This window comes from Pantoea sp. JK, from assembly GCF_026130245.1.
In the GTDB taxonomy this organism is placed as follows: domain Bacteria; phylum Pseudomonadota; class Gammaproteobacteria; order Enterobacterales; family Enterobacteriaceae; genus Pantoea; species Pantoea trifolii.
Genome location: NZ_JAINFN010000004.1, coordinates 228873 through 344215 on the forward strand (window position 1 = coordinate 228873; position 115343 = coordinate 344215).

Here is a 115343-nt window from a genome sequence, read left to right on the forward strand (position 1 = left end):
AAACTATCGCCAGACTTACAGCGTAGAAGGCGCGTTTACCGCCACCAACGCGAAGATCACCAACGCGGTTAACTCAACGCTGAGTGACGTGATTGCTGATATGGCGCAGGACACCAGCGTTCACAACTTCATCAAGCAGAACGCCCGCTAATTTCCGCAGTCATTTGCCCGGCGACGCCTCGCCGGGCTTCATTTCAGGTTGGCTATGACATCTCACTATCTGCGTATTTTTACCCAACGTAATGCGGCGGTATTGCTGCTGCTGGGTTTTGCCTCAGGCTTACCGCTGGCGTTAACTGCCGGGACGTTACAGGCGTGGATGACGGTAGAGAATGTTGACCTGAAAACCATCGGTTTCTTCTCCCTTGTCGGCCAGGCTTACGTGTTTAAGTTCCTGTGGTCGCCGATGATGGATCGCTATACGCCACCGTTTCTCGGTCGCCGTCGCGGCTGGCTGCTGGTCACGCAGCTGGCGCTGATTGGCGGCATTATCGCCATGGGCTTTATGCAGCCTTCGCGCGACTTAACGCTGCTGGCCGCGCTCGCAGTGTTGGTTGCCTTCTGTTCGGCTTCGCAGGATATCGTGTTTGATGCCTGGAAAACCGATGTGCTGCCGCCGGAAGAGCGCGGCAGCGGCGCGGCGATCACCGTGCTGGGTTATCGTCTGGCGATGTTGATTTCGGGTGGGCTGGCGCTGTGGTTAGCGGATCGCTATCTCGGCTGGCAAGCCACTTACTGGCTGATGGCGCTGCTGATGGTGCCGGGCCTTATCGCCACCTTGCTGGCGAAAGAGCCGGAGATGCCGGCGCGCGAACCGCATTCGCTTCGCCAGGCCGTGACATTCCCGCTAAAAGACTTTTTCCAGCGTAACAACGCCTGGTTGCTGATCACGCTGATTATCCTTTATAAGCTTGGCGATGCATTTGCCGCCTCGCTCACCACCACGTTCCTGATTCGCGGCGTCGGTTTTAGCGCTGGCGATGTCGGCTTGGTGAATAAAACGCTTGGCCTGCTGGCCACCATCATCGGCGCGCTGTACGGCGGCGTACTGATGCAGCGCTTGAGTTTGTTCCGCGCCCTGATGATATTCGGCGTACTGCAAGCGGTGTCGAACTTTGCTTACTGGTTGCTGGCGGTGACGCCACCGCACTTGTGGAGCATGGCGAGCGCGGTATTTATTGAAAATCTGTGCGGCGGCATGGGCACTGCGGCTTTTGTCGCGTTGTTGATGACGCTGTGCAACAAATCCTTCTCAGCTACGCAGTTCGCACTGCTTTCTGCCCTCTCCGCCGTGGGCCGTGTTTACGTCGGTCCCGCTGCCGGTTGGCTGGTTGAACTGTGGGGCTGGCCGACCTTCTATGCCTTCACCGTGTTTGCTGGCGTACCGGGATTGCTGCTGTTGTGGCTGTGTCGCGGTACCTTGCACAGCATGCAGCAAAGCGGGGAGTTTGTGATGCGCAGCTTGTGGCCGCAAGGTTACCGCTGGACGGTGCGTCTGTTCAGCATCGGCTGCGGCTTGCTGGCACTGTGGCTGCTGGCATTAGCACTCAACGCCAGCGGAGTTGTGCAGATCAATGCGCTGCTCACGCCGATGTTTGAAGCCGGAATGGCATTCGCGCTGTTGGCTGTCGCACTTGGGGTTATTTTGGATAGTTTGGCATTAAAAAAAGCGGCGCAGGAAAATCTGGGTTAAGTAAGCCAATTTTCGTGACGAAATAATCGGCTAAGAAATATCAGTCGCCGATTTTACCAATAGCATTTTTTTTAAAGCGAATTGGAAACATTAAATTAACAACTGCGGGCGAATATTTAAATCCGGTGCGCAATTACTTTGTATAAAAGACATCGCTAAAATGATGCAGAAATGTTAAATAAATGAGTATTAAGAGTACGGTTTATACTTTCCCTGATTTTTCTGCGGTTTCTACCATTGGTTTTTGTTATATTGATGCCAACTGCTTGTCGCAGTTAATAATTTGTCACCCTGCGTAACATCTGTGACACCCTTTGCAAAAGGTGTCAACAGCCTTCTGACACATCCTTAAGCTGGTTTACACTGCATAAACCTTCCCGTAAAATGCGCGCACACTTAAACGACAATAGAGCCCTTTGTCATTGAGGTCGTTAAATGAGACTCAGTAAATACAATAAAAGTTTGGGGATTTTGTCATTAATTGCAGGCGCTGTATTACTCAGTGGCTGCGATAGTGCGTTGTTAAATCCCAAAGGACAGATTGCACTGGAGCAACGTTCGTTGATTCTGACAGCTTTCGGCTTGATGATGATCGTCGTTATCCCGGCAGTCTTCATGGCAGTATTCTTTGCCTGGAAATATCGGGCAACCAATACTAACGCAACTTATAGCCCTAACTGGTCACACTCGAACAAAGTGGAAGCCGTGGTCTGGACCATTCCGATCCTGATCATTATCTTCCTCGGCGTTTTGACCTGGAAATCAACCCACGCGCTGGAGCCGAGCAAACCGCTGGTTTCTGACGTTAAACCGGTTGAGATCGACGTAGTGGCACTGGACTGGAAATGGCTGTTCATTTACCCGGAACAGGGTATTGCAACCGTTAACCAGATTGCCTTCCCGGCAAACACTCCGGTGAACTTCAAGATCACCTCCAACTCCGTGATGAACTCCTTCTTTATTCCTACTCTCGGCAGCCAGATCTACGCGATGGCCGGTATGCAGACCAAACTGCATCTGATCGCCAACGAGCCAGGAACATTTGACGGTATCTCTGCGAACTTCAGTGGTCGTGGTTTCTCTGGCATGAAGTTCAAAGCCATTGCAACTAAAGACGATGCGGAATTCCAGCAGTGGGTTGCCAAAGTTAAAGCGGCACCTAACGCGCTGAACACCATGGATGATTTCGAGAAACTGGCCACGCCAAGCGAAAATCACCCGGTGGAATATTTCTCAACGGCAAATCCAGAACTGTTCAAGCAAGTGATTGATAAGTTCATGATGAGCCACGGGAAGATGGACATGCCAGAACATAAAGGCATGGACATGAGTCACGCCGCTTCCGCGGGAGCCGAGGAATAATACGATGTTCGGAAAATTAACACTGGATGCAGTGCCATACCACGAACCCATTATCGTGGTTACGGTCGCCGCTATCATCTTAGGTGGTCTGGCGCTGGTTGCTGCGATTACCTACTTTGGTAAGTGGCAGTACCTGTGGTCAGAATGGTTCACCTCCATTGACCACAAAAAACTGGGTATCATGTACATCATCATGGCTTTCGTCATGTTGCTGCGCGGCTTTGCCGATGCGGTAATGATGCGTACCCAACAAGTGATGGCTTCCGCTGGGGAAGCCGGCATACTCCCGCCACACCACTACGACCAGATCTTCACCGCTCACGGCGTGATCATGATCTTCTTCGTGGCGATGCCATTCGTGGTAGGTCTGATGAACATCGCGGTACCGCTGCAAATCGGTGCACGTGACGTTGCCTTCCCGTTCCTGAACAACCTGAGCTTCTGGTTTACCGCGATCGGTGTGATCCTGGTGAACATCTCTCTGGGTGTGGGCGAGTTTGCACAGACCGGCTGGTTGGCTTATCCGCCGCTTTCGGGTGCGGAGTACAGTCCTGGCGTCGGGGTCGATTACTGGATCTGGAGTCTCCAGCTGTCCGGTATCGGTACGACACTGACCGGTATCAACTTCTTCGTTACCATTCTGAAGATGCGTGCACCGGGCATGGACCTGTTCAAAATGCCGGTGTTCACCTGGGCATCACTGTGTACTAACGTCCTGATCATCGCTGCGTTCCCGGTACTGACCGTTACGCTGGCACTGTTGACGCTTGACCGTTACCTTGGCTTCCATTTCTTCACCAATGAAATGGGCGGTAACATGATGATGTACGTCAACCTGATTTGGGTCTGGGGTCACCCGGAAGTGTACATCCTGGTTCTGCCGGTGTTTGGTGTCTTCGCTGAAGTCACGGCAACCTTCTCTAAGAAGCGTCTGTTCGGTTACACCTCTCTGGTGTGGGCGACCATCGCGATTACCGTCTTGTCGTTCATCGTTTGGCTGCACCACTTCTTCACCATGGGTGCGGGCGCGAACGTAAACGCCTTCTTCGGTATCATGACGATGATCATCGCTATCCCGACCGGCGTGAAAATCTTCAACTGGCTGTTCACCATGTATCAGGGGCGCGTTGAGTTCCACTCAGCTATGCTGTGGACCATCGGCTTCCTGGTTACCTTCTCGATTGGTGGTATGACAGGTGTTCTGCTGGCGGTTCCGGGTGCGGACTTCATTCTGCACAACAGCCTGTTCCTGATCGCGCACTTCCATAACGTGATTATCGGCGGTGTGGTGTTCGGTTGTATGGCTGGCGTGACCTACTGGTTCCCGAAAGCATTCGGCTTCACGCTGAATGAAAAATGGGGCATCCGCGCGTTCTGGTTCTGGATCATCGGCTTCTTCGTGGCATTCATGCCGCTGTATGCGCTGGGCTTCATGGGTATGACGCGTCGTATCAGCCAGGACATCGATCCTCAGTTCCACTCACTGCTGGTTGTTGCAGCAGGCGGTGCGGCGCTGATCGCTTGCGGTATCCTGTGCCAGATTACCCAGTTCTACGTTTCTGTGCGTGATCGCGACCAGAACCGTGACCTGACCGGTGACCCGTGGGGTGGACGTACGCTGGAGTGGGCAACCTCTTCACCGCCGCCGTTCTACAACTTTGCTGTTATCCCTCATATCCACGAGCGCGATGCGTTCTGGGAAATGAAAGAGAAAGGCGAAGCGTACAAGCAGCCAGAAAAATATGAAGAAATTCATATGCCGAAAAACAGCGGCGCAGCTGTTGTTATCGCGGCCCTGATGACTGTCTTCGGTTTCGCCATGATCTGGCATATCTGGTGGCTGGCTGGCCTCACCTTCGTGGGTACTATCGTCACCTGGATTGTGAAGAGCTTCGATGAAGACGTGGATTACTACGTGCCGGTTGCTGAAGTCGAGCAGATCGAGAAGAAGCACTTTGACGAAATCAGCAAAGCAGGTCTGAAATAATGTCAACTGAAACTGCAAAACACCACCACGACGCCCATGCGGAGCATGGGCATCACGATGCAGGAGCCAATAAAGTCTTTGGCTTCTGGATCTACCTGATGAGTGACTGCATTATCTTCGCAACCCTGTTTGCGACCTATGCAGTAATGGTCAATAACACTGCCGGTGGCCCGGCAGGTAAAGACATCTTCGAACTGCCGTTCGTTCTGGTCGAAACCGCGCTGCTGCTGCTCAGCTCCATTACTTATGGAATGGCAGTGATTGCGATGAACAACCAGAACAAAGGTTCGGTCATCAGCTGGTTAGCGTTGACCTTCCTGTTCGGTGCTGGCTTTATCGGCATGGAAATCTATGAATTCCATCACCTGATCAAAGAAGGCTTCGGTCCCGATCGCAGCGGCTTCCTGTCAGCGTTCTTCACGCTGGTCGGCACGCACGGTCTGCACGTGACCTCTGGCCTGATCTGGATGGCAGTGATGATGTTCCAGATTTCTAAACGTGGTCTGACTGCAACCAACCGCACCCGTATCATGTGCCTCAGCTTGTTCTGGCACTTCCTGGATGTGGTTTGGATCTGCGTATTCACCGTTGTCTACCTGATGGGAGCCATGTAATGAGTCATTCTGTTAACGAACATGGCGCTTCGCACGGTAGCGTGAAGTCTTACATGATCGGCTTCGTCCTCTCTATCATCCTGACCGGTATTCCGTTCTGGATGGTGATGGATGGCGGCGCTTCACACGGCACTATTCTGGGTGTGGTTCTGGTGTGTGCGGTAGTTCAGGTGCTGGTTCACCTGGTCTACTTCCTGCACTTAGACAGCAAATCAGAAGGTGGCTGGAACATGGTGGCCATCGTCTTCTCAGCACTCATTATCTTGATTGTTGTTGTAGGCTCACTGTGGATTATGTGGAACCTCAACTACAACATGATGGCCCACTAAAGAGTCGCGTAATGATTAAGCAATACCTGCAAGTAACAAAACCAGGAATTATTTTCGGCAATTTAATTTCTGTGATCGGTGGATTCCTGCTGGCTTCGAAAGGCAGCATTGATTACACCCTGTTTCTCGCCTCGCTGGTGGGCGTATCGCTGGTTGTCGCATCAGGTTGTGTTTTTAACAACGTGATTGACCGCGATATCGACATCAAAATGGAGAGAACGCGGAACCGTGTTCTGGTCAAAGGCCTGATCTCGGCGAAAGTAAGCCTGGTTTATGCAACCGCATTGGGTATTGCTGGCTTTGCGTTGCTGTATTTCGGCGCTAACCCGCTGGCCATGTGGCTGGCGGTGATGGGCTTCGTGGTTTACGTAGGCGTTTACAGCCTCTATATGAAGCGTAACTCTGTCTACGGCACGCTGATTGGTAGTCTCTCTGGCGCTGCGCCGCCGGTGATTGGCTACTGCGCAGTGACCAACCAGTTTGATGCTGGCGCGTTGATTTTACTGGCTATCTTTAGCCTGTGGCAGATGCCGCACTCCTATGCGATTGCCATCTTCCGCTTTAAAGATTACCAGGCTGCCAACATTCCGGTTCTGCCGGTGGTGAAAGGCATCTCAGTGGCAAAAAATCATATTACGCTGTATATCCTGGCGTTCATGATTGCCACGCTGATGCTTACCCTTGGCGGTTACGCGGGCTACAAATATCTGGTGGTGGCTGCAGCCGTTAGCGTGTGGTGGCTCGGCATGGCACTTTCAGGTTACAAAACCTCAAACGACAAAGTTTGGGCACGTAAACTGTTTGTGTTCTCGATTGTCGCTATCACCGCCCTGAGCGTGATGATGTCGGTTGATTTCATGACGCCAGCGTCGAAGGATTTGCTGACTTACGTCTGGTAATTCAGCTCCGCAAAACCAGAAAGGGCGCGAATTTCGCGCCCTTTCTTTTTGTTACCACTGCTTAAGAACAAATGTTTTACCCGCCCTGCCCTGCTGCCTAGAATGGGCGCAGTATAATTTTGAGGTAAACATGAACGACAATAAAATGACGCCAGTAGAGCTTCGCGCTACATGGGGTTTAGGTACCGTTTTTTCCCTGCGCATGCTGGGAATGTTTATGGTCTTGCCGGTACTCACCACGTACGGCATGGCGTTACAGGGCGCCAGTGAAACACTGATTGGTCTCGCAATCGGTATCTATGGTTTGGCACAAGCCATCTTCCAGATTCCATTTGGTCTGCTCTCCGATCGCGTCGGCCGTAAGCCGCTGATCGTCGGCGGACTGCTGCTGTTCGTTTTCGGCAGCATTATCGCCGCCACCTCCGACACCATTTGGGGCGTGATTTTAGGCCGCGCATTACAAGGTTCCGGCGCGATTGCCGCCGCGGTAATGGCGTTGCTGTCGGACTTAACCCGTGAACAGAACCGCACCAAAGCGATGGCGTTCATCGGCATCAGCTTTGGCGTCACCTTTGCCATTGCCATGGTAGTTGGCCCGATTGTCACCCACGCGCTCGGCTTGCACGCGCTATTCTGGATGATCGCCATCCTCGCGACGCTGGGCATCGTCATCACCTTATTAGTGGTGCCGAACGCACCAAACCACGTATTGAACCGCGAATCCGGCATGGTGAAAGGCAGTATCCGCGCGGTGTTAACCAATCCAAAACTGTTAAAACTGAATATCGGCATTCTCTGCCTGCACATTCTGCTGATGTCGAGCTTCGTGGCGCTGCCGGGACAGTTTGAACAAGCCGGTTTACCGGCGGCCGAGCACTGGAAAGTCTATCTGGTGACGATGCTGGTGGCCTTTGTTGCCGTGGTGCCTTTCATTATCTATGCCGAAGTGAAGCGCCGCATGAAGCGCGTATTTGTCGGCTGCGTGGCGATCATCATCATTGCAGAAATCGTATTGTGGGGCGCGGCAGGCCACTTCTGGACGCTGGTGATTGGCGTGCAGCTGTTCTTCCTCGCCTTCAACCTGATGGAAGCGATTCTGCCATCACTGATCAGCAAAGAGTCGCCGCCGGGCTACAAAGGCACAGCGATGGGCATCTACTCCACCAGCCAGTTTATTGGTGTGGCGATTGGCGGCAGCATGGGCGGATGGATCTATGGTCATGTTGATGCCCAAACCGTGTTCCTGGTCGGTGCGATTGTCGCTGCTGCATGGCTGTTTGTGGCGATGTCGATGCAGGAACCGCCTTACGTCAGCAGCCTGCGCATTATGCTCAGCGATGCGGTGCTGGCGGTGCCGAATCTGGAGAAGCGTTTGAAAGCGCAGCCCGGCGTGGCGTCGGTGTTTATCGTGCCAGAAGAGAAAAGTGCTTACATCAAAATCGACAGTAAAGTGACGAGCCGCGTCGAACTCGAAGCGCTGCTCGCCAGCTGCTAAATGACCAGCCCGACCATCGCGTCGGGCTTTTTGTTAAAGCGACATATCCACCACGATGCGCCCTTCAATCTTGCCAGCGTGCATCCGCGCGAAGATATCGTTGATGTTAGTCAGTGGTTCTACCGCTACGGTGGCTTTCACCTTGTGACGACCGGCGAAATCCAGCGCTTCCTGCAGATCTTTGCGCGTCCCGACGATGGAACCGCGCACCGTAATGCCGTCCAACACCATATCGAAAATCGACAGATCGAATTTGCCCGGCGGCAAACCGTTCAGCACCATGGTGCCGCCACGACGCAGCGTACCAATCGCCTGTTCGAACGCTTTTGGTGAAACCGCCGTGACCAGCACGCCGTGCGCACCGCCAAAACTCTCCTGGAACACCTTGGCCGGATCGACATTTTTCGCATTCGCCACCACGCTGGCACCGAGACGTTTAGCGAATGCCAGTTTCTCATCATCAATATCCACCGCCGCCACGTTCAGACCCATGGCAACCGCGTACTGCACCGCCATATGCCCTAAACCGCCAATACCGGAAATCACCACCCAATCGCCGGGTTTGGTGTCGGTCATTTTCAGCCCTTTATACACGGTGACGCCGGCACAGAGGATTGGCGCGATTTCGTTGTAATCGACGTTATCCGGAATGATGCCGACATAGTTGGCATCGGCGAGGCAGTATTCTGCGAAGCTGCCATTCACTGAGTAACCGGCATTTTGCTGCGACAGACACAGCGTTTCCCAGCTATCGAGACAGTGTTCGCAGTGACCGCACGCCGAATAGAGCCATGGCACACCGACGCGATCGCCCATTTTCAGGTGCTTAACGCCCTCGCCCAATGCAACCACCTGGCCAACACCTTCGTGGCCCGGAATAAATGGCGGATTAGGTTTAATCGGCCAGTCGCCTTCGGCGGCGTGGAGATCGGTATGGCATACGCCGGTCGCCGCGATTTTCACCAAAATCTGCCCCGGCCCGACCTGCGGCACCGGCACCTGCTCAATCACTAACGGTTCACCAAAAGTCTTCACAACGGCGGCTTTCATGGTGGTTTTGATTTGCATATTCATCTTTCACTCTCCATTTGATCGGATGCGGACTCAGAACAGGCCCAAAGGCGCGGTGCCATAGCTAACCAGCAGATTTTTGGTTTGTTGATAGGCGCTGAGCGCCATCTTGTGCGTCTCACGGCCCACACCCGATTGCTTGTAGCCGCCGAATGCCGCGTGAGCGGGATAGATGTGATAGCAGTTGGTCCAAACGCGACCGGCTTTAATGCCGCGTCCCATGCGATAAGCCAGATTGGTGTCGCGCGTCCACACGCCCGCGCCAAGGCCAAACTGGGTTTCATTGGCGATGGCGAGGGCTTCTGCTTCGTCCTTAAAGGTTGTAACACCAATTACCGGCCCAAAAATCTCCTCCTGGAAACAGCGCATCTGGTTAGTTCCTTTGATTAAGGTCGGCTGAATGTAGAATCCGTCATTCAGTTCAGCGGCCATGCTGGCGCGATCGCCACCGGTGAGAATCTGCCCGCCTTCGTCGCGAGCGATGTTGATATACGACAGGATTTTATCGAATTGCTGGCGTGAAGCCTGCGCGCCAATCATGGTGTCGCTATCTAGCGGATCGCCACGACGGATATTCGCCACCTTTGCCATCACGCGATCCATAAAGGGTTGATAGATCGATTCGTGAATCAACGCGCGTGACGGACAGGTACAGACTTCGCCCTGATTGAAGAAACCGAGCACTAACCCTTCCACCGCTTTCTCAATAAACTCATCCTCGCCGTCCATTACATCGGCAAAGTAGATATTCGGCGACTTGCCGCCCAGCTCGACGGTGCAGGGAATGATGTTTTCGGCGGCACAGGCCATGATGTGACGACCCACCGGCGTTGAACCGGTAAAGGCGATTTTAGCGATGCGTTTGCTGGTCGCCAGCGCTTCACCCGCTTCACGACCAAAGCCCTGCACCACATTCAACACGCCAGCCGGGAACAGATCGCCAATCACCTCCATCAGCAGCGTAATGCCCAGCGGCGTCTGTTCCGCCGGTTTCAGCACCACACAGTTCCCCGCCGCCAGCGCCGGCGCCAGTTTCCACGCCGCCATTAACAGCGGGAAGTTCCACGGAATGATCTGCCCAACCACGCCGAGCGGCTCATGGAAGTGATACGCCACGGTGGTTTCATCGATCTCCGCAGTGCTGCCCTCTTGCGCCCGCAGGCAACCGGCGAAGTAACGGAAGTGATCCACCGCCAGGGGCAGATCGGCATTCAGGGTTTCGCGGATTGGTTTCCCGTTATCCCAGCTCTCCGCTACCGCCAGTTTTTCGAGATTGGCCTCAATACGGTCCGCCACCTGCAGCAGGATGTTGGCACGATGCTGCACGCTGGTTTTTCCCCAGGCATCGGCCGCCTGATGCGCCGCGTCCAGCGCTAAATCGATATCACGCGCATCCGAACGCGGAAACTGCGCGATATCACTGCCATTCACTGGCGAGGTGTTGGTGAAGTATTGGCCGCTGAGCGGCTCGACGAATTTGCCCGCAATGTAGTTGCCGTAAGTCGCCTGAAATGAAACCAAAGCGCCGGGCGTGCCGGGATGTGCATAACGCATCGCAAACTCCTTTATGTAGGGTCAGATAATCTGAAAGGTCAGTCGCCATTCAGAGAACATGCTGTCAAAGAAGCTATTGCAGCGGGCGTGCCAGCTTTTTTCATCAGCTGATTATTTGAAAAAATATAAATTTAATCATCAAGTTATAAACCTACGTGTGGCTTGGTTTGCAGATGTTGTGCAGAAAAGTTCACCATCTGTGTTGCGTATCGCAACAGTACAGAAACCGACCCGCTACAATGCTGCAACACTTTCGCTTGGGCATGAGGTCATCAATGCAGGGAAATCCATCCGCGTCTGCCGTTAACACCAATCCGCTGTTAAGCGACTCCTGGTTTCGTAGCCAGCTGTATGGTCTCGATCGCACCGCCGATGATTTTCCTCGTGTTCGTCAGGGTGAACTGGCCGATGTGCTCGCCAGCAATGCCGGGCTGCAGCAGTTCGCGCAGCCGGTTATTAAACAGCTGGCGCAGAGACTGGCCGAGAAGCAATCGGTGGTGATTCTGTCGGATGCCACCGGTTTGGTGTTGAATACCTTTGGCGATATGCATTCGATGGAAAAAGCCCAACGTTATGCGCTGGCGCCGGGCAATTTGTGGAGTGAATGCGGGCGTGGCACCAATGCGATTGGCACCGCGCTGGCGATTGATGACGGCTGCGAAATTCAAGGTCATCAGCACTTCCTGACGCTCAACCAAGGCTTGTACTGCGCGGCGATGCCGCTGCAAATGCCGAACGGCCAAATTGCTGGCGTGCTGGATATTTCCGGCCCGGCGCACTTCCCGCATCCGCAAACCTTTAATTGGGTGAAAGCGGCGGCGAAACAGATCGAATACCTGTGGGTAAAACAGAGCCTGCATCCGCAGCAATGGTTGATGAGCCTGCATCTGCAGCCGCAGGGCATCGATACCAGCGATGAACTGCTGCTGGTGTTCTCGGACAACGTCCTGACCGCCGCTAATCGTCTGGCGATGCGCGAACTGGCGCTGAGCGTCGAACAACTCGGCAGCGTGACCTTTCAACAACTGTTCCCGCAACAGCAGCAGCAAGCCAACACCATTCCCGTTCCGCTCGATTACGCCGCGCAGCGCTACTATTTCCGCCTGCGTGCGCCGCAGCGCAGCCATTTTGCCACGCCGAGCGAACCCGCCAGCGATCTGCCCTTCTCGCTGGGCCGCGATGGCGAAAAGATGGTGCGACTGCTCAATGCCGGCGTTTCACTGTGCATTCACGGCGAAACCGGCAGCGGCAAAGAGTATGTCAGCCGCGCACTGCATCAACAGAGCCGCTGGCGCGAAGGCAAATTCGTTGCTATTAACTGCGCGGCCATCCCCGAAGCGCTGATTGAATCTGAGCTGTTTGGCTATCAACCCGGCGCGTTTACCGGTGCGAGCAAGAATGGCTATATCGGTAAAATCCGTGAAGCGGATGGCGGCGTGCTGTTTCTCGATGAAATTGGCGATATGCCGCTGGCGCTGCAAACCCGCTTGCTACGGGTGTTGCAGGAGAAAGAGGTGGCGCCGCTCGGCTCCAGCCGCAGCTGGCCGGTGAATTTTGCGGTGATCAGCGCCACGCACCGCGATTTGGCACAACGCGTCGCAGAAGGCGAATTCCGCGAAGATTTGCTCTATCGCCTGCAGGAATTCTCAATGACCATTCCGCCGCTGCGCGACTGGCCGGACGTAGAAGGTTTTATCATCCGTTTATGGCTGGAGCTGGGCGGCGCGGATCGTGATATTCAGCTTTCACCTGCTTTATTAACAGCACTGGCACAGCTGCCGTGGCCGGGCAACGTGCGGCAATTGCGCAGCTTGTTACGCGTACTGCTGGCGCTGGCGGATGAAGGTGAGGAAGTCACTGAGGTGCATTTGCCGGCCGAGTATCGTCGCGCAGCGTTGCCGCCACAGCCCGATCGGCAGAGTCATGATGAACGGTTGATCAGCGAAACGCTGCAGCGCTTTAATGGCAATATCAGTAAAACGGCGGAAGCCTTAGGCGTCGCACGCAGCACGCTCTATCGTCGTGCGGCGCGCGACAAACGCGATTAGTCGCGGAAGTTTTTGAACTGGAAAGGCTGACCGAGGTTGCCACCGCGCACCAGCGCCATCGCACCTTGCAGATCGTCGCGTGACTTACCGGTTACGCGCAGTTCTTCACCCTGAATCTGCGTCTGCACTTTCAGCTTGCTGTCTTTAATCAGCTTCACCAGCTTTTTCGCGACATCGCTTTCGATACCTTTCTTCAGCTTGGCTTCCACCGACCAGTTTTTACCGCTGTGCACGATCTCTTCTGGCACTTCAATCGCCGCGCCTTCAATGCCACGCTTCAGCAGCTTTTCGCGCAGAATATCCACCAGCTGCTTTACCTGAAAATCAGATTCGCTGCTGAGTTTGATGGTCTCATTCTTTTCGTTGAGCTCAATGGTTGCACTCACGTTACGGAAATCGAAACGGGTTGAGATCTCGCGGCTCGCATTCTCCACGGCATTTCGCACTTCCGACAATTCGACTTCGGAAACGATATCGAAAGATGGCATCTTTTCTTCTCCTGATACTAAAGTGACATGCATAATACGCGTCTTGTGGCGCTAATAAAACACGATACATGGAAAGCTATACTGACTCGTAACGTGAAAACCGGAACCCGCCCACGGGAGGCAAAATGAAAATTACCGTGTTGGGGTGTGGCGCCTTAGGTCAAATTTGGCTTGCCGCTCTCGCCCGTCAGGGACATGAGGTGCAGGGTTGGTTACGTGTGCCGCAGCCGTATTGCTCCGCCAACGTGGTCGATCCGCAAGGCCAGGTGAGCAATCACACCTTTATCGCCAACGATCCGCTGTTCCTCGCCGAAAGCCAGCTATTACTGGTGACGCTCAAAGCGCCGCAGGTTTCTCCTGCAGTGAAAAACCTGCAAAGCGTGCTGCCGACGCACGCGCCGATTCTGCTGCTGCATAATGGTATGGGTACGCTGGAAGAGTTGAAAGACCTGCGCCAGCCGCTGCTGCGCGGTATCACCACCCACGCCGCGATGCGCGACGGCACGGTGATCAAACATATCGCGCACGGCATCACGCACATTGGTCCTGCTAATCGCGAGAGCGCCGCGCTGAGCGATATCGCCGATATTCTGCATCAGGCGCTGCCGGACGTGGCCTGGCATGACAACATCGCCGCCGCCAGCTGGCGTAAGCTGGCCATCAACTGCGTAATCAACCCGATGACCGTTGAACACGATTGCCAAAACGGTGCGCTGCGTGCCTGGCCGGAACGAATAGCGTTGCTGTGCGAAGAGATCGCCTGGGTGATGGAGCGCGAAGGCCAGCACATGGCGGTGGATAATCTGCGCGACATTATTTACGACGTGATCGATAGCACCGCTGCCAATACCTCATCGATGCTGCAGGATGTGCGGGCGCAGCGTCTGACCGAAATTGATTACATCACCGGTTACTTGTTACGTCGCGCCCGCGCGCAGGGCATTTCACTGCCGGAAAATACCCGTTTGTACGATCTGATTAAACGTAAGGAGTCCCACTATGAGCGCGAACGCATCGGTTCTGGTTTGCCTGGCACATGGAAGTGAAGAGACCGAAGCGGTCACCACTATCGATTTGCTGGTACGCGGCGGATTAAGCGTCACCACCGCCAGCGTGGAGAGCGATGGCACGCGTGAGATCGTCTGCTCGCGCGGTGTGCGGCTGCTGGCAGATGCGCCTTTGGTTGAGGTGGCGGACAACGATTACGATGCGATTGTACTGCCGGGCGGTTTGAAAGGCGCGGAGACTTTTCGCGACAGCCCATTGCTGGTGGAAACCGTGCGCCAGTTCCATCTCTCCAGCAAAATTGTGGCGGCAATTTGTGCCGCGCCGGGCACGGTTTTGGTCACGCACGATCTGTTTCCCGTCGGCAATATGACCGGTTTTCCCGGCCTGCGTGACACCATTCCAGACAGTAAATGGATGGAGCGCCGCGTAGTGTGGGATCCGCGCGTTAATCTGCTGACCAGCCAGGGACCGGGCACCGCGATTGATTTTGCGTTGAAGCTGATTGATTTGCTGGTGGATAAAGAGACCGCGCGTGAAGTGGCTTCACAGCTGGTACTGGCGGCGGGAATTTATAATTATCAGGAGTTTGAAGAGCGTTAATTGGCAGAGGTCGCCATAAATGGCGACCCTACTAATTAAGGGCGATAAACTTTTACGTTTTTGAAGCCCTGCTCGTGCAGATAGAGCGCCTGCAGGCGACTCATCACACCGCGATCGCAATACAGCAGCCAGGTTTTGCTCTGGTCCAAATCGCCAAACTGGGTGCTGAGTTTGTAGAACGCCAACGTTTTCACTTCAACGCCTTCAACTTCCAGCGGCTTTGCTTCCTGCTCATCGGCCGAACGGATATCCAGCACTACGTCGTTGCGGGTGAAAGAGTCAACGGTTTCAACTTCCACCACTTCTTCTTCCGTCTGCTCGGCGATTTCACGGATGTCGACGTTGCTGGCTTCCTGCACCACGCGATTAAGAATCTCGAAATCGAAGTTTTGCTCTTCCGCTTCGATCTTGCCCTTCACCGCTTTAACGGTTGGGCTTTTCGAAATCACACCGCAATACTCTGGCATGGTGCGGGCAAAATCTTCAGTGCCGATCTTACGCGCCACATCGATGATGTGCTCTTTATCATGGGAGATCAGCGGACGCAGAATCAGCGTATCGGAGGCGTTATCGATCAAACGCAGGTTAGTCAGCGTCTGGCTGGAAACCTGGCCCAGCGCTTCGCCGGTCACCAGCGCCTGCACGCCGTAACGCTCCGCCACCATCGACGCCGCACGCACCATCATGCGCTTTAGCACCACGCCCATTTGGCCGTCGTCCACTTTCTCCAGAATCTCACCCACTACCGGCTCGAAGTTGATCGCCACGAAACGCACGCGGTGCGAGCGACCAAAACGCTGCCAGAGATAATGCGCAACCTGACGCACGCCTATCTCGTGTGCCGCACCGCCAAGGTTGAAGAAGCAGTAATGCACGCGGCAGCCGCGGCGCATCAGCATATAGCTCGACACGCCGGAGTCGAAACCGCCGGAAATCAGTGACAGCACATCTTCTTGGGTACCAATCGGGAAACCGCCTAAGCCTTCATAGCGTGCGGTGATCAGCAACAGGCGATCGTCTTCGATCTCCAGATTCACCGTTTCCTCCGGGCGATTGAGCTGCACGCGCGCGCTGGCGATGTGCTGATTAAGGCCGCCGCCCACATAGCGTTCCACGTCCTGCGAGCTGAAGCTGTGCTTGCCGCGACGCTTCACGCGCACGCAGAAACTTTTGCCTTCCAGACGCTCGCGGTTCAGCACCAGCGTCTGCTCGAAAATATCGTGCATATCGGTGTACGAGCGATCTTCTACCGCGAGCACATGATGTATGCCCGGAATGCGCGTCAGTTCGGTGACAAGGGTCTCACGCAGCGACTCATTTTTAGAACGCACTTCAATGTGGTCCCAATGGCGCACGACTTTGATGTCTTCATCGACAGTGCGCAGAATATTACGAATGCTACTGGAGAGAATTTTGATAAAGCGCAGACGCACCGACTGACTTTTGATGGTGATTTCTGGGAACAGCTTGACGATAAACTTCATGGCGACAGGGATTCGTTTGGACAAATAAGTGCTAAAAGCATCAGCACTTAACTGTTAAAATCATATAATTGCGGGTTGATTCAGGAGCCCCCGCATCCGAGGCGCAAAAGTATACCACCTTTGCTGGGTGACTGCTTTAAGCAACCTTCTTCACATTCATTATTTTGCTAATTAATCCCTGTCGGCTACCATGACCAATTGCAAGATAATGTCCTAACCTGTGAGTCGACACTGATTATGCCAAAAAAAGCCGAAGCGCCAGCCAGTTTTGAAAGCGCATTGCAGCAGCTGGAACAGATTGTCAGCCGTCTGGAAAGTGGCGAGCTGCCGCTGGAGCAGGCGCTGAACGAATTCGAACACGGCGTACAATTGGCACGTACCGGTCAGCAAACTCTGCAGCAGGCAGAGCAGCGCGTGCAAATCCTGCTCAGCGACGAGAAAGATGCCGCTCTCGCCCCTTTTACCCCGGAAAATGAGTAATGGATTTCGCTAAACTGCTGAGCGCTTACCATCAACGCGTTAATCAGGCCTTGACGCGATTAATAGATCCACTTCCTTTTCAGAGTTCTCCTCTGGTGAATGCCATGGAGTATGGGGCATTATTAGGCGGTAAGCGTCTGCGTCCCTTTCTGGTGTACGCAACAGGTGAAATGCTGAAGGCCGATGCGGCCAGCCTGGATGTGCCGGCTGCGGCCGTGGAATGCATTCATGCTTATTCCCTGATTCATGACGATCTGCCGGCGATGGATGACGATGCGTTACGCCGCGGGCAGCCAACCTGCCATATAAAATATGGTGAAGACACGGCGATTCTCGCCGGCGATGCTTTGCAAACTCTGGCCTTTTCGATTCTGGCCGATCAGCTAATGCCCGGCGTCAACGCCGAAGCGCGTATTGCGATGATTTCCGAACTGGCGCAGGCCAGCGGCGTGGCAGGCATGTGCGGCGGTCAGGCGTTGGATTTGGCGGCGGAAGGAAAAAGTATCGATCTGGCGCAGCTGGAACAGATTCACCGTCATAAAACCGGCGCGTTAATACGTGCAGCGGTACGTCTTGGCGCATTAGCCGCCGGGGAGCGTGGCCGCGCCGCGTTGCCGGTGCTGGATATCTACGCCAACGCCATCGGACTGGCGTTTCAGGTGCAGGATGACATCCTCGATGTAATCGGCGATACCGCCGTGTTAGGGAAAACACAGGGCTCAGATCAGGCGTTGGGTAAAAGCACCTATCCTGCATTGATGGGGCTGGAAAATGCCCGCAGTAAAGCCTGGGATCTTTATCAAGAGGCGCTCGGCGCGCTCGATATTCTGGCGGCACAGTCTTACAACACACTCGCCTTACAAGCGCTGGCAAGCTTCATAATTGAACGCGATAAATAACTTTCATAATGAGTCTCTGATGAGTTTTGATATTGCAAAATACCCGACACTGGCGTTAGCCAACACGGTTCAGGAATTACGTTTATTACCGAAAGAAAAACTTCCGGAGCTGTGTGACGAACTGCGTCAGTATCTGCTGGATAGCGTGAGCCGTTCTTCCGGCCACTTTGCATCGGGTCTGGGCGTCGTCGAGCTAACAGTCGCGCTGCATTATGTTTATAACACCCCCTTTGATCATCTGGTGTGGGACGTCGGCCATCAGGCTTATCCGCACAAAATTCTGACCGGACGCCGCGATCGCATCGGCACCATCCGTCAGAAAAATGGCCTGCATCCGTTCCCGTGGCGCGGTGAGAGTGAGTACGACGTGTTAAGCGTGGGTCACTCTTCCACCTCAATCAGCGCCGGTCTCGGCATGGCCGTTGCCGCCGAGCGTGAAGGCAAAGGCCGCCGCACAGCCTGTATTATTGGCGATGGCGCGATCACGGCGGGCATGGCGTTTGAAGCCATGAACCACGCCGGTGACATCAAGCCGGATATGCTGGTGATCCTTAACGATAACGAGATGTCGATCTCCGAAAACGTGGGCGCACTCAACAATCGTCTGGCACAGATTCTCTCCGGAAAAACCTATTCACGTCTGCGCGAAGGCGGCAAGCGTGTATTGGGCGGTTTGCCGCCGATTAAAGAGCTGGTGAAACGCACCGAAGAGCACCTGAAGGGCATGGTGGTGCCGGGCACGCTGTTTGAAGAGCTGGGCTTTAACTATATCGGCCCGGTGGATGGCCACGACGTGCTGACGCTGGTGAGCACGCTGAAGAACATGCGCGATCTGAAAGGTCCGCAGTTCCTGCACATTATGACCAAAAAGGGCAAAGGTTATGCCCCGGCGGAAGAAGATCCGATCACCTGGCATGCGGTACCGAAATTCGATCCCGCCAGCCTAGCGCTGCCGAAAAGCGTGCCGGGCTTGCCAAGCTACTCAAAGATTTTCGGCAACTGGCTGAGTGAAATGGCCGCTGACGATGCGCGTTTGATGGCGGTCACGCCAGCGATGCGTGAGGGTTCCGGCATGGTGAGCTACTCGCGCGATTATCCGCAACAATATTTTGATGTGGCGATTGCCGAGCAGCACGCCGTGACGTTCGCGGCGGGCATGGCAATTGGTGGTTACAAACCGGTTGTGGCGATCTACTCAACCTTCCTGCAGCGCGCCTACGATCAGCTGATCCACGACGTCGCCATCCAGAAATTGCCGGTGCTGTTTGCTATCGATCGCGGCGGCATTGTCGGCGCGGATGGTCAAACTCATCAGGGCGCCTTCGATATCGCGTTCTTACGCTGCGTGCCAGAGATGGTGATCATGACGCCAAGCGATGAAAACGAATGTCGTCTGATGCTGTACACCGGTTATCACTATCAGGCTGGCCCAAGTGCGGTACGTTACCCGCGCGGTACCGGCACCGGCGCAACGCTGGAACCGCTGGCGAGCTTGCCGCTGGGTAAAGGCATCGTGAAGCGTCGCGGCGAAAAGCTGGCGATCCTTAACTTTGGTACCTTACTGCCAGAAGCCGCTGCGGCTGCGGAAGCGCTGAATGCCACGCTGGTGGATATGCGTTTTGTGAAGCCACTCGACGAGGCATTGATCGCCGAACTGGCGGCCAGCCACGATTCGCTGGTTACGCTGGAAGAAGGCGCCATTAAAGGCGGTGCCGGTAGCGGCGTCAACGAGTACGTGATGGCAAAACGCCTGCGCGTGCCAGTGCTCAACCTCGGTCTGCCGGATGAGTTCATCCCACAAGGTACGCAGGAAGAAGTGCGTCAGGATTACCAACTGGATGCCGCCGGTATTCAGCAGCAAATCGCTGACTGGCTCGCCCAGTAATCTGCCCGGCTCGCTCACCGCCCGGTGAGCGAGCCTGCTGCTATGCTTAGGGAACGATTTCCCTCAAGCATAAGAGCAGGAGCCCAAATACATGAAAACCATTCCCTTAGGCCAGACCGACTTACAGGTTTCGCGTCTCTGTTTAGGCTGCATGACTTACGGCGATCCCACGCGCGGTAATCACGCGTGGACGCTGCCTGAGGAGAGCAGCCGACCGCTGATCAAACAGGCGCTGGCAGCCGGCATCAACTTCTTCGATACCGCTAACAGCTATTCCGATGGCAGCAGTGAAGAGATCGTGGGCCGCGCACTGAAAGATTTTGCCCGCCGCGATCAGGTTGTGGTCGCCACCAAGGTCTATTTCCCGCTAAGCAATCTGTCACAAGGCCTATCGCGCAAGAATATCCTGCAATCCGTCGATGACAGCCTGACGCGTCTTGGCATGGAGTACGTCGATCTGCTGCAAATCCATCGCTGGGATTACGACACGCCGATTGCAGAGACGCTGGAAGCGCTGCATGACGTAGTGAAATCTGGCAAGGCGCGTTATATCGGCGCATCATCAATGCACGCATCGCAATTTGCCCAGGCGCTGGATCTGCAGAAGCAGAACAACTGGGCGCGCTTTGTCAGCATGCAGGATCAGTACAACCTGATTCAGCGTGAGGAGGAGAATGACATGCATCCGTTGTGTCAGCGCGAAGGGATCGCGGTGCTGCCGTGGAGCCCGCTGGCGCGCGGTAAACTCACGCGTCCGTGGGGCGAAACCACCGCACGTTCGGTGTCGGATAATGTGATGGAAAAGCTGTATACCGGCACCGAAGAGAACGATGCGGCGATTGCCGAGCGTCTGGCTAACGTTGCCGCCGATAAAGGCGTGACGCGCGCGCAGGTCGCGCTGGCGTGGCTATTACATAAACCGGCGGTCACCGCGCCGATTATTGGTGCCTCGCGCGAGCAGCAATTCGCCGAGCTGGTGAAAGCGGTGGATGTAGAGTTGAGTGAGAATGAAATTGCCGAACTGGAGACGGTGTATCAACCGCATCCGGTGGTGGGATTTGAGTAAGGCAGACTATCCCCTCACCCCAGCCCTCTCCCGCAAGCGGGCGAGGGAGCAGCACGTGCAGTTCCTACCTAATCGTCCCCTCTCCCACTTGTGGGAGAGGGTTAGGGTGAGGGCAATTCACTTCGCACCGAAGTGATCAAACCCTTGCAAATCCACGCTGCGCGGCTTGCCGTTCTCCAGCAGACTCAGCCCTTCCGATTCCGGTGCAATCTGACCAATGCAGGTATAAGGCACACCAAAATGCCCCAACGCCACATCGAGCGCGCCACGGTTCACTTCCGGCACGGTAAAGCACAGCTCGTAATCTTCGCCGCCGCTCAACGCCCATTTCAGCACCAGCTCCGGCTCGAAGTGATCGCGTAGGGCCGCCGAAAGCGGTAACGCATCGAGATTGATACGCGCACCAACGCGACTGGCGGTCAGCACATGGCCGAGATCGGAAATCAGGCCATCAGAGATATCGATCGCCGAGGTCGCCAATCCACGCAGCGCCTGGCCTTGCAGCACGCGCGGCATCGGACGCAGATGGCGTTTGATCAACGCTTCGTGCACCGCCGGATCGTTCAGGCGATGGCGATGTTGCAGCAGCGACAAACCGGCTGCGCTGTCACCCAAGGTGCCGGTGACAAAAATCCAGTCGCCGGGCTTCGCACCCGAACGTTTCAGCGCCCTTCCCGCCGGCACTAAACCGTGAATGCCGAGCGTCATGCTCAGCGGTCCGCGTGTAGTATCACCGCCAATCAGCTGCATATCGTAGTAATCCAGCAGCTCAAACAGGCTATCGCTAAAGGCCGCTACCCACGGTTCATCAATTTCAGGCAGCGTTAATGCCAGCGTCAGCCAGGCCGGATCGGCGCCCATGGCGGCTAAATCACTGAGATTAACGGCGACGGCTTTGTAGCCGAGATCGGCGGGATGGATATCACGTAAGAAGTGGACGCCCGCAACCAGCGTGTCGGTGCTGATAGCAAGTGTCTGTTTTTCTGGCACGTTGAGTAACGCACAGTCGTCACCAATTCCTTTCTCCACATCGCGGCGGGAGCTGGTGACGCGGTTAAAGTAACGTGCGATCAGTTCGAATTCACCACAAGACATAAGTCAGGTCTCAATGAGAAAAAGGCCGGAGAACCGGCCTTTAAGACTATTTTTTATTCGGTCGAATTTGCGGGGCAGCTTTGTCGAGGACACCGTTGACGAATTTGTGGCTGTCTTCAGCACCAAACACTTTTGCCAACTCAATGCCTTCGTTGATGGCCACTTTATACGGCACATCAGAACGCTTGCTCAGCTCATACAGCGAAATACGCAGGATGGCTTTTTCTACCTGGCCCAGCTCTTCCAGCTGACGCGACAGGTAAGGCTTCATCAGACCGTCCAGGTACGCGCTGTTAGTCGCCACACCGGCCAGCAATTCGCGGAAATAGCTAATATCGACGTCTTTGACGTCTTGTTCCGCCAGAAACTGGTATTCCACATCGGCAATGTCGTTCTTAGACAGCTGCCAGGAGTAAAGCGCCTGGACAGCGCACTCACGGGCGCGACGACGAGCAGCAGGTTTCACAAAATTCCCCTTACAAAAATCAGGCTTTGATGGCTTTCAATACGTTGATCATTTCGAGTGCAGTCAGGGCCGCTTCGGCACCTTTATTCCCTGCTTTCGTGCCGGCGCGTTCAATCGCCTGCTCGATATTTTCAGTGGTCAACACGCCGAAGGTCACCGGGATTTCGCTGGTCATCGCGACATGCGCAATGCCCGAACTGGCTTCACCGGCCACATATTCGAAATGTGCGGTGCCGCCACGAATCACGGTGCCCAACGCAACAATGGCGTCGTGCTTACCGGCTTTCGCCAGTGCGCGTGCTGCCAGCGGCAGTTCGTATGCACCCGGAACCCAGACAACGGTGATGTTATCTGCTTTCACCTGGCCGATGCGCTTAAGTGCGTCAATCGCGCCGTCCAGCAGGCTGTCATTAATGAAGTTGTTAAAACGCGCAATTACGATGGCAATGTTTGCATCAGGCGTGGCAACAGGAGCTTCGATAACTTTCATACATATCCTTTGGGTTGTTTTATGGCCCCGCAGAAGGGGGCGGATTCTATCATACTCTTTGGCGACGCGCTCAGGCTTTTCCGCGCGCTTTCAACGCGGTGTCAGCGTCAGGCGCAGGTCCTCGCCCACCAGCCGCACATCGCTAAAATTCAGAGCCGGCGCATCGGCCAGCTGTTCCAGTCCCGGCAGCGTACACAGGCCGCGAGCAGCATTGCCTAACAGCTTCGGCGCCATGTAAACGATCAGCTCATCCACCAAGCCCGCTTGCAGCAGCGCGCCAGCCAAACTGGCGCCGGCTTCTACCCACACGCTGTTGATCTGCCGCTGGCCAAGCAACATCATCATCGCCACCAGATCCAGCTGTTCGCCACGCTGTGGCACGGCGATCTGGGTCACGCTGGCGGGCCACGCTTGTTCATCGGGTTCGCTGCGCATCAGCCAGGTTTCGCCCGGTTGGTCAATCAAACGGTGTTGCGGCGTGACACGCTGTTGGCTGTCAATCACCACGCGCACCGGCTGGCGCAGCTGGCTTTCATCGAGCTGCTCACGCACCTCTTCATTCAATTCACTCCAGCGCACCGTTAACGATGGGTTATCTGCTAACACGGTGGCGCTGGTGCTAAGAATAGCTGAACTCTGCGCGCGTAAACGTTGCACATCGCGCCTTGCGGCTGCGGAGGTGATCCACTGACTTTCGCCACTCGCCATGGCTGTGCGCCCATCAAGGGATGCGCCGAGTTTCAGCTGGATCCATGGGAATCCGGTGCGCATGCGTTTCAGAAAACCCCGGTTCAGCGCTTCCGCTTCGTTCATCATCAGGCCATGACTGACGTCGATGCCCGCCTGCTGTAAACGATAGAGTCCACGTCCCGCCACCTGCGGATTGGGATCCTGCATTGCGGCGACCACGCGCGTCACGCCAGCGGCAATCAGCGCATCGCAGCACGGCGGCGTGCGTCCATGATGACTGCAAGGTTCCAGCGTGACATACGCGGTTGCGCCAGCGGCTCGTTCGCCCGCCATACGCAGCGCGTGCACTTCGGCATGCGGTTCGCCGGCGCGCTGATGCCAGCCTTCGCCGACAATCTCGCCTTCGCGTACAATCACGCAGCCGACATTCGGATTCGGTGTGGTGGTAAAGCGTCCGCGGCGCGCCAGTTCCAGCGCGCGCGCCATATAGCGTTCGTCAGTCATGGATTAGTCCTGTAGGCGGGCGATCTCTTCACCAAAATCGCGAATATCTTCGAAGCTGCGATAGACCGAGGCAAAGCGAATGTAGGCGACTTTATCGAGTTTTTTCAGCTCATCCATCACCAGATTGCCGATCAGTGCGCTTGGCACTTCGCGTTCGCCGGTGGCGCGCAGCTGGGTTTTAATATGATTGACCGCGCTCTCCACCGCATCGGCGCTCACCGGGCGTTTTTCCAGCGCCTTGATCATGCCGCTGCTAAGCTTGTCTTCATTGAAGGGTTCACGCACATCATTGCTTTTCACCACGCGCGGCATCACCAGCTCCGCCACTTCAAAGGTGGTAAAACGCTCATGACACACCAGACACTGACGACGGCGACGCACCGACGATCCTTCACTAACCAGACGAGAATCAATCACTTTGGTGTCCACAGCGGAGCAGAATGGGCAATGCATGAGGCTTCCTGATGCGAGATAAATAGGCCACACAGTGTAGCGCGATCGCGGCACAAAATGTATGTGTGTGGCACATAATGTGTGAATCGCGATTTGTGACATTAAGCCAAATGCAAGACATCTCCCCCATGTTCCCTCGTCAAAAAACCACTACGCTTAGAGAGCTGCCAGCAAGGCGGCCAACATCATAAAAATCTGGAGGATGTATGGGTCTGTTTGATTTCGTGAAAGATGCTGGAGAAAAACTGTGGGATGCCGTGAGTGGCGGCGGCGACGATGCCAGCAAGAAATTGCAGGATCACATTAACAAACTCGGTTTGCCCGACAGCGATAAGGTCAAGGTAGATGTGAAAGGCGATACCGTGACCGTGACCGGTGATGGCATCTCTCAGGAGTTGAAAGAGAAGATTCTGGTCGCAGCCGGTAACGTCGCGGGGATCACCAAGGTCGATGACAAGGTCACCACCAGCGATGCCGCTACGCCCGCGAAATTCTACACCGTGAAAAAAGGCGATACCTTGAGTGCGGTATCGAAAGAGGTCTACGGAAATCCTAATCAATACAACAAGATTTTCGAGGCGAACAAGCCAATGCTGACGCATCCTGATAAGATCTACCCTGGCCAGGTTTTACGTATTCCCGAATAAAGAAAGGACATTGCATGACGATCAGGACGTTTTGGGCTCCGGCAGCACTCTCTTTGCTGGTTCTCAGTGGTTGCAGTTCAACGCCGGTTTCACCGCAGGTCAAAGAGTTGCATCAGGAAGTGAGTCAGCTTAATCAGAAGATGCGCAAGCTGACCAATCAGGCAACGGCGCTGGAGATTCAGGGACAGCTGAACAGCCAATCCAACCAGGGCGCGTGGCTGTTGCCGCAAGCCAATACGCCGGTAGAACTGCAGACGCAGCTGGGTAAACTGCGCTTGTCACTCTCGCAGGTGGCGGGTGAAGCCAGCGGCAGTCGCGCCAACCTGAATATCCGCTCGACTGATGACCAGCCGATTCCGGCGCTGCGCGCTACCGTGGTTTGGGGCGAAATGGATCCGGCCAGCGGCAAACCGCTTAACGCGGGCAGCCTGAGCCAGACCATCGACGTTCCCGCCGAGTTAATGCCACGCAGTTCGGTTAGCGTGCCGCTGCGACTCAGCGGGTTAACCCCGGATCAACTCGGCTACGTGCGCGTGCACGATGTTGAGCCTCCAGCCGCGAAAAGCATGCCCTGATCGACAGGCATAAAAAAAGGGCTGCCATTGGCAGCCCTTTCTATTTTCACGCAGAATTACGGCAGAATCGAAGGCTGATCTGCGCCCTCTTTTTCCACTTTCTGCACCAGCATGTGTTCACGCTTCATGCCCAGTTTCAACGCCAGCGCTGAAGAGACATAAATCGATGAAATGGTACCGATGGTGACACCGATCAGCATGGTCAGTGAGAAGCCTTTCAGCAACGCACCACCAAACACGAACAGGATCATGATCATCGCCAGCGTAGTGATGGAGGTGATCAAGGTACGGCTCAGCGTCTGGGTCAGCGACACGTTGGTGATGTCGTAAGAAGAACCGCGACGGATTTTGCGGAAGTTCTCACGAATACGGTCAGAGACCACGATCTTATCGTTAAGCGAGTAACCAATCACCGACATTAGCGAGGCGACAATCGTCAGATCAATTTCAACCCGTGATAGCGCCAGAATTCCGCAGGTGATGATCACATCGTGCGCCAGCGCCAGTACGGTACCCAGCGCCAAACGCCACTCAAAGCGGAAGCCGATGTAGATCAGAATCGCAATCAGCGCCGACAGCAGCGCCATCGCACCAGCCTGCGCCAGATCGCTACCCACGCTTGGGCCAACGAACTCGACACGCTTCACGGTGGCGTTCTGCTGCGTGGTCTGGCTAATGGAAGCCAGCACTTTGTTGCCCAGTTCGGTGCCAGCATTGCCGGTTGCCGGAGGCATACGCACCATCACATCGCGGCTGCTACCAAAGTTCTGCACCAGCGGCTCTTCAAAGCCCGCTTTCACCAAGCCTTCGCGTAGCGCATCAAGATCCGCCGGTTTTTCCAGGTTAATCTCAATCACCGTTCCGCCGGTAAAGTCGAGGCCCCAGTTGAAGCCTTTGACAGCGACGATGGCGATAGACGCCACAATCAGCAGACCGGAGATGATGAAAGCCAGCTTATCCCAGCGCATAAAGTCGACGACTTTACGCCCGTGGTTTAGCTGCTCAATACTATATTCCTGTGCCACAACGCACTCCTCAGATAGACAGCTTGTTGATGCGTTTGCCGCCGTACACCAGGTTAACGATGGCACGGGTGCCGACGATAGCGGTAAACATTGAGGTTGCGATACCGATAGCGGTAGTAATCGCAAAGCCTTTGATTGAACCGGTACCGACCGCATAAAGAATGATGACTTTAATCAGCGTAGTGACGTTGGCGTCGACGATACTGGAGAAGGCGCCTTTATAGCCTTCATGAATCGCCTGCTGTACCGAGCGTCCGTTACGCAACTCTTCTTTAATACGTTCGTTAATCAACACGTTAGCATCGACCGCAACCGCCAGCGTCAACACGATACCGGCAATACCCGGCATGGTGAGCGTTGCGCCCGGCAGCAGTGACATGATGCCGACAATCAGCACCAGGTTACACAGCAGTGCGCTGGTCGCGATAAGACCAAACTTCTTGTAGAACACCACCATGAACAGGATGGAGGCGATCAAACCCCACAGGCAGGCTTCGAGGCCTTGTGTGATGTTCTGCTGACCCATGGTTGGGCCGATAGTCCGCTCTTCTACAATCTGGATTGGTGCAATCAACGCACCCGCGCGCAGCAGCAGCGACAGCTGACGTGCTTCGTTTGGATTGTTGATGCCGGTGATACGGAAGCTGTTACCGAGGCGCGACTGAATGTTCGCCACGTTAATTACTTCTTCCTGTTTCACCAGAATCGAACGGCCGTTGGCATCTTTCTTACCGCTGTCTTTGTACTCCACAAACAGGGTCGCCATCGGCTTGCCGATGTTGTCCTTGGTGAAGTTCGACATCATGTTGCCGCCTGCGCCATCCAGTGAAATGTTCACCTGCGGCTGGTTGTACTCATCCATGCTCGACGTGGAATCGGTAATGTGATCACCGGTTAGAATCACACGCTTGTACAGCACCACTGGCTGCCCTTCACGGGTTTTCTTCACTTCCGAATCGCCTGGCACACGGCCGCTGGCCGCGGCGGTTGGATCTACGCTGGTGTTCACCAGACGGAATTCCAGCGTGGCGGTTGCGCCCAGGATCTCTTTAGCGCGCGCGGTGTCCTGAATACCCGGCAGTTCCACCACGATACGGTCAGAACCCTGACGCTGCACCAGCGGTTCGGCAACGCCGAGCTGGTTCACACGATTACGCAGAATGGTGATGTTTTGCTGCACCGCATATTCACGCGCTTCGCTCAGGCGCGCATCACTCATCACCGCACGCAGCGCATCGCTGCCCTGGCTTGAGATCACCAGATCGCGGTGGCGAGTAGACAAGTAGCTGATTGCCGCGTCACGGCTGGCGCCGTCACGGAAACGCACTTCTACGCCATAGTTCGCGATTTTATTAACGGTAGTATACGGAATGCTTTTGTCGCGCAGATCGCTGCGCAGGCTGTCGGCGTTCTGCTCTTGCAGTTTGCCCAGAGCCGTATCCATATCCACTTCCATCAGGAAGTGAACGCCGCCGCGCAGATCAAGACCGAGTTTCATCGGTTCTGCGGCCAGCATGCTCAGCCAGCGAGGGGTTGCCGGCGCGAGGTTGAGTGCCACAATGTAGTCTTCGCCCAGCGCGGTGGTGATAGCATCACGCGCGCGCAGCTGCGCATCCTGCGTTGCAAAGCGGGCCAGAATGGCACCATTTTCCAGAGCGAGGGATTTGCTCTCGATATTGTCTTGTTTTAATACGGTCTGGATCTGATCCAACGTTTGCTCACTGGCGGCGCCACCGCGCGCACCAGTGATCTGAACGGCCGGATCCTCACCATAAAGGTTAGGAAGCGCATAGAGCAGGCCGACGAGAATCACGACGACCAGCATGATGTACTTCCACAAAGGATAACGGTTTAACACGGCAGTTCCCTTCGGGAAGAAAAAATTACAGCGCCTTCAAAGTACCTTTCGGCAGAACGGCGGCCACGAAATCACGTTTAACAACTACTTCAGTGGTGTCGTTCAGGGCAATAGAAACATAGCCAGTTTCTGCCACTTTGGTCACACGGCCAACTAAACCACCGCTGGTCAGCACTTCATCACCTTTAGAGATGGAATCCATCAGCTTCTTGTGATCTTTAGTACGCTTCTGCTGCGGACGCAGAATCATGAAGTAGAAGATCAGACCAAATACCACCAGCATGATCACCAGAGAATACGGACTTCCCTGAGACGGTGCGCCTGCTGCGGCTACGGCGTCAGAAATGAAAAAGCTCATTAAATTTCCCTCATTGATGAATTATCAGACGTTCAGCGGAGGAACCGCCTTCCCCGTCCGTTGGTAGAACTCGCTAACAAAGTGCTCTAATTTACCCTCTTCGATAGCCTTACGTAAACCGGCCATCAAACGCTGGTAGTAGCGCAGATTGTGAATCGTATTCAGGCGTGCGCCCAGTATTTCGTTACAGCGATCAAGATGATGCAAGTAGGCGCGGCTATAATTGCGACAGGTGTAACAATCACACTCTGCATCCAGCGTTGCGGTGTCATCTTTATACCGGGCATTACGAATTTTCACCACGCCATCCGTAACAAACAGATGACCATTACGCGCATTGCGCGTTGGCATAACGCAGTCAAACATATCGATACCGCGGCGAACGCCTTCCACCAGATCTTCTGGCTTGCCGACGCCCATCAAATAACGCGGTTTGTCTTGCGGAATTTGCGGACAGACGTGCTCCAGGATTCGGTGCATGTCCTCTTTAGGTTCACCCACCGCCAGGCCGCCCACAGCGTACCCATCAAAGCCAATCTCTACCAGACCTTTAACGGAGACATCTCGTAAATCTTCGTAAACACCGCCCTGAATAATGCCGAATAATGCATTTTTATTGCCGAGCGAATCGAAGCGGTCACGGCTGCGCTGGGCCCAGCGTAATGACATCTCCATCGAACGTTTGGCGTAATCCCAATCCGCAGGATATGGCGTACATTCGTCGAAGATCATCACTACGTCAGAGCCGAGATCGAACTGAATCTCCATCGACTTTTCCGGATCGAGGAAAATCGGGTCGCCGTTAATCGGGTTGCGGAAATGCACGCCCGCTTCGGTGATCTTGCGAATATCGCCGAGGCTGAATACCTGGAAGCCGCCGGAATCGGTGAGGATCGGCCCTTGCCAGTTCATGAAATCGTGCAGGTCGCCGTGCAGTTTCATGATCTCCTGACCTGGGCGCAGCCACAGGTGGAAGGTGTTGCCGAGCAGGATCTGCGCACCGGTCTCTTTCACTTCTTCCGGCGTCATGCCTTTCACCGTGCCGTAGGTGCCCACGGGCATAAATGCCGGGGTTTCGACTACTCCACGATCAAAGACCAGACGGCCACGGCGCGCGCGCCCGTCGGTGGTATCTAATTCAAATTTCACATTAACCTCTAATCAGAGAAACAGTCTGATTCAATTATGCGCCGACGCTTTCATCAGGCGCTTGTGGATTACGGGTGATGTACATCGCATCCCCGTAGCTAAAGAAACGGTACTGCTCTGCCACCGCGCTGTGATAAGCCGCCATGGTGTGCTGATAACCGGCAAAGGCCGAAACCAGCATAATCAGGGTCGATTCCGGCAAGTGGAAGTTGGTGATCAACGCATCGATCACCTGATAGTGATAGCCGGGATAGATGAAAATCTGCGTGTCATCGAAGAACGGTGCAATCAGCGCGTTCTGGCTGGCCTTCGCGGCGCTCTCCAGCGATCGCACTGAGGTGGTGCCCACGGCGACCACTTTGTTGCCGCGCGCTTTACACGCCAGCACCGCATCCACCACATCCTGCGGCACTTCCGCGTATTCGGCGTGCATGATGTGATCTTCGATGGTTTCCACGCGCACCGGCTGGAAAGTCCCTGCACCGACGTGCAGCGTGACGAACGCCATCTCAACGCCTTTGGCTCTCAGCGCCTCTAGCAGCGGCTCGTCAAAGTGCAAACCGGCGGTCGGCGCGGCGACGGCGCCGGGACGCACGCCGTACACGGTTTGGTACAGCTCACGGTCTGCATCTTCATCCGGACGATCGATATATGGCGGCAACGGCATATGACCGACGCTGTTGAGAATATCCAGCACCGCACGGTCGTCTTCGAAAGCGATCTCAAACAGCGTGTCATGACGCGCCACCATCGTGGCTTTGACGCTTTCGTCATCGCCCAGCAGCAACTCTGCACCCGGCTTGGGCGCTTTAGAAGCGCGCACGTGCGCCAGCACGCGTTTGTCGTCCAGCATGCGCTCAACCAGCATCTCGATTTTGCCGCCGCTGGCTTTACGGCCAAAAACGCGCGCCGGAATCACGCGGGTGTTGTTGAACACCAGCAGATCGCCCGGATTGAGCTTATCCATCACGTCTGTAAATACGCCGTGGCTTAACGCGCCGCTTGGGCCATCCAGCGACAGCAGGCGGCAACCGCTTCGCTGCGCCTGCGGATAGTGGGCGATTAAGGATTCTGGCAACTCAAAGGTAAAATCGGCTACGCGCATGCTTCACTTCTTCAGGACTTAAAATCAGGCGGCATAGTCTAGCGGAAAAGCGGCAAATTCTGAACAACTGGCTGAGTTTCTGTGATTCTGCTTATAATGTGCGCCATGAACTTTCTCGCTCACCTTCACCTGGCGCAGCTGGCTAACAGCTCTCTGCTGGGCAATCTCATGGCCGATTTCGTGCGCGGCAACGTGCAATCACAATGGCCTGCACCGGTGGTGGCTGGCATTGCCATGCATCGTCGCCTTGACGTCCTGACCGATAATCTGCCCGAAGTGCGTATTGCGCGTGAGCTATTTCGCCCGGAAACACGCCGCGTGGCGCCCATCACGCTGGACGTGATTTGGGACCACTTTCTCGCACTGCACTGGGAGAAAATTCACCCGACGCAATCGCTGGTAGCGTTTACCGCTGCGGCAGAACAAGACATCGTGCCGCAACTGGCCGGCACGCCGGAAGGTTTCATCGAACTGAATGCAGTGATGTGGCGCGAACGCTGGTTTGAGCACTATGCCGAACCGACACGGCTGGCGCGGGTGCTAAATGGCATGGCGCATCGCCGTCCGCGTCTGGCCGCACTGCGCGATTCTTACCAGGATTTTGTTGATCATTATGATCAACTTGAGCCGCTGTTCTTCCAGTTTTATCCGCGCTTAATGGCCGCCGCGCGGGCGCAGGAATTGTAATATTAGGTAATTCAAGACCCGTCTGTTGGACGGGAAATTTCCCATCCCCTACCCTTCGTGGCCTTAATCTTCGTCACACTTAGGGAAATCTCATGCAGCATCTTATTGCCAACCGGCTCGCAGAAGCCGGTCTTAGCTACACGCACATTATGGCGTTAGGGATAGTGATCGCCATTATCTTTGCCATCTCGTTAATCACTCACGCCATTCTGCACCGCGCCATCTTGCCGCTCCTGCGTCGCTATACCGAGAAAAGCAGCCGTCAGTGGCCGAAGGCGCTGATTAACAGCCGCCTGTTTAGCCGCAGCGTATGGTTGATGCAAGGCGTGCTATTCAAATTACAGACCGAGCTGTTCCTGCACGACAGCTCTCAGATCTATCCTGCGCTGCTGATTTTCGCTCAGCTGTGGATGATGATCTTCGCGCTGCTGATGCTGTTCTCGCTGCTGGATCTGCTGCAGCAGCTCAGCGCAAACAGCATGCTGGCGCAGCAATTGCCGCTGCGCGGAATTATCCAGAGCGTGAAATTGATCGCCGCCATTTTAATGGTGATCATGATTATTTCGCTGCTGTTGGGTAAATCGCCTGGCGTATTGATCACCGGTCTCGGTGCCATGACGGCGGTGCTGATGCTGGTATTTAAAGATCCGATTCTCGGTCTGGTGGCCGGCATTCAGTTAGCGGCCAATAATATGCTGAAAATGAATGATTGGCTGGAAATGCCGAAATATGGCGCGGACGGTGCGGTCATTGATATTTCCCTGACCACGGTAAAAGTGCGCAACTGGGATAACACCATTGTGACCATTCCCGCTTACGCCTTAATTTCCGACTCCTTTAAAAACTGGCGCGGCATGTCGGAATCCGGCGGACGTCGCATTAAGCGCAGTATTAATATCGATACCACCAGCATCACTTTCCTTGATGACGCCATGATGCAGCAGTTAAAAAGTGCGCATCTGCTCACGCCCTATCTGAATAGCAAAAGCGAAGAAGTGGCGGCGTGGAATGCGCAGCTCGGCTGTGATTTGAATTCGCCGCTCAACGGTCGCCGCCTGACTAACGTTGGTACTTTCCGCGCCTGGTTGCAAAGCTGGCTGGAGCAACATCCGCATATTCATAAGGAGATGACATTAATGGTGCGTCAGTTAGCGCCGGGTGAAAACGGTTTGCCGCTGGAAGTGTATGTGTTCACCAGCACCACGGTATGGAAAGAGTATGAAAATATTCAATCGGATATCTTCGACCATATTTACGCGGTGCTGCCGACTTTTGGCCTGCGCGTACACCAATCGCCTACCGGCAACGACATGCGTCAAATCGGCGTGAGAACCCACCATTAACGCTTCATCCCGCATAACCCGCCAGTGAAAATAAAAATTTTAGTGGCGGGCCTTCTCCCCCTCTTGTCACGCGCAGTCATCTACGGCTTAATGAAACCTTTCTTAACTTTTGTTAAGTCCGTCACACAGCCAATACGCCATTTTGGGCGTCTGTTGTCGCTTCGCCAGCCTAAAAATCATAAGAGGAAAAGATGTCATCAGCTTCGCTTACCGAACTCGACGCACGTTATCATTTCGCCTGTGAGGTTGCTAAAACCGCCGCCAGTCGGGCTTTATCCTGGTATCAGCAACGTCATCAATTAGTGGTTGAGCATAAGAAAGACCTGCAGGATGTGGTCAGCGAAGCTGATCGCAACGTGGAGGAATTAGTCAAGCATCTGATCCACGAACGCTTTCCTGACGATGCGGTGCTGGGCGAAGAGAGCGGCGGAGAAACGTCAGGCGCACGCTTTATCTGGGTGATCGATCCGATTGATGGCACCAGCAGCTTCCTGAACGGCTTGCACAACTGGTGCGTTTCGCTGGCGATTGTTTGTGAAAACGAAGCCGTAATCGGCGTGGTGTGCGATCCCAATCATCATGAAACCTTTCACGCCTGCCGAGGAAAAGGTGCCTGGGTAAATGATAAACGCATTCAGGCGCACAGCGCGCAGCAGCTCGATCAGGGATTGCTCGGTTTGAGCAGTTCCAACAGCCAACCGATTGAACCGCTGACCACTTTTATCAGCACATTACTGGCGCAGGGCGGCATGTTTATCCGTAACGGTTCGGGAGCATTAATGAGTGCGTGGGCCGCGGCGGGTCGACTAATAGGTTACTACGAAGCGCATATGAATCCGTGGGATGGTTTGCCGGGCATCGTGCTGATGCGCGAAGCGGGCGGCATCACCAACGATTATCTGGCTAATCAGGGTTTGCAAAATGGCAATCCGGTGCTGCTGGCAAATGCGGTAATTTATCCGCAGCTGAAAGCGCTATTGCCTGCGCATTTGTCGTTATAATTTTCACATTGGGTTAAGTTCGTTAATTTATGCGAACTTAACCTTTAACTAAAATTACTTAAGCGCACTGTAAGTAATATTCTATTTCGCAGTGAGACTTTTCTCTTTTTTTTTCGAACATCCTGGCATCATTAAAAATACGATATGCTGCGCAAGTCAAACATCCCTTAGTAATACTCATTGTTTCCTTTTTGCAGTTCTTTTCGGCGCCAGGATGCGCCGAGATATTTTTAGTGTTTTATTATTTTGGGATGGCGTGATTATTTTTATATTGAAATCGTCATATATAAAAAGGTCGCCATAAATGGCGACCCTACAATATAGTTAGCCTTTACGCTTTTTCACTAGCGGCCACGCCAGCAACAGCAGCGCAATCCACGCAAAACCAACGTAAAGCGACACGCGCGTATCCGGGAAGTAACCAATCAGTCCAATAATGAAGGCCAGGAACAGCACGCCAAACCATGCGGTTTTGCTGCCGCCCGGCATGGCAAAATCCAGCTTCCCGGCTTGCTCTTTGCCAATCTTGCGGCGAAAGGCAATCTGCGACAGCAGAATCATGATCCACACCCAAACGGTAGCAAAGGTCGCCAGCGAGGCGATGACCAGGAACACTTTCTCCGGCATCAGGTAGTTGAGATACACCGCGATCAACATCGCCAGCATCATCACCAACACGGTCACCCACGGAATCCCGCGATTCGATACCTTCTGGAATACCTTCGGTGCGTGGCCCTGTTGCGCCATGCCGTGCAGCATACGTCCCACGCCAAACACATCGCTATTGATTGCCGACAGCGACGCCGTCAGCACCACGAAGTTAAGGATCGATGCCGCCGCCGCAATGCCCAAATGCTGGAAAGTCAGCACGAACGGACTGCCGGAAGTGCCCACCTGATTCCACGGATAAATCGACATGATGACGAACAGCGTACCAACGTAGAACACCAGAATACGCATCGGTACGGAGTTGATGGCGCGTGGAATCGAGGTTTTCGGATCTTCCGCTTCACCGGCGGTAATGCCGATAATCTCAATCCCGCCGTAGGCAAACATCACCATCTGCAGTGACAGCAGCATGCCGACGATGCCGTGCGCGAAGAAGCCGCCGTTGGTCCACAGATTGTGAATGCCGGTCGGCTGACCGCCGTTGCCGATGCCCCAGAAAATCATGCCGAAGCCGGCGAGGATCATGATGATGATGGTGGCGACTTTGAAAAAGGAGAACCAAAACTCCACTTCGCCAAACACTTTCACGCTCATCAGGTTGATGGCGCCGATAATCAGCACCACGCTCAACACCCAAATCCAGTGCGGCACATCGGGGAACCACACACCCATGTAGATACCAAAAGCCGTGACGTCGGCAATCGCCACAATCAGGATTTCAAAACAGTAGGTCCAGCCGGTGATATAACCGGCCAGCGGGCCAAGATAATCCTGCGCATAGCGCGAGAATGAGCTGGCCTGCGGGTTGTTGACCGACATCTCACCCAGCGCACGCATGATGATGTACGCCACCGCGCCGCCGATGATATAGGCCAGCAGCACGCTTGGGCCTGCCATTTTGATGGCATCCGCCGAGCCATAGAACAGCCCGGTGCCAATCGCCGATCCCAGCGCCATAAAGCGAATGTGGCGCGTGCTCAGTCCGCGTTTGAGCTTATTGGTTTCTTGCATAACACTCAGTACCTTGAAAATGAAAAACCACGGGCAAGCCCGTGGTTGAAATTAACAGCAATGTCGCTTACTGATGAACCGCGACCTGCTCACGTCCTTTTGCCCGATCAACTACCGCAGCAATCACCAGCATCGCCAGCGATGGCGGCAACCAGGAAAGCCCCTGATCGGCCAGCGGCAGATGCTGGCTGAACAGCGGCAACACATCTTTAAAGCTGGTGGTTTTGATGGCATCAACGATACCGAACAGCAGGCTTACCAGCATGGTCGGCGCGATGATACGCGAACTTTTGTTCCAGAACTTCAGCGTGAAGCTCAGCACCACCAGCACGATGCAGGGCGGATAAATCGCCGTCAGCACCGGAATCGAGATCTGAATCAGATGGCTCAGGCCGAGATTCGACACCACCATCGAGAACAGACCCAGAATAAATACCAGCGTTTTATACGACAGCGGAACGTATTGCGCAAAGAATTCTGCACAAGCGCAGGTCAGGCCCACCGCCGTCACCATGCAGGCGACGAAGATCAGCGCGGCGAGGAAGAAGCTGCCCATGCCGCCGAAGGTCTGCTGCACGTAAGCATGCAGAATCTCAGCACCGTTGGCGCTCTGCGCCACTAATGCGCCGCTATCGTTACCGAGCTTGAACAGCGTCAGGTAAATCAGCGTTAAACCGATACCCGCGATAATACCCGCCAGCATGGTGTAGCGCGTCAGCAGTTTGGCATCTTCAACACCGCGTGAACGCGCCGCATTGACGATAACGATACCGAACACCAGCGCACCCAGCGTATCCATGGTCAGATAACCATTGACGAAACCGCTGGAGAAGGCCGCACGCTGATACTCTTCGGTGCCCGGCGAAACGCCACCAGCCGGCCAGATCAGCACGGCAACGCCGAGCACAATCAGCGCCAGAATTTTCAGCGGTGCGAGGAAGTGACCAACGGTATCCAGCAATTTGCCCGGATACAGCGAGATGCCGATCACCAGCGCAAAGTAAATCAGGCTATAGATGAACAGCGGCAGCGCGCCGTCGCCGGTCAGCGGTGCAATACCGACGGCAAAGGAAACGGTAGCGGTACGCGGCGTGGCAAACAGCGGGCCAACAGCCAGATAGCAAACGGTCGCCAGCAGCAAGCCTGCGGCTTTACCAATCGGTGAGCTCAGCGCATCAATGCCGCCGCCCACGCGCGCCAGCGCGATAACAGTGATCACCGGTAAGCCAACCGCGGTAATCAGGAAGCCGAAGGCCGCAATCCAAACGTGTTCGCCAGACTGAATCCCCACCATCGGTGGGAAGATGATATTTCCTGCGCCAACGAACAGGGCAAACGTCATGAAGCCCAGCGCCAGGATATCCTTGGAGGTTAAACGATGTGTCATAAACTTCTGTACTGCCTGTAGCTAATGTTGCGGTGGAAGTTGAGTTCGTGTTGTCCTCTGGATGCGCTAAAACAAGGACTTATTCGGCAAGACCAGCGTGTTATGCGGGACTAATCGTTAAAGCGCAGGTGATTTAATCTACTTTTCTTCTGTTCGCAGAGGGATAAATCGACAACGGCGCAAATTAGAACGTTTATAGCGAAGAAAGGCAATACGGGATCGAAAAACCAGAAGGATATAACAAGATAGCGGGAGAAAGCAGTGAATCACGGTGGAATTGTAGGAAAACACCTCAGATGATTTGCTAAAAGTTTCCTCAGCACGGGAGATCTCTTTGCATAAATCGCCCTTAAGATGCACAAAAGGCGCGATTTACGCGCCTGTTTGGCTAACTTTACGGAATTACCAGACTGTTCTTGCTATATCGACCACCAGACGAATCTTCTGCCACTGTTGCTCTTCGCTCAGGCTGTTGCCCTCTTCGGTAGACGCAAAACCACACTGCGGGCTGAGGCAGATTTGATCGAGGCTGACGAACTGTGCTGCTTCCTGCAGACGCGCTTTTACCTGTTCCGCATCTTCCAGCTCACCGGTTTTAGTGGTGATCAAACCCAGCACCACTTGCTGATGACCCGGCTTGAGGAAGCGCAGCGGTTCAAAGCCACCTGAACGTTCGTTGTCATACTCAAGGTAGAAGGCATCGATATTCACGCCGCCAAACAGCACTTCAGCGACCGGCTCATAGCCACCTTCGGAGATCCAGGTTGAGCGGAAGTTGCCGCGACACACATGCAGCCCAACGGTCAGATCTTCTGGCTTACCTTCCAGCGCGGTATTCAGCACCTCAGCATAGATGCGCGCCAGTTCCTGCGGATCTTCACCACGTTCGCGGATCTGTTGCTGCTGTTCGGTAGAGCACAGATAGGCCCACACCGTGTCATCCAGCTGCAGATAACGGCAGCCAGCCGCGTAAAACGCGTTAATCGCGTCTTTATAGGTCTGCGCCAGATCGGCGAAGTATTCTTTCAGATCGGGATAGACTGTGGCATCGATCACCTTGCGGCCACCGCGGAAGTGCAGCACGCTTGGGCTGGGAATGGTCATCTTGGCAACCGCATCGCCCGCTACGCTTTGCAGGAAGCGGAAGTGATCCAGCATTGGGTGTTCCGGATTAAAGGCTACTTTACCGGTGACTTTCACGCCGTGCGCTTTGGTCTGCACGCCATTGAACTGAATGCCCTGCTCCGCTTCGAACAACTCAACGCCGTGCAGATCGCCGAAGAAGTCGAAGTGCCACCATGCGCGACGGAATTCACCATCGGTAACGATCTGCAGGCCATTGGCGCGCTGCTGCTCCACCACATGACGTATTTCGCGATCTTCAACCTGACGCAGTTGATCAGCATTGATGTCGCCATTGGCAAACTGCACACGCGCCTGCTTGATGGCAGCGGGACGCAGAAAACTGCCGACGGTATCGGCGCGGAACGGGTTATGACGTGGCATCTTATCTCCTCGCTGAGCGCTTAGTTGCGTCAGGGTATAATTTCGCTGGGTTATTTCAGCCATCTGGATGGCTATATGTCCAAAGAGAATGCCACGCTGTTGCCCTTTCAGCAACGGAAGAAAATTCAGCTTACATGAAACTATTTCATGTTCAGATGCACGTTCTTCAATTTCCCTCAATGGCCGCCCGCGCTCGCGCCATCTGGCTGTCTGACAACGGCAGATAACCGGCCTCGCTCACCCGGCGCTGACCTTGTGGCGACAACACCTGATGCAGAAAGGCATTCACCAGCGGCGGCAGCGGTTTGCCGGGTGCTTTGTTGACGTAGATATAGAGCGGACGCGACCACGGATAGCGGCCGCTGCGAATAGATTCGGCATCCGGCATCACGCTGTCGCCATTCGCCGTGACCACCGGCAGCATTTTCACGCCGCTGAGATGAAAGCCAAAACTGGCGTAACCAATGCTATTGGGCGTGGCGGCAACGGCTTGCACCACCGCAGCGGAACCGGGGAATTCAGCGACGTCAGCACGGAAATCGCCTTTACACAGCGCCTGCTGCTTGAAGAAGCCCCAGGTGCCCGACGCCGAGTTACGTCCATAACGCTGGATGCTGCGCGTTGCCCACTGGCTGTCGCTCAAGCCGAGATCGCCCCAGCGCTGCGGCACCTGCTGCCCGCCGCACAGGCGCGTGATGGAAAACAGCGCATCGAGTTGTTGCGGCGCGATGCGCGGCAGCGGATTGTCCTGATTGACCACCACCACCAGCGCATCCATCGCCACCGGCACCGCCAGCGGCGGATAGCCGTAGCGCGCAATGAACAGTTGACGTTCGTCGATCTGCATCGGGCGGCTCATCGCGCCCAATTGTGCAGCACCGGCGGCCAGCGCGGTCGGTGCGGTAGACGATCCCGCCGCCTGCACCTGAACGTTCACGCCCGGCGACTGGCGGCTAAAATCCTCGCCCCACAGGGTCATCAGATAACCCAACGTATCCGATCCGACGCTGCTCAGATTGCCGGTTAGCATGGTTTGTTGGCCGTGTGCCAAAGCAGAGCAAAGCAGCGAGAGGGATAGCAACAGCGATTTCATGGGCGATTCCGCAATTTAATGAGACGCCTATTCTGGAGCGGCGTGATTTATCGCGCAATAAATTGCGTAAAGGTTGTCAGCTAAGCGCGAAGCGGTCGCCATAAATGGCAACCCTACGAGACTTGTAGCGATGGCAAGTCAAAATTATGCCTTTATGGTGCAGCGCGGGTGTTGAGGCGACATCCCAAACCGCTGAACGATTGAGGGATTCCAGGGCGAGCCGCATGGATGCGGCGAGAGGTGGCGCTGAGCAGGAGCGAATCGACACCGGTCCGTCAGGAATCGTGAATGAGGAAGGTACCGCGCAGCGGCGGGTTGGGCTGGCGCAAGGCCCGGGAGTGCAGAGGGCGCGGCCAGGCGCTCTCTGCTCGGTCGCCGCACAAGGGTGCTGCAACTGCCTCAGCTTAGGGCGAACGAAAGCCGCTCTGTGCTTAACTGAGCGGCATTACGCCATGGATGTGCAAACCTTAATTAACCCGCGCTTGCAGCGCGCTAGCCACAATCAAGCGTGGCGGCAGCAGGAAGCTGAAACAGGTTTCCTGATGCGGCACGCTGGTGATCTCGAGCCGCGCATTATGATGGCCCAGCGCGTGCTTCACGATAGCCAGCCCCAACCCGCTGCCGCCGGTGGCGCGTGAACGCGCTTTGTCCACGCGGTAGAAGCGTTCGGTAAGGCGCGGCAGATGCTGTTCGCTGATGCCCGGCCCGTCATCGCACACCTTAAACTGCGCGCCTTGTTGGGTACGCAACCAGCTGATGTCGATGCGTGTGCCACCCGGCGTGTGATTCACCGCGTTATAGACCAGATTGGAAATAGCGCTACGCAGCTGCTCATCGTTGCCGAACACTTTCAGGTGCGGATCGGTATGGAAATGGATGGTGTGGCGTCCCTGACTCAGCGTTTCCGCTTCACGCTGCAACAGCAGCAGCATGCCCGGCACATCCACCGTCTCTTTCAGATCGATGGCTGGCGCCGCTTCGATACGCGACAAGGTCAGCAACTGCTTCACCAGGCTGTCCATGCGACGCGTCTGCTCTTGCATAGTGTGCAACGCCTTGCTGCGCGTACGCTCGTTCATTACCGCGTCGTCCATCATTTCCAGATAACCCTGCAACACCGTTAACGGCGTACGCAGTTCATGACTGACGTTGGCAAAGAAGTTGCGCCGCGCGCCTTCCAGCTGATGCATCTGGGTGACATCACGCGCCACCATCAGCCACTGACCTTCGCTGTAAGGCATCACGCGGAATTCCATATGATGCTGATTATTAAGGATCTGCGTCAGCGGCGTATCGAACTTGCGCTGGCGGATATAGCGGGAGAATTCAGGATAACGCAGTAAATTGAGGATGTTCTGGCCGTTATCTTCCGGCCAGCGCAAACCAAGATGCTGCTGCGCCAAGCCGTTGCACCAGAAAATGGTGCCCTCTTCGGTGGTCAGCACCACCGCATCCGGCAGCGATTCGGCACCGCTGCGGAAACGTTTGATCAGATTGCCCAGCTCGCGGCGGCGACGCCGGTTGCGCAACTGCATCTGATACAAACCATAAAACAGCGGTTCCCAGCTGCCGCGTCCGGTGGGCGGCGTCATTGAACGATCGACCCACAACCAGTGCGACAGACGCATCAGATTTCTGAAGTGCCAGAACATCACGCCGGTCACCGCAATCAGCAGTAACCACGGCAGATATCCGAACAACAGACCCAACACCAGCGCAGGTAAACAGACCAGCGCCAGCTCGGTCAACAATCTCTTCCAGGAGAGTCGTTCCAGCACGGTAAAAACTCCGTTTACGTTTAGTAGCGGGCAGAGAAACGATACCCTGTTCCGCGAACGGTTTGAACCATGCGATCGTGGCCGGTCAATTCCAGCGCTTTACGTAAACGGCGAATGTGCACATCGACGGTGCGATCTTCGACATACACATTGGTGCCCCAAACGTGGTTCAGCAGCTGTTCGCGGCTGTACACGCGTTCCGGGTGCGTCATAAAGAAGTGCAGCAGTTTGTATTCGGTCGGCCCCATCTCCAGCGGCGTGGTTTCCGACATCACGCGATGTGAGGATGGATCAAGGCTCAGGCCCTGCATCTCAATCACCTCTTCCACCGCCATCGGTGAAATACGGCGCATCACCGCTTTAATACGCGCCATCAGCTCTTTGGGTGAGAATGGCTTGGTGATGTAATCATCCGCGCCCACTTCCAGACCGCGCACGCGATCCTCTTCTTCACCGCGCGCCGTCAGCATCATCACCGGGATGTCACGCGTCATGGCTTCACGCTTCAAATGCTTAATAAACTGAATTCCGCTGCCGCCGGGCAACATCCAGTCCAGCAGAATTAAATCAGGCCAGGGTTCGATCAGCTTACTAATCGCGCTGTCATAATCTTCCGCCTCAATAGGCTGGTAATCATTCTGTTCCAGCACGAAACATAACATTTCACGGATGGGAGCTTCGTCTTCCACAACCAAAATGCGCTTAGCCATTGTAACTCCTGCTAGTGTGACAACGTGTCACGGGGATTTGCGGCGCCATTATGCGTCAGTTTTGTGACACTTTTATGAAAAAGCCGCCCTAAGATAGATAGATAAAAAACAGAAATGTCACAATAAAAATCTGCTTTTTTTCTTTGTGATCTTAAGTGGTTATAATTCGCCTTCGCTAAACAGAGCACGGAGCACACATGCGCATCATTCACACCGCTGACTGGCATCTCGGTCAGTTCTTTTACAGCAAAAGTCGCGCGCGGGAACATCAGGCGTTTCTCGACTGGCTGCTGGATCAGATTGTGCAGCATCAGGTGGATGCGCTGATTATCGCGGGTGATCTGTTTGATACCGGTTCGCCGCCGAGCTACGCGCGTGAAATGTTTAACCGTTTTGTGGTGGCGCTGCAGCCAAGCGGCTGTCAATTGGTGGTGCTGGCGGGCAATCACGATTCGGTGGCGACGCTGAATGAATCACGCGAGCTGCTGGCCTGCCTGAATACGCAGGTGATCACCAGCGCCACGCCGCAGGGAGAACAACAGGTGTTAACCCTGAAGCAGCGCGATGGCGCGCCGGGTGCGCTGCTGTGCGCCATTCCTTTTCTGCGTCCGCGCGACATTCTGCGCAGCCAGGCTGGCCAATCCGGTCGCGAAAAACAGATCTCGCTGCTGGAGGCGATCGAGCAGCATTATCAGCACTGTTTCGCCGCCGCGCAGTCAATGAGCAGTACGCTGCCGATCATCGCCACCGGCCATCTCACCACCGTTGGCGTGACTAAAAGCGATTCGGTGCGCGACATCTATATCGGCACGCTGGATGCCTTCCCGGCGCAGGCGTTTCCGCCCGCCGATTACATCGCGCTCGGTCACATCCATCGCGCCCAGCGCATCGCCAACAGCGAGCACATTCGTTACAGCGGCTCGCCGATTCCGCTCAGTTTTGATGAGCTTGGCCGCGAGAAAAGCGTCTTCCTGCTGGAATTTTCCGACAAGCTTAAGGACGTGACGCCGCTGATCATTCCGCACTTCCAGCCGATGCAGATGCTGAAAGGCTCGATGGCGGAGATTGAACATCAGCTGGCGCAGTTCAGCGAGAGCACCAGCGAGCTACCGACCTGGCTCGATATTGAGATCACCACCCAGGAATACCTCAGCGATCTGCAACGTCGCATTGAAGCGCTGACCGAAAATCTGCCGGTCGAAGTGCTGCTGGTGCGCCGTAGCCGCGAACAGCGGCAGCGCAGCCTCGAACGGCTGGAGAACGAAACCCTGAGCGAATTAAAAGTGGAAGAAGTGTTTGCCCGCCGACTGGCGCAGGAAGATCAGCTGGATGCTGAGCAAGCAGAACAGTTAACGCAGCTGTTCCGCACCCAGCTTGCCGCGCTGGAGAATCCATCCGCATGAAAATTTTGACGTTACGTTTTAAGAACCTCAATGCGCTGCGCGGCGAATGGTTTATCGATTTCCGCCGTGAGCCCTTTGCCAGCAACGGATTGTTTGCCATCACCGGCGCGACCGGTGCGGGCAAAACCACCTTACTCGATGCAATTTGCCTGGCGCTCTATCACCAAACGCCGCGCCTCGGCACGCTGTCGCAAACCCAGAATGAGCTGATCACACGCGACACCGCCGAGTGTCTGGCAGAAGTGGAGTTTGAGATCAAAGGCGAAGCCTGGCGCGCCTTCTGGAGCCAGAACCGCGCGCGCGGTCAGGCCGACGGTAAGTTGCAGGCGCCGCGCGTCGAGCTGGCGCGCGTGGCGGATAATCAGATCATCGCTGATAAAGTCGGCGACAAGCTGAAAGCGATTGAAACCCTGTCGGGACTCGATTTCGCCCGTTTTACCCGCTCAATGATGTTGTCGCAAGGCCAGTTTGCCGCCTTCCTCAATGCCAAACCCGGCGAACGCGCCGAATTGCTGGAAGAGCTGACCGGCACCGAGATCTACGGACAAATCTCCGTGCAGATCTACGAACGCTGGCGTAGCGCACGCAGCGAGCTGGATACGCTGCGCGCCCGCGCCGGTGGCATGTCGCTGCTCGATGAAGCGCGCCGCGCAGAGCTGACGCAGCAGCTGGCAGAACTCGCCGTGCAGGAGAAATCGCTGAGCGAACAGCTAACGCTGGCGCAGCATCAGCAACAATGGCTGGTGCAGCAGCAACAGCTGATGCAGGAACAGCAACAGGCCGAACAGACGCTGCTTGCCGCGCAACAGGCGTGGCAGCAGGCGGATGGCGATCGTCAGCGGCTGGCGCGGGCCGAACCGGCAGAAAAACTGCGCGAGAAGCTACAGCAGCGCGAACAGCTGCAAGGCGATCTCCGCACGCTGGAACAGCAATCGCAGCAGCTGCAGGCGCAACAGCAGCAGGCCAAAACCGCGTTGCAACAGGGCGAAAGCCATTATCAGGCCGCGCAGCAGGCGCGCGAGCAGGCGTTACAGCAACAGCAGCAGCTCGAAACGCTGCTGACTGAGCAGGTTATCCCGCTCGATCAACGCATTACCACCCTCTCGCAGCAACGGGATGAACAGCAGCGGCTGCATCTGCAGCAGCAACAGGCGCTGCAAACCAGCCAAACCGCCTTGAGCCAGCAACAGCAGGTAAGTGAACGTTTACAACAGCAGCTAGTGCAGCAGCAGGAATTCCGCACCCGAGAAGCCGCCGTCGCCGATTGGGGCGCAGAACTGACGCGCTGGCAGGCGGAGATCGCCCGGCTGGGTGAGCGCGAGCAGACGTTGACGCAGCTCATCGCGCAGCAGCAACAGCAGCGCAGCCAGCTGGAGCAGCATCAGCAGGCTCAGGCTCAGCGTGAAAAGGCGGCGCAACCGTTGCAGCAAGCCGAAGCGCAGGCAGCGCAGCAGCGTCTGCAAGCGGAGCAAGCACTGACTTCGCTTGAGGCCGAGATCACCAGCGCCAGCCTGCGTGCCGCCCTGACGCAGCATCAATCACAGCGTTCTGCACGCCAGCAGCTCAGCCTGCTCGCCGCGCAGTGGCGCGCGCTGCAGCCGCAGCGCTTGCAGCGTCAGCAAAAACTGATGCAGCTTCAGCAGCAGCATCAGGAAGCTGAACAGGCGTTACAGGCGCTGCGCGACGAGTACAAACGGGAACATCAGGCGCTGCTCGATGTGCGCAAAATCTGCGAGCTGGAGCGCACCATCGCCCAGCTGGCCGACGAGCGCGCCAAATTGCAGCCGGATCAGCCCTGCCCGCTGTGCGGCTCGTGTGAGCATCCGGCAATCGCGCAATATCAACAGCTTGAACCCGGCGCCAATCAGCAGCGTTTAACTGAGCTGGAAACGCGCGTGGCACAGCTGAAAGAGTCCGGCACCGCCAAAGGTGAGCAGCAGAAGCTGTCGCTGCAACAGCAGCAGGCGTTGCAGCAGGAGATCGCTGATTACGACCAGCAGCTGGCGACGGTGAACACCCAATGGCAAGCGCTGAGCGGTGAGCTGGCACTTACTTGCACGCTGGAGCAACAGGACGACTTTACGCAATGGCAACAGCAGCAGGATGCACAGGAACAAACTCAGCTGCAGCAGCTCCAGACGCGGGAAAATGCCGCGCGTGCGCTGCAGCAGGCGAAGGATGCGCATCTGCAACAGCAGCAGCTGTGGCAGCAGCATCAAAATCAACAGCAGCTGGCGCTTCAGCAGATCGTTAGCACGCAGCAGACGCTGGATGAAATCAGCCAGCGTGAGACCCGCGAGCGCAGCGCCATGCAGCAACTGGCGCAGCAGCTTGAACAACAGTTAGCGCAGCATCAGCTCAGTTTGCCAGACGCGGCTGAGCGGGAAAGCTGGCTCCACAGGCTACAGCAGCGCTGGAGCGCATGGCAGGAAAACGAGCGCTTACACGGCGAGTTGCAGCCGCAGCTGGCAAAAGCCGAAAGCGAGCGCAGCAGCCTGCAGCAGAATCTGGCGCGTGAACAGCAGCGGCTGGATGAGCTGCAGCAGACGCTCAGCGCGCTGCAACAGCAGCACCAGCAACAACAACAACAGCGTCAGCAGCTGTTTGGCGATCGTCGGGTGGCGGAAGCCCGACAGCAGCAGCACGCCGCGCTACAACAGTGTGAACAGGCGCTGGCGCAGCAGCTACAGCTGTGGCAGCAGGCGCAAAGCTCGCTGCACAGTCTGAATGGCCAGTGCGAGCAAATCGCCGCGCAGCAACACACCTTGCGTGAACGCGCTGCCGCAGCCGAAAGCGCCTTCCTCGTCGCGCTGCAGCAGAGTGATTTTGCCGATGAAACGGCGCTGCGTGCCGCCCTGCTGGATGAGCGCGAGGTGCATGAACTGCGCCAACAGTTACAGGTGCTCGATCAGCAGCGCCAGCAGCAACTCACCCTCAGCGAGCAGCTCACGCAGCGCTGCACCGCGCATCAGCAGCAGCGCCCGGCCGATCTCAGCGATGAAATCGCCGCCACGATTCAGCAACAGCTGGAACAGCTGCGCGTGACGTTGCGTGACAACGCCCGTCAACAGGGCGAAGCGCAGCAGCAGTTGCACAGCGATGCACAACAGCGTTTACAGCAACAATCGTTGCTGACGCAAATCGCTACGGATGAAGTAGAGCTGGCGCAGTTGGGCCGCCTGAACGATCTGGTAGGTTCGGCCAAAGGCGATAAATTCCGCCGCTTCGCACAAGGCCTGACACTCGATCATCTGGTGTGGCTGGCGAACCGTCAGCTCGATCGCCTGCACGGTCGCTATCTGTTGCAACGCCGCATCAGTGAAGAGCTGGAGCTGGAAGTAGTGGATACCTGGCAGGCCGACGCCACGCGCGATACGCGCACGCTGTCGGGCGGCGAGAGTTTCCTCGTCAGCCTGGCGCTGGCGTTAGCGCTGTCGGATTTGGTGAGTCATAAAACGCGCATCGAATCGCTGTTCCTCGACGAAGGCTTCGGCACGCTGGATGCCGAGACGCTGGACACCGCGCTGGATGCGCTCGATGCCCTGAACGCCAGCGGCAAAACCATCGGCGTGATCAGCCATGTGGAAGCGATGAAAGAGCGTATTCCGGTGCAGATCCGCGTCCGCAAGATGAATGGGCTGGGTTACAGCAAGCTGGAGTTGCCAGGGGAATAAATCAGGTCGCCATGAATGGCGACCCTACGATGCTTAGGCGGGCACCGGTTTTTTATCTCACTGTCGCCAACTTATAACGCGGGCCGACCAGCAAGCCGCCCTGCTCGTTCTGCGCCAGCAGACGGGCGCTGGTCACCCCGGCGATGGTGTGTGCCTTATCCGACACATTGCTGGCAATCTGCTTGATTGCCGCTGACACCAACATGCCAATAATGCCACCGTTATTGTTGTTGCCATCTTCCGCGTCGCTGGCGGTGGCAATGCCTTGCCACAGCTCTTTACCGCTGCGCAGATCTACCAGACGCGCCGTCGCCGACACTTTGGTCACGCTCTGGATCACCTGATAGCTGCTGCCGTAATCGGTCACCGAAATATACAGCGCGCTGTCGGCGTGGAAGATGTCATGCAGACGCTGCGGGCTGACAGCCTGAATTTCATGGCCATTGGTCAATCCGTTCTGCTGGAAGGTTTCATCCACCACCGCCACCGGGAACACGTAATAGCCCGCTTCCGCCAGCGGACGCGTCACCAGTGAGGTGAAGCTGTTCGCCGCGTTCACATCCGGCGCGCGGTTATCCGCAGGCAGCACCAGAATTGAGGCTGGCTTGCTGGCGCGGAAGGCGCTGTAGTCGTACGGTTTTTTGTGCGCGCAGCCGGTCAACAGCAGCGCGGCGAGCACGCCTAAAGAAACAATCAGCTTTTTCACTGAGCAACTCCTTGTTTTTTCTTCATCAGAAAGTCCATGTATGGCGCAGATTCCGGGAACAACTGTTTCTCGGTGGCAAACTGGCCGAAGGCTTTATCGGTATCTCCGGCTTTGGCGTAAAGCAAACCGAGCTGCGCGTGCAGGCCCGGCGCGACCGGTTTGTTGACTGATTTAGCTTTTTCAATATCCAGGTTCAGTGCTTCAATCTGTTTCTGCGGATCGCTATCTTTTTTGTAGTAGCTGTAAATCTGCTGCTGGTAATCGCCCCAGTAATAGATCGGTTCCGGCCCTTTTGGCGCACAGCCTGCCAGCATGCCCGCAGCGATCAGCGCCGCACTCAGTTGCAACATTTTCATGCTCAATATCCTTATTTCGCCGGACGCCATGCGCCGCTGTTAATGCCATCTACTAAGTGATCAACCGCTTCACGAATCGCCAGATCCATCACTTTACCGTTGAGGGTTGAGTCATAGCTGGTGGTGCCGCCGAAACCAATGATTTCACGCGCTGAAAGCTGGTATTCACCCGCACCCTGCGCGCTGTACACCACTTCTGAGGTGGTGACATCAACTACATTCAGGTTGACTTTGGCATAGGCGACCTGGCTCTTACCGCGTCCCAAAATACCCCACAGCTGCTGATCGCCCACTTCTTTGCGGCCAAATTCAGTGATATCGCCGGTGATGATGTAAGTCGCACCTTTGATGTTCTGTTCGCTCTTCTTAAAGCCCGCTTCCTGCTGCAACTCTTTCAGGTTGCTGCGATCCAGCACGTTGAAGCGATTGGTCTGCTGCAGGTGGGTGACCAAAATGGTTTTCGACTGATTGCCAAGACGATCAACGCCATCAGAGAAGATGCCGTTCATGTAGGAGGAGCGGTTATCAAACTGGCCAACCGCAATCGGGCTGCGCACGCCCTGATACGCGGGCTGGCTGGCCGCACGCACCTGTGGTGCTTCAATCGCGCGTGACGATTCGGTTGCGCAGCCGCTGAGCAGCGTGGCGCTTAACAAGGAGAGTGCCGCAAGGGCATATTTTTTCTGCATTTCTAATCCATGAATCAAAAGGGGATAAAGCCGCGAGGCTGCGGCAAATTCTGGTTCTGCCGACAGTCAGAGTAATGCCATAGCATTGGTTGAGTCGGTCTGTAGACTGTCGGCAGTGAAGGGAAGGATCTTTAGTGAAAATATAGGGACATTAATGAATTTAATTAATCGAATGGCGGGATTATTGGGCGGGTTAATGATTGTGGTGGCGCTTAGCGCTTGTCAGCATTCTCAGCCAAAGCAACAGGATAGCATCGTCAACCTGTGCCAGCCGCAGAGTGCGCCGGGCAGCGCATCCTGCAAATGGGCTGATGAGATGCAGCATCAGCTCAACCAGCATTTCCGCGATGCGCGGCGTTATGCCGGTCAGCAATGTCTGGTGCGGCTCGAGTGGCAAAACAGCGGGCGCTACGCGGTGACGCAGACGCAAGGCGACGAAACGCTGTGCCTGCGCGCCTGGCAGTTGATTGGTCAAAGCAAAGATTTACCGCCGCCGCCAGAGATTAACCAGCCAGCGTGGTTCGGTTTTGCCCCGGCGACGCCGAGCCATCCTGGCGCCACTGGCGCGGGCTGATGCCAAACCAGCGGCGGAAGGCGCGGGAAAAGGCGCTGACTTCGGAGTAACCGAGCAGCAGCGCCATCTCTGAAATCGGCAGCTGCTTCTGTTGCAGATAGTGCGTTGCCATCTCGCAGCGCACCTTGTCCACCAGCGCGGTGAAACTGATGCCCTCTTCGCGCAGCCGCCGTTGCAGCGACCAGCTCGACAAGCCCATTTTTTCGGCAATCTCTTCCAGCACCGGTTCGCCCTGCATCAGCGACAAATTCACCTGCGATCGCGCCTGTTCCACCACGCTTTGCTGGCTGGCAGAACTGTTCAGGCGGCGAATGGCATCCTGCATCACCATCAGCAGCATCGGATCCTGCTCCGGCATACTGCGCAGCAGATCGCGTTTCGGGATCAACAACGAGTTGAAGGGTTGATCAAACCACACCGGCGCATCGAACACTTTGCAGTGCTCGTGCCACTGCTCCGGGCGCGGATGTTCGAAGTGCACTTCGCGCGGCGCCCAGTTTTTGCCGGCGACGTGACGGATCAAGTTGAGGAACATGCCGAGCGTTAGCTCCGCATCCTGACGTCGTGACAGAATCGCGCCGTGGCGCACCTGATAATCGAGCCGCCAGCACTCGCCTTTGTCCACCAGCCGCGTCAGCGTGTCGTGCTGATGCCATGGAAAGGCATTCACCACGTTGTGCAGCGCCTGCTCCAGCGTCGGCGAACAGAGGCCGATATACCCAATCAAGCCTAATGACTGCGGTTTGAACTGCTTGCCGTAATGCAAACCGAAGTTATCAAAACCGGAATGACGCGCCGCTTCTTCCATCACGCGGCAGTAGTTCACCAAACCCAGGCTCAGCGTGGGGCTCGCCAACAGTTCGGAGTTAATGCCGCTGATGCCAAAGATGCGATCGACATCGCCGCCTTTGTCAGTGATAAACCCGCTCAGTCCGGTGGCGGCCGCTGCCAACACGCCGCGGTTGCTGGCGCTGACGGACAAAGCGCTGAAGGCTTCAGTGGGTGTGATGAGTGATTGCATCGGAACCTCTGCGTGTGGCGCATGTGAAACAGGTGGAGGATTCCAGCAATTTTCGTACCAGGCGAGTGATTTGCGGATTTCGTCGTAGGGTCGCCATTCATGGCGACCTCAATTGCGCCGCAACAGCGCAAAGCTGCTCACTGCTGGTGCATCAGACGCCGACCGGCAGCTGATTGGTTTCCAGATAACGTCGGCAGAGACGCACCGAGTGATCGGCCCAGCGCGGCCCGAGACTCAGCGCCATTTCCGTTTCCGCGTGCGATCCCATCCACGCGGTCATCTGAATGCGACGCTGGATCAGCAGCGTTGGCACCAGCGCCATCTCTTCATCGCTGATGTGCGCCACTTTTTCGTAACCGAGGATCCAGTTATCCACCCATTCGGCGGCGCGCGGATGATGCTCAACGAAACTGATCGCCGCCGCCAGATCGTGCAGATACCAGCCGAGCCCGCAGTCATCAAAATCGATCACCCGCGTTTCGCCTTTATGCAGCAGCAGATTGGTCAGACGCAGATCGGCGTGGATCAAACCATAACGATCCGCCCCTTTGCCGAAGCCTTGTAGCTCTTGCCCGACGCGCGCCACCGCTTCGGCGACGATGCCGTGATCGGCCGGATTGAGGTTCGGCGCATCCTGCCAGCGTCCCCAATGGCTTTGATCGCTGACCATGGTGTGGTGATCCCAGATAATGCGCTGGAAACCTGCCGGTTTCTGCCAGCTGCGGCTGTGCTGATGCAGACGCGCGGTGATGTGACCAAGCTGCTGAAACGCTTTGGGATCGACATCGGTGGTGGGCATGTCACCCTCGATCCAGTGGAACAGTACCGCATAACGCTCTGCGCCATTTGTCATCGGCAGCGTCAGCACGGTTGCGCCATCGCTGGCCGGGATCGCCTGCGGCACCATGATGCCGATGTCGCGCAGCGCATCCAGCCACAGCAGCTCGCTCTGAATGTCCGCTTTGCTGTGATAGTGAGGACGATGCAGACGCAGCGCGTAGCGTTTGCCCGCCGCCTGCAACAGGAAGGTGGCATTTTCCGAGCGGCACAGCAGCTTCAGTTCGCCGCGCAGTGCCGCGGGATAACTGGCCAACGCCTGATGCGCCAGCAGGGTGATTTCAGCATCGGTTAAGGTATCGGATTGTTCGGCACTCATTCATCAATCTCCAGCATCAAGCAAGTGGTATCAGCATGGGATGACGTCGTCCTGACTGCTTGACCGCAGACAACCCAAAGTTGACCGCAGCGTGCATCTGGCACTTTTCTTGCCTCGGAGTTGACCGTGGAGGACAAAACTCACTGCGCCCGCGTCAAGTTTTCCCGCGCCAGCCAGCGGCATTATCACTTCACTGTAGCGCAAAGATAAAAAAGCGCGGTGAAGCTGCCGCACCAACAATGACGACGGGGAAAAGACGATGACGAATAAGCTCAAACCCACGCTGGGCACCCTGCATTTGTGGGGCATTGCAGTTGGACTGGTGATTTCTGGTGAATATTTTGGCTGGAGTTACGGCTGGGGCGTGGCGGGCACGCTGGGATTTCTCATCACCACCGCGATGATCGCTACCATGTATACCTGTTTTATTTTCAGCTTCACCGAACTGACCACCGCGATTCCGCATGCCGGCGGCCCATTTGCCTACAGCCGCCGCGCGTTCGGTGAAACCGGCGGCTTGATCGCGGGCCTCGCCACGCTGATTGAGTTCGTATTCGCACCGCCGGCGATTGCCATGGCGATTGGCGCTTACCTCAACGTGCAATATCCCGATCTCAATCCGAAAACCGCCGCAGTCGGCGCCTATATCGTCTTCATGACGCTGAACATTCTCGGCGTTAAATTGGCGGCGATGTTCGAATTGGTGGTCACGGTGCTGGCGGTTCTGGAGCTGCTGGTGTTTATGGGCGTGGTGTCGCCAGGCTTCAGCATCGCCAACTTTGCCGCGAACGGCTGGGCGGGCAGCGACCACTTCGGCATGCCGGCGATGTCGGGCATCTTCGCCGCGATTCCGTTCGCCATTTGGTTCTTCCTGGCGATTGAGGGTGCGGCGATGGCGGCCGAAGAGGCCAAAGATCCGAAGCGCACCATTCCCAAAGCCTACATCACCGGTATTCTGACGTTGGTGGTGCTAGCGATTGGCGTGATGCTGCTGGCCGGTGGCGCTGGCGACTGGCGCAAGCTGTCGGACATCAACGATCCGCTGCCGCAGGCAATGAAGATGATTGTTGGTGAAAACTCCAACTGGATGCACATGCTGGTATGGATTGGTCTGTTTGGGCTGATTGCCAGCTTCCACGGCATTATTCTTGGCTATTCGCGCCAGTTCTTTGCCCTCGCCCGCGCCGGTTATCTGCCACAGAGTTTGGCCAAGCTGTCGCGCTTCCAGACGCCGCACCGCGCGATTATCGCCGGGGGTTTGATTGGTATCGCCGCCATCTACAGCGATGGCTTTATCAATCTGCAAGGCATGACGCTGACCGCCGCGATGATCACCATGGCGGTATTCGGCGCGATTGTGATGTATCTGATGAGTATGCTGAGCCTGTTTAAACTGCGCCGCACTGCGCCAGAGATGGAACGCAGCTTCCGTGCGCCGGGCTACCCAATTGTGCCCGGCATTGCGCTGGTGCTGTCGCTGGTGTGTCTGGTGGCGATGCTGTGGTTTAACCCGGTGATTGGCGGCCTGTTTGTGGCGATTATGGCGGTGGGATATGTCTACTTCCTGGCGACCAAAGCCCAGCGCGATAACGCACCGCAGGATTCGATGTTAGTGGGTGAGTGATGTTAGTGCTGGCTGTCCCCCATCCCGGCCTTCCCCCGTAAACGGGGGAAGGAGACGCTGCCACATGCAGCTTCAGTACTGACATGTGGCAGCATCTTCCTCCCCCATTTATGGGGGAGGACCGAGGAGGGGGACAGCAGGCACCAACCGAGGAGGTGGACAGCGAGCACCGAATCTACCCTTTCACTGGCCACAACCACGCTGCCCCACGCACGCCGCTCGAATCCCCGTGCACCGCCTTTAGCACCGGTGTTTCACACTCGCGGCCAAACACCCACTGCTTCATCAGGGCCGGCACGGTTTGATACAGGCGATCGTTATTACTCATGCCGCCGCCCAGCACAATCACATCGGGATCAAGCAGATTCACCACCTGCGCCAGCGATTTCGCCAGACGCATTTCGTAGCGATTCATCGCCAGCTCCGCCACCGGATCCTGCTGCTCAATCAGCTTGATGATCTCCGCACCTTTCAGCGCTTTACCGCTCAGACGCTTATAATCGATTGCAAAACCGGTACCCGATACAAAGGTCTCAATGCAGCCCTGCAAGCCGCAATAACAGGGCACTTCGGCGCGATGGCGCAGTTCATCTTCGTCCATCCACGGCAGCGGATTGTGGCCCCACTCACCGGCATTGCCGTTACCACCAATGCGCGACTCACCGCCAATCGCTACGCCCGCGCCCGATCCGGTGCCAATTATCACCGCAAACACCAGCGGCTGACCCGCGCCCGCGCCATCTACCGCTTCGGAAACCGCCAGACAATTCGCGTCATTGGCAATGCGCACGTCACGATTCAGCGCCTGCGCTAAATCCTTATCCAGCGGCTGACCGTTCAGCCAGGTGGAGTTGGCGTTTTTCACCCGCTGCGTATAGGGCGAAATCGTGCCGGGGATGCCGATGCCGACCGTGCCCTGCTGCCCGGTTTTCTCCTCTGCCAGCAGCACTAAATCGACAATCGCCTGAACCGTGGCAGCGTAGTCGTCACGCGGCGTGTTAACGCGATGACGGAACAGCTCCTGACCCTGATCAGACAGTGCAATCACTTCAATTTTGGTACCGCCTAAATCAATCCCGATGCGCACGATTTATTCCTCATTATTCGTTCTGGTGACAAATACAGTAGAAGGCTGAATCGGGAAAGGCAATGAAACCCATCCGATGTTTCGCTATCATGCGCGCTGACTTAGAGACTTGTGCGCCCGATCGCACCCACGGTAAGGAATTCCGATGTTGTGGTTTAAAAATATGATGGTTTATCGTCTGAATCGTGACATTCCGCTGTCCGCAGACGATCTGGAAAAGCAGCTCGACGCCTTCACCTTTTCGCCGTGCGGCAGCCAGGATATGGCGAAAACCGGCTGGGTTTCACCGATGGGCAACCGCAGCGACGCGCTGACGCATGAAATCAATGGTCAGATGGTGATTTGCGCGCGCACCGAGCAGAAAATTCTGCCGTCGCCGGTGGTGAAGCAGGCGCTGGAAGCCAAAATCGACAAGCTGGAAGCGGAACAGAGCCGCAAGCTGAAGAAGACTGAGAAAGACTCGCTGAAAGATGAAGTGCTGCACAGCCTGCTGCCGCGCGCGTTTAGCCGTTTCAGCCAGACGTATATGTGGATCGACACCGTTAACAACCTGATCATCGTCGATTGCGCCAGCGCCAAGAAGGCCGAAGATACGCTGGCGCTGCTGCGTAAAAGCCTCGGTTCGCTGCCGGTCGTTCCTTTAACGCTGGAGAATCCGATCGAGCTGACGCTGACCGAATGGGTGCGCTCTGGTGAGCTGCCAGCCGGTTTTGCCTTGATGGATGAAGCCGAACTGAAAGCGATGCTGGAAGATGGCGGCGTGATCCGCTGTAAGAAGCAGGACCTGATTTCTGACGAGATCGCCACGCACATTGAAGCCGGTAAAGTGGTCACCAAACTGGCGCTCGACTGGCAGGAACGCATTCAGTTCGTCATCGCCGATGATGCTTCAGTGAAGCGTTTGAAGTTTAGCGACACGCTGCGTGAGCAGAATGATGACATTGACCGCGATGATTTCGCCCAGCGTTTCGATGCCGATTTCATTCTGATGACCAGCGAACTGGCTGCGTTGATCAGCAATTTAGTAGAAGCGTTAGGCGGCGAAGCGAAGCGTTAATCTCCCTCGAACCTGGTCGTCATGAATGGCGACCCTACGACAGACCTGCGCGGATTTTCGTAGGGTGCGCATTCATGCGCACCTATTACTCAGCAATAAAAAAACCTGCGCTTCACAGAGAGTCGCAGGTTTAAGATGTTCTAAAGGTTGAGTTTAGAGGTAGCGGCACAGATAAGACGAAGGCTCGGCCACCTGCAGATGGAATTCGCTCTGGCCTGGCACGCTGAACACGGCGCCAGCTTCGTACCATTTCCACTCGGTTTCACCCGGCAGCAGCACTTTCAGCGCGCCGCTTACTACCGTCATCTCTTCCGGTTGGTTGGTGCCGAAGGTGTATTCACCTTCGGCCATCACGCCAACGCTGGCACGGCCAATGGTCACGCTGTCGAAACCAATGGATTTCACTTTTCCGTCGAAATACTCACTTGTATTGAGCATATTACTTCCTCACAGCACATTATCGTGACTGGCAGATTACTAAGGAACTCGCTGATCTGTCACGCGAATTAGCGCCACAGATCGCAACTTGTGATCTCTCCGCATTAGACGATCAATTCTGCCGCCAGCTTGGCGACCAGCACGTTCGACAACAGTACCGGAATGCCCAGCATTTTCTGCAGGAAATCACGGTGCTTCTGGTGATAGCCGATGCAATCCAGTACCACCACATCCGCGCCCTGCTCCTGCAGCGACAATCCCGCTTCCACCAAATCGGCCTGCTCCGCCAGATAGGGACTGGCGACGGCAAAGCACGGCGGCGTATCCAGATTGCGCCACTTGTTGGCCTGCTCGGCAATCTGTTCTGCTACCGGCACCACAATGCCAACTTTATGTTGTTGCACAATCGCGCGCACCAGCGGCGGGATGATGCGATCCGGCTCCAGCAGCAAGGCAGATTGCGTTTTCAGCGTGCCAAATTCGCCGGTGCACAGCAGCAGAATGGTGTCGTAGCCCTGCTCTTCCAGCGCGTTGATCTTACGTTGCAGTCCCTGCTCCACTTTTGGTCCCGACAGGCGCACCTGCTCGCCGCTGATCATGCGCGACACCAGCACCGTTTCGCCCGGCGCGGGCGCATACTGCTGCTCGACGTCGGTCAGCGTCAAACCGTCGAGTAAACCGGCATGCGCCACCTGATCGGCAGGCAGATGTTCCAGCAGCAACGGCAGAATGTCGCTGCGCGGTGATTGACCAATCGTCAGTGTGACCAGGGAGATAGTCATCATCAGGCTTTCCGGTTGCGCAGATGGCTGAGACTACCATACAAAGAGAGCAGCAGAGCGTACTCTTGCGCGTCGTAGAAGTGACAGGTTTCACGCCCGAACTCTTTCGCCACTTCCACCGCAAACTTCACCGCTAAGGCGATATCCACTTCGTGGCTCGCGCCGGTGCCGCAGCCCGGCACCACCGATTCGGCGCAGATCGCCACGCCGACCACCGGCACATCCGTCGCGGTGGAAGGCTGCAAAATACTGTTGAGGTGATAAACCCCGTTGCCGTATGGCGTGATGTCCTGCGTGGTGATCGGGAAGGTGACCGCCGGTTTGCCGCTGGTCATCTCCATGATGCGCAGCAGATCTTCTGACACGCGCAGGATGTAACCCTCTTTCACCGTCGGCGACAGCGCGTAGCCTTTGTGATTGAGAATGCGGTTACCTTTGGTGGTATCGATCGACAGAATCGCATCGACGCCCGCAATCACTTCGTTGTCATTCATGGTGATGTCGTCGCACGGCGAATCCATGAAATCGACCGGTTCGTGCGGACGGGTTGGCGCATCCGGGCAGATGTGGGTCGTGATGATCACATCACCGGCCAGCACGTCGCCTTTGGTTTGCATCTGCGCCAGCTTCAGCGCACTGCTCACCGCCGCGACTGCGCCATCGGCGTCTGACACCATCCCGATACGCGTTGGACGCGCACCGATACCGCCAAGACGCCCAATGATGCCAAGCGTTGGTGCGTTGCCGCCGTTGCTTTTGCCCTGCGCGCCGGGAATGTCGATGCGGACGAAATCGGTCCGCCCTTTGGGCCCGCTGACGCGTTTCGTGCTGGCGGTGACGCCCGGATAGCCCGCGAACAGATCAACCACCTGTTGGCCATCAATGTAGGCGCTATCGAGTAACTCAAAGACCTGCAGTGTCTGCTGTAAACTCATAATAAATTCCCTGGATTATTTTTTAGTGCCGCTGGCAAAAAGTGAATGGAAGAAGCTGTAGAGCGCGTCGCCCGCGATAAATCCAGCGGCCATCACCTCCATCGGTGAACGTCCACGCTCGCCCCACACGCGCAGGATGATAATGCGCAGCGCGATGCCCACCATCACCGCCCAACCCGCAGCGGCGTTGTTAATCAATAAACCGGTCGCCAACAGCACGCCAAGCTGACGCTTTGGTCCGCCGATCAGCTGAATGATGGCGCCCGGAATCGCCCACATCAGCAGATTTCCAGCGATACCCGGCTCGGCGCCGGCCTGAATGGTTTTGGCATAGACCCGCGCCACCGGCGGCAACAGATTCTCGGCAAAGAAAATCGTATGCGCGTACCACACCACGGGAATACAGATCACAAAGGCGATCATCGCGGCGATCAGCTGAATGCGGCGACCCCACAGCTCTTGCTGCACATCAGCACCGTTGCCGCGCAGGATAAAACCCGCTTTCAGGTCATAACCCATATCGGCAAACGCCGGACCGGTGGCGGCGGTAAAGCCGCACAGCAGGCACAACGCCAGCGGCGGGAAGCCGAGCAGAATGCCGAGAATCAGGGTGATCAGTGCCACCGCAAAGGCCGGGAACCAGCCGGAGTGCATCGCGGCGATACCAACAATCAGTTCATGCACGAAAGCAGCAAAGGCGGCGTAGAGGATAAACAGCACCAGCATCGGCAGGCCCATCTGGCTCCACAAGCCGCCCGCCAGCGCCAGCAGCGTAGAGATAACGATGTAACCGACGGTGCCGAAACCCAGCGACCGTTTCACTTCGCTGTCGCTACGGCTGACGTTGACCTGATCATTGCGGCGGCTGCGAATCACCTGCACCACCTGAATCAACGCCACCAAACCGGCACCGACCATCACGCCGTGCGGAATATAGAGCGCGTTGATATCGATACCAGCAACCGGTTGCGCGTAAGCACGCAGCAGGAAACCAATACCGAGCATGCTCAGCGCCCAGATATTGCCGATAAACGCGGTACCAAATGCCGACATGGGAATCTTCAGCATCGAACCGACGATGCCGCCAACAATGCCCACCACCAGCAACCATGCCTGACGACCGCCTTTATCACCGGCTTTGATCGCTTCGGCTGCTGCCACACCCGGCGGCCAGGCATTGCTGGCCGGGAAGACGCGCGTATCAAACAGGCGATAGAGTAAATAAGCATCGAGCAGCATCGCCGCGCTGACGCCGACAAACAGCGGCAGCACCAGCTGCGGCTCGCCCAGCGCCCACGGCACCGCGATGGGCATCAACAGGCTGTTGGCGGCACCAAAGGTGGCAGAAGAGATGGCGGTTTGCGCAAGGTTTTGGACTTCAATGGAGCGATAGCGACGAAACCATTGCAGTGGAATACGCGCCAGCAACATGGCAAACAGCGCGCCGATAATAGAGGTATTGGGTGTTACCCCAATAGTGGTAATAAGCTGAACCCCAATGATGGCGCCTGCAACGGACAGCAGAACCAGCATTAAGGCAACGCCAACACTTTTTATTGGATTATTTTGACGCATAAGATCCCCGTATTTTCACCCTGTAGAAAACGCGTTAATTCGCAGCGCCCGACACGCGGGACATCAACGTTTTTATATTAATCGTTCCCTGATTATTGAAATAAGCAGGTCCGAAGACCTGCTATTTCCCTGGTGTGGCGCGAATAAACGCCTTCAAAACTTAAAATAGGGTTTCCTGTTCAGACAGGATTATGCGCCGTACTTTTCGGCCATCAGTGCAGCCGTTGCGCGTAGTTCGCTGAGCAGCATCTCCGGATAACCGGGCGCCGCTTCTTGCGATAAAAACGAGAGACAAAGCGCGGCACTTTCACCGCGATGTTTATTGGTTACCGCAACCGCTAACGAGCTGATGCCTGGCAGCGTCTCATTGCGCGCCAGTGCCCAGCCTTGCTGGCGAATCACAGCTAACTCCTGGCATAAGGCATCCACGCTCAGCGGCGAATTCATCGAAGCCGCCTGCCAGTTGCTGGCAAAACGATCGCCGACTTCTTCATCACTGAGCTGCGCCAGCAGCACGCGTCCGGTCGAGGTGCCGGTTAATGAAACGCGCGTGCCCGGCGGCGTCACCAGTTGGGTGAAGAAACGGCCGTGATACATGCGCATCACCAGCACATCATCGCCATCCAGCACCGAGATATAGCCCATGCAGCCGCTGCTGGCGGCCAGACGCGCCATCGGCGCCGACGCGCTATCCACCAGCGGTGTCGACAGATAGTGACCTGCCACCGACAGCAGCACACGACCAATCTGGAAGCAGCGGCTCTCAGCGTCACGCTCAAGTAAGCCTTCACTTTCCATGGTTGCCAGCAGGCGCGATACCGTACTTTTCGGCAACCCCAACGCATCCACCACCTCGGTAAAGGTTAAGCCGGGATGGCCCTGCGTCACGCCAAATCGCTGAAACAGCTTCAGTACGGCGGAGGCATTTTCGAGTGTGGTCATGGTGTCGGTTTCACTATATGGAACTGAGTTCCTCTATCAATAACCAGAAAATAAAGCGCTACGCTTTTGCGGTCAAGCGCAAATTTTAAGCCGGACGTTTCTGAGAAAATTTAAGGCAGAATAAAATACGGCGTGAAGTGGGAAATAAATGACGTAATCAGGTGAGTTAAATATTCAGCAGGAAAGTGTGTAACTTTTTTGGAATATTGCAGTTTTTCGGCGGAGATTCTTTACCCTAAATAGTTCAAGTCCCCTCATGGGGCCTACTCTTGGTGCAGGAAGGCGGCAAATGTGTGAATCCCCAGGAGCTTACTTAGGTAAGTGACTGGGGTGAACACATGCAGCCAACGCACCTGCAGCTTGGAATATGACGGGTAAAGTTAATCTTTACCGGCGTCCTCATAGCGCTCTTTGGCATCTTGCGCTTCGGCTTCGGTTTTGTGTTCGCTAATTAACGTATCGGGTTTGGGATGGTCAGCACGCAATTCATACCAGGTGACGGTTTGATCCGCCGAACCTTTTTCAACGGCGACAATACGCGCGACGCGCGGATAGGGTGGTTTAGTTGGCATAGTTTTCCCTCTTCTATCAGTTGTCCACAGACAGCGGTGATCCTCTGCCTAACGCTAAGTATAGACAACGGAGGATCGCTGCAAAAAAACAGAGAGAAATCTGAGTGTTTAGCTGGCGCGCGCCAGAGAGAGCGATTGCAGAATGTGCTCAACCACGCGATCGGGCGATTGCATCGCGTTGACTTCATGATGCGCGGTTTGACGATACAGATGGGCACGCTCACGCAGGATATCGCCCATCTCTTCGGCAATCGGGCGGCCGGTTAATGTAGGACGCTGCGCTGCTTCCGGCTGATGTTCCAGACGATCGGCCAGCACTTCCGAGGGCGCATTCAGCCAAATCACCTGACCGTGTTCGCGCATAAAGCGACAATTCACTTCAGCCAGCACCATGCCGCCGCCGGTGGCGATGACCGTATTCGGCGCGGTGACCGCACGCAGCGATTCCGTTTCGCGGGCTCGGAAACTATCCCACCCTTCAGATGCCACAATCTCTGCCACGCTGCGTTGCGTAGTGAGTTGCAGATAGTGATCGGTATCGTTAAAGGCATAGCCCAGCGCTTGCGACAGCGCCTTGCCAACAGTGGTTTTACCGCAACCGCGTGCGCCGATCAGATAGATGGGTAATGACATCCGGGCTCATCCTCCGCCGTAATGTGCCGCGCGGGCAACGTCATCAGGTCAATAATGCGTCGCATAATACCTGGATTTTATTTTATCAGCCACCCGCGAGGCACGATTTACGCGTATTTCAGTCACATCTTAAGCTAGCCGTTTGAAAAGCCAGCGAAAAACAATGCATGAATCGTGCATCGGGCCAAATGTAACAGCGGCCAACATTTCCTTACCAGGCCGCTGATTTACTTTCTTGAGTCGCGCCCTCATATATGAGGCATACCTTAAAGGAGGGTTCCCCATGCAAAGCGAAGAACAACAACTGATTGAAAACCTGTTCAGCCGCCTGAAACAGGCTGAGACGCAAAGCGGCCCGCGTGATGCTGGCGCAGAGCAGTTAATCAAACAGCATTTACAGAATCAGCCCGGCGCGCCTTATTACATGTCGCAGGCGATTCTGATTCAGGAAGCAGCGCTGAAAAAGCTTAATGCGCAGGTTACGGATCTGGAAAATCGTCTGGCGCAGGCGCAGCAGCAACAGGCACCGCAGCAGAGCAGCGGCGGTTTTCTCTCCAGCCTGTTTGGCGGCGGATCGCGCCCGGCAGCGCAACAGCAACCAGCGTGGGGGAATCCGCAGCCGCAACAGCAGTATGCGCCACCACCACAGCAGCAATATGCCGCACCGGCGGCACGCGGCACTGGCTTCCTCGGCGGCGCGTTGCAAACGGCCGTTGGCGTGGCGGGCGGCGTGGTGATGGCGGATATGCTGACCAGCATGTTCCACCATTCACAGCCGGAAGAGATCGTTAACATCATCAACGAACCGGCGTTGCCGCAGGTGGATAACAGCCTCGATACTTTTAACGGCAACGACAGCAACAACGCGTTCCTCAACAACGATAATTCGGGTTGGGATAACAACGTTGCGGATAACAATGATTTCGGCGATTTTGGCGGCGACTACGATGACGATGACAGCTTCGTTTGATCAGCGCTGACGTAACCACTTATCGAGTTCGTTAGCAAACAGTTGGCGGTCGCGTTGGCTTAAGGTCGATGGTCCGCCACTCTGAATCCCGCTGGCGCGCATCGTCTCCATAAAGTCACGCATGGTTAAGCGCTGACGAATGGTATCTGTCGAGTAACGTTCTCCGCGCGGATTCAACGCCGCAGCGCCCTTCTCCAGCACTTCCGCCGCCAGCGGAATATCGCCGGTGATCACCAACTCGCCGGGCTGTACCCGTTTCACAATCTCGTTATCCGCCACGTCGAACCCCGCTGCGACCTGCAGCGTTTTCAGCCACGGCGACGGCGGCACGCGCAGCGGCTGGTTGGCGACAAAGGTCACGGTAATTTTGGTGCGCTCGGCCGCGCGGTACAGCACTTCTTTGATGACATTGGGACAGGCATCCGCATCAACCCAAATCGACATGATGAATCCTTATTAACCGGCAATGAGGCTGATCTTGCCGTGCTGCGGCAGAATCGCAACTGTTTTTGCTGGCCGCCCGCCTTGTTATTAATCCCTGCTGACGTAAGCTTACCCCCACAGAAAATGAACCACTTAGAGGATAAAGCGATGCTGGAGAAGAAAATCGGGTTTGTCGGCTGCGGCAATATGGCGAAAGCCATTATTAGCGGACTGGTTAACAGCGGGCAGATCGCCCCCGCCAATATCTGGGTATTCGACCGCAAGCCGGCCACCAATCAGGCGATGGCGCAGCAATATGGCGTTACCGCCGCAGAGAGTGTGGAAAGTCTGGCGCGCGAAGTGGATATCCTGTTTGGCGCGGTGAAACCCAATGTGATTCTCAAAGTGCTGAAAGATCTTGCCGGCCAGCTGAAGAAAGATGTGCTGGTGGTCTCGATTGCGGCCGGCGTAACGCTGGATTCTCTGGCGTCGGTGCTCGGCCACGATCGCAAAATCATCCGCGTGATGCCCAACACGCCCTCGCTGGTGAACGAAGGCATGACCTCCGTGACGCCAAACGTGCTGGTGGGAGCGCATGAAGTGGATGAAGTGGTGGGCATTTTCGAAAGCTTCGGCAAAGCGGCGGTGGTGAATGAATACCTGATTCACGCGGTGGTCGGCGTCAGCGGCTCAGCGCCAGCGTATGTGTTTATGTTTATCGAAGCGATGGCCGATGCCGCGGTGCTCGGCGGCATGCCGCGTGCGCAGGCGTATCAGTTCGCGGCGCAGGCGGTCAAAGGCTCGGCGCAGATGGTGCTGGAAACCGGCAAGCATCCGGGCGAGCTGAAGGATATGGTGTGCTCGCCAGGCGGCACCACCATTGAAGCGGTGAAAGTGTTGGAAGAGAAAGGCTTCCGCGCGGCGGTGATGAACGCGATGCAGCAATGTATGGCGAAGTCAGAGACGTTGAGTAAGCAGTGATCGGTGCGGCTTGCCCCTCACCCTAACCCTCTCCCGCAAGCGGGAGAGGGAACCAATAGAGCATATGGCAGCATCTCCCACAGGGAGAGGGAATTGATCGTGCGTCTCCCTCTCCCTGTGGGAGAGGGCCGGGGTGAGGGCATCAGGCCGCAGAGTACGCCTCATACAACGCAATACCCTGCGCCAGCGTCATGGGCTGCTGCATCTCCTGCACCAGCGCTGCCGTCAGCGTATACAGCCCGGCAGAACACACCGCCGCAATCATCCCTTCCTGACAATAGAAAGCGATAAACTGCTTATTCTGCAGCGATCCCAGCAGCCGGTAATCATCCCACTCTTCCGCATGCCCCAAATACTCATAACGCGTCCCGTAATGCGCGGTCCAGAAGAACGGCACGCGGTCATACAGAATCTGTTTTCCTAACATATTCAGCGCCGCGATGCGCCCTTGCTGATGCGCCACGCGATAGTGCTCAATACGTTGTGGGCCCTGCACCGACGGATAACTGGCGATATCGCCGGCCACCCAGATGTTATCGGCTACGCGCAGCTGGCTGTCGGTGAGCAAACTGCCATCCTCTTCCAGCGGCAGATCGTGGATGAATGTTGTCGCCGGCACCACGCCTGTACCAAACAGCACCAAACTGGCATCAACTTTTTTGCCACTCTTCAGGCGCACGGCATTCACTTTGCCCTCGCCTTCCAGCGCCACCGGATCGCCTTCGACAAACTTCACGCCGTTACTGCGATGCAGATCGTAAAAATGGCGGCCAATCTCTTCGCCAAACTGTTGAGCAAACGGCAGCGGATGGCGCGCAATCACCGTGACATCAACATCACGATTACGCAGCGATCCCGCCATCTCCATGCCAATAAAGCTGTTGCCGATAATCACCAGCTGCTCAGTTTTATCGACCTCTTTGAGTAGTTCATCGGCCTGATTAAGCGAGCGCAGCAGATGCACGCCGTTGAGATCTTTACCCGGTATATCCAGCGCTTGCGGCACGCTACCGCTGGCAATCAGCAGTTGGTCAAACTTCACCTGCTGGCCGCCTTTGAGGATCAGCGTTTGCTCAAGCGCTTTGAGCTGCTCGACATCGCCTTGAATCCGCTCCACCGTGCCCAGCACATCCTGCTTCAGCAGCTTCGGTACATCTTCAATCGGCATTTTGCCTGACGGCACAAATTTGCTCAGCGCGGTGCGATCGTAAGGCGCAGCCGATTCCCGCTCAATCAGCACGATGTGCCCGCTAAAACCTGCATCGCGTAGCGTCCAGATCGCCGCGCTGCCCGCCGCGCCAGAACCCAGAATCACGCAAACCGGCGTCTCGTCTTGTGCAGAAGGCGCACTGGCGGGTGACATCGCCTGCGGGCTAACCAGCACTTTGCCTTGTTCGATGCGCACCGGATAACGCTTGAGATTGGCCAGCGCCAGCGGCTCGCACATCTGCCCATCCTGCAGCTGAAATACCGCTTTGTGCCACGGACAGATCAGCTTGTCGCCACACACCGCGCCCTGCTCTAACGGCGCACCGGCGTGCGGACATTTGGCCTGAAACGCCTGCACACGCTCATCATCACGAATTAACACCACATCGGTGTCGCCGACGGTAAATTTGGTGGGTTTGCGCTGCGCCAGCGACTTGAGTTCTACGACAGTTTGATAGCTCACGTTAGGCCTCCTTTATTCTGGTTTTTGATGTAAACAGCAAATCCCTACAAAGAGTAAGCCTGGCAAAGCATGGTGATTTGTCCGCAACAACAAAACGCAGCGAGAGGTAAGTCGTTGTTTAATGGCTAAAGATAATCTGCGTTTTCACTCCACACTGCAGCGCCTTGCTTCACACAACTGCGTAATGCCACGCTGCCATCCGGCTGAGCAGCAAGCAGCAACACATCGGCGGGTGCGCCGCAGGCTAAACCTTGCTGCTGCGGCAGATTGAGCTGGCGGGCCGGTCGTATGGAAGCCATCTCGATTGCCTGCGCCAGCGTCGCCAATTGCTGACGCAACAGGAAATTCACGCCATCAAGTAAACCCCGCGCCGATCCCGCCAGCAGTTGCGGTGCATCGGCGATGCTCAGGCGTCCGCTGGCGCTGAGCTGCACGCGGCCACCAATCGCCGTGTCATAGATGCCCGGCGGCTGCCCAGCAAAAGAAGTGACGTCACTGACCAGCAGCGCCTGCTCGCCTTTGGCACGCAGGAACACTTTCAGCACGTCCGCCGGCAGGTGATCGCCATCGGCAATCAAGGTAGCCGTCAGCGCATCTTCAGCCAGCTGCTGCCAGATGTAATTGGGGTGGCGCGGCAGTTGCAGATGCGCGCCGTTGCCGAGATGGGTGGAGAGCGTGGCACCCGCGTCAACCGCCGCATGAATTTGCTGTGGCGTGGCGGAAGTGTGCCCAATGGCGACGCGCACATGCTGCGCCACACAATGCTTGATCAGCGCATCGCTGTGCGGCCATTCCGGTGACAGCGTCAATAGGCGAATATGCTGCTGCGCCGCGTGCTGCCAGCTGTCGAACAGCGCGATATCCGGTGCGCGAATCGCTTCACGCGGATGCGCACCGCGCGGCCCATCTTCAGGCGACAAAAACGGTCCTTCCAGATGAAAACCGGGTACGGCGCGCGCCACGTCAGGATGATGCTGGCAGGCGCTGGCGAGTCGCTGCATCGCCTGCGCAATCTCCTCCGGCATGGCGGTGATCACCGTCGGCAGAAAGCTGGTGACGCCCTGCTGCCACAGCGCGCGCGTGGCGTGCAGCACATCCTCTTCGCTGAAGGGAAAGTGGTTGAAATCGACGCCCTGAAAGCCGTTGACCTGCAGATCGACCAAGCCCGGTGCGAGGATAATCTCCTCTTCCAGCCCGCTTAGCGCGCGCACATCGATGATGATGCCGTGCTCAATCTCCAGCTCAATCGGTTGCAACGTACGGTAATCGCGGCCGCGCAAAATGAGGTTAGTCAAACATCACCTCCGGGCAAGCATCGCTGTCGGTATAGAGCGTGCAGTTGGCATGCTGGCGCAGACACGTCGCCGGACAGGCGCTGGAGATCGCATCCTCAAGCGTTGCCCGCACCGCCGCGCGTTTAGTGGCGCCCGGCACCATGCAGAACAGTCGCGCGCCACTCATTAATGCGGGAATCGTTAGCGTCACGGCATGCGTTGGCACCGCAGCGAAAGTGGCGAAACAGCCATCGTTGACCTGCTGCTGGCGGCAGGCATCATCCAGTGGCACTACTTTCACAGTGAAAGGATCGCTGAAGTCGGCCACCGGCGGATCGTTGAAGGCTAAATGGCCGTTCTCGCCAATACCGAGGCACACCGCATCAATCGGTGCGGCATTAAGTTTTTTAGCGTAATCCGCACAAATTTCTGCAGGATCGCCGCAGGATGGGATCAGATGAACTTCGCCGGGCTGCACCACATTAAAAAGTTTCTGGCGTAAAAAGTGGCTAAAACGCTGCGGCGCATGCGCATCCAGCCCGATGTACTCATCCATATGGAAGGCGTGAATGCGCGACCAGTCGATATCCTTTGCCGCCACCAGCGCGGCGAGAAACTCGTTTTGCGAGGGCGCGGCGGCAAACACCATGCGCACCCCACGCTGTTCACTCAGCCGTTGACGCAGAAACGCAGCCACATCCTGCGCCGCATCCGCACCTAATGCTGCGCGGCTGGCAAAACGTTTGATGCGTAAGCGATCTCGGGTTCCCTGTTGTAGTAGCGTCATGTTATCCCTCCTGAGAGACGTTGCTTTTTTGCGCCCAGCGTTGTGCGGCGGGCGTATCCTGATCCTGATTGAGTGCATTGAGCAGCTGATCCACTTCCGGACGCACCGGCGCGCGGCGCAACCAGCCCATCACCACAAACAGCACCAGCGAGGACATCACCGGCGCAGCCACCACGGTGGCGGTGCTGACATCGGTAAAGACAAATTTCACGCAGAAGAAAGTGCCGACGCCGATCGCCCAACTCACCAGTGCGGCGGCGCTGCCGCTGCGACGAAACGCCGGCAGCAAACCCAGCAGCATGGGAATGGAGATCGGACCGACTAAGCCGCCAAACCAGATGATCAGCAGCGACAGCACGCCGCCGAAGTGGCTGGCGTTCATGGCAATCACTAGCGTGGTGATAATGAAGAGAAAGGCGGTGAGCCGCGCCACCAGCAGCGAGCTTTTACCGCGCTGAAAGCGTTTCGGTAGCATGCCGGGCAGGATATCGCGCGTCACCACGGCAGTAATGGCGTTGGCATCCGAAGAGGTCATCGACAGCGTGTGAGTAAACATCGCCACCAGCACCAAACCGACCAAGCCATTCGGCAGCAGTTCCATCGCCATCATCGAATAGGATCGCGACGGATCGCTAAGATTAGGAAACAGCAACGGCGCCGCCCACATCGGCCAGAACAGAATCAGCGGCCAGATCAGATAGAGCGCGGCAGAGAGGCGCGCCGCTTTGCGCGCATCGCGTCCAGCGGGCGCGGCAATAAAGCGCTGCGCCAGATTCCAGGTGCCGCCGTTGTAGCTCAGCGTGTAGATGACAAAATAAGCGAGAATAAAGCCGATGCTGTACGGCTCCTGAATGATCTGCGTGTGGGTTGACGGCAGCTTCTGCCAGATGGTGAACAGCTCAGCAAAACCGCCGAGATGCACCGCCACGGCGACCACCATCACAATCGCGGCGACAAACTGCACCACGAACTGACCGAAGTCGTTGCAGGCATCGGCCCACAATCCGCCCATCACGGTGTAAAACAAACTCAGCGCGCCGGAAACACAGATGCCAATCAGCGGATCGAGTCCGGTGAAAACGTTAATAATCACCGCAATCGCCGCCCACTTTGCGCCGACGTCAAAGGTTTTCAGCAGCACCCCGCTCCACGCCAGCACCATTTGCGTGGGCAGGTTGTAGCGCGTGGCGAGATATTCCATTGGCGATTCGATGTTCATGTAGATGCGCAAGCGCGCCCAGCGCGGCGCGAACAGGCGAGAACCGATCAACACCGCGATAGCGATGGGAAACGCCCACCAAAAGTAGATGGTGATACCCATGTTGTAGGCCTCCGCCGCATAGGCGACAAACACCGCCGCGCTGTAGCCCGACATATGATGCGACACGCCCGACAGCCACCACGGCATTTTGCCGCCGGCGGCAAAGAAATCACGCGTGCTGCCCACCTTGCGCATCGCCCACAAGGTTATAGCCACAATCATCAGCGCATAAAGCGCCATCACAGCATAATCAAGCACATTCATAGCAGACTCCACGGGTAAAGGCTGCCCAACGAACGGTCCGGCTTCGCGGGGATTAGGCGTTCAGAATAATTAGTCATCGATTAGGACTAAAGCATCCTGGCAGCGTTATCGGCGCAATTTTGTGATGAGGATCCTGATATGAGTTTTTCCTCTGACGTGATAAGTGAAATTGAATACCATTGCGCTGCAGCTTACAGCAATTAAAAAAGGGTTCACGCCAAACATGAACCCTTATTACTTTTCACGCAGATTAGATTTAATAAAACGGAGCTAACCGTTAATTAAATCAGCTTTTCTTCAGGCACGAACTCATAAACGTTTTACGTGCATCGCCGGTGAGCTTTTTATCGCCCGCATCAGCATTACAGGTTTTCATCTTCATTTGTTGCGGCGTCATATTGCCCATTTTGCTGTCTTTTTTCAGACAGTCACTCATAAAGCTTTTACGCGCATCGCCTTTCAGATTTTGTGTACCGGCGCTCTGGTTACACATGGTCATTTTTTCCTGCTGTGCAGTTTTCTCAGCCGCACTTGCTCCGCCTGCAATCAGCAAGCCTGCTGTCATTATTGCCAAAAGACACGATTTCATTACCGGATTCTCCATAGCATTATTGCCACCTAAGCATGGCACGGAATAAGCAAATACGAGAAATCGATAATGACATTCACCTGAAAAAACAGGCGATAGCCGTTAAACGCGGGGATGATGCAGCAACTTCTCTACGTAATTACGCAGCAGGGTGGTATCGGGCGTTTCAGCAGCGGGGGCGACGGGCGGCATGGCTAATTTAATAGCGGCCTCAATGTCGTGAAATTGTTCGGGATTCAGTTTACGCAGCATCGCGGTTAACACGATTTCTAACGCCTCAACCTGTACCACTAATTCTTTAGACTCTTCTTCTTTTTCAGCCAGCTTTAGAAGGAGTTCCGCAATCAGGTTTTTCATGCGACAAGCTCAATGAGAGAAGAAAAACAGACGTTATCATTGCGCTGAATAAAACAACAAGGATTTTTAAGGTTTTTCAGAAAAAAACAGCCAAACGGCAGAATAAAAAAACCGGCTAGATTTCAATATGTAATAGCGAAACGTTTCACCAGGCGTTTAAAGATTTATTGAAACGTTTCGCTTACCTATACCCTAAATAATTCGAGTAGCAGGAAGGCGGCAAGTGCAATCATCCTCAGGAGCTTACTTCAGTAAGTGACTGAAGGTGAATGCACGCAGCCAACGCACCTGCAGCTTGAAGTATGACGGGTATTAACGTGGGCCTTCGAAGCCGCGGCCCGGACCGCCACCACCATGACCGCCGCCCCAACCGCCGCCGCCCGGAGGGGGAAAAATACAACCGCTCAGCGCGGTGACCAGTGCCACAACTGCGGCGATTTTAATAATACGGACCATAATTACCTCGGAATGGTGAAATCGGGCTGAGTGTATGAGGCCGCATCGGGCGCGACAATACAGAATTCTCCGCAACACGGCGCTATTCATCTCTGCTCACCACGCTTAACAATTCACTGGCACTAAAGCGGCAAAAACATCACACAGGCGGTGTCGATTGATGCCAACGCGCTACGCAAAATTGCTGTCGAACGCTTTACAGCCGGTGCAATTTCGCGCAATGTGAGCGCATTACAATAAATGAGACCTCATCATGAGCTTATCTGCTGTATCCCTGAGTGAAATTCTGGCGCGTCGTGACTGGGAAAACCCCGTGATCACCAGCCTTAATCGGCTGGATGCGCATCCGCCGTTTTCCAGCTGGCGCGATGAAACCAGCGCGCGCGACGATCGCCCTTCGCCTTCGCGCCAGTCATTAAATGGCCAATGGACTTTCAGCTACTTCACACAGCCTGAAGCGGTACCGCAAAGCTGGCTGCTGCAGGATCTGCCCGGCGCCGATGCGCTGCCGGTGCCCGCTAACTGGCAGCTGCACGGTTTTGACGCGCCGATTTATACCAACGTGCAGTATCCGATTCCGGTCACGCCGCCTTTGGTGCCGCAAGAGAATCCTACTGGATGTTACTCGCTCACATTCAAAGTTGACGACAACTGGCTGCAACAGGGCCAGACGCGCATTATCTTCGATGGCGTGAATTCGGCCTTCTTCCTGTGGTGTAACGGCCAGTGGATCGGCTATTCGCAGGACAGTCGCCTGCCCGCCGAATTTGATCTCAGCAACGCGCTGCAGCCCGGCCAGAACCGTTTAGCCGTGATGGTGCTGCGCTGGAGCGATGGCAGCTATCTGGAAGATCAGGATATGTGGCGCATGAGCGGCATCTTCCGCGATGTCAGCTTGCTGCACAAACCCGAGACGCAACTGGCCGATGTGCAGATTGAAACCGCACTGAGCCCGGAATACCTGCGCGGCGATCTGCGCGTTAGCGTCAAAATCCATGCTGGCGATCGTCAGCCCGCACAATGCCGCTTGCGCGTCAGCCTGTGGCGCGGCGACAGCTGCCTTGGCGAGCAGGAACAGGTGCCCGGCAGCGACATCATCGACGAGCGCGGACATTATCCTGAACGCGCCCTGCTGATCTTGCCGGTCAACCAGCCGCTGCAGTGGAGCGCCGAAACGCCACATCTCTATCGCGCGGTGGTGACGCTGCTGGATGAAAATGGCAAGGTGCTCGAAGCCGAAGCGTATGACGTTGGTTTCCGCCGCGTCAGCATTGAAAAAGGGCAACTGTGCCTGAACGGCAAGCCGCTGCTGATTCGCGGTGTGAACCGCCATGAACATCACCCGGAAAACGGTCAGGTGGTGGATGAAGCCAGCATGCGCCGCGATATCGAGCTGATGAAGCGCCACAACTTCAACGCCGTGCGTTGCGCGCACTACCCTAATCATCCGCTGTGGTATCGCCTGTGCGATCAATACGGTTTGTATGTAGTGGATGAAGCTAATATCGAAACGCACGGCATGCAGCCGATGAACCGTCTCTCCAACGACCCGCGCTGGTTCGCCGCCTACAGCGAGCGCGTCACGCGCATGGTGCAGCGCGATCGCAATCATGCCTGCATCATTATCTGGTCATTGGGCAACGAATCCGGTCACGGCAGCACCCATGATGCGCTCTATCAATGGGTGAAAAGCAGCGATCCAACGCGTCCGGTGCAGTACGAAGGCGGCGGCGCCAACACGGCCGCCACCGATATCGTCTGCCCGATGTACGCGCGCGTCGATCAGGATCAGCCTTTCCCGGCGGTACCCAAGTGGTCGCTGAAAAAGTGGATTGGTCTGCCGGGCGAAACGCGTCCACTGATCCTGTGCGAATACGCGCACGCGATGGGCAACAGCTTTGGCGGTTTCGCAAAATACTGGCAGGCGTTCCGCCAGTTCCCGCGCTTGCAGGGCGGCTTCGTCTGGGATTGGGTCGATCAAAGCCTGACGCGCTACGACGACAACGGCGAAGCCTGGCAAGCCTACGGCGGGGATTTTGGCGATACGCCGAACGATCGCCAGTTCTGCATGAATGGGCTGGTTTTTGCCGACCGCTCACCCCATCCGGCGCTGTTTGAAGCCCAGCGCGCGCAGCAGTTCTTCCAGTTCCAGCGTGACGCTAACCAGCCGTATCGCTTTACCGTCAGCAGCGAATATCTGTTCCGCCGCAGCGATAACGAGGTACTGCGCTGGTCGATTGAGCAGGATGGCGTTGCCATCGCCAGCGGAGAACTGCCGCTCGAACTCGCCGCACAAGGCAGCCAGACGTTTACGCTGCCGACCAGTGACGATTTGCAGGGCAACGCATGGCTGAATCTCGCGGTGCATCAGGTCAACGCCACGCCGTGGTCCGAAGCGGATGCGCGCGTTGCCTGGGATCAGTGGCCGCTGCCCGCTGCGCTGCCGGTGCGCGTTGTAGAGAACGGTGCTACCGCGCCGGAACTGATCGCCAATCACGATCTGGTGGCGGTGGTGCTGCCGCAGCAGCGCTGGCACTTCTCGCGCCGCAGCGGCGAGATGGTGCAATGGTTTGTCGATGATGAAGAAACGCTGCTGACGCCATTGCAGGAGTGCTTTATTCGTGCACCGATTGATAATGACATCGGCACCAGCGAAGCCGCGAATGTTGATCCTAATGCGTGGGTCGAGCGCTGGAAACGTGCGGGTTACGATGAGTTGCAAGCGGTGTTGGTGGATATGCAGGTCGATAGCCTGAAACACAGCGTGCTGATTGAAACCTGGCATCAGTGGCACGCCAACGGCCAACTGGCTTTTACCAGTCACAAACGCTATCAAATCAGCGCGAACGGTGAGTTGTCCATCAGCGTCAATGTGGAACAGGCCGCCGGTCTGCCGCCGCCGGCACGCATCGGGCTGCGCGGCCAACTGGTCAAGTCACCGCAGCAGGTGAGCTGGCTTGGTTTGGGCCCGCACGAGAACTATCCGGATCGCCAGCTGGCGGCGCAGTTCTCACGCTGGCAGCTGCCGCTGGCGGCACTCAGCACCGCGTATGTGTTCCCCGGTGAGAATGGCTTGCGCTGCGGCACGCGTCAGTTACAGAGCAATAGCTTGCAGGTCAGCGGCGACTTCGCCTTCTCGCTCAGTCGCTACAGCCTTGAACAGCTGCGTGAAACCTCGCATCGCCACTTATTGCAGCCAGAAGAGGGTTGCTGGCTGCACCTCGACGGCTTCCACATGGGCGTCGGCGGTGACGATTCATGGAGTCCAAGCGTTAGCCCGGAGTTTTTGCTTTCTCAGCAGCGCTGGCACTACGCGCTGATGTTGCGTCAGTAGGTTTTTCCACACTTTCACGCTGGCTCAAAGGGGGAGTCAGCGTGGTTTTCGGGCGACGATAGAAGCGGCGCAGGAAGATCACGTTGACCAACACCACCATCGCCGTGGCGAAGAACACCCAGCGATAGCCGGTTGCCGCCGATACCGCCGCGCCCAGCAGCGGACCCGCCACATTCCCCAGATACATAAACGATTGGTTGTAGCCGAAAATACGCCCGGTGACGTTATCGCGTGAATGCCGTACCAGCAGCGTTTGCACCGCCGGCATCATCGCGCCATCGGCAAATCCCAGCAGGAAACGCAGCACGCCCAACTGCGTCGCGCTGGTGACAAACGACATTGCCACCAGCAGCAGCAACGACACAATCATAGTGGCGATCAGAATGCGCTGCGTACCAATGCGATCGCCGAGTTTACCCAGCCGTGGCGCGGAGATCAGCGCCGATACGCCCGGCAGCGCGGCAATCACCCCGCTGAGAAACGCGATGTTCTGCGCATTGGGTGCCAGCTCGCGCACAAACAGCGTCAGGATCGGATTCACCGAGCCGTTGCACATCTGAATCACCATGGTGGTGAAGAACAGGCAGATCATTAAGCGCGGATTGTCGAGGCTGCGAAACACTTCGCGCCCGCTCAGCTTGTCCTGCTTGCTGACCGGCGTATAACCGGTCTCTTTTATCAGAAACAAGGTGACGAGAAAGCTCACCATCAGCAGCACGGCGGTGACGATAAACACCATGCGTAAACCGAGCCAGTCCGCCAGCAAACCGCCAATCATCGGCCCGAGGATCACGCCGCTGATCTGCCCGGTGGAGACACAACTCAGCGCCCAGCCGCTACGTTCGCGCGGTACCTGCGCCGCCACCAGCGCCATCGCATTGGGAATATAACCGGAAGTAAGGCCCATCAGCGCGCGCAGCAGCAACAGTTGCCACGCCTGAGTGACAAACGCCTGCAGCAGAATCACCGCGCCCATGCCGAACGAGGCGCGCAGCAGCATCAGCTTGCGCCCTTTACGGTCGGCCAAGCTGCCCCACAACGGCGCGACGGCGGCAGAGACAATGAAGGTGACGCTGAAGGTGAGTCCAGACCAGACGCTGAGCGCGTTATCGCCACGAATCCCGAGCTCTTCAACGTACAGCGGCAGGAAGGGAATGATCTGACTGATGGCGAGGCCGGTAAAAAAGCAGCCAAACCAGACGGATATCAGATTAACTTTCCAGGACTCGATGGAGCGTAACATGGGCGTGGGCATCAGAAGAATGAAACGAGGGTTCAGTCTAACAATCTCATAACATTACCGGACGGCAAAACATGGCATGGGCGAAAAAACGCAGTTTTACACTGTCGAGCGTGATTCTGCTCACAGCAAATCATGCCTGAGGGCCGTTTTTTAGTGTCTTAATGTGCTGAAACAATGCTTGCCGCAAGATAAGCGCATCGCGACTGCAGGCAAACGTGAAAAAATATGTCTACACGTTACTGACATTATTCTACACCGCATCTATGTTTAAAAAACCACCAGTCTTCACTGGCGACGCGCTGTCTGTTCTGGACAGTCCGCATGATTAACCTTTATTTCCCCATGCTGCCATTATCCGGCGGTGGGCATCGTTGTCTCTGCGGAGGTCAGCTATGAGAACCCAGCCAAACAGCGCCAGTCGGGCGATTACCGACTATTTCAATAGCCCAGCCTGGCATGCACCGCATGAGAGCGACATGTTGGCGGCGATCATGCGCGAACTGATGGATGACGGACAGCCTGCCACCAGCAAAGCGATTATTGCGCGCGTGATTGATAAGCTGGAATTTGAAGGGGATGAACAGCAGCTGCAAAGCTATCGCAACTTACTGGCAAAACTGCTGGAATCGGGGCCGCAGAACTAGCGGCCCACGCCCTTATTTTACTGTACGCAGATGGTCGGCTTCGCTGACAAACGCCTTACCGCTCTGACGCTGGTACAGGCAGAGTTCGCGCCCGACCTGATTTTTCATGTGCTTTTGCGGATAGCGACCTTCCAGCAGCAGCGCATCAAAGCCCACGCTGTCATCATACTGGATCGGCTTACCGACCACTTTCACTGACTTCAGGCCGCTGGCCTTGAGACAGCTTTGCTGCATGTTCTTGTCGTTTTGCTGCCACGCCGCTTCGCTCGATGCCTGCGCCAGCGGGCTTAACATCAGCGTTAACAGCAGCAGTTTTGCACTCTTTTTCATCATCGCTCCTCTATCAGCCTTACAGGCCGAAAGATAAAAAAATTCCCGCCGAAGCGGGAAGAAATAAGACGAGCATTGCATATTCGAGAGTGACGAGGAAATCTCCGTAGTGCGCAGTTATTCTCGCCCGGCGCTGTGACAGCCAGATGACAATGCAATGTCGTTTTGGTGTTATCCGCAGTACACCCGGGAAATCTTACCGCTTTGATCTGCCGCGAAATTCACCCGACGCAGATTGAAATCCATCGTTACCGCTGAATTCCACGGAATGGCACGCACCGGCACCGCGAAGCGTTTGCTATCGAGCGTTGATAATGGCTGACCAACGTAGTTTTGATATTGCGATGCGCCGCACTGATCGGTTTCCGGATCGTGGCTGGCAGCAGCGCTGCTGTCAGGTTTGCTGGCGGACTGGCAGGCGCTGAGGGCAAATAAGGCCGTTACCAGTAGCGCTTTTCCATAATGGGTCACAAGTTTCTCCTCCTGGATTAATAGACAACCGGTTTTTGAGAGTAGCAAAGCGTGACCGTGAAGCGGAAATATTTACAGCAGATTGGTCGCGTAATTTCGCTTTAAAGCACGATCTTCCTCTCAAAAGTTAGGATTAATCGCACGCACTGTCTAAACATCAGGCGTCGGAACACTACAATTAACTAAGAATTTTCTTAGTTAGGAGGCGTTATGGAACTGGTGATTTTTGTTGGCTTCGCGGCGCTGATGACGTTTGTTGCGATCAGAGTGCGTTAAGCGGTTTCACACGAGGGTCGCCATACATGGCGACCCTACGATGTAACTTCTTCCTGCAACCGCGCATTAAACGCCCCCAGCGGCATGGGACGGCCCAGGAAATATCCCTGCCCTTCCTCGCACGACAGCGCTTTTAGCTCTTTCAGCTGTGCTTCGGTTTCAATCCCTTCTGCGGTAATGGTCAGCGCAAACGCGCGTGCCAGGCCGACTATCCCCGCCACTACCGATTGTGCCTGCTGCGATTCAGGGAACTCCTTCATCCATGAACGATCGATCTTCAGACCGTTGAACGGGAAGGTTTTCAGATAACCCAACGCCGCATAGCCGGTACCAAAATCATCCACCGTCAGCCGCACGCCAAGCGCGCGCAGTCCTTGCATGATTTCCAGCGCGCGATCCGGATTTTCAAAAGTGACGTTTTCGGTGATCTCCAGTTCCAGCCGCGTAGCCGGTAATCCACTCACCTCCAGCGCATGCGCCACGCGCTGCACCAGATCGTTATTACGAAACTCCACCGGCGAAATGTTGACGGAAACATAGCGCTGATCGCCCCAGTCGCGGGCGTCTACGCAAGCACGCATCAGCACCCAATCGCTGATCGCCGCAATCAGGCCGTTCTCTTCCGCTAAAGGGATAAAACGATCGGGCGTGATCCACTGATCGTCGGCTATCTGCCAGCGAATCAGCGCTTCCGCGCCGGCCAGTTGTCCACTTTGTAGCTGATAGCGCGGCTGATAATGCAGCGTGAAGGCGTGATTGTGCAGCGCCGCTTCAATTGCCTGCACCATGTCGCGTTTTGACTGCAGATGGTTGGCCATATCGCTGGAGTACCACACCCACTGATCGCGTCCGGCACTGCGCGCCTGAGCCAGCGCAATATCGGCCAGGCGTAACAGCGCTTCCGGATGCGCAGCATCCTGCGGTGCCGAAACGATGCCCATGCTGGCGGTAAGGCTGATATGATGCGAGCCGCTGATGATCGGTTGATGCACCATGCGCTGCAGCGCACGACAGCGGTATTCTACGCCAGCGCGCGTGCTTTCGCGCAGCAGCAAAATAAAGGCATCGCCGCCGAGCCGGGCCGCCAGTTCATTCGGCGCCAGCAGGCTTTTCAGCCGTTTCGAGATCTCATTCAGCACTTCATCGCCGACCGCATGGCCCCACGTATCGTTGATCGGTTTGAACTGATCGAGATCGAAACTGATAACAAACAGCGGATCATCCTCGCTAACGCTCTCCAGATACGCGGTTAAATACTCCTGCAGCTGCATGCGGTTCGCGAGGCCAGTCAGCATGTCATGACGTGACAGAAACTGAATGCGCGCTTCGGCGTCCACTTCGTGGGTGATATCCGACACCGTGCCGCGAAAACCCGAGCGCAGGCCGTTACGCCGAATGGCTTTCGCCATTAACTGCCCAATGCGGCGCTCGCCGTTGGCCGACATAAACTGGCAGCGCAGCGGCTCATGCTGCACCTCTTCGCCCTGGCGCATCAGCCAGGAGACCAGCGAATGGCTGGGATGGCTCAGCAGTTGATCGAGCGGACGCCCCATCCAGCTTTTCACTTCATGGCCGGTCACCGCCGCAAAGCGCGAGGAGAGATAGCAGAGACGGCCCTGATCGTCGATTTCCCAAATCCAGTCCGAGGCGGCTTCCGCCAGATCGCGAAAACGCTCTTCGCTGTTGGCTAACTCACGCTGACTGATCGCCAGCATTTCAAAACGCCGATCGGAGATCACCGCATTGTGCAGCGCATGACGCAGCACGCGACGCGTCACCAGCGCCACCGCCAGCGCGGTGAACAGCAGCAGCGGCATCATCAGCCAGATCACGCCGAAACCTGGATTTTTTGGCTGCCAGCGTAACACCAACGGCTCGCCCTGCAGCACCGGCTCAACCAGCCGAGGTTCAAACAGCGCATCGTTTAAATCGCTGGCGATGCGCGGCTCAATCACATTCAGAGATTTGCCCAACGAGAGCAGCTTGTCTGGGGTAAAGATGTTAACGAACACCATCACCGAAGCAGGGCCGGGAATGGTCGGCAAATCCGGCACTTTGCCCGGCGTAATCGGCGCGGCCACCAGAATGGCCGGATGATTCTCCACCTTTGCATTGCGTGCCACGGCATCATGCAGCGTACGTGCCGTGCTCACCAAAAGGTCACTTTGTGCGCCTAACCAGCTTTCTAACGTGACATCGGATAATTTGCCGCGAATTACCGCGTAACGGGTTTTCCCCTTGCCATCCACCACGAACACGCCGTCGTAGTGATACTCCTTGTAGAATCCCGGACCAAAGTTCTCTTCGTCCCACGCCCAGACTTTATTGATTGTCAGATGCAGGTTTTTCCAGCCTTCGCCCCAGTTAGCATAATCGCGCGCATCGACGATCATCTCCTGCTGCTGTTGCTGCCACGCCTGACGCAGCAAATTGGCATCCTGCTGGATGGCGTCGATATTTTGTCGATGGGCGATAACCAGCACCATCACCACAGAGAGAAGCAGCACGCCAAACAGCAGCGAGGACAAGGTGCGCAGGCTGCGCCGCGTTACCCGTACCGTGTGTGCTTCCATGTTGGCCCTGGCGGCCAGTGCCGCGTGCCGGTGAAACTCAGAATTCATGCGCAATGCTCGCGAAATACAGGCAGCAAAAAAGGCGGATGACAACGCAGACTGCGCACATCTCCACCCTGTAAGGGTTTGAAAGGTTATCGGCCCCGAGTGCCGCAGATTTAGTCTTGTTGGTGGAATATTTGAGCAGCGCAAATGTGCAGCACGCCACCTCGACAGCGATGATCGGCGTTGCTACTATGCGCTCTCCTCTGCTCGCTGAGTCGCCTATGGACACCCAATCCGACAAAGTTACGTTGACGCTGTTTTACGTGGGTAGCTTTGTGGTCTATTACCTTGTGACCATGTTGGTTACGCTGTTTCCCAATTACGGGATGCTGCGCACCAACGGCTTGCTGATGCCAGTGCTTTGCCTGGTGGAGTTTGCGGTGATCTATCCGCTGTACCGTTTTTACTGTCAGCGTCGCAGCGATATTCCGCTGGGGTATGTGCGTCCGATGCAGGCGCTGCTGTTTATCGGTTTGCTGTTTGCATTGATGGTGGCGCAGACGCAGTTTCTGCAACCGGAAGGCTGGCTGATTGCGCAATCGCAGCAGGGGCGCAGCTCGATGCTGATTCTGCTGCTCACCGCCGTCTTGCTGGCGCCAGTATTTGAAGAAGTGCTGTTCCGGGGATTTTTACTGCAAGGTTTTCTGCTGTGGGCGCCGAGAAGTCGTTTTGCCTGCATGCTACTCACTTCCCTGCTGTTCGCCGTGATGCACACTCAATATGTGCACTGGGAAACGCTGGTCGCCTTAACGCTGTTTTCCCTGCTGTTGTGCTATGCGCGTTTGCGCAGTAACAGCCTGGCGCTGCCGATTTTCCTGCACACGCTGAATAACCTGATCGCTATCCTGCCGGCCTGGTATTTCGCCTGACCAAAGCAAAACAGCCATCCTGAGATGGCTATTTATGATGCTTATACCTGCGTCAAACCGCCATCCACACAGATTTCTGCGCCCGCAATGTAGCTGCTCTCGTCACTGGCGAGGAACAGCGCGACGTTGGCCACTTCTTCGGATTTACCCATTCTACTGAGCGGAATGGTGCTGGTAATGCCGTTGCGCACCTCTTCAGAAGCCGCCTGCATCATATCGGTATCGATCGGGCCAGGCGCCACCACGTTTATACGGATGCCGCGCGCGGAGAGCTCGCGCGTCCAGGTGCGGGCAAAAGATCGCAGCGCGGCTTTGCTGGCGCTGTAAACGCCGTAACCCTGAGTGCCAATCACATCGGCAATTGAACCCATCAATACCACGCTGGCGCCGGGCTTCAGCAGCGGCAATGCTGCCTGCAGGGCAAACACCGGCGAGCGCACATTGAGGCCGAAGATTTGGTCAAAATGCCCGGCGCTAATCTCATCAATGGTGGCGTACTCCGCCATGCCAGCGTTGATCACCAACACATCCAGCTGGCCGGATTCGCGCCTGATCGTCTCGATAATGCGCGTTAGTTCACTCTGCTGGCTCACATCGGCACGCAGCGGATGCGCGTTGCCGTTGATGCTGCTGCTGGCGGCCTGTAACTCTTCATCGCGGCGCGAGGTAAACCAGGTTGTCGCGCCTTCACTGGCAAAACGCTGGCTGATCGCCAGACCAATTCCCTTTGCGCCGCCCAAAACCACCGCCACTTTGTTATCCAGTCTGCTCATCTGCTCTCTCCTGTTTGGGTAGAAAGCCGATGGTATATATTTTATACTTAATAACAATTACGCACTTTATTTATACCAGATATCGCGGAGTATATCGCCATGGCGGAGATCGACGGTAACAGCTTGAGAGATGTAGGAAAAACCCGGCCGGTGCTGGAGCACATCACCAATAAATGGTCGATTTTAATTCTCACCGTGCTTTGTACTAAGCCGTCGCGTTTTAACGAGATTCGTCGTCGGTTGGATGGCATCACCCATAAAGCGTTGGCGGATGCGTTAAAGCGGCTGGAGCGCAATGGGCTGGTGAATCGTGAAGTGTTAAACACAGCGCCAATCGGTGTGGAATACAGCCTGACGCCACTGGCGCAGACGCTGCAACAACCGTTTATCGCGCTGTATGACTGGGCGCTGGAGCATGGTCCATCACTGGAACGCGCGCAGGAAGCGTACGATCGCACCCACGCAGATGAGCCAGCGTAGGGTCGCCATTCATGGCGACCGCTGGCAAAAAAATTACGCTTTTTCCGCTTCGAAATGGTTTTTGAACTGCTCGTAGATCGAAATCATGTTAGAAGCATCACCCTGCAGCGGGCTCAGTTTTCCGGCGCGCACCAGTTCAATCACCAGCTGTAGGGCGGCTTGTTTTGGGTTGCTGGCTGGCTGGGCAATTTCGTTCGACATGTTAACTCACTCATCGTTTTTATCAGGGCCGCATAGTTTAGCCCAGATTGAGCTACGGTTGCGCACCGTGATGCGTATAATCTTGCGAGCCGGACACGAAAGCCGCTCAGGGTGATAATTGACTCTCAAGGCGTTTAGCTATACTGGATCAAAAAAAGGGAACGACCAGCCACACATTCCGTACCAGCGAGAAGGTGTTAAAGGAGTCTGATTATGCTGATTGGTTTTGTTTTATTAGTGAGCGCGTGTGGGCATGATGCCTGTGATGCCTTACCGGTTTCGGAGCGTATCTATCCGACCAAAGTGGCCTGTGAGCAGATGGCCGATCGCATCCATAAAGTGCGGCCAAATGTGGTCTTACTTTGTGGCGAAGTGCACCGTTAATTCGGTGCCAGCTTTATTAAAGTTGCGCAAATAGTAGCCAAACGGCATTGCAAGAATGGGTTGTAGCGTTCAAAATATAAGCTGCTTTTCACTATCATCGTTGTGAATCCAATGAAAACATCTCGCCCCCGTCGTCCAAACGGACGCTGGGTTTACTACATTTTGTATGATGGCATTCTCTGGCCCTGCCCCGTACGTTGGGAATGGGAAAGCGGCTTCGGCGGCTGGCTGCCATTCTATTTCTCGCCCACTTTTGAGTTCGTGGCGGGCGATCCACGCAAGGCCTATCGCATTGCGCGCAGCAGCGTGCGTAACGTACGCCAGACAGACAGTGAGTTCGCCTGATTGATTAGCCGATCTGCCATGGGAACCACGATGCCGTGAGCAGATAATGCAGTAACTCCAGCACTAAAATTACCATCACTAACACGCCAAGCTTGTGACTGCTGATCCACTCTTTCATCCCCATATCATCGCCGCCCAGCGAATCAGCATCAGCGCCCCGCAGATGCACAACAGCACCACGATCATTTTCCAGTGTTTGGTTGCAGCCAGTTTTTTTGCCACGCATCCTCCAGACGACAGAAAGCAACGATGCGCCCTAAGGCGCACCGTTGATTCTAACGCTGGTCACCCATTTGGGCGATTATTTATTCAGCGTGTAGTCGAGCGTGATTTCAGCATTCAGTACCTGAGAGACCGGGCAGCCCGCTTTGGCTTTCTGGATAATCTCATCAAACTTCGCCTCATCAATACCCGGCAAGACGATGGCGCTGGTCAGCGCGATTTTGGTAATGGCAAACCCGTCGCCCTTTTTATCCAGCGACACATCAGCGGTGGTATCAATGCTTGTAGGCGGATGCCCTTCATTGCCCAACATCAATGACAATGCCATGGAGAAACACGCGGCATGTGCGGCACCAATCAGCTCTTCCGGGTTGGTGCCCTTCTCGCCTTCAAAACGGGTATTGAAACCGTAAGGTTGATTGCTCAACACGCCGCTTTCCGTACTCACCGTACCTTTGCCTTTAATGTCGCCTTCCCAATGGGCCGATCCTTTCTTATGAATGGTCATGTCATTCCTCCTGTTATGTTCGACAGCTATTGAGTATAGACAACATGACTCATTCTGCTGGATTAGCTCACCGCGCGAGGACGCGCCGGACTCAAGCCCGCCTCGCTCAGCAGCGCGTTAGCCTGCACCAGCGAAGCCTGAGTAATCTCTTTGATCGATTTCGCACCGGTCAGCGTCATCGCCACTTTCATCTCTTTCTCAATCAAATTGAGCAGATTTTCAACGCCGCGCTGACCGTGCGTTGCCAGCGCATAGACAAACGCGCGTCCCAGCAGCACGCTGTCGGCTCCGAGCGCAATCATGCGCACCACATCCAACCCGCTGCGAATGCCGCTGTCGGCGAGAATAGTGATATCGCCTTTCACCGCATCGGCAATTGCCGGCAACGTGCGCGCCGACGACAGCACGCCATCCAGCTGACGCCCGCCGTGATTCGACACCACAATGCCATCGGCACCAAAACGTACCGCATCGCGCGCATCTTCCGCATCAAGGATGCCTTTGATCACCATCGGGCCATCCCAGAATTCACGAATCCACTCCAGGTCTTTCCAGGAAATCGACGGATCGAAATTGTTCGCCAGCCAGCCGATGTAATCTTCCAGCCCGGTCGGTTTGCCGAGATAGGTGGAGATATTGCCGAGATCGTGCGGACGGCCATGTAAACCGACGTCCCACGCCCATTGCGGATGCGTTGCCGCCTGCCAGTAACGACGCAGCGGCGCATTGGGGCCGCTCATGCCGGAGTGCGCATCACGGTAGCGTGCGCCCGGCGTCGGCATATCGACGGTGAACACCAGCGTGGTACAGCCAGCGGCTTTGGCGCGCTCCAGCGCATTGCGCATAAAGCCGCGATCGCGCAGCACATAGAGCTGGAACCACATCGGACGATTAATCGCAGGCGCCACTTCTTCGATGGGGCAAACCGACACGGTGGAGAGCGTAAACGGAATCCCTTTCAGCGCCGCCGCGCGCGCCGCCTGCACTTCGCCACGTCGCGCATACATGCCGCATAAGCCGACCGGCGCTAATGCCACCGGCATCGATAGCGTTTCGTTGAACAGTTTGGTTTCAAGGCTCAACTCCGACATGTTTTTCAACACGCGCTGGCGCAGCGCCACGTCGGAGAGATCGGCGACATTGCGCTTCAGCGTGTGCTCGGCGTAGGCGCCGCCATCCAGATAGTGAAACAAGAACGGTGGCAAGATGCGTTGCGCCGCGGCGCGATAGTCACTGGCAGCAGAAATGATCATCCCTTATTTTCCTTGTGCTGAGGTCATGGGTGGCCCGGCAGACGCGTAATGCGCGCCTGGCGCGCCTCATCTTCATGCAGGGTTTTCATGGTGGTGTGAACAAAACCGAGGTGATCCATCGCTGCCTGGCGCGCCGCTTCAGCGTCACCGGCCATCACCGCATCAAATATCGCCTGATGCTGTTCGTTAAGACGATTGAAAATCACCGGTTGGGTATACATGCGCTGGCGACTGTGCAGCACCGAAGATTGCAGCAGATCGAAAAAGCCGCGCATGGTCTGCAGCAGCACCACGTTATGCGAGGCTTCGGCGATGGCGAGATGAAAACGCAGATCGGCCTGCGCCGCGAGATCGGCATCGTCGCTGTGCTTAATCTTCAGCAGCGCATCAAAGGCGAAGCTCAGCTTCTCTTTATCCGATTCGGTGGCGCGCAACGCCGCATGCCACGCGGTGCTGGCTTCTATCGCGTGGCGCGCTTCGAGAATGTCATAGCGATAATCGGGATCCTCCGCCAGCAGCTGGCGAATTGGCTCAACGATGCGCTGTTCCGACCACGGCTGCTGCGGCTGACGCAGCCAGGTGCCGCCACCGCGTTTACTGATTAACACGCCGCTGCTGATCAGTTGCTGGATCGCCTCGCGCAGTGACGAACGCGACGAACCAAACTCCGCCGCCAGCGCGCGTTCGGACGGCAGCCGCATGCCCGGCTCCAGCTGGTGCTCTGTAATCCAGGCGCAGAGCCGCGCCCGCAGCGTGTTTTCCGTCATCGCATTATCCTGTGTGATACACACCCGCCACGCTAAATTGGTAGGACCAAAATGCAGCGTGGCGGACTTCGTGGAGGAGAATGGTTAATGCTTTGTTATTTCGATGCAACGAAACGGGCGGGATTTTTCATGTTATGTGACGACGCGGCCACAATTGCGCCATGCGGTAGGACCAATTACGCCGTAGTCCGACCAAAGGCCCGACCATAACTGCGCGGGTGAAAGCGCAGATTCAGCACGATCAGCCCAACCGTCACCGCCGTCTGCATCAACCAGACGCTGGAGAAACTGTGGGTCAACGCCTGCAGCTGACCGGCGATAAACGGCATGCAACCCGCGATGATAAAACCTGCGCCCTGCATAAACGCCACCAGCCGCGCACCGGCCTGCGGATGCGGCAGGTGATCGAGTGCCAGCACCATCGCCAACGGAAACGCCGCGCCCAGTCCAAATCCGGCAATCGCCGCCCACAACCACGGCGCGAACAGCGGGGCAAACAGAAAACCGCTCATGCCGATCAGCTGACAAACCAGGCTGATAATCAGCTGCGGACGCCGATCCGCCTTGCGCGCCAGTAGCGGCATCAACAGCGCACCCGCAACCTGACACAGAATCATCGCGCCAAGCAGCGATCCGCCAGCCTGCGCCGACCAGCCAAGATGATGATAAGCATCCGGCAGCCAGGCAACACAGGTGGCGTAACCGCCGTTCACCAGGCCAAAACTGATCGCCAGCGTCCAGGCGCGTGGCGTGCGCCACAGCGACGGCAGCGCAACGTTTTCCGTGCTGGCGGCGGTGGGCACGCGCACGTAAAGCCACAATCCAATCGCCAGCAGCACCGGCAGCGCCCAGCCGGTCAGCGCCAGCGACCAGCCAAAATGATCGCTGAGCCACGGCGATAACGCTGCCCCCAAACCGCCGCCGCCCATCAACGCGCCGGCCCATAATCCGGTGACTGGCGCGCTGCGCTGCGCAAAGCGCTGACGAATCAGGCCCGGCATCGCCATCTGCACCACGCCCACGCCGAGGCCGCCGAACAGCGCGCTAACCACCAGCCAGCTGCCGCTGTGGATCACGCCTCGCGCCGCCAGCGCCAGCAGCAACAGCGTCAATCCGGCCTGCAGTAAGCGTTGCAGCGGCACACGCTGCATCAGCGAAGCGCTCAGCAGCGCGACCGCGCCCATCATCACCATCGGTACCGCAGGCAGCAGCGAGGCCGCCAGTGAAGAGAGTCCCATCGTCTGGCGAAGCTGGCCGAGTAATGGACTAATAGAAGTGAGTAACGGTCGCATATTCAGCCCAGCCAACACCAAAGCGCCGAGCGTTAATCCGTCATAATGTCGATTCATACACAATCCTGCTGCAAAGAGGTTGTCAGCATCGCAGCAGTCGTTACTATTTGGAAATGAAATAACACCATAACGACCAGTGGAAAAATGAATCGTCAGCCGATGTTTACCCCGCAGCAACTGCTGAGTTTTGTGGCGGTGTGCGAAACCGCCAGCTTTACCCGCGCCGCCGATCGCGTGCATCTGTCGCAATCCACCGTCAGCCAGCAGGTACGTCGGCTGGAAGAGATGATCGGCAAACCGCTGCTGCAGCGCACGTCGCATCAGGTGGCGCTCACCGAAGAGGGCGAGAAGCTGCTGGGCTATGCGCGCCGCATCATCGCGCTGAACGGCGAAGCGCACGACGTGCTGAGCGATAAATGGCGTGACGGCGTGTTGCGCCTCGGCGTGCCGGAAGATTTCGCCGCGCCGACCGCCGGCTTGCTGGCCGAATTTAGCCGCGAACATCCGCAACTGCGCCTCGATGTGATGAGCGGCATGTATGTCGATCTCCATCGCGCCTGGCAGCGCGAGGAGCTGGATATCATGCTTATCAAGCAGCCGGGCGGCGAACGTCCGCTGGCTGCGCGCCCCGAGCCGCTGCTGTGGCTGGACAGCGCCGCACATCCCTGCTTTGAGCAAACGCCGGTGCCGCTGGTGGTATTCCCGCAGCTCGGTTTGTATCGTGAAGAGATGGCGCAGACGCTGGATAGCCTTGGCCGCAGCTGGCGCATCAGCTACAGCAGCTCCAGTTTGGTGGCGCTCGCCAGCGCCAGCGCCGCCGGATTGGGCTTAACGCTGCTGCCCGCCAGCTGCCGCTTGCCTGAACATCGCGTATTAGGTGAAGCCGATGGTTTGCCCAGCATCAACCATTTTGAACTGGCGCTGTTTTGCCGTGCGCCGCAGGACGATCTACAGCAGGCGTTAGCCGCCGCGCTGGTGACCTTTTGTCAGTTGCAATGGCAGTGATTTTTCCACTGCTAACCAGTGGCAAATATCGCAGCGCGCTGCGTTGAGTTTTGCCAGATTAAGCGTTTCTCATTTGATGGAACCTCTGATGCAACTAACCTCTCCCAGCCGTCGCGAATTCCTTAGCCTGACCGCCGCCGGTAGCCTGCTGGCCGCCGGCATCAGCTACGCCGCGCCCGCTTCACCGCTGCTCGCCAACAGCCCGCAGCCGCACACGCCACCGCCGCGCGTTGCGCATTATCAACTGCTCAACGTACGCCTCGAAGAGGACTTTGAGCGCGACGGTAAAGAGGTGATCGCCACGCGCACCGCGCTGTACGACATCACCATCAAAGACGGCACTTTTGCGGCAATGGATGCCGCAGGCAAAGCGCGCAACGCCGCCTTGCCACAGTGGGATGCCAACGGCGCCCTGCTGCTGCCGCGCACCCGCGATATGCATATCCATCTCGATAAAACCTTTTACGGTGGCCCGTGGGAAGCGCCGCGTCCGCGCCAGGGCAAAACCATCATGGATATGATTGCGCGCGAACAGGTGCTGATCCCGCAACTGCTGCCGACCTCGCAGGCGCGAGCGGAAGCGATCATTGGTTTGCTGCACAGCAAAGGCACCACCGAAGCGCGCAGCCACTGCAACATCGATCCGGTTAGCGGCCTGAAAAGCCTTGAGCACCTCAAGCTGGCGCTGGCGAATCATCCGGAATTCCCGTGTGAAATCGTTGCCTTCCCGCAGCACGGTTTGCTGCACTCGAAGGTCGATGGCTTGATGCGTGAAGCGATGCAGATGGGTGTGCAGTTTGTCGGCGGGCTCGATCCCACCAACGTGGATGGCGCGATGCAGGCGTCGCTGGATGCGATGTTCCAGATCGCCCTTGATTTCCAGCGCGGCGTGGATATCCATCTGCATGAAACCTCGCCATCCGGCGTGGCGGCAATTCAGTACATGATCGATACCATCGCGAAAAACCCGCAGCTCAAGGGCAAAGTGACGCTGAGCCACGGCTTTGCGCTTGGCACGCTGGAAGGCAAAGCGCTGGATCAGATGATCGCCGGCATGGCCGAACAGCAGATGAGCGTGGCCTCGACCATTCCAATTGGCAAACTGACCATGCCGCTGCCGCAGTTGCAGGCGGCGGGCATCACGGTGATGACCGGTACCGACAGCGTGATCGACCACTGGTCACCGTTTGGCACCGGCAGCATGCTGGAAAAAGCCAATTTGTACGCGCAGCTGTATCGCGGTTCCGATGAGTTTGGCTTGAGCCGCGCGCTGCATATCGCCACCGGCGGGATTTTGCCGCTGTCGAATCAGGGCGAGCGACAATGGCCGAAGGTCAACGATGAAGCCAGCATGATGCTGGTCGAGGCCAGCTGTTCCGCAGAAGCCGTCGCCCGCATCTCCCCGGTACGCGCCACCTTCCACCGCGGGTTGCCCGTATTCAGCGCCTGATGTTACCCGTAGGGTCGCCATTCATGGCGACCGTCTCAATGCACGCACCGTTTACATGGCGACCATCTCAATGGCCGCACCACCCCAACAAAAAAGCCTCCGCAAGGAGGCTTTACGTACGACATAAACAGGGCGGCACGCGCACACCCGATGAGTGCTGGATTTTACGAAAGCATCTGAATCGCCAGCGCGTACAGCCGCTGGTTTTCATCGTCACGGACAGGCTCTTCTTCCGCATAACAGGCAATCATGGAACTCACTTTATCCGAGGATAAGGTTTCTCCATGCACATGCAGCGTTAACACGGCGCGGCCGACGATTTTCAGAATGTCTTCGTTTTGTCCCTGGACAGAATGACTCAAAATGACCTCTGAAATATTATGGGTTTTTAATAATTAGCCAAATGGCGCGCTAAATATAAAGCAAATCAGCCATTCGTTTTAATCAGAATTTTACCTAACCGCAGCCATTCATTAGCGAGACACCTCTAAAAAGGGTGCCAAAAGACGTGATAACAGTTGTTTCACAACGCTAATTCTCCCTTTTCGTTAAAGATGTCTTTTTTTAACGCAACTTCTCAGGATTAAATCAACCTTAAAAGCATTAGAACTTCGCACCATTGAATGCCTAAAAAAGAGACAAGTCTGGTATAACGCTTACTGATTTCAAGTAGGAACCAGCGGCGCTTTTGCCATTGCCGATCACGCCCCTTTCTGCCAGACTGACCGCCGCAATCCTACCCGCAATTAGAGACTTTCCCGTGACTGCTTTTTCTACCCTGACGCAACTGCCCGCCAGCCAACTCGATAACCTGCGCGAGATGGGTTTCGACGCCATGACGCCGATTCAGGCTGCTTCCCTGCCCGCGATTCTGGAAGGGCGCGACGTGCGTGCGCAGGCGAAAACCGGCAGTGGCAAAACCGCCGCCTTTGGCGTGGGCTTGCTGAACCGCATCGACAACAGCCAGTTCCACACCCAGGCGCTGATTCTGTGCCCGACGCGTGAACTGGCCGATCAGGTCAGTAACGTGCTGCGCCAGCTGGCGCGTTTTACGCGCAATATCAAAATTCTGACGCTGTGCGGCGGCCAGCCAATGAGCGCGCAGCGCGATTCCTTAGTGCATGCGCCCCACATTGTGGTCGGCACGCCGGGCCGTTTGCTCGATCACCTGAAGCGCGACAACCTCGATCTCAGCCAGCTGCAAACGCTGGTGCTGGATGAAGCCGATCGCATGCTGGAGATGGGCTTCCGCGACGATATGGAAGCGATCATCGGCTTTACGCCGGAAACGCGCCAGACGCTGCTGTTCTCTGCGACCTGGCCGGATACCATCGCCAGCCTCAGCCAGCGTTTTCAGCGCGATGCGCTGGCGGTCGCCACCGAAGACAAAACCGAGTTACCAACCATTGAGCAGCAGTTTATTGAAGCCAGTGCCAAAGAGCGTCACAGCCTACTCGGCGCGCTGCTCAGCCAGCAGCAACCGGCCTCCTGCGTGGTGTTCTGTAACACCAAGCGCGAGTGTGACGACGTGGCCGCCGCGCTCAACGAACGTGATATTAGTGCGTTAGCGCTGCATGGCGATCTCGAGCAGCGCGATCGTGAGCGCGTGCTGATTCGCTTCGCCAACGGCAGCATCCGCGTATTGATCGCCACCGATGTCGCCGCGCGCGGCCTGGATATCAAATCGCTGGCGCTGGTGGTGAATTTCCAGCTGGCGTGGGATCCGGAAGTGCACATTCACCGTATCGGCCGCACCGGTCGTGCGGGTGAGAAAGGTCTGGCGGTGAGCTTTGTCGCCCCCGATGAAATGGTGCGCGCCAATGCGCTGGAAGAGTATCTGCAGCAGAAGCTTAACTGGGTTTCCTCCAGCACGCTGAAAGGCACCAGCGCCAAATCGCTGCCGGCGACCAAAATGACGCTGTGCATTGATGGTGGCCGCAAAGCCAAAATCCGTCCCGGCGATATTCTGGGTGCCTTGACCGGCGAAGCCGGTTTCAGCGGCGATCAGATCGGCAAGATCGATATGACGGCCACGCACGCCTATGTAGCTATCGACGCCGCTCAGGCGAAGAAAGCGCTGATCAAGCTGAAAGAGGGCAAGATCAAAGGTAAAAGCGTGCGCGCCATTCTGTTGAAATAAATCGTACCCGCGTGAGGGCGATCGCTCTCACGCTAAAATTTCCGTTATCTCCCCTTCATTTTTTTTCTCTTCTGCCGATAAGTTAATCACGGCGATATTGCCCTGCCCTTTACCCAGCCCAGATCTGCTCCGAGGCCATGATGGATAATTTTCAGAAAGAGATCGATGAACGCGCCAACCTTGCGCTTTCCAATAAATTCGAACTGCTGTTGTTCCGACTGGGTTCCGATCAGCTGAAAGGCAAATCTGAGCTGTACGGCATCAACGTGTTTAAACTGCGTGAAATCGTGCCGATGCCAACCATCACCCGCGCTGCGGGCATGCAATCGCCGCTGCTCGGCATGGCGAGTATTCGCGGCCAGTTTATTCCGGTTATCGATCTGCCTGCCGTGACCGGTTGCAAACCGGAAACCGGCCTTAACCTGCTGCTGGTGACCGAATATGCGCGCAGCACTCAGGCGTTTGCCGTGGAATCGGTGGAGAACATTGTGCGTCTCGACTGGAGCCAGGTGCATACCGCTGAAGCGGGCATCGGTAGCCGCAACATCACCAGCATCGCCTGTCTGGATACCGATGGTCAGAGCAACAATCTGGCGATGGTGCTGGATGTTGAGCAGATTCTGTATGACATCATTCCTTCCGTGCGCGGCGTTGAGCCGAGCGCAGAGACCGCCAAAGACTTCAATCTGAAGCCAGGTCAGGTAGCGATTGTGGCGGAAGATTCCAAAGTGGCGCGTCAGCTGCTGGAGCAAGGCCTGAAAAGCATGGGCATCCCGGCGATTATGCACAACACCGGTCTTGAAGCCTGGATCAAAATTAACGAGATGCAGAAAGAAGCCGCAGCCAACGGTGAATCGATCCACGACAAGATCGCGCTGGTGCTGACCGATCTCGAAATGCCGGAAATGGATGGCTTTACCTTAACGCGCAACATCAAGCGCGATAACAATCTGCGTCAGATTCCGGTGGTGATTCACTCATCGCTCTCCGGCAGCGCCAACGAAGATCACGTGCGTAAAGTCGGTGCCGATGGTTACGTGGCGAAATTCGAAATCAACGAGCTGTCGAATGTGATTCACGGCGTGCTGAAAAAGCCGCGTTAATTATCGTAACGCCACCCTTCATGGCGTAATGCTTGTCAGTTAAGAAAACATTTTGCTTTGAATAGGTAGCGGGCTCTGACACATCTGCTGCGTCACGGGCCGTCCTCGCGCCGCTAGCGCGATGCCTTCGGCTTCCACGTCGTGCCGACGGACCGTTCGCGGATCGGCCGTCCTGGCCGGCCCCGAACTGCCTCACGCATCCATGCGTGAGGCTCCTGGCCCAACGTAAAAGCCTCAGCGCTGCGAATAGCCCTTTTGCCGCAGCAGACGCGTCAGCGCATCTAACTTATGAGCCCTTTTCAGCAACACACACTGAAGCTTGGAAGCAGGCCGGGGACGCTTTTGGGCAGGCAATCCGCAGCGCTGAACGAAGTGAGGAAGCCAGGAGAGCCCGCAGGACGCGGGCGAAAGGCGGAGCCGGGACAAGGATGTCCCGTCTACGCCGGTCCGTCAGGCAGACGAGCGAAGTGAAGGTACCGCGTAAGCGGCGCGAGGACAGCCAGACCAAAAGTGGCCCCGGCCTGCGCACTCATCGTTGGCTTAACTAACAAGCATTACGCCATTCATCGCGACCAGTTAACCAAGTGTCCATCAATGCGCACCCTACAAAATCCTTGGCATTTCCGCCCAGCCAAAACCCAAGGTTAACGTCATTAACCAAACTGTGACGTACCTCTAAAAAATTAAAGTTAAAACATTAACAACCGATAACTGATAGCGCTTGCGCCGGTGCTGCCATACCAGCTTTGTCACGCTGCGCAACGATTTTCACCTTACAAAACATCAACCTGAAGCGGGCACCTTGCCTGCTTGTCCGTCTTGAAAACATCAATTTTTGGCATTACGGGGAGATCCAATGTTGAGCTTAAAAAATATGAAGGTCGGCGTCCGTCTGGGCATCGCCTTTGGTCTGGTGGTGGCACTGTTAATCATCGTCGGCGTCACGTCGATAACCAAAATTAACAACATCAAAACCGGCATTACCTCGATCGTTGAAGATCGCTATATGAAAGTCCGTCTTGGCTTTGACGTGCGCGACGGCGTGAACGAACAGATCAAATATCTGCGCGGCATCGTGATTGATACCACGCGTCCGGAAAATAACGTCAAACGTTATCAGCAATTAGCGGACGCCACTGACAAAACCAACAGCGCGATGAATAAAATCAAAGCGGTGCAGGTGACTGAAGTGGGTAAAAAGAAGATTGCCGGTCTGTTAGCCGCCAGCGACAAGTTTGAAGCGGAGAAAAATGCGCTGCTGAATCTGGTACATGCAGGCGATGCTGATGCCGCCAGCGCCTATGTACTGAAATCCATTACCAGCACGCAGAATGCCTTTCTCGATAGCGCCGTGGCGTTTGCCAACTCACAGTCACAACAGCTGGAGCAGGAAGGCGCAAAAATTATTGATAACGGCTCATCAGCCATTGAGATGACGCTGATCTTCTCTGCTATCGCCATTGCCGCCGCCATCGTGTTGGGCTTTATGCTGACGCGATCGATTGTGCGTCCGCTGAATGAAGCGGTGGAAATAGCCGGAAAAGTCGCAGCAGGCGATCTCAGTTCACATATAGAAGTGAGCGGCAAAGATGAAACGGCGGTGCTGATGCAGGCGCTGCAGGCGATGAACGACAACTTGCTGACCATCGTTTCCGATGTGCGCGCCGGTTCCGATACCATCGCCGTGGCATCAAATCAGATCTCCAGCGGCAACATCGATCTCTCGTCGCGTACCGAACAGCAGGCCAGCTCGCTGGAAGAGACCGCGTCAGCGATGGAGCAGATGACCGCCACCGTCAAGCACAACGCCGAGAACGCGCGCGAAGCCAATCAGCTGGTGGCCAATACCTCCAACGTGGCGAAGCAAGGCGGCGTAGTGATGGAACAGGTGATCGAGAAGATGGAAGCGATTACGCTCTCTTCGAAGAAGATCGTCGATATTATCAGCGTGATCGACTCCATTGCTTTCCAGACTAACATTCTTTCTCTTAACGCCGCCGTCGAAGCCGCACGCGCCGGTGAACAAGGCCGTGGTTTCGCCGTGGTGGCCACCGAAGTGCGTAATCTGGCGGCACGTTCGGCGTCTGCGGCGAAAGAGATTAAGGTGTTGATCGAGGACTCAGTGGCGCAGGTGGATGAAGGCAGTCGTCTGGTGACGCACGCCGGTTCAACCATTGGTGAAGTGGTTAACAGCGTGAAAAGCGTGGCGGATATCATGAGCGAAATCACCATTGCCAGCAGCGAGCAGAGCAGCGGGATCAGCGAGATCAACTCGGCGATTACGCAGATGGAAGCGGTAACGCAGCAGAACGCCGCGTTGGTGCAGGAAGCCTCAGCGGCGTCGCAGGCGTTGCAGGAACAGGCCGATCGTCTGGCGCAGTCAATGAGTGTGTTTAAAACGGCGGCAGTGTAAAGATAAACAGGTTGCCATGAATGGCAACCCTACGGGATTTATAGCGATTTTGAGTTAAGAATACGCACGACTGCTACAGCGACGGTGTTGAGGCGACATCCCAAACCGCTGAGCGAATGAGGGATTCCAGGGCGAGCCGCATGGATGCGGCGAGAGGTGGCGCTGAGCAGGAGCGAATCGCCACCGGTCCGTCAGGAATCGTGAATGAGTGAAGGTACCGCGCAGCGGCGGGTTGGGCTGGCGCAAGGCCCGGGAGTGCAGAGGGCGCGGCCAGGCGCTCTCTGCTCGGTCGCCGCACGAAGGTGCTGCAACTGCCTCAGCAACTGGCGAACGAAAGTCGCTCAATGCTTAACTGAGCGCCATTAATGGCGCCCCTACAATGCTAACTCACCAGCGAATACGCAATCGACGAAATCGCCAGCACGCCAACAATCACCACAAACAGGTTACTGATCTTCCCGCTGTACTGACGCATCGCCGGCACTTTCTGGATGGCGTACATCGGCATCAGGAACAGAATCATCGCAATGATCGGCCCGCCCAGCGTTTCAATCATGCCCAGAATACTGGGGTTCAGCGTCGCCACCAGCCAGGTGGTCAGCAGCATAAACGCGGTGGTCAGGCGATTAAGGCGCTGCGGCGTAACGGTTTTTCCGCGGCTGCGCAGCGACTTCACCACCATGCCGTTAAACCCTTCACGCGCTCCCAGATAATGCCCGAGGAACGATTTGGTGATCGCTACCATCGCAACGATCGGCCCCATCCAGGCAATCATCGGCACATTAAAGTGGTTTGCTAAGTAAGACAGAATGGTGATGTTCTGATCTTTCGCCGCCTGCAGATCGGCGGGCGACAAGCTCAGCACGCAGCTGAACACAAAGAACATCACCGTCACCACCATAAGTAGATGGGCGTTCGCCAGAATGCGCGAACACTTCTTCTCCGCGCCTGCGCCGTACTCATCGCGCTTGGCAACGGCAAAAGAGGAGATGATCGGCGAATGGTTAAAGGAGAACACCATCACCGGAATCGCTAACCATAGCGTCATCAGAATGCCGTGGCCGCTTACATTCGCGTTTAACGATAAGGTTTCCAGCGCCGCGCCATGCCAGTGCGGCACCAGATAAGCCGCCAGCAGCATCAGCACCGCCACAAACGGAAACACCAGCACGCTCATCGCTTTCACAATCATCTGCTCGCCAAAGCGCACCACCGTCATCATGCCGATGATCAGAATCAGCGACAGCAGCACGCGTGGCGGCGAAACCAGCCCCAGCTGATGCACGATAAAGCTATCGACGGTATTGGTGATCGCCACGCTGTACATCAGCAAGATCGGATAGATGGCAAAGAAGTAGAGCAAAGTGATGACCTTACCCGCGCCCACGCCGAAGTGCTCTTCCACCACTTCGGTAATGTCTTCGCCGGGATTTTTACCGGAGAGGACAAAGCGCGTTAACGCGCGGTGCGCGTAATAGGTCATTGGGAAGGCAAGAATCGCCATGATAATCAGCGGAATCAGCCCGCCTGCACCAGCGTTAATCGGTAGAAAAAGCACGCCCGCACCAATCGCCGTACCGTACAGACCCAGCATCCACACGGTATCACTCTTACGCCAGCCCTTAGCCGCCGTTTCTACGGTGCCAAGCGTACCGGTTTGTGAGTTGTCCATCTGTCTCTCCAGAATTTCAAGCTTTATCAACACGCAGCCACAAGGATGACTGCTCATCATGGCGTAGGCTGCTCCGCCCGGCCGGAACGCAAAGGATGACGCTTCATGAGATGAAATTCACGCATCCTGATGTTTTGCGCCGCACTAAATGCACGGAACATGCGCGCAATCGATTGCATGGGGCGCTATTTGACATGAGACGCGGGATGAGTGCAAGAAGGAGAAATGGAGAGTGTGCAGAAAGACGGGAGGAAAGTGGAAAGGTGTGGCAACGCTGGGCTGTTGCCACGGGTAAAGCTGAGAACATCGGGTGAAACTCCCCCGGCAACTAGCCTCTGTACAGCAAATGCGTCCAGAGACTAACACCGGGAGAATTTCAAATCAGAATGCGCGCATCCTGTAGAGTGCATAAAGAAAATAGTACGCTGTAAGTGTATTCAAATTCATAATCATGTACTTCAATTTTTCATTTTTATTCAGCAGAATGAAAATACCTTTTGAGTATTTACCCCGCTTTATTTCATTAATTTCCTGGGCTATATCCGCAGGTGAAAACGAAGAGTGATACATCGCCGTCACGATTTGCATATCCAACGCGAGTACACGTTTGGAAATGCCCTTGAGGAAATAATCGAGATTGCTGGACTGATATTTACTGATTATCGAATCATACAGTGCAGTGAGAAACTGTTTACGCACTTTCAGTTCACTGTATTGCACTTTACGCTTCGATAATGAACCCTCCACATCTTCATAATGATAAGCAGCGCCCGGTGTGACAAGGAAATTGCTAATACAACTGAAGAATTTAAGGTTAAACAACAAATCCTCGCTCATGGAGATACCTTCCAAAAAGCGCAGGTTCAGCTCATCAATAATCTGACGGCGATAACATTTGTTATGCAGATAACCGATGTTATCACTCATCTCCAGCTCACCGAGCACATAAGGAATGTCCTCGTTGCTGAAGAAGCCCGCCTGCGACACTTTTCCTACGCGGTTGTCGTTGAGGTTTCCCACCATCAAATCGACAGACTCCGCTGGCCAGGCATCGAGATTCTGTTTGAAGATCATCAGGAAGTTATCGTCCACCCAATCATCCGCATCGAGGAATAACACATATTCACCGCAGGCCTGCTGCATTCCGCTGTTTCGAGCAGCGCTGACACCGGCATTTATTTGGTGAATCACCGTGACCTGCGAATAAGCGCTAAACTCCTGCAGAATATTTGCGGTTGAATCGCTGCTGCCGTCATTAACCACAATCACTTCGTAACTGCTGAACGTCTGTTTAAGCACGCTCAGCAAGGTACGTTTAATGGTTTTTTGTGAGTTATAGACGGGAATGATAAGACTAAATAGTGGTTTTTCATTCATGATAAACTCTCTTTACTGTCTGAGGTTTTGATATTGTTGAATAACAGCCATAGTTTCCTGGGGTTGATAAATATTTGGTGAATACGCATTACCGGTTGAGCAGGGAAAAAGTAATTAAGCAGGGAGAACGATAAAAATTCGGTTAATACCACGCTCATGGCCGCGCCATTTAAACCGAAGTTAGGAACCAAAATTAAAGAAGAGGCCACGCAAATTAATAACACCACGAAGGTTTTCTTCACTAAATAGCGATATCCGTTGTACTTAATAATGAAACGATCCATCACGCTGCTCAGTACCGCGCACATCGCACCGACGCTGAGTAACAGCGTTGGCGCGACCGCATCGAGATACTCCGCACCGTAAAAGTCACGGATAAACCATCCGGACAATAACCAAATCGCCAGAATCACCAGCGACGAGACGCCAATCACCAGCAGGTGTAATTTCTGCGCTTTGATAATCGATTGCCGATCGTCACGCTCGGCAAAGAACGCCGGGAAAAAGGAAGCCAGCAAGGCATTGGGTAAAAATACCCACGCGGTGGCGAGCGTCAGCGCGACAGAGAAAATCCCCGCCTCTTTCACGCCAAGGAAATACGACACGCTGATTTGGTTAACGCGGGTATAAATCGCCACCGCAATCACAGAAAACACCAGAGAAATACCGGACGCCACCATATAGCGGGAATATTTCTTCATCTGGCGCAGTGCCGGAATCGGTACCTGACGATGGTATTTCAGGAATATCGTCAGTTTGATAGCAAAAGGAATAAAGGTCGCCAGTACGATCGGAATCGACAACAGTTGCGAATCCAAACCGTAATACGAAATAAAGAAGCGCACCGTTAGACTGATAGCCAAACCCGCCAGATTGGCGATCACATTCAGGCGCGCATTGAGCATCGCTTCGTTGTAGATATTGACCAGATCCAGCGAAGAGAAAAGACAGGCAATCGCCGCCGCGAAGATAAACACCCGCGCTTCAGTGCTCCACTCTTCGCCCATAATCAACATGCCGCTGGCCGCCAGCACGCCGTAAATCACCAACACCAGCAGAAAGGTCGCCATCATTAAGCGCATGCCGGAGTGATGATTTTGCGACAAGCGTTTCAGCAGAATCACATCGCTGCCCATTAACGCGATGCTCTGGATGAACTGAAATACCAGCATCGAGATCGAGATAATGCCGAAAGTGGTTGGCCCAACGTATTTCGCCACATAGGAGGTGATAAATATCAGGCCGAATACTGCAATCAGCTTTTCAGCGATCATCCACATGGAGTTTTTTAATTTATCTTTCACAACTTAACCTCAGCGTTTATTTCTGTGCCAGGCGGCGCAGACGCGATACCAGTCGTGGACTGACAAAAAACAGCGCAAAGTACAGGCTCCACGGATTGAACATTAATCCTGATGTGAAATAGGACTTAAAGCTGCGACGGTAGAGCGAAATATATTCATCAATAAAGGCGCGGCTGAATCCGTCGCTGTGCAGCGCTTTATAGATATAAGATGAGGTGACTTTTAAATAGAGATGGTAATAACAGCGGCTATGCTGCGCGGATAAAAACGCCTGCATGCCGTTAAACGAACGCGCAAAGGAGAAATGCTTTTCCCGTAACGCCGAACGCGTGGCAGAGTTGGTAGATTCCACATAGTGATAAACCACCTGCTGGGTGAAGATCACCTGACGATCCTGTTGCAGATGCAGGTAATTGATCACGAACAGCAGATCTTCGAAGTTATAAATCTCTTCGTTAAAACTGAGCTGATGCTGACGAATCACATCGCCACGAAACACCTTGTCGCAGATACCGTGACGCGGATTGAAATAGAGCAGATCGTTGATCGCCGCCGAAGCGGTCAGCTGGCGCGTGTCAGTCGTGTTGGCCGGGAAATCGAGCGGCTCGCCTTGCGGCGTGAAGTGCTGCGATTCGCCACCCACCATCGCAATGTTGTTTTGCATCAGCCGCACATAGGTGGCAAACGCGCTGGCTGGCAGAAAATCATCGGCGTCTAAAAAGCACAGCAGTTTGCCGCGCGAGGCTCGAATGCCTTGATTGCGCGCCGACGAGACGCCGCCATTGGTTTTGTCGATGATATGAAAATGTGGGTAATGGGCGTAGCTCTGTAATAGCGCGAGCGAGTTATCGCTGGAGCCGTCGTTAATAAATATCACTTCATAACGGCTCTCTTCCTGCTGAAGCAGGCTATCAATGCATCGTTCCAGATACGCCGCGGCGTTATACACCGGCACGATGACGCTGATTAAAACGTCGTTAACGGGATTTTGCATATAACCTCTGGACTCTGTCGGAGTAAAAGTTGCGGGCGAAAAAAGTAATCTATGAACATTGCAGTGATTCACACTGCGCGTTGCTTGCGCCCGGCTTAACATTTGTTGCTTGTCTATTTCAGAGTTTCCTCAGGTCAAATAAAACTGGCCTTTAATTCTCTGTAAAAAGATCGCTAAATAAGATAATCGCCAAATGAATCGTGCAATTTCATTCTGTTTTCATCAGCTAAACCAGGCAGGCTACCGCCCCAGGCTTGCAGCTACCTGTATACTGACCACAGTGAAACCCCTATTTTTGGCGTAAAGAGGCTGCGCTGCGCTCATAAGAGTTCAGTTAATTTTCAGCCAGTTACGTTTTTTCTTTCGGTAATTTGGCTTAACGCCATTACCACGCCAATCATGACGTACTTAAATTAAATTTTTACCTGTCTGGTAATGAACCTTAAAAAACGCTGGCGTCTTTATCGTGCTCATCACCAAAAACAAGAAATGCCGACCGGGGCTGAGAAGGTGCATCCAAAGACGGGCCTTCTCAACGAACGTCACGACATTAACGATATTTGCTGTATGCCCTGCACTTTAATTAAGCTGGCGCGTTATTCGCGCGCCGATAAGTGCAAGTGGCGTTAATTCAGTACGGCTATCGCAGCCGTACTGCAAGAGGCTTGATGCCCAAAATTTGCGATCTAATTCAAAACTTTTCCCGGCATTCTCACCACTCGGGGTTATAAGGTCAATGGCTGCCGGGTTAAAACGGAATTTACTCAGAGAAAGGAGGGATTAAATAGCGGCGCATAGATTAGCCGGGGTGAATGGGTTTTTTATTGATTGATTAGCGCCGCAGCAGGCGATGACCAGGAATAAGATGGGAATATCTCTGACATCGTGCCAACAGAAACCAGCGCCTAAGCCGCGCCGGGATTGAAGCCAGCTCACAACTTTGCTGATAGTCTGTCACTGTGCGCATTTTCGCGTGCTAGTCTCCAGCCATGCCTCTCTCCAGTTTCTCTTTACTGCAGGTTGTATGAAACGCAGATTATCTTTTCAGGTAAAACTCTTCCTGTCGCTGGTGCTGTTTTCCTGCCTGCTACTCGCCTTGCTGGGCACCATTCTGTTTCATTTTATCGATCGTCAACTGCATCACGATTTGGGACAGCGCGCGCGAGTGCAGGCCAGTGAGATTGCGCTGATGCCCGGTCTGGCGGAGAAAGTGGCGCGCCGCGATATCGCCGGTATCGCGGCGTTGATCCAGCCGCTGCGCAACCAAAGCGATGCCAGCTACATCGTGATTGGCGACACGCAGGAACAGCATCTCTATCACTCGGAATCACCGGAGCGCCTCAATTTACCGATGATTGGCGGCGACAATGCGGAGGTGCTGCAGGGCAAAACCATTATTTCGGTGCGCAAAGGCGGCATCGGCGTGTCGCTGCGCAGCAAGGCACCGATCTTTAATACGCAGCATCAGGTGATTGGCATTGTCTCGGTGGGTTATCTCACCTCCTATATTGCCAATATCAATGTCAGCTTACTGTGGCAGGCCAGCCTGTATGGTGTGGCGCTGTTGCTGCTGCTGTTTATCTTTTCGTGGATGTTTAGCCGCAACCTGAAAAAACAGATGTTCTGGCTGGAGCCGAAAGATATCGCCCTGCTGGTGCTGCAACAAAAAGCGCTGCTGGAAGCGATGTATGAAGGGGTGTTTGCGGTGAACGCGGAGCGGCAACTGATTCTTATCAACCGCGCTGCACGCGAGTTGCTGGATATCCAGCAGAGTGAGAGTGAACTGCTGGGGAAACCGCTGGATCAGGTACTGCAAATCCATCCGGCGTTTTTAAGCCAGCATGAGGTGAAAACCCATGATCACATCACCGTGCTCAATCAGCGTCAGGTGATTGTTAACCGGGTGGCGATTGAGCTGGAACCCGGCGAGCCAGGCGGCTGGGTGTGCAGCTTCCGCGATAAAAACGACATCAACACATTGAGCAGCCAGCTCAGTCAGGTGAAACGCTACGCGGATAATCTGCGCATCATGCGTCATGAACAGCTGAACTGGACCGCCACGCTGGTCGGCCTGCTGCAGATGCAGCGCTACGACGACGCGATGCGCTACATCCACGCGCAATCTGCTGGCGCGCAGCAGGTGCTGGATTTTGTCTCGGCGCGCTTCACCTCGCCCGCGCTTTGTGGGCTGCTGCTGGGGAAATATGTCAGCGCGCGGGAAAAAGGCGTCGAGCTGAAATTTGACCCCGCCTGCCAGTTGAGTCGCATTCCTGCCGCGCTGAGTGAAACGGCGTTGATGTCGGTGATTGGCAATCTGCTGGATAACGCGGTGGACGCCACGCTCAACGCCAGAACGCCCGCGACACCGGTTGAGTTATATATTTCCGGTCGTAATCAGGAGCTGTTAATCGAAGTGGCCGATCAGGGTTGCGGCATTGATGACAGCATTAAACCGCACTTGTTTGAGCAAGGCGTCACCAGTAAACCCAACAGCGGCGACGATATGCTGGGTGCAGAACACGGCATCGGCCTTTATCTGGCGGCGGGTTATGTACAGCAGGCGGGCGGCAGCATTGAGATCAGCGAGAATTCACCACAGGGCACCATTTTCTCGGTGTTTATCCCGTTCCAGCCCGCCGCGTTAACAGGACTTTCTCATGAATAATGCTAAGCCGCTTGATGTGGTGATTGTGGAAGATGAGCCGCATCTGGCCGATCTGCATCGTGAATATATTGAGCAGAACTTTCATCTGCGCGTGGTCGGTATTGCCGCTACGCTGGCGCAGGCGCGTGAGCTGATTACATTACATCAGCCACGGCTGCTGCTGCTCGATAACTATTTGCCGGATGGTCAGGGCGTGACGTTGATTGACGATCCGCTGCTAAAGCGCTTTGAGTGCTCGGTGATCTTCATCACCGCCGCCAGCGACATGCAAACCTGTAGCCATGCGATGCGCAGCGGTGCATTCGACTACCTGTTAAAACCGGTGTTTTTCCATCGCCTGCGCGCATCGCTGGAACGCTTTATGCTGCTGGTGCAGACCATGCGCCAGATGAAAAACGTTGATCAGCAGGCGCTGGATAAGCTGTTTAATTTGCCAGCCAGTGATGCGCCGTCAGCGCCTTCGACCAAAGGGATTGAAACCATAACGCTGGATCGGGTGAAAAGCTTCTTTAGCGCTGCACCAGAAAGTAGCTGGTCGGTTGAACAGGTAGTAGAACGCGTTGGCATCAGTAAAACCACCGGTCGTCGCTACCTGGAATATTGCGTGGAGATCGGTTTTATCGGCGTCGAAATGCAGTACGGCAACATTGGCCATCCGCGACGGATGTACCGCAAAATCCTGTGATCTGGCGCAGATCGCGCGCGCGGCCTGTCGTGGTTTTTATGGTGTTAATTGCCTAAACGACGCCAACAATCACACTTCGTGAAGATAACAATCCGTCACCTCTTGTGTGGAAAAGTCGATAGGCTATGTTGACCTTTAGTTCCTCAAATGTAACTAAAAGGTTAATTATAATGTCGAACACTTTCCCTCTGTCTCTGATTGCTGCAACTGTTTTTGTGTCTATGTCAGCGGTTGCTGCCCCGCCGCAAGGCTATCCAGCGGATTATCAAAGCGTGATTGATGCCGCCACTAAAGAAGGCAAAGTGGTGGTTTACTCCACCACCGACATCAAAGCTGCCGGTCCGCTGATCAAGGGCTTCGAAGCCACCTATCCCGGCATCAAAGTTGAATATAACGATATGAACAGCACCGAGCTGTACAACCGTTTTATCAGCGAACAAGCCTCGGGCGGCACCAGCGGCGACGTGGTGTGGAGCTCCTCCATGGATACCGGTCTGAAGCTGGCGACCGACTACGCGCAGGAGTACAAATCCCCTGAACTGGCGCAGCTGCCGAAGTGGGCGGTGTGGAACAACAAAGCCTACGGCACCACCTACGAACCGGTGGTGTTCATCTATAACAAGCGCCTGATCCCGGCGGGTGATGTGCCCGATTCACACACCGCGCTGGCCAAGCTGATCGCCAGCCAGACCGACAAATTCAAGAGCAAAGTCACTACCTACGATATTGAGAAATCGGGACTGGGTTTCATGCTTTCAGTGCAGGATTACAAAGCCGATCCCAACTACTTCAAAACCCTGGCCGACGTGGCGAAAGGCGGTTTAGCCGTGCAGTCTTCCACCGGCACCATGATGGAAAGGGTCTCATCCGGTGAAAACCTGATCGGCTTCAACATCCTCGGTTCTTACGCCGAAGCGCGCGCTAAAACCGATCCGTCGCTGGGCATCTCTTATCCGAAGGATTACACGCTGGTGCTATCACGCGTTTCGTTCATCAGCTCGCAAGCGCAAAACAGCCATGCCGCCAAACTGTGGCTCGATTACGTGCTGTCTGAGAAAGGACAAAGCATTCTGGCGAATCAGGCCGACATCCCTTCCCTGCGCAACGATATTGAAGGCAAAAACGACATTGATGGCATGACCAAAATGTTGGGCAACGCGCTGAAACCGATCCCGGTTGATGAAAGCCTGCTGGAATATCTGCAACCGAAAAAACGTCTGGATTACATCAAACAGTGGCGCGAAGCCGCCGGTAAATAACCGCCGTTATGAAGCGCGGCGACTGCGCCGCGCTCAGCTTTCTCTTATCTGATTTCGCCATTCAGGGTGTCAATATGCGTACATTGCATAGAAAGTGGCAAAGCCTGCCGCGCGGCGTTGTGGTGCTGATAACCGCGCTGGTTATCTACGTCCCGCTGTCGTTTATCGTCATACAAAGTTTCTTATCCGCGCCGTTCTTTGCGCCGTCGAAAGAGTGGAGCCTGGAATCGTTTGCATTTATTTTCACCGATCCCGACTTCTACAAAGCGCTACGCAGCGGATTTATTCTCGCCTTTGGGCTGGTGATCATCGCCATTCCACTGGGCGGTATTCTGGCGTTCCTGATGGTGCGAACCGATCTCCCCGGCCGACGCATCATTGAACCGCTGATCCTCGTGCCCATTTTTGTCTCGCCGATGGTGCTGGGCTTTGGATATGTGGTGGCGGCGGGCCCGGTGGGATTCTTCTCGCTGTGGGCGCAATCACTGCTGGGGTTCGTGCCGTGGAATATCTACGACATGTCGAGCATCGTGGTGATCGCTGGTCTGACGCACGTCCCGCACGCCTATCTGTATATCTCTTCTGCCCTGCGCAGCGTGGGATCGGATGTGGAAGAAGCGGCGCGTATTTCGGGTGCTTCGCCGTTGCAGGTGATGACGGCAGTGAGCTTGCCGATGGTACGCCCGTCCATTCTGTATGCCATCGTGCTGCTGTTCTTCCTCGGGCTGGAAGTGTTCGGCCTGATGCTGGTGCTGGGCGATCCTGAAGGCAACATGGTGCTGGCCACCTATCTCTATCAGCTGACCAATAAACTCGGTACGCCGTCCTATCACCTGATGGCTGCGGTGGCGGTGGTGCTGATTTGTATCACCATTCCGCTGGTGATGCTGCAACGCCGCCTGATGCGCACCGCTAACCGCTTTGTCACCGTGAAAGGTAAAGCTTCCCAGGCGCGTGCGCTGCCGCTGGGCAAATGGCGCTGGGTGGCGGGCGCAGTCGTGGCGTTCTGGCTGACGGTGACCATTGGCGTACCGCTGCTGGGCGTGGTGCTGCGTGCGTTTATCTCTAACTGGGGCGTTGGCGTTTCGATCTGGGATGAGCTGTCGATCAAGACCTTCCAGACCATCTGGGCGCAGCCCAACCTGCTGCGCGCAATCGTCAACTCAATGGCAATTGGCGTGATCGGCGGTGCGCTGGCGGTGGGTTGTTATCTGTTTATCGGTATCGCCATGCACCGAAAACCCGATAACACCACGCGCTTCCTTGATTACAGCGTGCTGGTGCCGCGTGCGGTGCCGGGTTTGCTGGCCGGTCTGGCGTTTCTCTGGGTGTTCCTGTTCCTGCCGATGTGGCTGGATAACTCGCTCAAATCGGGCTGGCTATCGGATTTCGTCTGGTCACAGTGGCTGCGCGATCACCTGATCGTCTGGCTGCGTTCGCTGCGCAGCACCATCTTCAGCGTCTGGCTGGCCTACACCGTGGTGTGGATGGCGTATGGCCTGCGCCTGATCTCCTCAACGCTATTACAAGTGGGGCCGGAACTGGAAGAAGCGGCACGCAGCACCGGCGCCACGCGCGGACAGATTACGCGTCACGTTACCATTCCGTTATCCCGCTACGGCCTGATTGGCTCATGGTTGCTGATGTTCCTGATTTTCGAGCGCGAATATTCCACCGGCGTGTATCTGCTTTCGCCCGGCACGGAAACCATCGGCTCAATGCTGGTTTCCCTGTGGGCGGCGGGCGCGATTGATATCGTTGCCGCACTCTCCTTTATTAACATCCTGCTGGTCGTGGTCGGATTGGGTATTGCCCTGCGATTTGGAGTCAAATTACATGATTGAATTATCGGTCGAGAACCTGCACTTAACGTACGGCGACAATCCGGTGCTGAAAGGCGTGTCGATGAATTTGCAGCGTGGCGAAGTGGTTTCCCTGCTTGGCCCGTCCGGCAGTGGCAAAACTACACTGCTGCGCGCGGTCGCCGGGCTGGAGAAGCCGACTCAGGGCACGATTGTGATTGGCAACAATACGGTTTACGCCGGAACGCCGCGTAGCGAGATCCCAGCGGAAGAACGTAATCTGGGATTGGTGTTCCAGTCCTACGCGCTGTGGCCACACAAAACCGTGTTCGAGAACGTGGCCTATCCGCTGAAGCTGCGCAAAGTGGCGGCGGCGGAGATCACTCAACGCGTGCAGGATGTGTTGAACCAGCTTGGCCTCGGCCACCTCGGCAAACGCCATCCGCACCAGCTTTCTGGCGGTCAGCAGCAGCGTGTAGCGATTGGCCGTGCGCTGGTGTACAACCCGCCGGTGATCCTGCTGGATGAACCATTGTCGAACCTCGACGCCAAACTGCGCGAAGAGGCGCGCGTGTTCCTGCGCGAGTTGATTATCAAGCTGGGCTTATCGGCGTTAATGGTGACGCACGATCAGAATGAGGCGATGGCGATTTCCGACCGTATCTTGCTGCTCAATAACGGCAAAATCGAACAGCAAGGCACGCCGCAGGAGATGTACGGCTCGCCAAAAACCCTGTTCACCGCCGAGTTCATGGGCAGTAATAATCGGCTGCACGGCAAAATCACCGAGTTGCGCGACGGCAAAGCGCGCATCGAGGGCAAAGGCTGGGCATTGTGGGGATTGGCAGGCGCAGGTGTGCAAAGCGGTCAGGATGCCACGGCGGTGATCCGCGTCGAGCGCGTGAAACTTGTTGAGGGGCCGGGCGAAAACCAGCTGGAACTGCCGCTGCTCACCAGCATGTATCTCGGCGATCGTTGGGAATATTTGTTCCGCACCTCCGGCGATGATTTTGTGATTCGCGCCTACGGCACCGAGGTGCGCGATCCGCAGCACTGCCATCTGGCGTTGCCGGAAAACCATGTGTGGATCTTCCCGAAAGGGTAATGTTCAACCAGGTCGCCATATATGGCGACCCTACGAAAACCTCTCCATATAACCGTAGGGTCGTCATTTATGGCGACCTTATTCATCACCGCACACTTTTCAAACAATTTTTGCAAAAAAAAAGCGAGGCCGAAGCCTCGCCAAAAAGATGCCAGCCCTCAATCGTAATAAGGAAGTTTACGATCGACACCGTTAATGTTGACCAGCACAAAGCCCGTCGGCGCCGTTTTGTTGGTCGGTGTGCCGGCTGCCGTCGCGACAGTTAGCACCCCTTTCTCATTCGCCCCAATTCCCGCCAATCCATTATGCAAACCAAAACGCGCCGCCGGCTTGAATCCACCCAGCTTGGTGGTATCGGTCACCACCGAGAAGTCCTGCTGGAACAGCGAGCAGGAACCGGTATCGAAACGCGTTGGACCGGTACATTTCAGGTTCAGCATGGTATCGCCACTGTTGGCGCGCAGTTTTACCCACACCGCCGCATAGGTGGTGCCGACACGGCTGTAACGAATATCCAGCACCGCAGGTTGCCCCATGTGATAGGCATCGGCCCACACTGTTTCCAGGCGCTGCAGATTGACCCAGGTTTTGCCGGTCGCCGCCACGTTGACCGGCGAACCCGCTGTGCCGGTGGGCTGGGTGGCATCCGCTTTACCAATAAACTCCATCACCCACTGCTGGTTGGCGTTCGGGAAGAACAGCTGCCCGACGCGGTACCAATTATCGGTATCGGTGTTATTGGTAATTTTGTAGCCGCTGTAATAGCCGGCGCGCAGCGATCCGGTCATGAAGGTGCCGTAGTTTTCGTCGCGACGATAGCCATATTCAAAGGTGGACAACCAACGTCCGGCGGCGGCATCCAGGCTGAGTTTCGCGCCGGATTGCAGGTTGAGCTGGCGGATCACCACGCGCGCATTGTTGAGGTTCAACGGCGTGCCGCAATCCTCAATGTTCAGCGTATCCACCGTCCAGCCGCCGTCAGAGAGATCGCCCGGATTACGCGTGTGTTCGATCCACACGTTGCGAATAATCCCCTGCGTCACGCGCGGCATGTAGAGCGTGGCGTCGCCGTAACCGGTCTGGAAGTTACAGTTACACAGTTCAATCGCCGTGGAGTGATCCCACGCGCCTTTAGGCGAGTTTGACCAGCCAACATCAAACACGCGCGCATAGGTATACAGGGTGTAAATCTGGTCGAATTTACTGTCGAGGGTATCCAGTACTTTAATCACCGTACCGCCGTTATTCTGCGCGCGGAAACAGTAGATATTGACGGTGGTGCCTTCGATGCAGGTGTTTTCGAAGAACGGCTGCACGTTGCTGCACATATCGGAGGTGATGGTGCTTTTGTTGGTGGTGATATCGGCCGATGCCTGGCCGTTCCACGCAATACCTCGGATGGAGGTACGACGCGCCTTCACCTTGAACACCGTGTTGGCACTTTTGTCGGAAATAATGGTGGTACGCGGCAACGAACCCAGCTCCACATCATCGCCTTGCAAACCAAAGAAGGCGCGCTCGGTGCCGCTGATGTCGATCGGGCTGATCAGGAATTTACCGCCAGGGAAACGCACCGGCAACGCGGTGATATTGCCCGAATAGCTTTGCGTCCACGCCAGCATGCGGTTAAAGGCGTCGGTATCGTTGGCGTAACCATCGCCTTTGGCACCGAAGTGATACACGTTGATCTCCGACGGATCGTTAATCACGCGTTTCCAGTAAAAACCGTTACCGATCACCAGCGTACCGCCATCTTCCACCGCCGTTGTGGTGCCGATAAAACCGGTAAAATCACCGCCACCGTGGAAGGTGGAGTCCGCGTTGTAACGACGTAAGAATGCCAGATCGCCGTTTTTGGCCGGAACAGTGGTGCGCAGTTCTGCGTAAGAGTTAACTTCGATCATTATAGCCTCCTCGGCTTTTCGGGTAGGTAATGCAAATGCAAGTGAGCAGCGTTAGTGAGCCGGTTGGCCGCAGTGCTGATCCCAAAGATCGTTGTGATTGTTGATGGCGCGCACGGTGCGAACGTCCATGCGCTCGGCGTCATTGCCGTGGGTGTAAATCGGGGAAAAAAGGGTGCAGGCTGAGTCGATGACGGCGGGAGCTTCAGGGCTGGTGGTATTTCGACTGCTGCAACTTGTCGCGAGCAGCAGCGTCATCAAGATTAAGGTTGCTGGCTTCCACACGTTTGGCCTCCTCGCGCAGCTGTTGCTGCTGCTGGTTAACCGCTACCGCTTGCGCCGCAGCTTTATCGGCGCGCTCGACGGCGGATTTGGATGCTTGCTGTACCTTGCCGATTTTCTTGCCACCGAAGTAGCTGGCGACCAGCGCGGCAATCACGCCCGCCAGCGCGGCCAGCCAATGCCAGCTGCCGCCGAGCAATGTGGTGAGAATTGTCATGCTTTTTCCTCCATGGCGATTTTCTGCTGGTTAAGGCCTTTCTGGCGGACGAACTGAGCAATAACGCCCATCGCCACCATAAAGGCCCCAATCAGCCCCAAATAGTTGTGCGGCAGAATCTCTTTCACATCGGGCGGCATGCTGTTCCAGGCATCAAGCGCAGCGCTGGGAAACGATTGCACCCATGCGCTAAGCATCGAACCGAGCGACGCCAGCCACACCGACCAGGTTTTGAATAACAGCCGCGCATGTTTGACGAACTCCAGCGTGGTGAAACGCTGCATGATCAGCACCACAATAATCACCAGCAGCACCGCAATAATAAAAATCAGCAATTTCAGATTCATAGCAGTCCCCGATAGATGTCATAGGTGCCACTGCGCATCACTTCGGCATGGCGCCGCGCGCGGCCCGAGGTTTGACGCGCCCACAGGCTATCGAGCATCGCGTTCGCCGCACTATTGAAGTCGCCCTGAGTAATCGCGGTGAGCATGCTGCGAAACATCGCCAATCCATCAATACCCAGCTGATAGCCCATGCTGATCAGCACATCGCAGCGTGCTTCATTGCATTTGGCCAGTGCCTGCTGCACCAGCGCACGTTGATGCATCTGCTGCACCTTGCCCTCAACAATGCACTGCTTCCACACATCGCCCACCGGACGCGGCACCTGGAAGATGTAGTTGCTGAGCGAGGCTCCTTTTGGGCCGATGCGAATGCCGCCCGCGACCGTGGGAAAACCCAGTGTGTCGAGATAAGGCGCTTCGCGGTAACCCTCTTCGAAATTCAGGATGGCAATAATCTGGCTCATAGAAATTCCTCTTTGACGGGCGCAACAGTCCGAAAATGGCTGCGCAAAACAGCAAAAAAACATAAATTCCGCTGATCGTTTACAGCATTGAGCGCGTTGTTTGGTAAGCGAAACGCTCAAGAATGGTTAAACAGTGAGCAACAATGGAACGTTCCGTTTAAAACTGGGGAAAGTGATGCAGGTTTAGCGCACGGCGTACAAGTAAACGTGGGGCAAACAGCAGTTATCGACGCTCGCTTGCGCCTGCTGAACGCGGGCAGGCGCTAACACGGCGCAATCCACGCGCGACAGCGTCTGGCGCTGGCAGATGCGTTCAGCAGTACGTAGGGTGACATTTTCGTATTCGATGCCGAGTGCGCTATCGATGCTGCGCTTAAGGCGGCTGAGGGATTGACGTCGCCGATGGCGGCGTGTGCGTGCATTGCCGGTAAATACTGACTTCCCATATTGGATAATCGCCATAACTCCTCCTGTTAATGAGTCTTAGGCGATGGGGTGGCAGGCATGGCGATGCGGCTGATGCCGACGCGTTCGCTGTTCCTCCGGAAAATACTCGACGTCAACTCGCCCGGCTGCATTCGCGGCCAGGGTGAAGTAGAGGAGAGTGAAAAACAGAGGGCAACTGACAACGCTGCAAAGTGCGTATCCACCCCATCCCAAAGTTCACTAACTTTGGATGGTATGTATCGCGCTTGTGCAGCGCCTCAATTGTTTAAGAGCGGGCTCATCCGTGAGCAGATATGTTGTCCATCCATGCTCAAATTATTAACAGGTTCTAATGCATTGGCAAACACCAATGGTTAATTTTTTATTTACCAGCAGTTAAATTTATGATTTCAGCCAAAATATTTTTTTGTCGCAATCTGGCGTTTTGTGATCAGCCCAGTATTTGATAATCCCGCGCCTGGCTCATGATCACCCGCGCCACCACTTGCAGCGTCCTGGCTTCTTCCAGCGTGAGGTACCAGGTTTCATAGCGCTTATTATCGGAGATTACCGCGACCTTTTTGTGCTGAAGTTGCAGGCGTTTGAGATAGAGCTGATCGTCAAGCGTGAACAGATAAATGCCATCGCCGTCGAAGCGATGCACGCTGATATCGACAAACAGCTGATCGCGCGGCGCGAAGGTGCCGGCCATCGAATCGCTGTTGAGTGCGATGAGGCGAATATTCTCGGCCGGGCGGCCGTTAAACAGCACCCGCGCCTCTTCCAACCCATATTCAATGGCTTGAATGGTCTCCACCAGTTCATCGCGCGTAGAACTACTGCGCACGCCGTGCTGGCCGATATCCAAACTCTCAACGCGAAACAGCTGCTGTGGATCGACTAAACTGCGCTGCGTCAGCAACGCGGCCGGTTTTTCCATGCCAAATTGCAGCCACTCAACGCGCACGTCGAGTAACTGGCTAAGCGCCAGTAAATTATTATCATCAGGTATCGATTGTCCGTTAAACCATTTCCACACCCCCGGCGTTGAGATCTTGCATCCCCTTTCTTGCAGCGCAAGCGCAACCTGTTTGTTTCGTCCATGTCCGACAATTCCCGCGCTTTCGCATGCGGCAATCAGCCTGGCAGTGAATGCTTGTCTCGTACTCTCTTTTTTAACCATCAGTTAATAATCTGCCTTCAGTAAAAGACTGAATGTTATTTTCATTTTTGCTACCAGTTCATTTTATATTACCGGCAGTTTACTACCCAACCGCTTTTATCAATGAAGCTGGACAATCATTATCCCTTTCGGTTAGGCCGAAACCAGTGTTCAGTGCTATATCGCTTGTTCTGTCAGGGGTTTTCAGGATTGTTCTGTAGCTATAAGACCAGCATCTAAAGGAAAAAATGGGTGAAAAGCCGCGAGCCCGCCATAGATGACAGAAATAAATCAAAAAGCTCTTGGAATGAGTGGATCGAAAGCAAAAAAAATGGGCACCGTTTTCGGTGCCCATTGTCATGCAGAGGCGAACATTAACGACGCAGCGTATCGTCGCCCCAACCTATCCATTTGTAGGTGGTCAACGCTTCAAGTCCCATTGGACCGCGCGCGTGCAGCTTCTGCGTGCTCACCGCCACTTCGGCACCCAAGCCAAACTGGCCGCCGTCGGTGAAGCGCGTGCTGGCGTTAACGTATACCGCCGATGAGTCAACCTGGTTGACGAAGCGATTGGCGTTGCCAATGCTGCGCGTCAGAATGCCATCAGAGTGCTGCGTGCCGTGTTCACGTATATGCGCGATGGCTTCATCGATATCCGCCACCAGCTTGACGTTCAGATCGTTGGACAACCATTCGTCATCATAATTTTCTGCTTGCACCGCCACCACCTCGGCAGCACCGTTTTGCAGCAGCGCCAGCACATTTTCGTCGGCGTGCAGCGCAATCTTCTCTTGCGCCATGCGTTGCAGGAAAGCCGGAATGAAGTTGTCCACCTGATCGCGATGGATCAGCAGCGTTTCCAGCGAATTGCAGGCGCTTGGACGCTGCTTCTTGGCATTAACGATCACTTCCAGCGCGGCCTCAGTCTCCATGGTTTCATCAAGATAGAGATGGCACACGCCGATGCCGCCGGTGATCACCGGAATGGTGGAGTTTTCACGGCACAGCTTGTGCAAACCCGCGCCGCCGCGGGGGATCAGCATATCGACGTAGCGATCAAGCTTCAGCAGCTGATTCACCAGCTCGCGATCCGGGTTTTCAATCGCCTGCACCGCGCCCGCCGGTAAACCGTGCTGGGTCAGCGCATTCTGGATCACGCGCACCGTGGCGGCGTTGGTGCGATAAGTCTCTTTGCCGCCGCGCAGAATCGCCGCGTTACCGGTTTTCAGGCACAACGATGCCACATCAACAGTCACGTTAGGGCGCGCTTCATAAATCACACCAACCACGCCGAGCGGCACGCGACGACGTTCGATGCGCAAGCCGCTATCGAGCTGGCCGCCGTCAATCAGCTGACCAACCGGATCCGCCAGGCGACACACCTGACGCACGTCATCGGCAATGCCTTTCAGGCGCTGCGGGTTGAGCGTCAGGCGATCGAGCAGCGCTTCGCTCATGCCGTTTTGGCGCGCATCCGCCAGATCCTGCTCGTTCGCTGCCAGAATGTCCGCGCTTTCCGCTTCCAGACGATCGGCGATGCTCAGCAGCACCTGATTTTTTTGTTCGGTGGAGAGTTCCGCCAGTTTGTACGACGCAGCACGCGCCGCTTTACCCATCTCTTCTAACATCATCCGCTCCTTAACTGACGATCATGTCGTCGCGGTGCACCGCTACCGGGCCATATTCGTAACCGAGGATCTCGCCGATTTCCTGGCTGTGATGGCCGGCAATCATGCGCATGGCATCGCTGTTATAACGCGTGACGCCGTGGGCGATATCGCGCCCTTGCAGGTTACGAATACGGATCACTTCACCGCGCGAGAAGTTGCCCTGCACGTCACGGATACCTTTTGGCAGCAGCGAACTGCCGCGCTCCAGCATCGCGGCCAGCGCGCCATCATCAATGGTGATTTCGCCTGCCGGCGGTGCGCCGAAGATCCAGCGCTTACGGTTCTCCAGCGGCGATTGCTGCGCGTGGAAACGCGTGCCGACCGGTTTGCCATGCAGCACATCGCTGATCACGTCCGGACGGCTGCCGGCGGCGATGATCACATCAATGCCGGCGCGGCAAGCGACGTCCGCCGCCTGCAGTTTGGTTGCCATGCCGCCGGTTCCCAGGCCGGATACGCTGCCGCCCGCGAGGGTGCGTAACGCATCGTCAATCTGTTGCACGTCGCTGATCAACTCCGCTTCAGGATTGGTACGCGGATCGGCGGTGAACAGCCCTTGCTGATCGGTCAGCAGCAGCAGTTTATCTGCGCCACCGAGCATCGCCGCCAGCGCCGACAGATTGTCATTGTCGCCCACTTTAATTTCGGCAGTCGCCACCGCATCGTTCTCGTTAATCACCGGCACGATGTGGTTGTCGAGCAGCGCGCGCAACATGTCACGCGCGTAGAGGAAACGTTCACGGTCCTCCATATCGGCACGCGTCAGCAGCATCTGCCCGATGTGAATACCGTAAATCGAGAACAGTTGTTCCCACAGCTGGATCAAACGGCTCTGCCCCACCGCAGCCAACAGCTGCTTTGAGGCGATGGTCGGTGGCAGTTCGGGGTAACCAAGGTGTTCGCGTCCGGCAGCGATTGCGCCAGAGGTGACGATAACAATGCGATGGCCTGCCGCGTGCAACTGCGCACACTGACGAACCAACTCCACCATGTGCGCCCGATTCAACCGACGCGAACCGCCGGTGAGGACACTAGTTCCCAACTTGACCACAAGGGTCTGACTGCCACTC

At 55.7% G+C, this 115343-nt stretch carries 110 protein-coding genes (2 of these 110 cut by a window edge); 45 read left to right on the top strand and 65 right to left on the bottom strand.

All coding sequences use genetic code 11. The features are described from left to right. The 8 genes from PanJK_RS11505 to PanJK_RS11540 all read left to right on the top strand — a co-directional run. A protein-coding gene (locus PanJK_RS11505) for a lipoprotein (RefSeq protein ID WP_007886975.1) crosses the window boundary here: on the top strand, positions 1–151 show its 3' portion. It extends 428 nt beyond the left edge of the window; the window shows 151 of its 579 coding nt (coding positions 429–579); the start codon falls outside the window, past its left edge; its stop codon occupies positions 149–151. A gap of 54 nt (positions 152–205) precedes the next feature. Continuing rightward, positions 206–1693: a muropeptide MFS transporter AmpG gene (ampG, locus tag PanJK_RS11510; protein ID WP_265299761.1), complete on the top strand. Its 1488-nt coding sequence runs from the start codon at positions 206–208 to the stop codon at positions 1691–1693. 435 nt (positions 1694–2128) lie between these two features. Continuing rightward, positions 2129–3055 (top strand): cytochrome o ubiquinol oxidase subunit II, encoded by a 927-nt coding sequence (gene cyoA, locus PanJK_RS11515; RefSeq protein WP_101762426.1) that lies wholly within the window; start codon positions 2129–2131, stop codon positions 3053–3055. A 4-nt stretch (positions 3056–3059) separates the two neighbouring features. Further along, the gene (cyoB, locus tag PanJK_RS11520) at positions 3060–5042 is read left to right on the top strand and encodes a cytochrome o ubiquinol oxidase subunit I (RefSeq protein WP_256695797.1); all 1983 of its coding nucleotides are present in this window, start codon (positions 3060–3062) and stop codon (positions 5040–5042) included. Further along, positions 5042–5656, top strand: a complete 615-nt coding sequence (locus PanJK_RS11525; protein ID WP_007886985.1) for a cytochrome o ubiquinol oxidase subunit III — start codon at positions 5042–5044, stop codon at positions 5654–5656. Before cyoB ends, PanJK_RS11525 begins: the two co-directional genes overlap by 1 nt. After that, the gene (locus PanJK_RS11530) at positions 5656–5985 is read left to right on the top strand and encodes a cytochrome o ubiquinol oxidase subunit IV (protein WP_007886986.1); all 330 of its coding nucleotides are present in this window, start codon (positions 5656–5658) and stop codon (positions 5983–5985) included. Before PanJK_RS11525 ends, PanJK_RS11530 begins: the two co-directional genes overlap by 1 nt. 11 nt (positions 5986–5996) lie before the next feature. Further along, on the top strand, positions 5997–6884 hold the full coding sequence (gene cyoE, locus PanJK_RS11535; protein ID WP_008103945.1) for a heme o synthase: 888 nt from the start codon (positions 5997–5999) through the stop codon (positions 6882–6884). A gap of 130 nt (positions 6885–7014) precedes the next feature. Beyond that, positions 7015–8379 carry an MFS transporter gene (locus tag PanJK_RS11540; protein WP_265299767.1) on the top strand — a complete coding sequence of 455 codons (1365 nt, stop codon included), beginning with the start codon at positions 7015–7017 and terminating at the stop codon, positions 8377–8379. A gap of 33 nt (positions 8380–8412) precedes the next feature. On the opposite strand, the gene adhP is transcribed toward PanJK_RS11540, so the two are convergent. Then, entirely contained in the window at positions 8413–9453 is a 1041-nt protein-coding gene (adhP, locus tag PanJK_RS11545; protein ID WP_414858943.1) for an alcohol dehydrogenase AdhP, read from the bottom strand. 30 nt (positions 9454–9483) lie between these two features. Further along, entirely contained in the window at positions 9484–11004 is a 1521-nt protein-coding gene (locus tag PanJK_RS11550) for an aldehyde dehydrogenase family protein (protein ID WP_265299769.1), read from the bottom strand. Between the two features lie 58 nt (positions 11005–11062). Between PanJK_RS11550 and PanJK_RS11555 the strand changes: the two genes are divergently transcribed. Both PanJK_RS11555 and PanJK_RS11560 read left to right on the top strand, forming a co-directional pair. Beyond that, positions 11063–11311, top strand: a complete 249-nt coding sequence (locus tag PanJK_RS11555) for a hypothetical protein (RefSeq protein ID WP_265299771.1) — start codon at positions 11063–11065, stop codon at positions 11309–11311. Continuing rightward, positions 11280–13052, top strand: coding sequence for a sigma-54-dependent Fis family transcriptional regulator (locus PanJK_RS11560; protein WP_265299773.1), 1773 nt, complete (start codon positions 11280–11282; stop codon positions 13050–13052). The genes PanJK_RS11555 and PanJK_RS11560 overlap by 32 nt, the downstream gene beginning before the upstream one ends. Here the strand turns inward: PanJK_RS11560 and PanJK_RS11565 are convergent. Beyond that, positions 13049–13540 (bottom strand): YajQ family cyclic di-GMP-binding protein, encoded by a 492-nt coding sequence (locus tag PanJK_RS11565; protein WP_265299775.1) that lies wholly within the window; start codon positions 13538–13540, stop codon positions 13049–13051. The genes PanJK_RS11560 and PanJK_RS11565 overlap by 4 nt on opposite strands. A 125-nt stretch (positions 13541–13665) precedes the next feature. Here PanJK_RS11565 and panE point away from each other — a divergent pair, with 125 nt between their 5' ends. Both panE and yajL read left to right on the top strand, forming a co-directional pair. Beyond that, positions 13666–14586 (top strand): 2-dehydropantoate 2-reductase, encoded by a 921-nt coding sequence (gene panE, locus PanJK_RS11570; protein WP_265299777.1) that lies wholly within the window; start codon positions 13666–13668, stop codon positions 14584–14586. Further along, positions 14540–15148 (top strand): protein deglycase YajL, encoded by a 609-nt coding sequence (gene yajL, locus PanJK_RS11575; protein WP_265299779.1) that lies wholly within the window; start codon positions 14540–14542, stop codon positions 15146–15148. The genes panE and yajL overlap by 47 nt, the downstream gene beginning before the upstream one ends. A gap of 35 nt (positions 15149–15183) precedes the next feature. Here the strand turns inward: yajL and thiI are convergent, their stop codons facing one another. Next, on the bottom strand, positions 15184–16632 hold the full coding sequence (gene thiI, locus PanJK_RS11580; RefSeq protein ID WP_256695789.1) for a tRNA uracil 4-sulfurtransferase ThiI: 1449 nt from the start codon (positions 16630–16632) through the stop codon (positions 15184–15186). 237 nt (positions 16633–16869) lie between these two features. Here thiI and xseB point away from each other — a divergent pair, with 237 nt between their 5' ends. From xseB to PanJK_RS11600, 4 genes are all read left to right on the top strand, one after another. Continuing rightward, complete coding sequence (gene xseB / locus PanJK_RS11585; RefSeq protein WP_265299782.1) at positions 16870–17112, top strand: exodeoxyribonuclease VII small subunit; 243 nt, start codon at positions 16870–16872, stop codon at positions 17110–17112. After that, positions 17112–18011, top strand: a complete 900-nt coding sequence (ispA, locus tag PanJK_RS11590) for a (2E,6E)-farnesyl diphosphate synthase (protein WP_265299784.1) — start codon at positions 17112–17114, stop codon at positions 18009–18011. The genes xseB and ispA overlap by 1 nt, the downstream gene beginning before the upstream one ends. 19 nt (positions 18012–18030) lie before the next feature. After that, positions 18031–19896 carry a 1-deoxy-D-xylulose-5-phosphate synthase gene (gene dxs / locus PanJK_RS11595; protein WP_176971259.1) on the top strand — a complete coding sequence of 622 codons (1866 nt, stop codon included), beginning with the start codon at positions 18031–18033 and terminating at the stop codon, positions 19894–19896. Positions 19897–19987: 91 nt separating this feature from the next. After that, positions 19988–20962, top strand: coding sequence for an aldo/keto reductase (locus PanJK_RS11600; RefSeq protein WP_265299788.1), 975 nt, complete (start codon positions 19988–19990; stop codon positions 20960–20962). A gap of 117 nt (positions 20963–21079) precedes the next feature. Here PanJK_RS11600 and thiL read toward each other — a convergent pair whose 3' ends face one another. The 5 genes from thiL to nrdR all read right to left on the bottom strand — a co-directional run bounded on the left by thiL (position 21080) and on the right by nrdR (position 24660). Beyond that, entirely contained in the window at positions 21080–22057 is a 978-nt protein-coding gene (gene thiL / locus PanJK_RS11605) for a thiamine-phosphate kinase (RefSeq protein ID WP_265299789.1), read from the bottom strand. 46 nt (positions 22058–22103) lie between these two features. Continuing rightward, complete coding sequence (gene nusB / locus PanJK_RS11610) at positions 22104–22523, bottom strand: transcription antitermination factor NusB (protein ID WP_007887007.1); 420 nt, start codon at positions 22521–22523, stop codon at positions 22104–22106. A 19-nt stretch (positions 22524–22542) separates the two neighbouring features. Continuing rightward, positions 22543–23013 (bottom strand): 6,7-dimethyl-8-ribityllumazine synthase, encoded by a 471-nt coding sequence (gene ribE, locus PanJK_RS11615; protein WP_007887008.1) that lies wholly within the window; start codon positions 23011–23013, stop codon positions 22543–22545. A 90-nt stretch (positions 23014–23103) separates the two neighbouring features. After that, positions 23104–24207, bottom strand: coding sequence for a bifunctional diaminohydroxyphosphoribosylaminopyrimidine deaminase/5-amino-6-(5-phosphoribosylamino)uracil reductase RibD (gene ribD / locus PanJK_RS11620; RefSeq protein WP_265299793.1), 1104 nt, complete (start codon positions 24205–24207; stop codon positions 23104–23106). Positions 24208–24210: 3 nt separating this feature from the next. Continuing rightward, a complete protein-coding gene (gene nrdR, locus PanJK_RS11625) occupies positions 24211–24660 on the bottom strand; it encodes a transcriptional regulator NrdR (protein ID WP_008103978.1) in 450 nt (149 codons plus the stop codon). A gap of 206 nt (positions 24661–24866) precedes the next feature. Here nrdR and lysM point away from each other — a divergent pair, with 206 nt between their 5' ends. Next, positions 24867–25307, top strand: coding sequence for a peptidoglycan-binding protein LysM (lysM, locus tag PanJK_RS11630; RefSeq protein WP_008103980.1), 441 nt, complete (start codon positions 24867–24869; stop codon positions 25305–25307). Positions 25308–25321: 14 nt separating this feature from the next. Then, positions 25322–25882: a DUF3251 domain-containing protein gene (locus PanJK_RS11635; RefSeq protein WP_265299798.1), complete on the top strand. Its 561-nt coding sequence runs from the start codon at positions 25322–25324 to the stop codon at positions 25880–25882. A 56-nt stretch (positions 25883–25938) separates the two neighbouring features. Here the strand turns inward: PanJK_RS11635 and secF are convergent, their stop codons facing one another. From secF to queA, 5 genes are read right to left on the bottom strand one after another with little or no spacing between them, the layout of a single operon-like run. Next, entirely contained in the window at positions 25939–26907 is a 969-nt protein-coding gene (secF, locus tag PanJK_RS11640) for a protein translocase subunit SecF (protein WP_256695780.1), read from the bottom strand. Positions 26908–26917: 10 nt separating this feature from the next. Next, entirely contained in the window at positions 26918–28765 is a 1848-nt protein-coding gene (secD, locus tag PanJK_RS11645) for a protein translocase subunit SecD (RefSeq protein ID WP_256695779.1), read from the bottom strand. A 25-nt stretch (positions 28766–28790) separates the two neighbouring features. Next, complete coding sequence (gene yajC, locus PanJK_RS11650) at positions 28791–29123, bottom strand: preprotein translocase subunit YajC (protein WP_008103990.1); 333 nt, start codon at positions 29121–29123, stop codon at positions 28791–28793. Between the two features lie 24 nt (positions 29124–29147). Continuing rightward, entirely contained in the window at positions 29148–30272 is a 1125-nt protein-coding gene (gene tgt, locus PanJK_RS11655; RefSeq protein WP_061717469.1) for a tRNA guanosine(34) transglycosylase Tgt, read from the bottom strand. Positions 30273–30306: 34 nt separating this feature from the next. Further along, positions 30307–31377 (bottom strand): tRNA preQ1(34) S-adenosylmethionine ribosyltransferase-isomerase QueA, encoded by a 1071-nt coding sequence (gene queA / locus PanJK_RS11660; protein WP_256695778.1) that lies wholly within the window; start codon positions 31375–31377, stop codon positions 30307–30309. Positions 31378–31482: 105 nt separating this feature from the next. On the opposite strand from queA, the gene PanJK_RS11665 reads away from it, so the two are divergent. The 3 genes from PanJK_RS11665 to PanJK_RS11675 all read left to right on the top strand — a co-directional run bounded on the left by PanJK_RS11665 (position 31483) and on the right by PanJK_RS11675 (position 34408). Then, a complete protein-coding gene (locus tag PanJK_RS11665) occupies positions 31483–32064 on the top strand; it encodes an ACP phosphodiesterase (RefSeq protein ID WP_256695777.1) in 582 nt (193 codons plus the stop codon). 92 nt (positions 32065–32156) lie between these two features. Then, positions 32157–33407, top strand: coding sequence for a mechanosensitive ion channel family protein (locus PanJK_RS11670; protein WP_265299804.1), 1251 nt, complete (start codon positions 32157–32159; stop codon positions 33405–33407). 191 nt (positions 33408–33598) lie between these two features. Beyond that, positions 33599–34408, top strand: coding sequence for an inositol monophosphatase family protein (locus tag PanJK_RS11675; protein WP_256695775.1), 810 nt, complete (start codon positions 33599–33601; stop codon positions 34406–34408). A 324-nt stretch (positions 34409–34732) separates the two neighbouring features. Here PanJK_RS11675 and proY read toward each other — a convergent pair whose 3' ends face one another. The 6 genes from proY to phoB form a co-directional block, all read right to left on the bottom strand. Beyond that, complete coding sequence (gene proY, locus PanJK_RS11680; RefSeq protein ID WP_265299807.1) at positions 34733–36088, bottom strand: proline-specific permease ProY; 1356 nt, start codon at positions 36086–36088, stop codon at positions 34733–34735. A gap of 67 nt (positions 36089–36155) precedes the next feature. Beyond that, a complete protein-coding gene (gene brnQ / locus PanJK_RS11685; RefSeq protein ID WP_061717476.1) occupies positions 36156–37475 on the bottom strand; it encodes a branched-chain amino acid transporter carrier protein BrnQ in 1320 nt (439 codons plus the stop codon). Between the two features lie 402 nt (positions 37476–37877). Next, on the bottom strand, positions 37878–38981 hold the full coding sequence (locus PanJK_RS11690; protein ID WP_265299810.1) for a cobalamin-independent methionine synthase II family protein: 1104 nt from the start codon (positions 38979–38981) through the stop codon (positions 37878–37880). Positions 38982–39147: 166 nt separating this feature from the next. After that, the gene (locus PanJK_RS11695) at positions 39148–40074 is read right to left on the bottom strand and encodes a PstS family phosphate ABC transporter substrate-binding protein (RefSeq protein ID WP_265299812.1); all 927 of its coding nucleotides are present in this window, start codon (positions 40072–40074) and stop codon (positions 39148–39150) included. Between the two features lie 467 nt (positions 40075–40541). Continuing rightward, positions 40542–41852, bottom strand: a complete 1311-nt coding sequence (gene phoR, locus PanJK_RS11700) for a phosphate regulon sensor histidine kinase PhoR (protein ID WP_265299814.1) — start codon at positions 41850–41852, stop codon at positions 40542–40544. A 20-nt stretch (positions 41853–41872) separates the two neighbouring features. Next, positions 41873–42562 (bottom strand): phosphate response regulator transcription factor PhoB, encoded by a 690-nt coding sequence (phoB, locus tag PanJK_RS11705; RefSeq protein WP_265299816.1) that lies wholly within the window; start codon positions 42560–42562, stop codon positions 41873–41875. A 197-nt stretch (positions 42563–42759) separates the two neighbouring features. Here phoB and sbcD point away from each other — a divergent pair, with 197 nt between their 5' ends. Continuing rightward, on the top strand, positions 42760–43965 hold the full coding sequence (gene sbcD, locus PanJK_RS11710) for an exonuclease subunit SbcD (protein ID WP_265299818.1): 1206 nt from the start codon (positions 42760–42762) through the stop codon (positions 43963–43965). Beyond that, positions 43962–47639: an AAA family ATPase gene (locus tag PanJK_RS11715; RefSeq protein WP_265299820.1), complete on the top strand. Its 3678-nt coding sequence runs from the start codon at positions 43962–43964 to the stop codon at positions 47637–47639. The genes sbcD and PanJK_RS11715 overlap by 4 nt, the downstream gene beginning before the upstream one ends. 52 nt (positions 47640–47691) lie before the next feature. On the opposite strand, the gene PanJK_RS11720 is transcribed toward PanJK_RS11715, so the two are convergent. From PanJK_RS11720 to PanJK_RS11730, 3 genes are read right to left on the bottom strand one after another with little or no spacing between them, the layout of a single operon-like run. Further along, positions 47692–48345 carry a DUF799 domain-containing protein gene (locus PanJK_RS11720; RefSeq protein ID WP_256695764.1) on the bottom strand — a complete coding sequence of 218 codons (654 nt, stop codon included), beginning with the start codon at positions 48343–48345 and terminating at the stop codon, positions 47692–47694. Further along, positions 48342–48701, bottom strand: coding sequence for a DUF4810 domain-containing protein (locus PanJK_RS11725; RefSeq protein WP_265299823.1), 360 nt, complete (start codon positions 48699–48701; stop codon positions 48342–48344). Before PanJK_RS11725 ends, PanJK_RS11720 begins: the two co-directional genes overlap by 4 nt. An 11-nt stretch (positions 48702–48712) precedes the next feature. Next, entirely contained in the window at positions 48713–49390 is a 678-nt protein-coding gene (locus PanJK_RS11730; protein WP_265299824.1) for a CsgG/HfaB family protein, read from the bottom strand. 154 nt (positions 49391–49544) lie between these two features. Between PanJK_RS11730 and PanJK_RS11735 the strand changes: the two genes are divergently transcribed. After that, positions 49545–49964 (top strand): cell envelope integrity protein TolA, encoded by a 420-nt coding sequence (locus PanJK_RS11735; RefSeq protein ID WP_256695761.1) that lies wholly within the window; start codon positions 49545–49547, stop codon positions 49962–49964. Here the strand turns inward: PanJK_RS11735 and PanJK_RS11740 are convergent. Beyond that, a complete protein-coding gene (locus PanJK_RS11740) occupies positions 49894–50985 on the bottom strand; it encodes an AraC family transcriptional regulator (protein WP_256695759.1) in 1092 nt (363 codons plus the stop codon). The two genes, PanJK_RS11735 and PanJK_RS11740, sit on opposite strands and share 71 nt — an antisense overlap. Before the next feature lie 151 nt (positions 50986–51136). Beyond that, positions 51137–52141, bottom strand: coding sequence for a phosphotransferase enzyme family protein (locus PanJK_RS11745; protein ID WP_256695757.1), 1005 nt, complete (start codon positions 52139–52141; stop codon positions 51137–51139). 259 nt (positions 52142–52400) lie between these two features. Here PanJK_RS11745 and eat point away from each other — a divergent pair, with 259 nt between their 5' ends. Continuing rightward, positions 52401–53765: an ethanolamine permease gene (gene eat / locus PanJK_RS11750; RefSeq protein ID WP_061717487.1), complete on the top strand. Its 1365-nt coding sequence runs from the start codon at positions 52401–52403 to the stop codon at positions 53763–53765. Between the two features lie 175 nt (positions 53766–53940). Here the strand turns inward: eat and mak are convergent, their stop codons facing one another. Then, positions 53941–54852, bottom strand: coding sequence for a fructokinase (mak, locus tag PanJK_RS11755; protein ID WP_265299828.1), 912 nt, complete (start codon positions 54850–54852; stop codon positions 53941–53943). 145 nt (positions 54853–54997) lie between these two features. On the opposite strand from mak, the gene rdgC reads away from it, so the two are divergent. Further along, on the top strand, positions 54998–55909 hold the full coding sequence (rdgC, locus tag PanJK_RS11760) for a recombination-associated protein RdgC (RefSeq protein WP_265299830.1): 912 nt from the start codon (positions 54998–55000) through the stop codon (positions 55907–55909). A 153-nt stretch (positions 55910–56062) separates the two neighbouring features. Here the strand turns inward: rdgC and ppnP are convergent, their stop codons facing one another. From ppnP to aroL, 7 genes are all read right to left on the bottom strand, one after another. Further along, positions 56063–56347, bottom strand: coding sequence for a pyrimidine/purine nucleoside phosphorylase (gene ppnP, locus PanJK_RS11765; RefSeq protein WP_008106067.1), 285 nt, complete (start codon positions 56345–56347; stop codon positions 56063–56065). 104 nt (positions 56348–56451) lie between these two features. Further along, a complete protein-coding gene (locus PanJK_RS11770) occupies positions 56452–57129 on the bottom strand; it encodes an AroM family protein (protein WP_265299996.1) in 678 nt (225 codons plus the stop codon). 2 nt (positions 57130–57131) lie between these two features. Further along, positions 57132–58064, bottom strand: a complete 933-nt coding sequence (locus PanJK_RS11775) for a DUF1177 domain-containing protein (protein ID WP_265299833.1) — start codon at positions 58062–58064, stop codon at positions 57132–57134. Between the two features lie 15 nt (positions 58065–58079). Next, entirely contained in the window at positions 58080–59639 is a 1560-nt protein-coding gene (locus PanJK_RS11780; protein WP_265299835.1) for an OPT/YSL family transporter, read from the bottom strand. A gap of 189 nt (positions 59640–59828) precedes the next feature. After that, positions 59829–60581, bottom strand: coding sequence for an IclR family transcriptional regulator (locus tag PanJK_RS11785; protein ID WP_265299838.1), 753 nt, complete (start codon positions 60579–60581; stop codon positions 59829–59831). A gap of 380 nt (positions 60582–60961) precedes the next feature. Beyond that, complete coding sequence (locus PanJK_RS11790) at positions 60962–61153, bottom strand: YaiA family protein (RefSeq protein WP_008106056.1); 192 nt, start codon at positions 61151–61153, stop codon at positions 60962–60964. 108 nt (positions 61154–61261) lie between these two features. Then, complete coding sequence (aroL, locus tag PanJK_RS11795) at positions 61262–61786, bottom strand: shikimate kinase AroL (protein ID WP_256695752.1); 525 nt, start codon at positions 61784–61786, stop codon at positions 61262–61264. A gap of 283 nt (positions 61787–62069) precedes the next feature. On the opposite strand from aroL, the gene PanJK_RS11800 reads away from it, so the two are divergent. Then, entirely contained in the window at positions 62070–62756 is a 687-nt protein-coding gene (locus tag PanJK_RS11800) for a DUF2076 domain-containing protein (RefSeq protein ID WP_265299841.1), read from the top strand. Here the strand turns inward: PanJK_RS11800 and PanJK_RS11805 are convergent, their stop codons facing one another. Next, positions 62757–63200 (bottom strand): YaiI/YqxD family protein, encoded by a 444-nt coding sequence (locus PanJK_RS11805; RefSeq protein ID WP_176971231.1) that lies wholly within the window; start codon positions 63198–63200, stop codon positions 62757–62759. 147 nt (positions 63201–63347) lie between these two features. On the opposite strand from PanJK_RS11805, the gene proC reads away from it, so the two are divergent. Beyond that, the gene (gene proC / locus PanJK_RS11810) at positions 63348–64160 is read left to right on the top strand and encodes a pyrroline-5-carboxylate reductase (RefSeq protein WP_265299844.1); all 813 of its coding nucleotides are present in this window, start codon (positions 63348–63350) and stop codon (positions 64158–64160) included. A gap of 142 nt (positions 64161–64302) precedes the next feature. On the opposite strand, the gene PanJK_RS11815 is transcribed toward proC, so the two are convergent. The 7 genes from PanJK_RS11815 to PanJK_RS11845 form a co-directional block, all read right to left on the bottom strand. Continuing rightward, positions 64303–65832 (bottom strand): FAD-dependent oxidoreductase, encoded by a 1530-nt coding sequence (locus PanJK_RS11815; RefSeq protein WP_265299846.1) that lies wholly within the window; start codon positions 65830–65832, stop codon positions 64303–64305. 125 nt (positions 65833–65957) lie between these two features. After that, entirely contained in the window at positions 65958–67127 is a 1170-nt protein-coding gene (locus PanJK_RS11820; protein WP_265299848.1) for an N-acetylglucosamine-6-phosphate deacetylase, read from the bottom strand. After that, entirely contained in the window at positions 67120–67893 is a 774-nt protein-coding gene (locus tag PanJK_RS11825) for a glucosamine-6-phosphate deaminase (protein ID WP_265299850.1), read from the bottom strand. Before PanJK_RS11825 ends, PanJK_RS11820 begins: the two co-directional genes overlap by 8 nt. A gap of 1 nt (position 67894) precedes the next feature. Further along, positions 67895–69418 (bottom strand): sodium:solute symporter family protein, encoded by a 1524-nt coding sequence (locus PanJK_RS11830; protein ID WP_265299852.1) that lies wholly within the window; start codon positions 69416–69418, stop codon positions 67895–67897. Positions 69419–69704: 286 nt separating this feature from the next. After that, positions 69705–70007 carry a PsiF family protein gene (locus PanJK_RS11835; protein WP_008106038.1) on the bottom strand — a complete coding sequence of 101 codons (303 nt, stop codon included), beginning with the start codon at positions 70005–70007 and terminating at the stop codon, positions 69705–69707. 102 nt (positions 70008–70109) lie between these two features. After that, a complete protein-coding gene (gene iraP / locus PanJK_RS11840) occupies positions 70110–70364 on the bottom strand; it encodes an anti-adapter protein IraP (protein ID WP_256695747.1) in 255 nt (84 codons plus the stop codon). A gap of 312 nt (positions 70365–70676) precedes the next feature. Next, entirely contained in the window at positions 70677–70820 is a 144-nt protein-coding gene (locus tag PanJK_RS11845; protein ID WP_196761357.1) for a hypothetical protein, read from the bottom strand. A gap of 253 nt (positions 70821–71073) precedes the next feature. On the opposite strand from PanJK_RS11845, the gene PanJK_RS11850 reads away from it, so the two are divergent. Continuing rightward, entirely contained in the window at positions 71074–74154 is a 3081-nt protein-coding gene (locus PanJK_RS11850) for a beta-galactosidase (RefSeq protein WP_265299856.1), read from the top strand. Here PanJK_RS11850 and PanJK_RS11855 read toward each other — a convergent pair. Continuing rightward, complete coding sequence (locus PanJK_RS11855) at positions 74093–75397, bottom strand: multidrug efflux MFS transporter (protein ID WP_321161851.1); 1305 nt, start codon at positions 75395–75397, stop codon at positions 74093–74095. The genes PanJK_RS11850 and PanJK_RS11855 overlap by 62 nt on opposite strands. 392 nt (positions 75398–75789) lie before the next feature. On the opposite strand from PanJK_RS11855, the gene PanJK_RS11860 reads away from it, so the two are divergent. After that, positions 75790–76041, top strand: a complete 252-nt coding sequence (locus PanJK_RS11860) for a biofilm development regulator YmgB/AriR family protein (protein ID WP_008106027.1) — start codon at positions 75790–75792, stop codon at positions 76039–76041. A gap of 12 nt (positions 76042–76053) precedes the next feature. On the opposite strand, the gene PanJK_RS11865 is transcribed toward PanJK_RS11860, so the two are convergent. The 3 genes from PanJK_RS11865 to PanJK_RS11875 form a co-directional block, all read right to left on the bottom strand. After that, positions 76054–76371, bottom strand: a complete 318-nt coding sequence (locus PanJK_RS11865; RefSeq protein ID WP_154191695.1) for a hypothetical protein — start codon at positions 76369–76371, stop codon at positions 76054–76056. Positions 76372–76542: 171 nt separating this feature from the next. After that, positions 76543–76842, bottom strand: a complete 300-nt coding sequence (locus tag PanJK_RS11870) for an I78 family peptidase inhibitor (RefSeq protein WP_265299862.1) — start codon at positions 76840–76842, stop codon at positions 76543–76545. A 311-nt stretch (positions 76843–77153) separates the two neighbouring features. Continuing rightward, positions 77154–79739, bottom strand: coding sequence for an EAL domain-containing protein (locus tag PanJK_RS11875; RefSeq protein ID WP_265299863.1), 2586 nt, complete (start codon positions 79737–79739; stop codon positions 77154–77156). Positions 79740–79957: 218 nt separating this feature from the next. Between PanJK_RS11875 and PanJK_RS11880 the strand changes: the two genes are divergently transcribed. After that, the gene (locus PanJK_RS11880) at positions 79958–80605 is read left to right on the top strand and encodes a CPBP family intramembrane glutamic endopeptidase (protein ID WP_008106020.1); all 648 of its coding nucleotides are present in this window, start codon (positions 79958–79960) and stop codon (positions 80603–80605) included. A gap of 41 nt (positions 80606–80646) precedes the next feature. Here PanJK_RS11880 and PanJK_RS11885 read toward each other — a convergent pair whose 3' ends face one another. Beyond that, entirely contained in the window at positions 80647–81378 is a 732-nt protein-coding gene (locus PanJK_RS11885) for an SDR family NAD(P)-dependent oxidoreductase (protein WP_265299865.1), read from the bottom strand. A gap of 99 nt (positions 81379–81477) precedes the next feature. Here PanJK_RS11885 and PanJK_RS11890 point away from each other — a divergent pair, with 99 nt between their 5' ends. Next, positions 81478–81858 carry a winged helix-turn-helix transcriptional regulator gene (locus PanJK_RS11890; RefSeq protein WP_265299867.1) on the top strand — a complete coding sequence of 127 codons (381 nt, stop codon included), beginning with the start codon at positions 81478–81480 and terminating at the stop codon, positions 81856–81858. Between the two features lie 33 nt (positions 81859–81891). Here PanJK_RS11890 and PanJK_RS11895 read toward each other — a convergent pair whose 3' ends face one another. Next, positions 81892–82059, bottom strand: a complete 168-nt coding sequence (locus tag PanJK_RS11895) for a hypothetical protein (protein WP_008106014.1) — start codon at positions 82057–82059, stop codon at positions 81892–81894. Positions 82060–82272: 213 nt separating this feature from the next. Here PanJK_RS11895 and PanJK_RS11900 point away from each other — a divergent pair, with 213 nt between their 5' ends. Both PanJK_RS11900 and PanJK_RS11905 read left to right on the top strand, forming a co-directional pair. Next, positions 82273–82443, top strand: coding sequence for a hypothetical protein (locus PanJK_RS11900; protein ID WP_007887091.1), 171 nt, complete (start codon positions 82273–82275; stop codon positions 82441–82443). Between the two features lie 111 nt (positions 82444–82554). Further along, positions 82555–82788, top strand: coding sequence for a hypothetical protein (locus tag PanJK_RS11905; protein ID WP_256695739.1), 234 nt, complete (start codon positions 82555–82557; stop codon positions 82786–82788). A gap of 114 nt (positions 82789–82902) precedes the next feature. Here PanJK_RS11905 and yniD read toward each other — a convergent pair whose 3' ends face one another. The 5 genes from yniD to PanJK_RS11930 form a co-directional block, all read right to left on the bottom strand. Then, the gene (gene yniD, locus PanJK_RS11910) at positions 82903–83010 is read right to left on the bottom strand and encodes a small membrane protein YniD (RefSeq protein ID WP_021507251.1); all 108 of its coding nucleotides are present in this window, start codon (positions 83008–83010) and stop codon (positions 82903–82905) included. 79 nt (positions 83011–83089) lie between these two features. Beyond that, complete coding sequence (locus PanJK_RS11915) at positions 83090–83518, bottom strand: OsmC family protein (protein WP_154183140.1); 429 nt, start codon at positions 83516–83518, stop codon at positions 83090–83092. 62 nt (positions 83519–83580) lie between these two features. Then, positions 83581–84771 carry an FMN-dependent L-lactate dehydrogenase LldD gene (gene lldD, locus PanJK_RS11920; protein ID WP_265299876.1) on the bottom strand — a complete coding sequence of 397 codons (1191 nt, stop codon included), beginning with the start codon at positions 84769–84771 and terminating at the stop codon, positions 83581–83583. A gap of 23 nt (positions 84772–84794) precedes the next feature. Further along, a complete protein-coding gene (gene lldR, locus PanJK_RS11925) occupies positions 84795–85538 on the bottom strand; it encodes a transcriptional regulator LldR (protein ID WP_265299878.1) in 744 nt (247 codons plus the stop codon). Between the two features lie 176 nt (positions 85539–85714). After that, the gene (locus PanJK_RS11930; RefSeq protein WP_265299880.1) at positions 85715–86887 is read right to left on the bottom strand and encodes a cyanate transporter; all 1173 of its coding nucleotides are present in this window, start codon (positions 86885–86887) and stop codon (positions 85715–85717) included. A gap of 87 nt (positions 86888–86974) precedes the next feature. On the opposite strand from PanJK_RS11930, the gene PanJK_RS11935 reads away from it, so the two are divergent. Together PanJK_RS11935 and PanJK_RS11940 are read left to right on the top strand one after the other, a co-directional pair. Further along, positions 86975–87835, top strand: coding sequence for a LysR family transcriptional regulator (locus PanJK_RS11935; RefSeq protein WP_008105998.1), 861 nt, complete (start codon positions 86975–86977; stop codon positions 87833–87835). An 88-nt stretch (positions 87836–87923) separates the two neighbouring features. After that, positions 87924–89285, top strand: coding sequence for an amidohydrolase family protein (locus PanJK_RS11940; protein WP_265299883.1), 1362 nt, complete (start codon positions 87924–87926; stop codon positions 89283–89285). Between the two features lie 164 nt (positions 89286–89449). Here PanJK_RS11940 and PanJK_RS11945 read toward each other — a convergent pair whose 3' ends face one another. Continuing rightward, positions 89450–89647: a hypothetical protein gene (locus PanJK_RS11945; RefSeq protein WP_256695734.1), complete on the bottom strand. Its 198-nt coding sequence runs from the start codon at positions 89645–89647 to the stop codon at positions 89450–89452. A gap of 398 nt (positions 89648–90045) precedes the next feature. Here PanJK_RS11945 and dbpA point away from each other — a divergent pair, with 398 nt between their 5' ends. The 3 genes from dbpA to PanJK_RS11960 all read left to right on the top strand — a co-directional run bounded on the left by dbpA (position 90046) and on the right by PanJK_RS11960 (position 94941). Continuing rightward, positions 90046–91425 carry an ATP-dependent RNA helicase DbpA gene (gene dbpA / locus PanJK_RS11950; protein WP_008105991.1) on the top strand — a complete coding sequence of 460 codons (1380 nt, stop codon included), beginning with the start codon at positions 90046–90048 and terminating at the stop codon, positions 91423–91425. Positions 91426–91565: 140 nt separating this feature from the next. Beyond that, on the top strand, positions 91566–92528 hold the full coding sequence (locus PanJK_RS11955; protein ID WP_008105989.1) for a chemotaxis protein: 963 nt from the start codon (positions 91566–91568) through the stop codon (positions 92526–92528). 856 nt (positions 92529–93384) lie between these two features. Beyond that, entirely contained in the window at positions 93385–94941 is a 1557-nt protein-coding gene (locus PanJK_RS11960; RefSeq protein ID WP_256695733.1) for a methyl-accepting chemotaxis protein, read from the top strand. Between the two features lie 382 nt (positions 94942–95323). Here the strand turns inward: PanJK_RS11960 and PanJK_RS11965 are convergent, their stop codons facing one another. From PanJK_RS11965 to PanJK_RS11980, 4 genes are all read right to left on the bottom strand, one after another. Continuing rightward, positions 95324–96613, bottom strand: coding sequence for an HAAAP family serine/threonine permease (locus tag PanJK_RS11965; RefSeq protein ID WP_265299888.1), 1290 nt, complete (start codon positions 96611–96613; stop codon positions 95324–95326). A gap of 381 nt (positions 96614–96994) precedes the next feature. After that, a complete protein-coding gene (locus PanJK_RS11970) occupies positions 96995–97990 on the bottom strand; it encodes a glycosyltransferase family 2 protein (RefSeq protein ID WP_256695731.1) in 996 nt (331 codons plus the stop codon). Then, positions 97987–99294, bottom strand: a complete 1308-nt coding sequence (locus tag PanJK_RS11975) for an oligosaccharide flippase family protein (protein ID WP_265299891.1) — start codon at positions 99292–99294, stop codon at positions 97987–97989. The genes PanJK_RS11970 and PanJK_RS11975 overlap by 4 nt, the downstream gene beginning before the upstream one ends. Before the next feature lie 16 nt (positions 99295–99310). Beyond that, complete coding sequence (locus PanJK_RS11980) at positions 99311–100288, bottom strand: glycosyltransferase family 2 protein (RefSeq protein ID WP_265299893.1); 978 nt, start codon at positions 100286–100288, stop codon at positions 99311–99313. A 1024-nt stretch (positions 100289–101312) separates the two neighbouring features. Here PanJK_RS11980 and PanJK_RS11985 point away from each other — a divergent pair. The 5 genes from PanJK_RS11985 to PanJK_RS12005 all read left to right on the top strand — a co-directional run bounded on the left by PanJK_RS11985 (position 101313) and on the right by PanJK_RS12005 (position 107804). Further along, the gene (locus PanJK_RS11985; RefSeq protein WP_265299894.1) at positions 101313–102953 is read left to right on the top strand and encodes a sensor histidine kinase; all 1641 of its coding nucleotides are present in this window, start codon (positions 101313–101315) and stop codon (positions 102951–102953) included. Continuing rightward, the gene (locus PanJK_RS11990; protein ID WP_265299896.1) at positions 102946–103638 is read left to right on the top strand and encodes a response regulator; all 693 of its coding nucleotides are present in this window, start codon (positions 102946–102948) and stop codon (positions 103636–103638) included. Before PanJK_RS11985 ends, PanJK_RS11990 begins: the two co-directional genes overlap by 8 nt. A 170-nt stretch (positions 103639–103808) precedes the next feature. After that, positions 103809–104897: an ABC transporter substrate-binding protein gene (locus tag PanJK_RS11995; protein ID WP_265299898.1), complete on the top strand. Its 1089-nt coding sequence runs from the start codon at positions 103809–103811 to the stop codon at positions 104895–104897. Between the two features lie 74 nt (positions 104898–104971). Continuing rightward, positions 104972–106741, top strand: a complete 1770-nt coding sequence (locus PanJK_RS12000) for an ABC transporter permease (protein WP_265299900.1) — start codon at positions 104972–104974, stop codon at positions 106739–106741. Beyond that, positions 106734–107804 (top strand): ABC transporter ATP-binding protein, encoded by a 1071-nt coding sequence (locus PanJK_RS12005; protein WP_256695725.1) that lies wholly within the window; start codon positions 106734–106736, stop codon positions 107802–107804. Before PanJK_RS12000 ends, PanJK_RS12005 begins: the two co-directional genes overlap by 8 nt. Positions 107805–107962: 158 nt before the next feature. Here PanJK_RS12005 and PanJK_RS12010 read toward each other — a convergent pair whose 3' ends face one another. The 5 genes from PanJK_RS12010 to PanJK_RS12030 form a co-directional block, all read right to left on the bottom strand. Next, entirely contained in the window at positions 107963–109708 is a 1746-nt protein-coding gene (locus tag PanJK_RS12010; protein ID WP_256695723.1) for a glycosyl hydrolase family 28-related protein, read from the bottom strand. Between the two features lie 202 nt (positions 109709–109910). Further along, on the bottom strand, positions 109911–110204 hold the full coding sequence (locus tag PanJK_RS12015) for a hypothetical protein (RefSeq protein WP_256695722.1): 294 nt from the start codon (positions 110202–110204) through the stop codon (positions 109911–109913). Continuing rightward, complete coding sequence (locus PanJK_RS12020) at positions 110201–110551, bottom strand: hypothetical protein (protein WP_008108960.1); 351 nt, start codon at positions 110549–110551, stop codon at positions 110201–110203. The genes PanJK_RS12015 and PanJK_RS12020 overlap by 4 nt, the downstream gene beginning before the upstream one ends. Continuing rightward, complete coding sequence (locus PanJK_RS12025) at positions 110548–111015, bottom strand: glycoside hydrolase family protein (protein ID WP_256695721.1); 468 nt, start codon at positions 111013–111015, stop codon at positions 110548–110550. The genes PanJK_RS12020 and PanJK_RS12025 overlap by 4 nt, the downstream gene beginning before the upstream one ends. Before the next feature lie 183 nt (positions 111016–111198). Next, positions 111199–111477, bottom strand: a complete 279-nt coding sequence (locus tag PanJK_RS12030; protein ID WP_256695720.1) for a hypothetical protein — start codon at positions 111475–111477, stop codon at positions 111199–111201. Positions 111478–111519: 42 nt separating this feature from the next. Between PanJK_RS12030 and PanJK_RS12035 the strand changes: the two genes are divergently transcribed. Next, positions 111520–111819 carry a hypothetical protein gene (locus PanJK_RS12035; protein WP_256695719.1) on the top strand — a complete coding sequence of 100 codons (300 nt, stop codon included), beginning with the start codon at positions 111520–111522 and terminating at the stop codon, positions 111817–111819. Between the two features lie 73 nt (positions 111820–111892). Here the strand turns inward: PanJK_RS12035 and PanJK_RS12040 are convergent, their stop codons facing one another. The 3 genes from PanJK_RS12040 to proB form a co-directional block, all read right to left on the bottom strand. After that, positions 111893–112624, bottom strand: coding sequence for a S24 family peptidase (locus tag PanJK_RS12040; RefSeq protein ID WP_305961163.1), 732 nt, complete (start codon positions 112622–112624; stop codon positions 111893–111895). A 353-nt stretch (positions 112625–112977) separates the two neighbouring features. After that, a complete protein-coding gene (gene proA, locus PanJK_RS12045) occupies positions 112978–114231 on the bottom strand; it encodes a glutamate-5-semialdehyde dehydrogenase (RefSeq protein ID WP_265300002.1) in 1254 nt (417 codons plus the stop codon). 10 nt (positions 114232–114241) lie between these two features. Beyond that, a protein-coding gene (proB, locus tag PanJK_RS12050; protein ID WP_256695717.1) for a glutamate 5-kinase crosses the window boundary here: on the bottom strand, positions 114242–115343 show its 3' portion. It continues 2 nt past the right edge of the window; only the last 1102 of its 1104 coding nucleotides appear in the window; only part of the start codon is in view: it crosses the right edge, with 1 base visible at position 115343; it ends in the stop codon at positions 114242–114244.

Bases quoted from the DNA above. Each gene is read 5' to 3' on its own strand.
- PanJK_RS11550 (WP_265299769.1), bottom strand. From the start codon at position 11,004: ATGCGTTATGCACATCCCGGCACGCCCGGCGCTTTGGTTTCATTTCAG.
- PanJK_RS11855 (WP_321161851.1), bottom strand. From the start codon at position 75,397: ATGTTACGCTCCATCGAGTCCTGGAAAGTTAATCTGATATCCGTCTGG.
- PanJK_RS11800 (WP_265299841.1), top strand. From the start codon at position 62,070: ATGCAAAGCGAAGAACAACAACTGATTGAAAACCTGTTCAGCCGCCTG.
- ispA (WP_265299784.1), top strand. From the start codon at position 17,112: ATGGATTTCGCTAAACTGCTGAGCGCTTACCATCAACGCGTTAATCAG.
- PanJK_RS11905 (WP_256695739.1), top strand. From the start codon at position 82,555: ATGAAAACATCTCGCCCCCGTCGTCCAAACGGACGCTGGGTTTACTAC.
- PanJK_RS11730 (WP_265299824.1), bottom strand. From the start codon at position 49,390: ATGCAGAAAAAATATGCCCTTGCGGCACTCTCCTTGTTAAGCGCCACG.
- cyoE (WP_008103945.1), top strand. From the start codon at position 5,997: ATGATTAAGCAATACCTGCAAGTAACAAAACCAGGAATTATTTTCGGC.
- iraP (WP_256695747.1), bottom strand. From the start codon at position 70,364: ATGAAAAACCTGATTGCGGAACTCCTTCTAAAGCTGGCTGAAAAAGAA.
- PanJK_RS11690 (WP_265299810.1), bottom strand. From the start codon at position 38,981: ATGCCACGTCATAACCCGTTCCGCGCCGATACCGTCGGCAGTTTTCTG.
- PanJK_RS11825 (WP_265299850.1), bottom strand. From the start codon at position 67,893: ATGACGCTACTACAACAGGGAACCCGAGATCGCTTACGCATCAAACGT.
- PanJK_RS11665 (WP_256695777.1), top strand. From the start codon at position 31,483: ATGAACTTTCTCGCTCACCTTCACCTGGCGCAGCTGGCTAACAGCTCT.
- PanJK_RS12020 (WP_008108960.1), bottom strand. From the start codon at position 110,551: ATGAATCTGAAATTGCTGATTTTTATTATTGCGGTGCTGCTGGTGATT.
- PanJK_RS11715 (WP_265299820.1), top strand. From the start codon at position 43,962: ATGAAAATTTTGACGTTACGTTTTAAGAACCTCAATGCGCTGCGCGGC.
- PanJK_RS11845 (WP_196761357.1), bottom strand. From the start codon at position 70,820: ATGGTCCGTATTATTAAAATCGCCGCAGTTGTGGCACTGGTCACCGCG.
- nrdR (WP_008103978.1), bottom strand. From the start codon at position 24,660: ATGCATTGCCCATTCTGCTCCGCTGTGGACACCAAAGTGATTGATTCT.
- yajL (WP_265299779.1), top strand. From the start codon at position 14,540: ATGAGCGCGAACGCATCGGTTCTGGTTTGCCTGGCACATGGAAGTGAA.
- lldD (WP_265299876.1), bottom strand. From the start codon at position 84,771: ATGATCATTTCTGCTGCCAGTGACTATCGCGCCGCGGCGCAACGCATC.
- PanJK_RS11940 (WP_265299883.1), top strand. From the start codon at position 87,924: ATGCAACTAACCTCTCCCAGCCGTCGCGAATTCCTTAGCCTGACCGCC.
- brnQ (WP_061717476.1), bottom strand. From the start codon at position 37,475: ATGACACATCGTTTAACCTCCAAGGATATCCTGGCGCTGGGCTTCATG.
- PanJK_RS11900 (WP_007887091.1), top strand. From the start codon at position 82,273: ATGCTGATTGGTTTTGTTTTATTAGTGAGCGCGTGTGGGCATGATGCC.
- dxs (WP_176971259.1), top strand. From the start codon at position 18,031: ATGAGTTTTGATATTGCAAAATACCCGACACTGGCGTTAGCCAACACG.
- PanJK_RS11935 (WP_008105998.1), top strand. From the start codon at position 86,975: ATGAATCGTCAGCCGATGTTTACCCCGCAGCAACTGCTGAGTTTTGTG.
- PanJK_RS11970 (WP_256695731.1), bottom strand. From the start codon at position 97,990: ATGAATGAAAAACCACTATTTAGTCTTATCATTCCCGTCTATAACTCA.
- panE (WP_265299777.1), top strand. From the start codon at position 13,666: ATGAAAATTACCGTGTTGGGGTGTGGCGCCTTAGGTCAAATTTGGCTT.
- PanJK_RS11675 (WP_256695775.1), top strand. From the start codon at position 33,599: ATGTCATCAGCTTCGCTTACCGAACTCGACGCACGTTATCATTTCGCC.
- PanJK_RS11805 (WP_176971231.1), bottom strand. From the start codon at position 63,200: ATGTCGATTTGGGTTGATGCGGATGCCTGTCCCAATGTCATCAAAGAA.
- PanJK_RS11875 (WP_265299863.1), bottom strand. From the start codon at position 79,739: ATGAATTCTGAGTTTCACCGGCACGCGGCACTGGCCGCCAGGGCCAAC.
- PanJK_RS12000 (WP_265299900.1), top strand. From the start codon at position 104,972: ATGCGTACATTGCATAGAAAGTGGCAAAGCCTGCCGCGCGGCGTTGTG.
- PanJK_RS11990 (WP_265299896.1), top strand. From the start codon at position 102,946: ATGAATAATGCTAAGCCGCTTGATGTGGTGATTGTGGAAGATGAGCCG.
- thiL (WP_265299789.1), bottom strand. From the start codon at position 22,057: ATGTCTTGTGGTGAATTCGAACTGATCGCACGTTACTTTAACCGCGTC.
- ribD (WP_265299793.1), bottom strand. From the start codon at position 24,207: ATGACTGACGAACGCTATATGGCGCGCGCGCTGGAACTGGCGCGCCGC.
- PanJK_RS11955 (WP_008105989.1), top strand. From the start codon at position 91,566: ATGGATAATTTTCAGAAAGAGATCGATGAACGCGCCAACCTTGCGCTT.
- proC (WP_265299844.1), top strand. From the start codon at position 63,348: ATGCTGGAGAAGAAAATCGGGTTTGTCGGCTGCGGCAATATGGCGAAA.
- PanJK_RS11600 (WP_265299788.1), top strand. From the start codon at position 19,988: ATGAAAACCATTCCCTTAGGCCAGACCGACTTACAGGTTTCGCGTCTC.
- thiI (WP_256695789.1), bottom strand. From the start codon at position 16,632: ATGAAGTTTATCGTCAAGCTGTTCCCAGAAATCACCATCAAAAGTCAG.
- PanJK_RS11860 (WP_008106027.1), top strand. From the start codon at position 75,790: ATGAGAACCCAGCCAAACAGCGCCAGTCGGGCGATTACCGACTATTTC.
- PanJK_RS11525 (WP_007886985.1), top strand. From the start codon at position 5,042: ATGTCAACTGAAACTGCAAAACACCACCACGACGCCCATGCGGAGCAT.
- yajC (WP_008103990.1), bottom strand. From the start codon at position 29,123: ATGAGCTTTTTCATTTCTGACGCCGTAGCCGCAGCAGGCGCACCGTCT.
- PanJK_RS11880 (WP_008106020.1), top strand. From the start codon at position 79,958: ATGGACACCCAATCCGACAAAGTTACGTTGACGCTGTTTTACGTGGGT.
- PanJK_RS12035 (WP_256695719.1), top strand. From the start codon at position 111,520: ATGGCGATGCGGCTGATGCCGACGCGTTCGCTGTTCCTCCGGAAAATA.
- xseB (WP_265299782.1), top strand. From the start codon at position 16,870: ATGCCAAAAAAAGCCGAAGCGCCAGCCAGTTTTGAAAGCGCATTGCAG.
- PanJK_RS11695 (WP_265299812.1), bottom strand. From the start codon at position 40,074: ATGAAATCGCTGTTGCTATCCCTCTCGCTGCTTTGCTCTGCTTTGGCA.
- PanJK_RS11885 (WP_265299865.1), bottom strand. From the start codon at position 81,378: ATGAGCAGACTGGATAACAAAGTGGCGGTGGTTTTGGGCGGCGCAAAG.
- proY (WP_265299807.1), bottom strand. From the start codon at position 36,088: ATGCAAGAAACCAATAAGCTCAAACGCGGACTGAGCACGCGCCACATT.
- PanJK_RS11865 (WP_154191695.1), bottom strand. From the start codon at position 76,371: ATGAAAAAGAGTGCAAAACTGCTGCTGTTAACGCTGATGTTAAGCCCG.
- queA (WP_256695778.1), bottom strand. From the start codon at position 31,377: ATGCGCGTAGCCGATTTTACCTTTGAGTTGCCAGAATCCTTAATCGCC.
- PanJK_RS11835 (WP_008106038.1), bottom strand. From the start codon at position 70,007: ATGAAATCGTGTCTTTTGGCAATAATGACAGCAGGCTTGCTGATTGCA.
- PanJK_RS11530 (WP_007886986.1), top strand. From the start codon at position 5,656: ATGAGTCATTCTGTTAACGAACATGGCGCTTCGCACGGTAGCGTGAAG.
- PanJK_RS11555 (WP_265299771.1), top strand. From the start codon at position 11,063: ATGCTGTCAAAGAAGCTATTGCAGCGGGCGTGCCAGCTTTTTTCATCA.
- PanJK_RS11785 (WP_265299838.1), bottom strand. From the start codon at position 60,581: ATGACCACACTCGAAAATGCCTCCGCCGTACTGAAGCTGTTTCAGCGA.
- adhP (WP_414858943.1), bottom strand. From the start codon at position 9,453: ATGAATATGCAAATCAAAACCACCATGAAAGCCGCCGTTGTGAAGACT.
- PanJK_RS11890 (WP_265299867.1), top strand. From the start codon at position 81,478: ATGGCGGAGATCGACGGTAACAGCTTGAGAGATGTAGGAAAAACCCGG.
- phoB (WP_265299816.1), bottom strand. From the start codon at position 42,562: ATGGCTAAGCGCATTTTGGTTGTGGAAGACGAAGCTCCCATCCGTGAA.
- lysM (WP_008103980.1), top strand. From the start codon at position 24,867: ATGGGTCTGTTTGATTTCGTGAAAGATGCTGGAGAAAAACTGTGGGAT.
- rdgC (WP_265299830.1), top strand. From the start codon at position 54,998: ATGTTGTGGTTTAAAAATATGATGGTTTATCGTCTGAATCGTGACATT.
- PanJK_RS11770 (WP_265299996.1), bottom strand. From the start codon at position 57,129: ATGACTATCTCCCTGGTCACACTGACGATTGGTCAATCACCGCGCAGC.
- PanJK_RS11735 (WP_256695761.1), top strand. From the start codon at position 49,545: ATGAATTTAATTAATCGAATGGCGGGATTATTGGGCGGGTTAATGATT.
- PanJK_RS12010 (WP_256695723.1), bottom strand. From the start codon at position 109,708: ATGATCGAAGTTAACTCTTACGCAGAACTGCGCACCACTGTTCCGGCC.
- PanJK_RS11895 (WP_008106014.1), bottom strand. From the start codon at position 82,059: ATGTCGAACGAAATTGCCCAGCCAGCCAGCAACCCAAAACAAGCCGCC.
- PanJK_RS11725 (WP_265299823.1), bottom strand. From the start codon at position 48,701: ATGAAAATGTTGCAACTGAGTGCGGCGCTGATCGCTGCGGGCATGCTG.
- PanJK_RS11540 (WP_265299767.1), top strand. From the start codon at position 7,015: ATGAACGACAATAAAATGACGCCAGTAGAGCTTCGCGCTACATGGGGT.
- PanJK_RS11790 (WP_008106056.1), bottom strand. From the start codon at position 61,153: ATGCCAACTAAACCACCCTATCCGCGCGTCGCGCGTATTGTCGCCGTT.
- PanJK_RS11985 (WP_265299894.1), top strand. From the start codon at position 101,313: ATGAAACGCAGATTATCTTTTCAGGTAAAACTCTTCCTGTCGCTGGTG.
- PanJK_RS11780 (WP_265299835.1), bottom strand. From the start codon at position 59,639: ATGCGTCAAAATAATCCAATAAAAAGTGTTGGCGTTGCCTTAATGCTG.
- PanJK_RS11980 (WP_265299893.1), bottom strand. From the start codon at position 100,288: ATGCAAAATCCCGTTAACGACGTTTTAATCAGCGTCATCGTGCCGGTG.
- PanJK_RS11635 (WP_265299798.1), top strand. From the start codon at position 25,322: ATGACGATCAGGACGTTTTGGGCTCCGGCAGCACTCTCTTTGCTGGTT.
- PanJK_RS11565 (WP_265299775.1), bottom strand. From the start codon at position 13,540: ATGCCATCTTTCGATATCGTTTCCGAAGTCGAATTGTCGGAAGTGCGA.
- PanJK_RS12015 (WP_256695722.1), bottom strand. From the start codon at position 110,204: ATGACAATTCTCACCACATTGCTCGGCGGCAGCTGGCATTGGCTGGCC.
- PanJK_RS12040 (WP_305961163.1), bottom strand. From the start codon at position 112,624: ATGGTTAAAAAAGAGAGTACGAGACAAGCATTCACTGCCAGGCTGATT.
- PanJK_RS11850 (WP_265299856.1), top strand. From the start codon at position 71,074: ATGAGCTTATCTGCTGTATCCCTGAGTGAAATTCTGGCGCGTCGTGAC.
- PanJK_RS11560 (WP_265299773.1), top strand. From the start codon at position 11,280: ATGCAGGGAAATCCATCCGCGTCTGCCGTTAACACCAATCCGCTGTTA.
- PanJK_RS12030 (WP_256695720.1), bottom strand. From the start codon at position 111,477: ATGGCGATTATCCAATATGGGAAGTCAGTATTTACCGGCAATGCACGC.
- ampG (WP_265299761.1), top strand. From the start codon at position 206: ATGACATCTCACTATCTGCGTATTTTTACCCAACGTAATGCGGCGGTA.
- PanJK_RS11745 (WP_256695757.1), bottom strand. From the start codon at position 52,141: ATGAGTGCCGAACAATCCGATACCTTAACCGATGCTGAAATCACCCTG.
- PanJK_RS11995 (WP_265299898.1), top strand. From the start codon at position 103,809: ATGTCGAACACTTTCCCTCTGTCTCTGATTGCTGCAACTGTTTTTGTG.
- PanJK_RS11830 (WP_265299852.1), bottom strand. From the start codon at position 69,418: ATGAATGTGCTTGATTATGCTGTGATGGCGCTTTATGCGCTGATGATT.
- proA (WP_265300002.1), bottom strand. From the start codon at position 114,231: ATGTTAGAAGAGATGGGTAAAGCGGCGCGTGCTGCGTCGTACAAACTG.
- PanJK_RS11775 (WP_265299833.1), bottom strand. From the start codon at position 58,064: ATGAGTTTACAGCAGACACTGCAGGTCTTTGAGTTACTCGATAGCGCC.
- sbcD (WP_265299818.1), top strand. From the start codon at position 42,760: ATGCGCATCATTCACACCGCTGACTGGCATCTCGGTCAGTTCTTTTAC.
- ribE (WP_007887008.1), bottom strand. From the start codon at position 23,013: ATGAAAGTTATCGAAGCTCCTGTTGCCACGCCTGATGCAAACATTGCC.
- PanJK_RS12025 (WP_256695721.1), bottom strand. From the start codon at position 111,015: ATGAGCCAGATTATTGCCATCCTGAATTTCGAAGAGGGTTACCGCGAA.
- PanJK_RS12005 (WP_256695725.1), top strand. From the start codon at position 106,734: ATGATTGAATTATCGGTCGAGAACCTGCACTTAACGTACGGCGACAAT.
- ppnP (WP_008106067.1), bottom strand. From the start codon at position 56,347: ATGCTCAATACAAGTGAGTATTTCGACGGAAAAGTGAAATCCATTGGT.
- cyoB (WP_256695797.1), top strand. From the start codon at position 3,060: ATGTTCGGAAAATTAACACTGGATGCAGTGCCATACCACGAACCCATT.
- PanJK_RS11740 (WP_256695759.1), bottom strand. From the start codon at position 50,985: ATGCAATCACTCATCACACCCACTGAAGCCTTCAGCGCTTTGTCCGTC.
- lldR (WP_265299878.1), bottom strand. From the start codon at position 85,538: ATGACGGAAAACACGCTGCGGGCGCGGCTCTGCGCCTGGATTACAGAG.
- aroL (WP_256695752.1), bottom strand. From the start codon at position 61,786: ATGTCATTACCCATCTATCTGATCGGCGCACGCGGTTGCGGTAAAACC.
- PanJK_RS11930 (WP_265299880.1), bottom strand. From the start codon at position 86,887: ATGAATCGACATTATGACGGATTAACGCTCGGCGCTTTGGTGTTGGCT.
- PanJK_RS11960 (WP_256695733.1), top strand. From the start codon at position 93,385: ATGTTGAGCTTAAAAAATATGAAGGTCGGCGTCCGTCTGGGCATCGCC.
- cyoA (WP_101762426.1), top strand. From the start codon at position 2,129: ATGAGACTCAGTAAATACAATAAAAGTTTGGGGATTTTGTCATTAATT.
- PanJK_RS11965 (WP_265299888.1), bottom strand. From the start codon at position 96,613: ATGGACAACTCACAAACCGGTACGCTTGGCACCGTAGAAACGGCGGCT.
- PanJK_RS11915 (WP_154183140.1), bottom strand. From the start codon at position 83,518: ATGACCATTCATAAGAAAGGATCGGCCCATTGGGAAGGCGACATTAAA.
- PanJK_RS11670 (WP_265299804.1), top strand. From the start codon at position 32,157: ATGCAGCATCTTATTGCCAACCGGCTCGCAGAAGCCGGTCTTAGCTAC.
- eat (WP_061717487.1), top strand. From the start codon at position 52,401: ATGACGAATAAGCTCAAACCCACGCTGGGCACCCTGCATTTGTGGGGC.